The sequence below is a fragment of the Parabacteroides sp. APC149_11_2_Y6 genome, assembly GCF_054506995.1.
Map to the genome: position 1 here is coordinate 57,672 of NZ_CP173709.1, position 115,343 is coordinate 173,014.

General features: G+C 41.8%; 82 protein-coding genes, 1 tRNA gene and 1 riboswitch (2 of these 84 cut by a window edge). Of the genes, 45 read left to right on the forward strand and 38 right to left on the reverse strand.

All coding sequences use genetic code 11. From position 1 onward, the window contains the following. Both ACGE0T_RS00215 and ACGE0T_RS00220 read left to right on the forward strand, forming a co-directional pair. A protein-coding gene (locus tag ACGE0T_RS00215; RefSeq protein ID WP_459188561.1) for a D-alanine--D-alanine ligase crosses the window boundary here: on the forward strand, nucleotides 1-613 show its 3' portion. It extends 365 nt beyond the left edge of the window; 613 of the gene's 978 nt are visible here — the last part of the coding sequence; its start codon lies beyond the left edge, outside the window; it ends in the stop codon at nucleotides 611-613. A 77-nt stretch (nucleotides 614-690) separates the two neighbouring features. After that, entirely contained in the window at nucleotides 691-1,845 is a 1,155-nt protein-coding gene (locus tag ACGE0T_RS00220; protein WP_459188562.1) for a 1-acyl-sn-glycerol-3-phosphate acyltransferase, read from the forward strand. Between the two features lie 61 nt (nucleotides 1,846-1,906). On the opposite strand, the gene ACGE0T_RS00225 is transcribed toward ACGE0T_RS00220, so the two are convergent. After that, a complete protein-coding gene (locus tag ACGE0T_RS00225) occupies nucleotides 1,907-5,872 on the reverse strand; it encodes a two-component regulator propeller domain-containing protein (protein ID WP_459188563.1) in 3,966 nt (1,321 codons plus the stop codon). Nucleotides 5,873-6,098: 226 nt separating this feature from the next. Here ACGE0T_RS00225 and ACGE0T_RS00230 point away from each other — a divergent pair, with 226 nt between their 5' ends. The 6 genes from ACGE0T_RS00230 to ACGE0T_RS00255 all read left to right on the forward strand — a co-directional run bounded on the left by ACGE0T_RS00230 (nucleotide 6,099) and on the right by ACGE0T_RS00255 (nucleotide 11,886). Continuing rightward, on the forward strand, nucleotides 6,099-7,331 hold the full coding sequence (locus ACGE0T_RS00230; protein WP_459188564.1) for an MFS transporter: 1,233 nt from the start codon (nucleotides 6,099-6,101) through the stop codon (nucleotides 7,329-7,331). Between the two features lie 243 nt (nucleotides 7,332-7,574). Further along, entirely contained in the window at nucleotides 7,575-8,783 is a 1,209-nt protein-coding gene (gene rocD / locus ACGE0T_RS00235; RefSeq protein ID WP_459188565.1) for an ornithine--oxo-acid transaminase, read from the forward strand. Nucleotides 8,784-8,830: 47 nt separating this feature from the next. Further along, complete coding sequence (rocF, locus tag ACGE0T_RS00240) at nucleotides 8,831-9,727, forward strand: arginase (RefSeq protein ID WP_459188566.1); 897 nt, start codon at nucleotides 8,831-8,833, stop codon at nucleotides 9,725-9,727. 165 nt (nucleotides 9,728-9,892) lie between these two features. Beyond that, nucleotides 9,893-10,660: a threonine/serine exporter family protein gene (locus ACGE0T_RS00245; RefSeq protein ID WP_459188567.1), complete on the forward strand. Its 768-nt coding sequence runs from the start codon at nucleotides 9,893-9,895 to the stop codon at nucleotides 10,658-10,660. Continuing rightward, nucleotides 10,657-11,145, forward strand: a complete 489-nt coding sequence (locus tag ACGE0T_RS00250) for a threonine/serine exporter family protein (protein ID WP_459188568.1) — start codon at nucleotides 10,657-10,659, stop codon at nucleotides 11,143-11,145. Before ACGE0T_RS00245 ends, ACGE0T_RS00250 begins: the two co-directional genes overlap by 4 nt. Before the next feature lie 15 nt (nucleotides 11,146-11,160). Continuing rightward, nucleotides 11,161-11,886 (forward strand): DUF6064 family protein, encoded by a 726-nt coding sequence (locus ACGE0T_RS00255; protein WP_459188569.1) that lies wholly within the window; start codon nucleotides 11,161-11,163, stop codon nucleotides 11,884-11,886. Between the two features lie 101 nt (nucleotides 11,887-11,987). Here the strand turns inward: ACGE0T_RS00255 and ACGE0T_RS00260 are convergent, their stop codons facing one another. Together ACGE0T_RS00260 and ACGE0T_RS00265 are read right to left on the reverse strand one after the other, a co-directional pair. Continuing rightward, nucleotides 11,988-14,300 carry a TonB-dependent receptor gene (locus tag ACGE0T_RS00260; protein WP_459188570.1) on the reverse strand — a complete coding sequence of 771 codons (2,313 nt, stop codon included), beginning with the start codon at nucleotides 14,298-14,300 and terminating at the stop codon, nucleotides 11,988-11,990. A gap of 66 nt (nucleotides 14,301-14,366) precedes the next feature. Next, a complete protein-coding gene (locus ACGE0T_RS00265) occupies nucleotides 14,367-14,717 on the reverse strand; it encodes a hypothetical protein (RefSeq protein ID WP_459188571.1) in 351 nt (116 codons plus the stop codon). A gap of 257 nt (nucleotides 14,718-14,974) precedes the next feature. Between ACGE0T_RS00265 and ACGE0T_RS00270 the strand changes: the two genes are divergently transcribed. Together ACGE0T_RS00270 and nrdG are read left to right on the forward strand one after the other, a co-directional pair. After that, nucleotides 14,975-17,182, forward strand: coding sequence for an anaerobic ribonucleoside triphosphate reductase (locus ACGE0T_RS00270; protein ID WP_459188572.1), 2,208 nt, complete (start codon nucleotides 14,975-14,977; stop codon nucleotides 17,180-17,182). 266 nt (nucleotides 17,183-17,448) lie between these two features. Beyond that, entirely contained in the window at nucleotides 17,449-17,949 is a 501-nt protein-coding gene (gene nrdG, locus ACGE0T_RS00275) for an anaerobic ribonucleoside-triphosphate reductase activating protein (protein WP_459188573.1), read from the forward strand. Nucleotides 17,950-17,974: 25 nt separating this feature from the next. Here the strand turns inward: nrdG and ACGE0T_RS00280 are convergent, their stop codons facing one another. Next, complete coding sequence (locus ACGE0T_RS00280) at nucleotides 17,975-18,724, reverse strand: GNAT family N-acetyltransferase (RefSeq protein WP_459188574.1); 750 nt, start codon at nucleotides 18,722-18,724, stop codon at nucleotides 17,975-17,977. Between the two features lie 409 nt (nucleotides 18,725-19,133). On the opposite strand from ACGE0T_RS00280, the gene carB reads away from it, so the two are divergent. The 3 genes from carB (at nucleotide 19,134) to ACGE0T_RS00295 (ending at nucleotide 26,078) form a co-directional block, all read left to right on the forward strand. Beyond that, the gene (gene carB, locus ACGE0T_RS00285) at nucleotides 19,134-22,352 is read left to right on the forward strand and encodes a carbamoyl-phosphate synthase (glutamine-hydrolyzing) large subunit (RefSeq protein ID WP_459188575.1); all 3,219 of its coding nucleotides are present in this window, start codon (nucleotides 19,134-19,136) and stop codon (nucleotides 22,350-22,352) included. Between the two features lie 88 nt (nucleotides 22,353-22,440). Further along, nucleotides 22,441-24,504, forward strand: coding sequence for a transcriptional regulator (locus ACGE0T_RS00290; RefSeq protein WP_459188576.1), 2,064 nt, complete (start codon nucleotides 22,441-22,443; stop codon nucleotides 24,502-24,504). A 197-nt stretch (nucleotides 24,505-24,701) separates the two neighbouring features. Further along, nucleotides 24,702-26,078, forward strand: a complete 1,377-nt coding sequence (locus tag ACGE0T_RS00295; RefSeq protein WP_459188577.1) for an NAD(P)/FAD-dependent oxidoreductase — start codon at nucleotides 24,702-24,704, stop codon at nucleotides 26,076-26,078. Nucleotides 26,079-26,157: 79 nt separating this feature from the next. Here the strand turns inward: ACGE0T_RS00295 and ACGE0T_RS00300 are convergent, their stop codons facing one another. The 6 genes from ACGE0T_RS00300 to ACGE0T_RS00325 all read right to left on the reverse strand — a co-directional run bounded on the left by ACGE0T_RS00300 (nucleotide 26,158) and on the right by ACGE0T_RS00325 (nucleotide 39,125). Further along, nucleotides 26,158-27,279 carry an ABC transporter substrate-binding protein gene (locus tag ACGE0T_RS00300; RefSeq protein ID WP_459188578.1) on the reverse strand — a complete coding sequence of 374 codons (1,122 nt, stop codon included), beginning with the start codon at nucleotides 27,277-27,279 and terminating at the stop codon, nucleotides 26,158-26,160. A 2-nt stretch (nucleotides 27,280-27,281) separates the two neighbouring features. Beyond that, complete coding sequence (locus tag ACGE0T_RS00305; RefSeq protein ID WP_459188579.1) at nucleotides 27,282-28,373, reverse strand: YncE family protein; 1,092 nt, start codon at nucleotides 28,371-28,373, stop codon at nucleotides 27,282-27,284. Between the two features lie 19 nt (nucleotides 28,374-28,392). Further along, nucleotides 28,393-30,393 (reverse strand): TonB-dependent receptor plug domain-containing protein, encoded by a 2,001-nt coding sequence (locus ACGE0T_RS00310; RefSeq protein ID WP_459188580.1) that lies wholly within the window; start codon nucleotides 30,391-30,393, stop codon nucleotides 28,393-28,395. Nucleotides 30,394-30,426: 33 nt separating this feature from the next. Then, nucleotides 30,427-30,680: riboswitch (cobalamin riboswitch) on the reverse strand. A gap of 101 nt (nucleotides 30,681-30,781) precedes the next feature. Further along, complete coding sequence (locus ACGE0T_RS00315; protein ID WP_459188581.1) at nucleotides 30,782-32,002, reverse strand: clostripain-related cysteine peptidase; 1,221 nt, start codon at nucleotides 32,000-32,002, stop codon at nucleotides 30,782-30,784. A gap of 170 nt (nucleotides 32,003-32,172) precedes the next feature. Beyond that, on the reverse strand, nucleotides 32,173-34,497 hold the full coding sequence (gene tamL / locus ACGE0T_RS00320) for a translocation and assembly module lipoprotein TamL (protein WP_459188582.1): 2,325 nt from the start codon (nucleotides 34,495-34,497) through the stop codon (nucleotides 32,173-32,175). Then, nucleotides 34,494-39,125, reverse strand: a complete 4,632-nt coding sequence (locus ACGE0T_RS00325; protein ID WP_459188583.1) for a translocation/assembly module TamB domain-containing protein — start codon at nucleotides 39,123-39,125, stop codon at nucleotides 34,494-34,496. Before ACGE0T_RS00325 ends, tamL begins: the two co-directional genes overlap by 4 nt. A gap of 142 nt (nucleotides 39,126-39,267) precedes the next feature. On the opposite strand from ACGE0T_RS00325, the gene ACGE0T_RS00330 reads away from it, so the two are divergent. Then, nucleotides 39,268-40,047, forward strand: a complete 780-nt coding sequence (locus ACGE0T_RS00330) for an inositol monophosphatase family protein (RefSeq protein WP_459188584.1) — start codon at nucleotides 39,268-39,270, stop codon at nucleotides 40,045-40,047. 95 nt (nucleotides 40,048-40,142) lie between these two features. Here ACGE0T_RS00330 and ACGE0T_RS00335 read toward each other — a convergent pair whose 3' ends face one another. From ACGE0T_RS00335 to ACGE0T_RS00350, 4 genes are all read right to left on the reverse strand, one after another. After that, nucleotides 40,143-40,949 carry a hypothetical protein gene (locus ACGE0T_RS00335; protein ID WP_459188585.1) on the reverse strand — a complete coding sequence of 269 codons (807 nt, stop codon included), beginning with the start codon at nucleotides 40,947-40,949 and terminating at the stop codon, nucleotides 40,143-40,145. Nucleotides 40,950-41,171: 222 nt separating this feature from the next. After that, nucleotides 41,172-42,605: a RagB/SusD family nutrient uptake outer membrane protein gene (locus ACGE0T_RS00340; protein ID WP_459188586.1), complete on the reverse strand. Its 1,434-nt coding sequence runs from the start codon at nucleotides 42,603-42,605 to the stop codon at nucleotides 41,172-41,174. 39 nt (nucleotides 42,606-42,644) lie between these two features. Beyond that, nucleotides 42,645-45,680 (reverse strand): SusC/RagA family TonB-linked outer membrane protein, encoded by a 3,036-nt coding sequence (locus tag ACGE0T_RS00345; protein WP_459188587.1) that lies wholly within the window; start codon nucleotides 45,678-45,680, stop codon nucleotides 42,645-42,647. A gap of 272 nt (nucleotides 45,681-45,952) precedes the next feature. Then, nucleotides 45,953-48,649 carry an alpha/beta hydrolase family protein gene (locus tag ACGE0T_RS00350; protein ID WP_459188588.1) on the reverse strand — a complete coding sequence of 899 codons (2,697 nt, stop codon included), beginning with the start codon at nucleotides 48,647-48,649 and terminating at the stop codon, nucleotides 45,953-45,955. 79 nt (nucleotides 48,650-48,728) lie between these two features. Here ACGE0T_RS00350 and ACGE0T_RS00355 point away from each other — a divergent pair, with 79 nt between their 5' ends. From ACGE0T_RS00355 to ACGE0T_RS00370, 4 genes are all read left to right on the forward strand, one after another. Continuing rightward, nucleotides 48,729-50,045 carry a DUF4933 domain-containing protein gene (locus tag ACGE0T_RS00355; protein ID WP_459188589.1) on the forward strand — a complete coding sequence of 439 codons (1,317 nt, stop codon included), beginning with the start codon at nucleotides 48,729-48,731 and terminating at the stop codon, nucleotides 50,043-50,045. A gap of 77 nt (nucleotides 50,046-50,122) precedes the next feature. Further along, nucleotides 50,123-50,890 (forward strand): copper resistance protein NlpE N-terminal domain-containing protein, encoded by a 768-nt coding sequence (locus tag ACGE0T_RS00360; protein WP_459188590.1) that lies wholly within the window; start codon nucleotides 50,123-50,125, stop codon nucleotides 50,888-50,890. A gap of 210 nt (nucleotides 50,891-51,100) precedes the next feature. After that, nucleotides 51,101-51,742, forward strand: a complete 642-nt coding sequence (locus tag ACGE0T_RS00365; protein WP_459188591.1) for a DUF4858 domain-containing protein — start codon at nucleotides 51,101-51,103, stop codon at nucleotides 51,740-51,742. 91 nt (nucleotides 51,743-51,833) lie between these two features. Then, complete coding sequence (locus ACGE0T_RS00370) at nucleotides 51,834-52,340, forward strand: hypothetical protein (protein ID WP_459188592.1); 507 nt, start codon at nucleotides 51,834-51,836, stop codon at nucleotides 52,338-52,340. A gap of 2 nt (nucleotides 52,341-52,342) precedes the next feature. Here the strand turns inward: ACGE0T_RS00370 and ACGE0T_RS00375 are convergent, their stop codons facing one another. From ACGE0T_RS00375 to ACGE0T_RS00385, 3 genes are all read right to left on the reverse strand, one after another. Continuing rightward, a complete protein-coding gene (locus ACGE0T_RS00375) occupies nucleotides 52,343-54,415 on the reverse strand; it encodes a S9 family peptidase (RefSeq protein ID WP_459190389.1) in 2,073 nt (690 codons plus the stop codon). Between the two features lie 102 nt (nucleotides 54,416-54,517). Further along, nucleotides 54,518-55,297, reverse strand: coding sequence for an NAD(+) diphosphatase (gene nudC, locus ACGE0T_RS00380; protein ID WP_459188593.1), 780 nt, complete (start codon nucleotides 55,295-55,297; stop codon nucleotides 54,518-54,520). A gap of 40 nt (nucleotides 55,298-55,337) precedes the next feature. Next, nucleotides 55,338-57,992 carry an ATP-binding protein gene (locus ACGE0T_RS00385; RefSeq protein WP_459188594.1) on the reverse strand — a complete coding sequence of 885 codons (2,655 nt, stop codon included), beginning with the start codon at nucleotides 57,990-57,992 and terminating at the stop codon, nucleotides 55,338-55,340. 166 nt (nucleotides 57,993-58,158) lie between these two features. On the opposite strand from ACGE0T_RS00385, the gene mnmD reads away from it, so the two are divergent. After that, nucleotides 58,159-58,830, forward strand: a complete 672-nt coding sequence (gene mnmD, locus ACGE0T_RS00390; protein WP_459188595.1) for a tRNA (5-methylaminomethyl-2-thiouridine)(34)-methyltransferase MnmD — start codon at nucleotides 58,159-58,161, stop codon at nucleotides 58,828-58,830. Here mnmD and trxA read toward each other — a convergent pair. Together trxA and dnaE are read right to left on the reverse strand one after the other, a co-directional pair. Continuing rightward, nucleotides 58,820-59,134 carry a thioredoxin gene (gene trxA, locus ACGE0T_RS00395; RefSeq protein ID WP_459188596.1) on the reverse strand — a complete coding sequence of 105 codons (315 nt, stop codon included), beginning with the start codon at nucleotides 59,132-59,134 and terminating at the stop codon, nucleotides 58,820-58,822. The genes mnmD and trxA overlap by 11 nt on opposite strands. Before the next feature lie 70 nt (nucleotides 59,135-59,204). Then, complete coding sequence (gene dnaE, locus ACGE0T_RS00400; protein WP_459188597.1) at nucleotides 59,205-63,008, reverse strand: DNA polymerase III subunit alpha; 3,804 nt, start codon at nucleotides 63,006-63,008, stop codon at nucleotides 59,205-59,207. Between the two features lie 125 nt (nucleotides 63,009-63,133). Between dnaE and ACGE0T_RS00405 the strand changes: the two genes are divergently transcribed. The 5 genes from ACGE0T_RS00405 to tsf all read left to right on the forward strand — a co-directional run bounded on the left by ACGE0T_RS00405 (nucleotide 63,134) and on the right by tsf (nucleotide 66,869). Beyond that, nucleotides 63,134-63,766, forward strand: coding sequence for a porin family protein (locus ACGE0T_RS00405; RefSeq protein ID WP_459188598.1), 633 nt, complete (start codon nucleotides 63,134-63,136; stop codon nucleotides 63,764-63,766). 299 nt (nucleotides 63,767-64,065) lie between these two features. After that, nucleotides 64,066-64,521, forward strand: a complete 456-nt coding sequence (gene rplM, locus ACGE0T_RS00410; protein WP_459188599.1) for a 50S ribosomal protein L13 — start codon at nucleotides 64,066-64,068, stop codon at nucleotides 64,519-64,521. Nucleotides 64,522-64,526: 5 nt separating this feature from the next. Next, nucleotides 64,527-64,913, forward strand: coding sequence for a 30S ribosomal protein S9 (gene rpsI / locus ACGE0T_RS00415; protein ID WP_459188600.1), 387 nt, complete (start codon nucleotides 64,527-64,529; stop codon nucleotides 64,911-64,913). A 137-nt stretch (nucleotides 64,914-65,050) separates the two neighbouring features. Next, nucleotides 65,051-65,896: a 30S ribosomal protein S2 gene (gene rpsB / locus ACGE0T_RS00420; RefSeq protein WP_459188601.1), complete on the forward strand. Its 846-nt coding sequence runs from the start codon at nucleotides 65,051-65,053 to the stop codon at nucleotides 65,894-65,896. 145 nt (nucleotides 65,897-66,041) lie between these two features. Next, a complete protein-coding gene (gene tsf / locus ACGE0T_RS00425) occupies nucleotides 66,042-66,869 on the forward strand; it encodes a translation elongation factor Ts (RefSeq protein WP_459188602.1) in 828 nt (275 codons plus the stop codon). Between the two features lie 55 nt (nucleotides 66,870-66,924). On the opposite strand, the gene ACGE0T_RS00430 is transcribed toward tsf, so the two are convergent. The 5 genes from ACGE0T_RS00430 to ACGE0T_RS00450 all read right to left on the reverse strand — a co-directional run bounded on the left by ACGE0T_RS00430 (nucleotide 66,925) and on the right by ACGE0T_RS00450 (nucleotide 72,625). After that, nucleotides 66,925-67,491, reverse strand: a complete 567-nt coding sequence (locus ACGE0T_RS00430) for a hypothetical protein (protein WP_459188603.1) — start codon at nucleotides 67,489-67,491, stop codon at nucleotides 66,925-66,927. A 238-nt stretch (nucleotides 67,492-67,729) separates the two neighbouring features. Next, nucleotides 67,730-68,923 carry a pyridoxal phosphate-dependent aminotransferase gene (locus tag ACGE0T_RS00435; protein ID WP_459188604.1) on the reverse strand — a complete coding sequence of 398 codons (1,194 nt, stop codon included), beginning with the start codon at nucleotides 68,921-68,923 and terminating at the stop codon, nucleotides 67,730-67,732. Between the two features lie 79 nt (nucleotides 68,924-69,002). After that, nucleotides 69,003-70,220, reverse strand: a complete 1,218-nt coding sequence (locus ACGE0T_RS00440; RefSeq protein ID WP_459188605.1) for a bifunctional 3,4-dihydroxy-2-butanone-4-phosphate synthase/GTP cyclohydrolase II — start codon at nucleotides 70,218-70,220, stop codon at nucleotides 69,003-69,005. Between the two features lie 12 nt (nucleotides 70,221-70,232). After that, complete coding sequence (locus tag ACGE0T_RS00445) at nucleotides 70,233-72,137, reverse strand: LptF/LptG family permease (RefSeq protein ID WP_459188606.1); 1,905 nt, start codon at nucleotides 72,135-72,137, stop codon at nucleotides 70,233-70,235. A 104-nt stretch (nucleotides 72,138-72,241) separates the two neighbouring features. Beyond that, nucleotides 72,242-72,625, reverse strand: coding sequence for an START-like domain-containing protein (locus tag ACGE0T_RS00450; RefSeq protein WP_459188607.1), 384 nt, complete (start codon nucleotides 72,623-72,625; stop codon nucleotides 72,242-72,244). Nucleotides 72,626-72,844: 219 nt separating this feature from the next. On the opposite strand from ACGE0T_RS00450, the gene ACGE0T_RS00455 reads away from it, so the two are divergent. Further along, nucleotides 72,845-72,918: transfer RNA gene (locus ACGE0T_RS00455), tRNA-Met, on the forward strand. Between the two features lie 93 nt (nucleotides 72,919-73,011). Here ACGE0T_RS00455 and ACGE0T_RS00460 read toward each other — a convergent pair. From ACGE0T_RS00460 to ACGE0T_RS00470, 3 genes are all read right to left on the reverse strand, one after another. Continuing rightward, on the reverse strand, nucleotides 73,012-73,230 hold the full coding sequence (locus tag ACGE0T_RS00460) for a hypothetical protein (RefSeq protein ID WP_459188608.1): 219 nt from the start codon (nucleotides 73,228-73,230) through the stop codon (nucleotides 73,012-73,014). 729 nt (nucleotides 73,231-73,959) lie between these two features. Continuing rightward, on the reverse strand, nucleotides 73,960-74,886 hold the full coding sequence (locus ACGE0T_RS00465; protein WP_459188609.1) for a FimB/Mfa2 family fimbrial subunit: 927 nt from the start codon (nucleotides 74,884-74,886) through the stop codon (nucleotides 73,960-73,962). 518 nt (nucleotides 74,887-75,404) lie between these two features. Continuing rightward, nucleotides 75,405-76,334, reverse strand: coding sequence for a FimB/Mfa2 family fimbrial subunit (locus ACGE0T_RS00470; protein ID WP_459188610.1), 930 nt, complete (start codon nucleotides 76,332-76,334; stop codon nucleotides 75,405-75,407). 711 nt (nucleotides 76,335-77,045) lie between these two features. Here ACGE0T_RS00470 and ACGE0T_RS00475 point away from each other — a divergent pair. The 9 genes from ACGE0T_RS00475 to ACGE0T_RS00515 all read left to right on the forward strand — a co-directional run bounded on the left by ACGE0T_RS00475 (nucleotide 77,046) and on the right by ACGE0T_RS00515 (nucleotide 91,492). Beyond that, complete coding sequence (locus tag ACGE0T_RS00475) at nucleotides 77,046-79,079, forward strand: hybrid sensor histidine kinase/response regulator transcription factor (protein WP_459188611.1); 2,034 nt, start codon at nucleotides 77,046-77,048, stop codon at nucleotides 79,077-79,079. Nucleotides 79,080-79,456: 377 nt separating this feature from the next. After that, nucleotides 79,457-80,731 carry a fimbrial protein gene (locus ACGE0T_RS00480; RefSeq protein WP_459188612.1) on the forward strand — a complete coding sequence of 425 codons (1,275 nt, stop codon included), beginning with the start codon at nucleotides 79,457-79,459 and terminating at the stop codon, nucleotides 80,729-80,731. Nucleotides 80,732-81,048: 317 nt separating this feature from the next. Then, entirely contained in the window at nucleotides 81,049-82,290 is a 1,242-nt protein-coding gene (locus ACGE0T_RS00485) for a fimbrial protein (RefSeq protein ID WP_459188613.1), read from the forward strand. A gap of 34 nt (nucleotides 82,291-82,324) precedes the next feature. Beyond that, a complete protein-coding gene (locus ACGE0T_RS00490) occupies nucleotides 82,325-83,281 on the forward strand; it encodes a FimB/Mfa2 family fimbrial subunit (protein ID WP_459188614.1) in 957 nt (318 codons plus the stop codon). Between the two features lie 21 nt (nucleotides 83,282-83,302). After that, nucleotides 83,303-84,385, forward strand: a complete 1,083-nt coding sequence (locus ACGE0T_RS00495; protein WP_459188615.1) for a fimbrial protein — start codon at nucleotides 83,303-83,305, stop codon at nucleotides 84,383-84,385. 23 nt (nucleotides 84,386-84,408) lie between these two features. Then, the gene (locus ACGE0T_RS00500) at nucleotides 84,409-85,641 is read left to right on the forward strand and encodes a fimbrial protein (RefSeq protein ID WP_459188616.1); all 1,233 of its coding nucleotides are present in this window, start codon (nucleotides 84,409-84,411) and stop codon (nucleotides 85,639-85,641) included. A gap of 351 nt (nucleotides 85,642-85,992) precedes the next feature. Further along, nucleotides 85,993-87,000, forward strand: coding sequence for a fimbrial protein (locus ACGE0T_RS00505; protein ID WP_459188617.1), 1,008 nt, complete (start codon nucleotides 85,993-85,995; stop codon nucleotides 86,998-87,000). Nucleotides 87,001-87,043: 43 nt separating this feature from the next. Then, entirely contained in the window at nucleotides 87,044-88,567 is a 1,524-nt protein-coding gene (locus ACGE0T_RS00510) for a fimbrial protein (protein WP_459188618.1), read from the forward strand. Between the two features lie 45 nt (nucleotides 88,568-88,612). After that, nucleotides 88,613-91,492: a fimbrial protein gene (locus ACGE0T_RS00515; protein WP_459188619.1), complete on the forward strand. Its 2,880-nt coding sequence runs from the start codon at nucleotides 88,613-88,615 to the stop codon at nucleotides 91,490-91,492. A gap of 436 nt (nucleotides 91,493-91,928) precedes the next feature. On the opposite strand, the gene ACGE0T_RS00520 is transcribed toward ACGE0T_RS00515, so the two are convergent. From ACGE0T_RS00520 to ACGE0T_RS00550, 7 genes are all read right to left on the reverse strand, one after another. Then, complete coding sequence (locus ACGE0T_RS00520; RefSeq protein WP_459188620.1) at nucleotides 91,929-92,186, reverse strand: hypothetical protein; 258 nt, start codon at nucleotides 92,184-92,186, stop codon at nucleotides 91,929-91,931. Nucleotides 92,187-92,284: 98 nt separating this feature from the next. Beyond that, nucleotides 92,285-93,184, reverse strand: a complete 900-nt coding sequence (locus tag ACGE0T_RS00525) for an Rpn family recombination-promoting nuclease/putative transposase (protein WP_459188621.1) — start codon at nucleotides 93,182-93,184, stop codon at nucleotides 92,285-92,287. 787 nt (nucleotides 93,185-93,971) lie between these two features. After that, complete coding sequence (locus ACGE0T_RS00530; protein WP_459188622.1) at nucleotides 93,972-94,670, reverse strand: YjjG family noncanonical pyrimidine nucleotidase; 699 nt, start codon at nucleotides 94,668-94,670, stop codon at nucleotides 93,972-93,974. Next, the gene (locus tag ACGE0T_RS00535; protein ID WP_459188623.1) at nucleotides 94,670-95,545 is read right to left on the reverse strand and encodes a Cbp1 family collagen-binding glycoprotein adhesin; all 876 of its coding nucleotides are present in this window, start codon (nucleotides 95,543-95,545) and stop codon (nucleotides 94,670-94,672) included. Before ACGE0T_RS00535 ends, ACGE0T_RS00530 begins: the two co-directional genes overlap by 1 nt. A gap of 18 nt (nucleotides 95,546-95,563) precedes the next feature. Continuing rightward, entirely contained in the window at nucleotides 95,564-96,268 is a 705-nt protein-coding gene (rsmI, locus tag ACGE0T_RS00540; RefSeq protein ID WP_459188624.1) for a 16S rRNA (cytidine(1402)-2'-O)-methyltransferase, read from the reverse strand. Between the two features lie 3 nt (nucleotides 96,269-96,271). Next, on the reverse strand, nucleotides 96,272-97,030 hold the full coding sequence (locus tag ACGE0T_RS00545) for a hypothetical protein (protein WP_459188625.1): 759 nt from the start codon (nucleotides 97,028-97,030) through the stop codon (nucleotides 96,272-96,274). A gap of 76 nt (nucleotides 97,031-97,106) precedes the next feature. Further along, entirely contained in the window at nucleotides 97,107-98,531 is a 1,425-nt protein-coding gene (locus ACGE0T_RS00550) for an ATP-dependent DNA helicase (protein WP_459188626.1), read from the reverse strand. A 92-nt stretch (nucleotides 98,532-98,623) separates the two neighbouring features. Here ACGE0T_RS00550 and ACGE0T_RS00555 point away from each other — a divergent pair, with 92 nt between their 5' ends. Genes ACGE0T_RS00555 through ACGE0T_RS00565 form a run of 3 tightly spaced genes read left to right on the forward strand, consistent with a single transcriptional unit; the run spans nucleotide 98,624 to nucleotide 100,637 of the window. Further along, the gene (locus ACGE0T_RS00555; protein ID WP_459188627.1) at nucleotides 98,624-99,253 is read left to right on the forward strand and encodes a hypothetical protein; all 630 of its coding nucleotides are present in this window, start codon (nucleotides 98,624-98,626) and stop codon (nucleotides 99,251-99,253) included. 11 nt (nucleotides 99,254-99,264) lie between these two features. Beyond that, nucleotides 99,265-100,092, forward strand: coding sequence for a DUF3822 family protein (locus ACGE0T_RS00560; protein WP_459188628.1), 828 nt, complete (start codon nucleotides 99,265-99,267; stop codon nucleotides 100,090-100,092). Then, a complete protein-coding gene (locus ACGE0T_RS00565) occupies nucleotides 100,080-100,637 on the forward strand; it encodes an RsmD family RNA methyltransferase (protein ID WP_459188629.1) in 558 nt (185 codons plus the stop codon). The genes ACGE0T_RS00560 and ACGE0T_RS00565 overlap by 13 nt, the downstream gene beginning before the upstream one ends. Here ACGE0T_RS00565 and cls read toward each other — a convergent pair. Beyond that, entirely contained in the window at nucleotides 100,609-102,054 is a 1,446-nt protein-coding gene (cls, locus tag ACGE0T_RS00570; protein WP_459188630.1) for a cardiolipin synthase, read from the reverse strand. The two genes, ACGE0T_RS00565 and cls, sit on opposite strands and share 29 nt — an antisense overlap. A gap of 350 nt (nucleotides 102,055-102,404) precedes the next feature. Here cls and ACGE0T_RS00575 point away from each other — a divergent pair, with 350 nt between their 5' ends. The 3 genes from ACGE0T_RS00575 (at nucleotide 102,405) to ACGE0T_RS00585 (ending at nucleotide 104,986) form a co-directional block, all read left to right on the forward strand. Further along, nucleotides 102,405-102,962: a DUF3575 domain-containing protein gene (locus tag ACGE0T_RS00575; RefSeq protein ID WP_459188631.1), complete on the forward strand. Its 558-nt coding sequence runs from the start codon at nucleotides 102,405-102,407 to the stop codon at nucleotides 102,960-102,962. A gap of 8 nt (nucleotides 102,963-102,970) precedes the next feature. Beyond that, nucleotides 102,971-104,410: a DUF3868 domain-containing protein gene (locus ACGE0T_RS00580; protein WP_459188632.1), complete on the forward strand. Its 1,440-nt coding sequence runs from the start codon at nucleotides 102,971-102,973 to the stop codon at nucleotides 104,408-104,410. A gap of 231 nt (nucleotides 104,411-104,641) precedes the next feature. Further along, complete coding sequence (locus ACGE0T_RS00585; RefSeq protein WP_459188633.1) at nucleotides 104,642-104,986, forward strand: hypothetical protein; 345 nt, start codon at nucleotides 104,642-104,644, stop codon at nucleotides 104,984-104,986. 113 nt (nucleotides 104,987-105,099) lie between these two features. Here the strand turns inward: ACGE0T_RS00585 and ACGE0T_RS00590 are convergent, their stop codons facing one another. The 3 genes from ACGE0T_RS00590 to ACGE0T_RS00600 are packed head-to-tail and all read right to left on the reverse strand — an operon-like array spanning nucleotide 105,100 to nucleotide 108,557. Further along, entirely contained in the window at nucleotides 105,100-105,735 is a 636-nt protein-coding gene (locus tag ACGE0T_RS00590) for a thiamine diphosphokinase (protein ID WP_459188634.1), read from the reverse strand. Further along, the gene (gene pnuC / locus ACGE0T_RS00595) at nucleotides 105,719-106,333 is read right to left on the reverse strand and encodes a nicotinamide riboside transporter PnuC (protein WP_459188635.1); all 615 of its coding nucleotides are present in this window, start codon (nucleotides 106,331-106,333) and stop codon (nucleotides 105,719-105,721) included. The genes ACGE0T_RS00590 and pnuC overlap by 17 nt, the downstream gene beginning before the upstream one ends. Before the next feature lie 4 nt (nucleotides 106,334-106,337). After that, nucleotides 106,338-108,557, reverse strand: a complete 2,220-nt coding sequence (locus tag ACGE0T_RS00600) for a TonB-dependent receptor (protein ID WP_459188636.1) — start codon at nucleotides 108,555-108,557, stop codon at nucleotides 106,338-106,340. A 343-nt stretch (nucleotides 108,558-108,900) separates the two neighbouring features. Between ACGE0T_RS00600 and rimP the strand changes: the two genes are divergently transcribed. The 5 genes in view from rimP to sufB are tightly spaced (at most 33 nt apart) and all read left to right on the forward strand, a layout consistent with a single transcriptional unit that may run on beyond the window. Continuing rightward, nucleotides 108,901-109,368: a ribosome assembly cofactor RimP gene (rimP, locus tag ACGE0T_RS00605; RefSeq protein ID WP_459188637.1), complete on the forward strand. Its 468-nt coding sequence runs from the start codon at nucleotides 108,901-108,903 to the stop codon at nucleotides 109,366-109,368. 6 nt (nucleotides 109,369-109,374) lie between these two features. Next, nucleotides 109,375-110,646, forward strand: coding sequence for a transcription termination factor NusA (nusA, locus tag ACGE0T_RS00610; RefSeq protein WP_459188638.1), 1,272 nt, complete (start codon nucleotides 109,375-109,377; stop codon nucleotides 110,644-110,646). Nucleotides 110,647-110,666: 20 nt separating this feature from the next. Further along, complete coding sequence (gene infB, locus ACGE0T_RS00615; protein WP_459188639.1) at nucleotides 110,667-113,651, forward strand: translation initiation factor IF-2; 2,985 nt, start codon at nucleotides 110,667-110,669, stop codon at nucleotides 113,649-113,651. 2 nt (nucleotides 113,652-113,653) lie between these two features. After that, the gene (locus ACGE0T_RS00620; RefSeq protein WP_459188640.1) at nucleotides 113,654-114,145 is read left to right on the forward strand and encodes a CvpA family protein; all 492 of its coding nucleotides are present in this window, start codon (nucleotides 113,654-113,656) and stop codon (nucleotides 114,143-114,145) included. A 33-nt stretch (nucleotides 114,146-114,178) separates the two neighbouring features. Beyond that, nucleotides 114,179-115,343, forward strand: partial view of a Fe-S cluster assembly protein SufB gene (sufB, locus tag ACGE0T_RS00625; RefSeq protein WP_459188641.1) — the 5' portion only. It continues 281 nt past the right edge of the window; the window shows 1,165 of its 1,446 coding nt (coding positions 1-1,165); its start codon is at nucleotides 114,179-114,181; the stop codon falls past the right edge of the window.

Genomic DNA, 115,343 nt, shown 5'->3' on the forward strand with positions numbered 1-115,343 from the left:
TTATTTGCGGAACTTTGGAGTGAAAGTTGCAGATTCCATCCGTCTTTTTAAAGGACAAACAATAACAGACGAAGAAGCAGTATCCCGTTTGGGGCTTCCTATTTTTGTGAAACCGAATGATGGCGGAAGCAGTTTCGGGGTAACTAAGGTGAAAGAAATTGTTCAGCTTCAGCCTGCTATAGAGAAGGCATTTAATGAGGGAGAGGAAGTGATGTTGGAAAGCTTCATCGCAGGAACAGAGGTTACTTGCGGATGTTATAAGGTGAAAGGGAAAGAAGTTGTTTTCCCACTTACGGAAGTTGTCACGGAAAATGAATTCTTTGACTTCGACGCCAAATATAATGGTCAGGTAGATGAAATAACTCCTGCCCGGATTTCTTCCGAATTAACGGAGAAAATACAGCGCGAAACTTCAAAGATTTATGATATATTGGGTGCTAAAGGCATTATCCGTGTAGATTTTATAATTGCGGCGGATGGTAGCTTCAATATGTTAGAAGTAAATACAACGCCGGGAATGACGGCAACCAGCTTTATACCCCAGCAAGTGCGTGCAGCCGGGCTGGATATAAAGGATGTGATGACTGATATTATAGAAAACGAGTTTAATTAATTGAAAACCGCAAATTGGGGATTATATAAATAATTCAATCCCTGACTTTCAGTTTTCAACTTTCAATTATAAAAAATATGGAAGTTCCGAATAATTTTGACGATATTCGTCCGCTTAATAATGATGAGGTAAAAGGTGCCATTGAATCTCTTATTGCCGATGCCGATTTCGAGCGGGCTTTCCGGTACATACAACCTAATGTGAACTGGAAAGAGTTTTGTGATAAAATGCGTTCCTTCAAGACAAAGGAGGATTTTAAATCTAAACTGGCATACGAAACTGTAATGATGGTAGCACGTAACACTACCTTCTCATTAACAATCTCAGGACGCAGCCGTCTTCCTGAAGACAAAAAACCATGTACTTTCATCTCGAATCATCGCGACATAGCGCTTGATGCTTCTTTTTTGAATGTAATGTTGTATGATGTCGGATATGGAATGACGCAGGTTGCAATCGGTGATAACCTGCTTATCCGTCCCTGGATTGAGACTGTGGTACGTTTGAACAATAGTTTTATTGTAAAACGTAATGTGTCTGTGCGGCAGATGTTGGAAATAAGCGGAACACTTTCTGCTTATATACGTCATACTATTAAGGAAACAAAAGAATCTATCTGGATAGCGCAACGTGAAGGACGTGCCAAGGATTCGGACGACCGTACACAAGGCAGCATCCTGAAGATGTTGAATATGAGTGGAGATAAGGATCTCATTACCAATTTGATGGAACTGAATATTTTCCCAGTTGCTATTTCTTATGAATATGACCCGTGCGATTTCCTGAAAGCACAGGAATTCCAACAGAAACGCGATAATCCGGATTTTGTAAAGAGTAAACGTGATGATTTGTTGGCAATGGAAACTGGAATCCTCAATAATAAAGGACGTGTTCACTTTACATTGACTTCTCCTATCAACGATCAGCTTGGGAAGTTGGACCCGAATATGGACAAAGGAGAATTGATTTCTGCCGTTGCTACGATTATTGATAAGGAAATATATAAACATTACCGTTTCTATCCTTGCAATTACGTTGCTTATGATATGTTGACAGGGACAAAACGTTTCAGTGGAAACTACGGTCTAAGCGACAAAAAACAATTTGAAGAATATTTGCAGGGTCAGCTTGATAAGATTGTCCTACCGAACAAGGATGAAGCATTCCTACGGACAAAGATATTGGAAATGTATACCAATCCGCTGAAAAACCATTTGGCGAATAAAGATTAATAAGAATTGGTTGTTTGATTATATACAAAAGCCGTTCCGGTACATGCCGGAGCGGCTTTTATTATTTATTTTCTTTTGCATATTTTGAAGGACTTACCCCGAACTGTTTGATGAAAGCCGACCAGAAATAAGACTGTGAACTGAAACCTACCGCTTCCGATATCTCATAAATCTTCATATTTCCCTGAATTAATAGCTCTGCTGCTTTTTTCAGACGACTGATTTTAATCAGGTCGTTAGGCGTAAGGTCTGAGATTGCACGTATCTTCCGGTATAGGGTAGGACGGCTCAGGTGCATCAGGTCGGCAATCATATTGACATCAAGTGCCGTGTTGCTGATGTTGTCATTAATAATCTGATTCAATTTCTCGAGGAAACTTTCATCCGCCTTTGTATATGCCATCGATTTCATATTGGCAATCGGTGATTTGAAGTAGAATTTCCGGATATTGTCGCGGTTAGAGAGCAGGTTGGAAACCTGTGCCATCAGCAGGTTGGTAGAGAATGGTTTCTCTATATAGGCATCGGCTCCCAGTTCCAGTCCTTCGAGGCGCGATTGCATCGTATTCTTTGCCGTTAGCAAGATAATCGGTATATGGCTGAATTCCAAATCCGTTCTTACTGCTTTCAGTAAAGCGAAACCATCCATTACGGGCATCATGACATCACTGATAATTAGCTGGAAACTATGCTCTTTCAGCAAGGCAACTGCTTCAGCACCATTGTTGGCAATCTGCACATTATATAATGTATTGATTTCTTCGGCGATGAAAGCGCTCATTTCTCTGTTGTCTTCGACAACCAGGACGGTAGGACGGGATTCTTCGTGGATATAGGTTACTTCTCTCGGTGTGTTTTCCTGTGGTTGCTCTTCTTCAGTAGTCGGTTGGATAGATTCCGGAAGTTTAACCGGTAGGGTGATGCGGAACATGGTCATGGAAGAAGCATCTTCAAACTGTGTAAGTTGCAGTGTGCCGTGATGCATTTCCGTCAGGGAACGTGCCATTGGCAAACCTAAACCTGTCCCCGGTTTGTTTTCTGAACCGGCGATACGGTAGAAAGGTTCGAATATTTTATCTTTAAGCTCTTCCGGAATAGGTTTCCCATCATTGATAAAATCAATGGTGAATGTTTCATAGTCCGGTGATAGTTGTAAACGGACTATGATGCTGCTTGTAGCATATTTGATTGCATTGGAAAACAGGTTACTGAATATTTTGGTAACAGCCTCCCTGTCCACAAAAACATAAAGTTCCTGCATCGATAAGTCCAGATTCAGCAATAAATTCTTTTCTGTTGCAAGTTCCTGGAAACGTTTGGCTGTTTCCGTAAGCAAGGTAACTATCTCTGTACGGACAAAACTAAGCCGGTATCCTTCTATTTCCGTTTTTCTGAAATCCAGCAACTGGTTTACCAGCGACAAAAGCCGGGACACGTTCTTGTCCATCAGTAATAGCGAGTTGTTCTCCTTTTCTCCTATGTTGCTTGATTTAAGTAAACGTTCGAGCGGGCTTTTTATCAAGGTAAGCGGAGTACGGATTTCGTGCGCGATATTGATAAAGAAGTCGATTTTTGCCTGATAGAGTTCTTTTTCTTTCTGGTCTTCAAACAATTGCATATTGTAGGCCATTGTCCGCTTGGTTTTTCTGCGCCAGGAATAGAGCAAACCGGTTACAATTGCAAGAATGATAAGCATATAGATGCAATATGCCGTTTGCGAAGCCCACCAGGGAGGCAATACCGTTATATATAAACGGGTGGGAGTTTCGCTCCAGTTGTTGGCAAGATTGGCAGCCCTTACTTCGAATATATAATCGCCCGGATGGAGTTCCGTGAAATAAACCGTATTACGTTCGCCGATAGGTATCCATTCTTTCTCCATATTACCCATCCGGTAGGCATACTGTATAGATCCCGGAGCAATGAAATTCAGGGCGGAAAAGTTAATGCTGAAAGTGGATTCCTTGTGGTCGAGTATGATTTTCTTAATCGGCGAATGTGCTGAACTGTTTAATATCTGTTTTTTACCTTCTTTATTTTGTATTTCGAGTGTTCCGAGATGGACATCCATCTGCTCGGCAGCCGGCTTTACTTCGGAAGGCTTGAAATGGATAAAGCCTTTTACCGTACCGAAATAAAAATTGCCATCCTGGTCTTTGAATGCGGAATTGTCGTTAAACTGGCGGGTGATTAAGCCGTGTGTCTCTGTGTAAGTATTAATTTTTTCTGTAGAAACATCCAGGCTGACCAAACCATTTGCCGTACTTATCCATAATAGGCCACTTTCATCCGGCAGGATACGGAAAGCAACGTTACTTGGCATACCGTTCTTTACCGTATAATGGATAGACTCTCCGGTCTGGAAGTCGTACCGGATGATGCCTTCCACGGTGGCAAACCACATGTTTCCTTCCTTATCTTCGCAAATGTCGTTTACGAAGTTATGGCGCTGGGTGTTCAGTTTGTCGTAAGGCAGGTACATTCCCGTATTGCTTATCGGATTGTAGTAGAAGCTGCGGTTGAACATCCCCACCCAGATACGTCCGAGGCGATCTTCATAAATACTGTTGATGGAAAGTGCAGGGAATTGCGGGGCATACAGGAAACGGTCGTTCAGAAAGTCATATTTATAAACACCGTCGTCAGTACCTACATAGATTTGTCCTTCCTGTAATACTTTAATACAGCGGACACTGCTGTTTTTTACCGTAGTCGAATCTTTCAGTAATTTGTAGTTCTTGATAATCTTGCGCGTTTTTAGATCCATCAGGTCGATACCATGAATCACATGCCCTATCCACAGGTTGTCTCCGGATGAAGCCAGTCCCCTGATATTGGTATGGGATAATCCTCTTTCTCCGGGCACCGGTTGGTAATTGGTAAATGTCCCGGTTTTCTTTTCCAGGCAGTTGATGCCGGCATCTTCGGTTCCAACCCAGATATTATTGTAAATATCCGTACAAATATCTCGTATTACCTCTCCCTTTAATGTATGTTGATTGTCCCAGGGGTAATAGACATGGAAAGGGCGGAACGGGGAATAATAATTTACGCCATTTTGGTGAAAACAAATCCAAATGCCGTTTTCTCTATCCCTATAGAACGCTGAAATAAAGTGGCTTGAAAGCGCATAGGGATCCAGAGGATCTTGTCGGATACGTGTACACTCGCCATTGTCCAACCTGTAAATGAATAAGCCGGAGTCTGTCCCAATCCATAATTCGTTTTCATCTTTTTCCAGAAAACTGTTAATCAGGATGGTCAGTTGGTTTTGTACCTGGATATTCAAATCCTGGTAAGTACGTGTTGCAGTGTTGAATATTTTTACATCATCATGTTCGTAAGCCACATAAATATGTTTGGTAGAGGAAGAGGGGTAGAGCATGAAAAGCTTCTTGGGATTTCCCGAGCCGGTATGGGCAAACAGATTATAGACCTCGGTTGTCCCGTCTTCCTGGTTCAACAGGGAAAGTTGCCCGTTGGAATCTCCTATCCATATATTATTATCTGTAATACAGAAAGAAGAGTAGCTGGCATTTTCTTTGGCGGAAAATATCTGGAATAAGTTGTCTTCCGTATTATATCTCAATAGGTATCCGTCCATTAATATCCATAGTTTGTTATTGGCATCGAAGCCGAATATATCGATTCGTTTGTCAGCCGTGACGGAAAGATGGTGGAATGCTTCTTTTTCTTCGTCATACCGGTAAAGTCCGGATAAAGTCCCTATCCATAAATCTCCGTTCCGGTCGCAAACCAGTTGGGTAATCCAGTTACTGCCCAGGGTTTCGACTTCATCCGGATCATTGCGGAATACCTTAAAGGTGTAGCCGTCGAAGCGGTTCAGACCGTCACGTGTCCCAATCCATATATAGCCGTTCTTATCCTGTACGCAACTTGTCACCATATTGTCGCTAAGCCCGTTTTCCACCTGATAATGGCGGAAAAGGTAATTACTGTCGTCGGCAGCTATCTGGGTGAGACAAAATAGAAAGAAAACAGATAAGATTAACTTCAGGTGCTTCATAGGTATAAACTCGCTTTTGAGTGCGAAAGATACTCAAATTTGTATTACGGATTTTCATTTATCGTATCATGGATTTGATAAATTGTTTCAATAGCGGTATGAGATATTCAGAATGAGACGAATACAAGAAAGTATGCAACAGGGTCGCACAGAGATATGAAATGCAATCTTCTATTTTTGCCAATACAAAAAACGATTAACGAAACAACCTTTATTCTATTTTATTATGAACACACAGCATTCGACACAAGCATTTGGAACAAAAGCGCAGCTATGCATAATGATGTTTATGCAATATATGCTGAGTGCTGTATGGTGGGTACCGCTGGCTGCTTACCTTTCACATACGCTTAAGTTGGAGGTTTACCAGGTTTCACTTGTGCTGAGTGCCATGGCAATAGGAGCGATGGCTTCTTCTTTTATCGGTGCGATAGCCGACCGTTATTTTGCAGCGGAGAAAGTATTAGCGGTATTAAACCTATTGACAGGTGTGTTTTTACTGTTTGCTGCCCAGCAGACAACATTTCCCCCTTTGATGTTTTTTGTAGTGATGGCCTTGCTTTGCCATATGCCGACACAAAGCCTTACCAGTACGATAGCAATGAGCCATACACCATCCGAGCAGTTTCCCCGTATCCGTATGTTCGGTTCCGTAGGTTGGGTGGCTTCAGGTATATTCAGCATTGTTGCCATCCATGTGATGGGATTGCCTGCTTTCGACGATACTAATTTGCCGATGTATTGCGGTGCCGGAGTTTGTTTTGTTGCTGCTATCCTGAACCTTAAACTTCCACATACTCCTCCTGTAGTTGATAAAACAGCAAAGATTTCAGTAATGGACATTACGGGTTTTAGCGCATTCTCTCTTTTAAAAGATAAGAATTACAGGAACTTTATGATACTGACATTTTTTTCAATCATACCGTTTACCCTTTATCATGTATATGGTTCGATGATTTTGGCGGACGAACAGGTTCGGAATATTACGGTGACCATGAACTTCGGTCAGTTGGCAGAAATGTTTTTCCTGGTTATTACAACAACCATCCTGGTAAAGACTGGGATTAAGAAAACATTGATATTTGGTATTATTGCTCTGCTGGTACGTTACACCTGCTTTTATTTCGGAGCAGAAACCGATATGCAGTGGTTCTATTATATCGGTATTGTTGTTCACGGTTTGATTTTCGGGCTATTTTATGTAGGCGGCCAAGTGTATACCGATAATGTAGCTCCGAGAGAAATGAAGGCACAGGCACAAGGTTTACTTTTCTTCCTGGTCTGGGGGGTAGGCTTCCTGATCGGTACGCTGTGGAATGGTTGGTTAATCGGCTTGTTCAGAGTAGATGGCAAATGCGACTGGCCGGTTCTGTTTATTATATCGTCTATATGTACATTTATTATATTAATCCTATTTGTTTTCGCTTTTAAACCGGTATCATTAAAGACTGATAACTAATCTAATTGTCAGTTTACCTTTAATTCTCATGCCATTATACAACACACTATTTGTTTTTTAGAGGAAGAAGGAAAAGAGGGATGACTGCCGGGTCATCCCTCTTGTTTTTAGGCCTCCTTTGCTTGACGTATGTTTCTTAACATGGTTTACTGAATGACATAGTGTTAGCTAAATTTCTACCTTTGAAGCAATAGCAATGCGGATTGCTTACAATATGCCAAAATACTTTAAACATTATAGCGTATGAAACCTGAAGATTACATTACTCGTGAGGAGAAATTTGGAGCACATAACTATCATCCCCTGCCTGTTGTGCTCGAGAGAGGAGAAGGCGTTTATGTATGGGATGTGGAAGGTAAACGTTATTTTGACTTCCTGTCCGGTTATTCTGCCCTGAGCCAGGGACATTGCCACCCTAAAATTATTCAAGCCTTGATGGAGCAAGCCCAAAAACTAACATTGGTGTCCCGCGCTTTCCATGCAGATGTGTTGGGCGAATACATGGAATTTGCCTGCAAATTTTTTGGTTACGACAAATTGTTGCCGATGAATACCGGAGCGGAAGCCGTGGAAACCGCTTTGAAACTGGCACGTCGCTGGGGCTATCGTAAAAAGGGGATAGCCACAGAGAAAGCAAAAATTATTGTATGCAGTGAAAACTTTCACGGGCGTACCATCACTATTATTTCCATGAGTACAGACCCGAGTTCATATGCCGATTTCGGACCTTATACCCCTGGGTTTATCAAAGTACAGTATAATACTGTTAAAGAGCTGGAAACGGCTTTGCAAGACCCTGATGTTGTCGGGTTCCTGCTCGAACCTATTCAGGGTGAAGCCGGTGTTGTTGTTCCGGACGACGGTTATCTCCATACCTGTTATGAGCTTTGCAGGAGGCATGGAGTTCTTTTTATTGCCGATGAGATACAGACGGGAATTGGGCGTACCGGAAAGTTATTGGCTTGTGATTATGAAAATGTGCATCCGGATATTCTGATTCTGGGAAAGGCGCTCTCCGGAGGGGTAAGCCCAGTCTCTGCGGTATTGGCCGACGATGATATTATGTTGACAATCGCTCCCGGCGAGCATGGCTCCACCTATGGAGGCAATCCGTTAGCTGCACGTGTTGCTATTGCTGCTCTTGAAGTAGTCCGCGATGAGCATCTTTCCGAAAATGCCTATGAGATGGGACATCTTTTCCGGGAAGAAATGAGAAAGATAGATAATCCGATGATAAAGAATGTAAGAGGTAAAGGCCTGTTGAATGCTGTGGTAACAGAACCCCGCGATGGAAAAGTCGCTTGGGATATCTGTTTGGCCCTGAAAGAAAACGGACTGATTGCTAAACCTACTCATGACCATATCATACGTTTTACCCCTCCGTTGGTTATCACGCGCGACCAGATGATGGAGGCTATAGGTATTATACGGGATACGTTTGCGCAATTTTAGTCTGCGGCAAATGGAAACAGAAACATAAATAATAACCGGAGTAATGTATGAAAATAAACGTAATAGGTGTACCTCTTAATTTGGGATGCGACCGTGAAGGCGTGGAGCGTGCCCCGAACCATCTTCGCGAACGGGGTTTGATGCAATTGATACGAAGCCACGGTCATCGTGCTTTCGATTTGGGGAATTTGTATGTACCGTCCGTATCGGAAACCGATAAGTTTGCGCGTAGTAAAAGTATGAAATATCTGGATGCCATTGTCGAGGTAAATAATAATCTTGCCGAACTGGTTTACGATACGCTGCGCGGAGGAGCTTTCCCCTTGATTGTCGGAGGCGACCATTCCCTCGGGTTGGGAAGCGCTTCCGGTGTGGGAAAATGTTTTGATGATTTTGGCATTATCTGGTTGGATGCGCATGGCGACATTAATACCAGCGAGACTTCCCCGAGCGGAAATGTACACGGGATGCCTCTTAGTGCTTTAATGGGAATGGGCAGCGAAGAGCTGGTAAATGTATATGCTCCCGGAAATAAAGTAAATCCCCAGAATGTGTTTTTAGTGGGCACCCGCAGTTTGGATGAAGGCGAGCAGGAACTGATTCATAGGGAACAACTCAGTGTATATACGATGGATACCATCCGTTTGAAAGGTATCGCATTTGTTGCCGAAGACATTAAACGGAAACTGAAAGAGCGTAAAATCCGGAATGTCCATTTCAGTATCGACGTGGATAGCATAGACCCCCGCTTTGCGCCCGGCACCGGAACAAGAGTCTGCGAAGGGTTGATGCCGGACGAGTTTAAAGACTTTGTAGACCATATCCTTGCAACCAATCTTATAAAATCGATGGATCTGGTGGAACTGAATCCTGAATTGGATGTGAACGACCAAACCACCAGCCTTTGTCTGGATATTATCGATTACATAACGGAAAGACTATAGAATTGGCAGTTGATAAGTGACAGTTGACAGTTAGGCCTCGTATCCGGTATACAAATCGGCTGAAAGCCGAAATAACTGTCAACTGTCACTTGTCAACTGTCAACTATTCCCTACCTTTGTCCCCTGTTTAGGATTATCTTTTTAATTAAATTGTCATAAAATAATATGAGCAGAAATGAATCTTTGCTGCCGGTAGCTAAATTCATCGCTGAGTACTCCTCTCATTTAATGGGATGTGGAGTACATACTTCACGAGTTGTCCGGAACTCGAAACGTATAGGAGATGCCTTCGGGCTGGATGTCAAAATCAGTATTACTCAAAAGAATATTATACTGACTTTATCCGATGATGAAACGAGTAAAGCATATAGTGAAGTTGTGGAAATTCCTTCACTTCCTATCAGTTTTGAACAGAATGCACGTTTGAGCGAGCTTAGTTGGGAGGCGTTTGATAAGCATTTGCCTTTGGAAGAGATAAAACGGAAATATCAGGAAATAATCTCTGCCCCAGCGATAGACCCGCTGTTTGTCCTAATTCTGGTAGGGTTGGCAAACGCCTCTTTTTGCCGTTTGTTCGGTGGTGACTGGTGTTCGATGGGAATTATTTTCTCTTCAACAATTATAGGGCTGTTTTTGAAACAGCAGATGCAAGCCCGGAAATATAATCATTATCTTATTTTCGTATCGTCTGCGTTTGTGGCGTCTTTATGCGCTTCTGTTTCTTTGATATTCGATACGACTTCGGAAATAGCGCTTGCAACAAGTGTTTTGTTCCTGATACCCGGTGTGCCGCTTATTAATGGCGTCATAGATATTGTCGAAGGATATATATTGACCGGTTTTGCTCGTTTGGTCAATGCGGTAATGCTGATTATATGCATTGCAATCGGGCTTTCTTTCACGCTTATGTTTGTAAAAAATAATTTGATATGATAATCTGGGATATTCTTGGTGACGGACTTTTTGCAGCTATAGCAGGTATTGGTTTCGGGGCGATTTCCGATCCCCCTTTGAAAGCATTTCCTTTTATTGCCTTATTGGCTGCTGCCGGACATGCGTGCCGGTTTTGTATGATGACATTTTTCGGAATGGATATAGCAACCGCTTCTTTGCTGGGTGCATTAATAATCGGTTTTGGCAGTCTTTGGCTGGGAGGGAAGATTTATTGCCCGATGACTGTCTTGTATATCCCTGCTTTATTGCCGATGATTCCCGGGAGGTTTGCCTATAATATGGTCTTTTCCCTGATAATGTTTTTGCAAACGATGGACAATCCGGTAGAGAAAGCAAAATATATAGATATGTTCTTATCAAACGGGATCGTAACCTGTACGGTTATATTTATGTTGACAATCGGGGCGACATTGCCTATTTTCATGTGTCCGGGGAAGGCGTTCTCATTAACCCGGCGTAAATAATAAGTTGAAGGATTTATGGAAATATTTTGGAAAACAATTGCACTCTATAATGCCTCTACCTGGGGATTCCAGTTGGCCATTGTTCTTATCGGTATTGTTTTGACGGTGTTGCTGGCATCTCGTCCCGGTCCCCGGATTAAGCTGGGGATGAAAATTTATCTGGCGGCTGTTTGTTTTTGGTTGTCGGTGGTATATTACTATGTTTATTGTTCCGAACGGGAGTATTATCAGGTGATGGCAATCTTTTGGGGGATTATGGCCCTTATGTGGGTATGGGATGCTGCAACCGGTTATACGGCATTTGAGCGGACCCGGAAATATGACTTGTTTGCTTATCTGCTGTTTGCCATGCCCTTTGTTTATCCGTTGGTCTCTATGGCGCGCGGGCTTTCTTTTCCGGAGATTACTTCCCCGGTGATGCCATGTTCCGTAACGGTATTTATGATTGGATTGTTGCTGTATTTCTCCCGCAATATTAATCTGTTTATTGTATTGTTCTTATTTCATTGGTCCTTAATCGGACTGTCCAAGACTTATACCTTTAATATTCCGGAAGACTTGTTGTTGGTAAGCGCATCTATTCCCGCTCTCTATCTGTTTTTCAGGGAGTATTTCGCAAATAGCCGGCATGCAGGAATGAAACCGGATGCCAAATATGTAAATGCGTTGCTTATTCTGGTTTGTGTGGCAATCGGCGGGGTTGCGCTGGTTACTACGTTAAGGGAACTTTTTTTTAGTTGACAGTTGACAAGTGACAGTTGACAGTTATTTCGGCTTTCAGCCGATTTGTATACCGGGCGCGAAGCCCAACTGTCAACTGTCACTTGTCAACTGTCAACTGATTAGAAGCTAATTTTTACCCCTGCAAAATAGCTTTTTGGTGTAGCTGGACCGTAGATGTAGGAAGAGTCACGGTTTTTCCCCAGGTCAAAGTCTGACTGGTAGGCTTGGAAGATGTTTTGTACTCCCGCATTTACTTCCAGTGTCAGTTCCTTATATAGATGGAAATCGTATCCCAGTTTGATACTCATATCCAGGAAATCCCGGGTAGTTACTGCTTTATCTTTAGGGATATATCCGGCAAGATGTTGTACCAGCATACTACCGGTATAGGTACCGGAAAGGGAAGCCGTAAAATGTTTCAGCGGGGTAAATGTTGAAGTAAGATACCCGTACACATCCGGTGTCCTGAACATTTTTCTTACAGGAGGAATATCTTCATCTTCGCTCCATCGTTCGGGTTCTTTATAACGGCTGCGTTGTATTGTAGCGCCTGCCTGTACGGATACCCAGGAAGTTAGGACAGCCTTGCCTTCCAATGTGAGTCCCATAACCGTAGCACCCGAACCGTTCTGACGTTCTTTTATCAGATTGCCTTGTTCGTCTTTCCCTATATCTTTTAATACGAATACGTCACTCAGGTTGGTATAGAAACCTTCCACAAGGAAATTCACTTGCATACCGTTTTTGAAACGATGATAAAAATCGACCGAAGTGCTGAGGCTTTGAGACTTTTCTTCTTTCAGGTTTTCGGCACGTCGTATCAGAGCGACTTCACCGCCTACGGCAGAGATATGCAGGTCTTCGTCAAATGCCTGCGGAGCACGGAAGCCACTGGAATAACTTGCACGGATATTGATGTCTTCCGTCGGATTGAAACGGACGTTAGCTCGCGGGCTGAATATGACATGGTTTATCATATTATGTTTATCCAAACGTCCGCCAATCAGGAAACTCCATTTTTTGTTTTTCCATTCATTTTGCAGGAAAGCGCTTTCTATATGTACTTTCTGGTTGGTAAAACGATTGTATCCCAACATTTCATCTTTCAGATGGTCGTAGCTGTATTCCAATCCGGCAGTCAGGTCTGAAGGCATAAACAGGAATTTATTGAAGCTATAATTATATTGTGCTCCCGACATCCAGGTTAAATCCGTCGTTTTACCATAGGCATTCGGGTCCTGGTTTGTACCGTAATAACTGTCGCGGTCGGTGAACTGTGCGGAAGAAAAAATACTCAGCTTTTGCTTGTAATCCGGTGAGAAAAGATCAAATTTCAATCCTCCCCCGTCGATAGCATGTTGCAATTGCTCTGCAATGTCCGCTTCGTGCGGCGGACGTGATAGTAAATTACCGCCACGGCGGAATTCATTCATGTGGTGATATTCGAGTGTCAGCTTGCTGTAAAGGCCGGTTTTGATAAAAGAGCGGAAACCTACCATCTGGTTCTTAAGTTTCGGCAATTCGGTAAATCCGTCTCCATCATGGTCGTATCCGTCGCGTACCCGGTTTTGTCCGAATATGTACATACCGGCTTTGCCGCTTTCTGTAACCAGTGAGGCATTCAGGGTCGTATTATTATCCAGTGAGGAACTGCCTCCGATAGAAGTAATCGTATGTGCCACTTCTCCTGAGTTGCGTAAAGGCTCTTTGGTAATAATATTGATAGTACCAGCAATTGCGGAAGAACCGAATAGGGCAGAACCTCCTCCACGCATAACTTCCACACGCTCAATCATATTTGCAGGAATCTGCTCTAATCCGTAAACCCCTGCCAAAGCACTGAATATAGGACGGGAGTCAATCAAAATCTGGGTATACGGACCATCCAGCCCGTTTATACGAACCTGTTGAAAGCCGCAGTTCTGGCAATTTGTTTCTACACGGACGCCCGGTTGGAAATTCAATCCTTGTGAAAGGTTTACCGCATTAGTCGCCTGAAACATTTTGGAGTCGATTACGCTAACCAATGTAGGAGCCAGGCGTCGTGAAGTTTCACTTCGGTTTGCCGAAACCACTACCCCGTCCAGAGCAATGCGGTCTTCTTCCATTTCGATGTTTATCTCGAGTGTTTTCCCTTTTTTTAATGTGACTTCACGGGTTACAGGCTTATAACCGAGAAATTTATATTCGAGAGTGAATTTTCCTTCCGGCAGGTTCTTCAGGAAATAATGTCCTGAATTGTCGGTTGTTGTTCCGATGGTTGTCCCTTTTAGCATTACGGTAATGAAAGGAAGGTGCTCTCCGGTTTCTTTGTCCAATACATGTCCGAATACGTTTGCATCCGAACCGTCTGTTTTTTCTCTGTTGTCTGAAGCTTGTGCAGCAGTAAGGGCACAGCACAAGCATAGTATAAGCATAAATATCTTGTTCATACTGAATTAAATAAATGTGTGTAATAAAAAATAGATTACAAATCTTTTCTCAAAAAAACATATGTGTCAGACAACAGGAGGGGCGCGTAGAGATAGTTTTCCCGGCACGGCGCACAGGTATGCTGCACAAACCGGCGGGCAAAGGATTTGGAAAACGGAACCTTCGGCAGCAGGAATCAGAACAGAAATAAAAGCGGCACCGCTTATCTGTACTGTCGAAAGTTGATGCAATAACTGGAATTCGGCATAGGTATGTTCATTGCCGGGTGTTCCGTCGTCATTTTTTTGGTAGGGATGTGAATGGACGATAGTTACCCCGTTGATAATATGTACGTGGGTAAACGCAATTAAGCATCCTAAATACGCTATGAATAGAGTAGGAAGGGCTATTTTCAGATATTTGGTGAATCTGTCCATCCGGATGCAAATATAATGATATTTTTTAATTAATAAGCTAACGCTAAGAAAACTACCTATTTGTAGGTATGTGTTTCTTTTTGGAAAACTTTTTTTGTTGTTTGATTTTAAAAGTTTTCCATTTGTGTTTTGTATAATTTTGATTTTAAGTAAGTTGACAAATATTAACTCGTTAAAAGTTTTCCAAAAAGAATAACTATGGTCTTTGTTTGTATATCTTTGTGGCATAAATTAATTATAAACCTGTAGTACTTATCATGATTCAAACAGTGATTAAAAGAGATGGACGTATTGTCGGTTTCAATGAAGAAAAAATAACAACCGCCATAAGAAAAGCAATGTTGCATACGGAGATAGGGGAGGATATGCAATTAATCCGGCAGATAACAGACCATATATCATTCAAAGGAGAAGCCCAGATGACTGTGGAGGCGATCCAGGATGCGGTCGAGCTGGAACTGATGAACAGTAGCCGTAAAGATGTGGCACAAAAATATATCGCTTATCGTAACCAGCGAAGTGTTGCCCGGAAAGCGAAGACCCGGGATATGTTTTTGGAAATTATTAATATTAAATCAAATGATATTACCCGCGAAAATGCCAATATGAATGCGGATACTCCGGCGGGTATGATGATGAAGTTTTCCAGTGAAACCACCAAGCCGTTTGTTGATGATTATTTACTGAGTGAAGAAACGAAAGACGCTGTCAACAAGAATTATTTGCATATTCATGATAAGGACTATTATCCGACAAAGAGTTTGACTTGTGTGCAGCATCCGCTGGATCGTATCCTGAAATACGGCTTTTCGGCTGGACATGGTGAATCGCGCCCGGCAAAACGTATCGAGACTGCAAGTATCCTGGGGTGTATTTCTTTGGAAACGGCGCAGAATGAAATGCACGGGGGACAAGCTATTCCTGCATTTGATTTTTACCTGGCTCCCTATGTGCGGAATAGTTATGTGGAGGAAATTAAAAATCTCGAAGAATTGACCGGGGCGAATTATTCCCATCTGTATCGGAAAGAATTAGATGATTATATAAATCGTCCGTTGGATGGCTTGTCGGGAGATGACCGCGTTGTGCAACATGCAATCAATAAAACGGTCAGCCGTGTGCATCAATCCATGGAGGCTTTCATCCATAATATGAACACGATTCACTCCCGTGGGGGAAACCAGGTTGTGTTCAGCTCCATTAATTATGGAACCGACACGTCGGCGGAAGGGCGTTGCGTGATTCGTGAGATTTTGAAAAGTACCTATCGGGGGGTGGGGAATGGCGAAACGGCAATTTTTCCTATTCAAATCTGGAAAAAGAAACGCGGTGTAAGCTATTTGCCGGACGACCGTAATTACGATTTATACCAGCTTGCCTGTAAAGTTACGGCACGTCGCTTTTTCCCTAACTTCCTGAACCTGGATGCGACCTTCAACCAGAGTGAGGAGTGGAAATCGGACGACCCGCAACGCTATATCCATGAAGTGGCAACTATGGGATGTCGTACGCGTGTGTTTGAAAACCGTTTCGGGCCTAAAACATCTATCGGTCGCGGAAATATATCTTTTTCAACCATAAATATAGTACGTCTGGCAATCGAATGTATGTCTATAGCAGATAAGGAAGAGCGGATTGCCCGGTTTTTTGCCAAGCTCGACAGTATGTTGGAAATCGCCGCACGCCAGTTGCACGAACGTATGGAGTTTCAGAAAACGGCTTATGCCAAACAGTTTCCTTTACTGATGTCTTCGCTTTGGTTGGGCAGTGAAAAATTAAAGCCTGGCGATACGATAGCCCCGGTAATCAACCAGGGAACTTTAGGAATCGGTTTTATCGGTTTGGCTGAATGCCTGGTAGCTCTTACCGGTAAGCATCATGGTGAAGATGAGGCATCGCAGGAGTTGGGTTTGAAGATAGTCACTTATATGCGTGATCGCGTCAATCAGTTTTCAGAGCAATATCAGCATAATTATAGTGTATTGGCTACTCCGGCCGAAGGGTTATCCGGAAAATTTACCGGACGAGACCGGAAAGAATTTGGTTCGTTGCCGGGTATTACCGACCGTGAGTATTACACAAATTCAAACCATGTGCCTGTATATTATAAATGTAGTGCTCGTCATAAGGCTGAAGTGGAAGCTCCTTACCATGAACTGACACGGGGCGGACATATCTTTTATGTGGAAATGGATGGGGATGCAACCCATAATCCGGAAGTAATTATGCAGGTGGTTGATATGATGGACCGTTATAATATAGGATACGGCTCTGTAAATCATAACCGTAACCGTTGCCTGGATTGTGGTTTCGAGAATGCTGAAACTTATTTGGAGGCTTGCCCGAAATGCGGCAGTACGCGTCTGGATAAATTACAACGTATCACTGGTTATCTGGTAGGTACAACCGATCGCTGGAATAATGCGAAACTTTCGGAACTGAACGACCGGGTGACACATGATTAGGAAAATGTGAAAACATTTTCCAGATGGCAGGTGGCAATTGACATAGTCGGTTGGGCTTTACGTCCGGTATTTGAATGGAGTGTAAGTAGCTGTAGCAGTTAATTGTTGCGTACTAATTTCTAACTGGTAGTTAGTTTCAAAAAAGTTTCTTGGCTTGAAACAAAAAGTTTCATTACGTTGAAACAAAAAGTTCCACCCGATGAAACAAAAAGTTTCAAGGCATGAAACTTTTATGCCATGCCCGGAAATTTGTAAAAAGTAGAAATATGTTATCAATTATAGATATAATAGAAGATACCACAGTGGATGGTCCGGGATTCCGGACTGCTATTTATGCCGCCGGTTGCCCGAATGCTTGTCCGGGATGCCACAATCCGGAGTCGTGGGATATAAAGAAAGGCCGCCATGTCTCGACCGAAGAAATATTGGATAAAATATTGGCTGATGATTTTGCCAATGTGACTTTTAGTGGAGGCGATCCGATGTTTCAGCCCGAGGGATTTACGGAGCTGGCGCGTTGTATCAAAGAGAAAAGCAATAAGAATATCTGGTGTTATACCGGTTATACGTTCGAACATATTCTGAATAATCCCAAACAGGCGGAACTGCTTCGGTATGTGGATGTATTGGTTGATGGAAAATTCAAGCAGGCACTTCGGGATGAAAGTCTGTTATTCCGTGGAAGCAGCAACCAGCGTTTAATCGATGTAAAGGCTTCTTTGAAGCAGCAGGAGGTGGTTTGTTTGGATTATAATCCGTATCCTTGAACTTGGGCTGCTCTTAATTGTGTTTTCACTTTTTCAGTATTCTTTCCAGATAGGAAGTATCCAATAAATTGACTGTTTCAAATTTCCCTTTATAGAATACGCCCCAGTTATTGAAAACACAGGGTAATTCCTTTGCTTTCTGCAACGTATCCACTTTTATTAAGTCAACAGGAATTTTTTGTGTGTCACAAAACTGTTTTATTATTTCTATCTTTTGGAGGATGTAGGGGCATTGCATATCATAATAAATGGCCAGTTCCTTGTTTTCTATACTTTGTTTTTTCGCATTTTCTGTGAACTTAGGTGTTGTGCCATCAAAGGATAGTGCCAGTAATTCGTACCCGTTATCAGTGGTATCTACAACTTCAAAGCCGAATTTCATAGCAAAAGACTGGTCGGAAAGCCACGATTTTTGCTTTTTCGCACCAAGCATGCAAACGCCGGATTTGCCTTTCTTTTTAGCGTCGGACAAACAATACTCCATCAGTGATTTTCCATAACCTTTTCCTTTGTCAGTACCGTAAACCCATAAACAGTAGATGTAATAGTAGTTGTCACCGGTTATAGGGACCCAAGCTGTTTCAAGAGGGGCATATTCAATAAAAACCGTAGCTTTTGCATTTAACTTTCTGAAGACATGACCTTCGTTTAATCGGTCGGAAAGCCATTGCTTTTTTGCCGATATGCCTTGATGAGGCTTTTTACTGCGGATAATGCAGCATAAATGCTCATCAGCAAGATTTTCTGTTGTCAGATTAATAAAATCAGTTGTCATAAAGATGCAATATTACGAAATTCGGATGAAAACAAAAACTTTTTATCATGCTTTTGTCCTTGTCCTGTTTCCATTACCCGGAATATGATTTTTGTAATCTGAGCGCATTGTTTTCATGCCTTGCAATAATTTGGACTTTGCCGGCTTGCATGTTTGAAATATAACTTATATCTTTGCCGAAATTTTGAAGATTAAGTTTCATGTCGAAGAAAGTGTATAAGGATAATCCGCTGGTTATTTCCGGTTATATGTCGGACAATGAGGCTTATTTTTCTATTTTATGGGATAATAATTTCATTATATAAGATGCGTTAGTTACTTTTACTAACGCATTTTTTTTGTGTCCCGGAGTTTGAATAGGTCAAAAGAATCAACATTAATATATAATATTTAAAACAACCCATTTACTATGTCGAAAAGTGGTATCAAAAAGGTGATTGTTCTGGGCTCGGGTGCCTTGAAAATCGGACAGGCAGGAGAGTTTGACTACTCCGGCTCGCAGGCATTAAAGGCGCTGAAAGAAGAAGGTATCAGTACTGTATTGCTAAATCCGAACATTGCAACTATTCAAACATCGGAAGGGGTGGCTGACAAGGTATATTTCCTGCCTATCACTCCCTATTTTGTTGAAGAAGTAATCAAAAAAGAACAACCGGACGGTATTTTGCTGGCTTTTGGCGGACAGACTGCGTTGAACTGTGGAACGGAACTTTATACCAGCGGCACGCTTGCAAAATATGGTGTGAAGGTATTGGGAACTTCCGTAGAAGCAATCATGTATACAGAAGACCGTGACCTGTTTGTAAAGAAGCTTAACGAGATAGAAGTGAAAACTCCGATCAGCCAGGCTTGCGAAAATCTGGAAGATGTAGTGAAAGCTGCTTACCGTATCGGTTTCCCGGTAATGATCCGTTCTGCTTATGCACTGGGTGGTATGGGTAGCGGTATCTGTAAAGATGAAGCTGAACTGCGCACATTGGCAGAAAGTGCATTTGCTTATTCTCCACAGGTATTGGTCGAAGAGTCCCTGAAGGGTTGGAAAGAAATAGAATTTGAGGTAATCCGCGATAAGAACGATCATTGCTTCACCGTAGTAAGTATGGAAAATGTAGACCCGCTGGGTGTACATACCGGTGAAAGTATTGTTGTTGCTCCTACTTGTTCGTTGACAGACAAGGAACTGGACTTGCTGAAAGAACTTTCGACAAAGACAATCCGTCACTTAGGCATTGTTGGTGAATGTAATATCCAGTATGCTTTCAATTCTGATACATGCGACTATCGTGTGATCGAGGTAAATGCCCGTCTGAGCCGTTCTTCAGCATTGGCATCCAAAGCAAGCGGTTATCCTTTGGCTTTTGTTGCTGCTAAGCTGGCTTTAGGATACAGCTTGGATGAAATTGGCGAGATGGGTACTGCAAACTCTGCTTACAAAGCACCGGAGGTAGATTATATAATCGCAAAGATTCCGCGTTGGGACTTGACTAAATTCGTAGGTGTAAGCCGTCTGATCGGTTCCAGCATGAAGTCTGTGGGTGAAATCATGTCAATCGGTAAGAGCTTTGAAGAAATCATGCAGAAAGGTCTGCGTATGATCGGTCAGGGCATGCACGGTTTTGTAGGCAATAATGATGTGGAATTTGACAATCTGGACGATGCATTGGCTAATCCGACCGACCTCCGTATCTTTGCCGTAGCCCAGGCTTTGGAAAAAGGATATACCGTAGACCGTATCCACGAACTGTCTAAGATTACTCCGTGGTTCCTGGAAAAACTGAAAAATATTGTAGACTATACCAAAGTATTGTCTGCTTACCATACGATCGAAGATCTGCCGGAAGATGTATTGCGTGAAGCAAAACGTCTGGGATTCTCCGACTTCCAGATTGCACGTTACGTAGAACATTCGGACGGCAATATGGAGAAAGAAAATATCCGTGTACGCAACCTGCGTAAGAAAATGGGTATTGTTCCGAGCGTAAAACGTATCAATACGGTTGCTTCCGAACACCCGGAACTGACAAACTACCTGTATATGACGTATGACGGCAGCCAGAACGATATCAACTACTATCCGAACGACAAGAGTGTGGTAATTCTGGGTTCTGGTGCTTACCGCATCGGTTCTTCCGTAGAGTTCGACTGGTGTTCGGTAAATGCGGCACAGACTGCACGTAAGCTGGGGTACAAATCTATCATGATTAATTATAATCCGGAAACCGTATCTACAGATTACGATATGTGCGACCGTTTGTATTTCGATGAACTCTCGATGGAGCGTGTACTGGACGTAATCGACCTGGAACTTCCGAAGGGTGTGATTGTTTCTGTAGGTGGTCAGATTCCGAATAACCTGGCAATGAAACTTCATCGCCAGAATGTGCCTATCCTGGGTACTTCTCCGCTATCAATCGACCGTGCGGAAAACCGTCACAAATTCTCTGCCATGTTGGACTCTTTAGGTATCGACCAGCCATGTTGGGCAGAGTTGACCAGTATGGAAGAAATCGACGACTTTATTGCTAAAGTAGGTTTCCCTATTTTGATCCGTCCGTCATATGTACTTTCCGGGGCAGCAATGAATGTTTGCCACAGCAAGGAACAAATGATTGAATTTCTGGATCTGGCAGCTAAGGTATCTAAAGAATATCCGGTTGTTGTATCTCAGTTCTTGCAGGGGGCAAAAGAAATCGAATTTGATGCGGTAGCCATGAATGGTGAAGTTGTTGAATACGCAATTTCCGAACATATTGAATTTGCCGGTGTTCACTCCGGTGATGCCACATTGGTATTCCCGGCTCAGAAAATCTATTTTGAAACGGCACGCCGTATCAAGAAGGTGAGCAAGATGATTGCAAAAGAATTGAATATCAGCGGTCCGTTCAATATCCAGTTCCTGGCAAAGAACAACGATGTGAAAGTTATCGAATGTAACCTGCGTGCATCACGTAGCTTCCCGTTTGTCTCTAAAGTATTGAAACGTAACTTTATTGAAACTGCAACCCGTATTATGCTGGATGCTCCGTATACAAAACCGGATAAGAGTGCATTCGATATCGACTGGATTGGTGTAAAAGCCTCTCAGTTCTCATTTGCCCGTCTGCATAAAGCCGACCCGGTATTAGGTGTGGATATGAGTTCTACCGGTGAAGTGGGGTGTATCGGTGATGATTTCGATGAAGCATTGCTTTCAGCTATGATGGCTGTAGGAAATACAATTCCTAAAAAGAATGTGCTGGTTTCTTCAGGAGCTGCCAAGAGTAAAGCAGAACTGTTGGATCCTTGCCGTCAGCTTGCTAATAAGGGATATGTGATTTATGGTACTGCCGGTACTGCAAAATTCCTGAAGGATAACGGTATCGATGCAATTGCCGTATGCTGGCCGGATGAACAAGGCGATTTGAATATTATGGATATGTTCAGCAAACATGTATTCGAATTGGTAGTGAACATACCGAAAGATCATAGCAAACGTGAGTTGACGAACGGTTATAAAATCCGCCGTGCTGCAATCGACCATAATATTCCTCTGATTACGAATGCTCGTTTGGCAAGTGCATTCATCGATGCATTCTGTAATCTGAAGACTGAAGATATTCAGATTAAGAGCTGGCAGGAATACAAGTAATAAAATATTTAATTATATTTGTATCCAACATATTGTTAAAGACAGGGCAGCAATGCCTTGTCTTTCTCATTTTCAATTCAAAAATACCATGTGTAGACTACTGATCTTATTGTTATCCTTCCTGCTGGCAGTTCCTGTTGTCAGAGCGTCGGTAGTCCTTCCTTATGTATTTGTCAAAAATTATTCAGTAGGTGATTATAAGGCGGGTTGCCAGAACTGGGGTTTCTCGCTCACGCCGGAAGGTATTCTTTATGTAGCGAATAGTTCCGGATTGCTTGAGTTCAACGGGAATGCATGGAAGCTCTACCAATTGCCCGGGCAACTTGAAGTGACTGGAGTTACTAATTACAATGATACGATTTATACACAGGGTGAAAATGCATTATATGGCTGGACATATGATAATAACGGAATGTTGCATCATCATGTGCTGGAAACAGTTCCTTCGGAAGTGAAGTTTGATGCACCTCCGGTCTCCATTCCTTTCAGTCTGCCGGAGGAAATAAGGAAGGCGGAACCAAGTGCCTTTGCGACAAACGGAACTCTGTATTTTATCGGAACTTATAAGCAAGGATTGTTTATTACGGATAAAGAAGGACATATCCTTCATCATTTGTCTTTAGAAAATCAATTGCAGGATAATATGGTCCGGTTTATCAGCGTGCAGGATGATAGCCAGATATGGGTGGCATTGGATAACGGACTGGCCCTGATAACGCTGGATCCTCCCATTGTTCTGTTGGAGAAACGCAGTATTATCGGGAAACTGATAGATGGAGGAATACATGAAGGGATGTTATATCTGCAAACAGGCTTTGGCTATTTTAAACGTTCCCTTGTTGCGGAAGAACCGTTTGTTGCTGTCGCTGAGGGAGAAGCCAAACCGTTTTTAGTTTCATATAAAAACCGGAAGAAATATACTGTCAATAAATTGGTCAAAGATACGGCATCGCTTGGCGCTTTCGTTTCTGCAAAACATATTTATCCGGCCGGAGATAGTTTGTATTGGTTGTCGGTGGATAATCAGGCTGCCTTGTTTCATATGAGTGGCGGTACGGCTGTATTGAAATGCCGGCTGCTGTTTAATAACTATGATATGAATCTGGTTACTCGAGGTACGCGCATTATCCCTTTAAATGAAACCATGGTGTTGGCATCTACCATGCAGGGGCCTTTACTGATAAATGTGCGTGATTTGATTGATGCAGGGCTTCCGGGTAAAACCTCTCTGCAAGTTTTTGAGTTGGAGTATATGGATGCGAAAGGTTGCTATAATTTGCCCCTCGACAATCAGAAGATAGAACTTCCATATGATTTTCAGGAGTTTACTGCTTATATAGGTACTACGATCTTTACATCCAATCACCAGATTAGTTATAAGATAGAAGGTGTTTCTTCCGGCTGGTCTTCCTGGCAATCGGAAGGGAAAATATCATTCTTACAGTTGCCAGAAGGGCATTATGAATTAAAAGTTCGTAAATATGTGGTCAAAGGGCCTTTCCCTGAACTATCCCTGTCAATAGATGTTCGTCCGCCTTGGTATAATACGGTTTGGGCATGGTTGGCGTATATTCTTGTTGTTTGGATTGTCGCGCAGGGTGTATTACGCTATAATCTTAAAAACTTGCATAAGGAAGAGCAGGCAAAGATAGAAGCGGAACGCCAGGCTGAACAGCAACGCATGCAGGAAATGAAAAGCCAGATGTTGGAAGCGGAACTTCAGAATAAAAATAATGAGTTGACTTTGCAAACAACCGCTCTGGTAAAGCGTAATCAGGCAATTCAATCTTTATTGGGAGAGTTGGATAAACAAAAAGAAGCATTGGGCGAGCGTTATCCGAATAAGCTTTACAACCGGATGAAAGCTTTGTTGGAAAGTACGCGGGATGACCCGGCCGACTGGAAGTTGTTTGAAAGTTATTTCAATAGTGCCCACCAAAATTTTATGGACAGGTTGCGTCAGGAATATGCAGATATTACTACTGGCGACTTACGTATTTGCTGTCTGTTGCGTATGAATCTTTCTACAAAGGAAATAGCCTCATTGTTAAATGTTTCGGTTCGTGCTATAGAACTTCGCCGGTATCGCTTGCGTAAGCGTTTAGGCTTGGAAGGAGATACGAATCTTATTGATTTTCTGATGAATTTTTAAATTTATTTTCTCAAAAATGATGTTTTTATAATCTATTGAAAAATAGGTGGTTAAATTGTTTTTTCTGATAAGTGAGAAAGGATTGTTGTATTCTTTATTACTACACAGATTACTTGCGCAAGTTGTGTAGTAGCCTTTTTTATAGAAAGTTTTTGTTATTCCGTTTTCTTTGTGGCACGTAAATCTAATTTTCATACATGATGGAACACGAACTGGAAAATCAATTGAAGGCGTTAGAAAAGAAGGGTATCGACCGCCGGCATTTTTTTAAGATAATGGCAGCTGCAGGATTGTTGACTGCTGCAGGTACTCAGGAAGCTAAAGCTTTTTCAAGTAATGCAAAAGGGAAGATAGTCATTATAGGCGGGGGGGCTGCCGGTATCAGTATGGCTGCCCGTTTACAAAAATGGTTGAATGAACCTGATATTACATTAATTGATCCCAGTGACCGTCAGTTTTATCAACCGGGTTTTACCCTGATTGCCTCAGGCGTTTATGAACCGGGCGATGTATGGAAAAAACAAGAAGAATGTATGCCTGATGGTATTAAGTGGGTGAAAGACTCGGTTGCATCTGTTGACCCGGTCTGGAATCAGGTAACAACAAATAATAACGGTAAGATAGCCTATGACTTTTTGGTTCTGACTCCGGGTATACAAATCAATTGGGAAAAAGTAGAAGGTATCACACATGATACGTTGGGTGAAGGAAATGCTCATTCTATTTATGATTTTGATGGAGCGCAGAAAACTTGGAAAGCATTGCAGGAATTTTCGAAAACAGGTGGACGTGGCATTTACACGGATACATATACCAAGCACAAATGTGGTGGGGCTCCTAAAAAAATATGTTTGTTATCAGAGCACTATAACCGTAAACAGGGAACCCGGGATAAGGTGGAACTGAATTATTATACAGCAGCAAAAGAATTGTATGATATACCATATTTTACTCCTCGTTTGCTGGAAATATATAAGGAACGAAATATACCTATTAATCTGAATGTCCGGGTGAAAGGGGTGGATACTGCCGCTAAACAGGTTCATTTTGAGAAGATAGAAACGGTCGGTGACCAGAAGGTTTATACTCCGTTTGTGGAAGATTACGATTTTCTGCATTTCACACCTCCGATGTCGGCTCCTGATTTTGTCCGTGAAGCCGGACTGGGATGGACGGAAGGCAAATTAGCAGCGGATGCCTGGGTAATGGTAGATAAAGAAACTTTGGTTCATCAGAAATATCCGAATATTGTGTCGTTGGGTGATGTGGCTGGCATACCGACCAGTAAAACTTCTGCGGCTATCCGTAAGCAAGTGCCTATTGCTGCAAAGAACCTGATTTCACTCATGGAAGGCAAAGAACCTGCTGAAAAGTATGACGGTTATGCAGCTTGCCCGATAGTGACGGATTATGGACATGTACTTTTGTGTGAGTTCAATTACAAAAAAGAACCGGAAAATACATTCCCATTCACAATGCTGGATACATCAAAAGAGCAGTGGGCTGCATGGATGTTGAAGGTTTATATGTTGAAACCGATGTATTTCTACGGTATGTTGAAAGGATTAGCTTAATCATAACTCCCTATATTTAAAATGCCAAACTAAAAACCCCTCCGGCTCATTCATTGAGCTTGGGGGGATTTTTGTATATTTACTCTTGCATTTTCCGGTAATAACGGGGTGTATAACCGGGTACCAGCTCGGGGTGGAATACCCAGATCAAGTCCTTTAGCAAATAATCGGGATGTAAAGGAAATTCTTCGTAATAGGGAACGGCTCCTGTATTGCAGGTATAAATGTGACGTTTTTTGAATGCGTCGAAGTTCTCATAAGGCGTGTACTCCGTACGAAGTTCATTGTATGTCATCTCTTTTGCCTGATTGTATTTGACAAGCCAGATGTCGGCATGTATGGCTTTGTCCAGAACTGTTTCAAATGCCAGCGGGGTGCTTCCTGCTCCTGGTAAATCATTAAAGAGATAATCTGCACCTGCATCGCGGTACAGGTTTGCTATATAACTGGAGCCACTGGGGGTATACCAGGAAGAACCGAATTTCTTTTCGGAGATAACGGTAGGCCTGGGAATGTCTTTTTTTACCAGATTTTTCAGTTCCAGATAACTTTGTTCCGTAGCGCGGAATATTGAATCCGCCCTCTTCTCTTTACCGAACAGCATGCCGTAAAAACGTATCCATTCGGTGCGTCCTAACGGTTGGGACTCCATGTAATCGGCTCCTTCAATAATGGGTATACCCAATTTCTCGACCGGACCGTAGCTGCTGTTTTGGAAAGGAGAGACGATAACCAACTCAACGCCTTGGTCTATCATCTTTTCCACATTCGGTGCTGTAGCCTCTCCCATATCGGCAATCCGTCCGTTCTTCAGCCCTTCCTGAATGGCAGGGGTGTCCATATAGCGCGGTTCACAAACACCTATAATCTTGTCGGTTTCTCCAAGCTGGTCGATAATGGCCGCATGAACAGAGGTATATACGACTATGTTTTGTATAGGTATTTGTACAACTGTGCCTTTGGGGAGGTTCGTCGGAACAGGCTTCTTACGGTCAACCAGCAAATAGCGTTGTAAAAGCCGGGTACTGTCCCAAGGGTCATGTATCTCTACTGAAGTATAATTTTCGAAGTGTTGGGTGGAGAAGCCTTGGGCATAGCGGATGGTGTCGGATGAAAATGCTTCACCATGAGAAGAACTCTGTTTCGTATGACAACTACATACGAAACAGAGTAAAAAGAGAAAAGAAAGAATCCTTTTCATATTTATTTTACAAACAAAGCTTTAACCGGATTCAGACCGACAGAATATTGATATTGTTTCTTTCCACTGGCATTAAAGAAATAAATATCCCCATTGGTTTTATAATCGGACTCAGTGATATAGATATATCCGGTAGAAGGTTCAACACCGATTTTATACGGTTTAGCAATGGTTGTTCCATCTGTAATAAAATTATTGCTGATAACTTTTTCGTTGGTTGCGTCGTAGCAGATATATGAAATTGTCTGGTTCCAGTTTGCATCGTATTGTGAATGCAGAATATATAATTTATCACCTGTAGATGCCAGTTCTGTTGCCTTAGTCTCAGTAATTACGGATACTTCATCTTTTTGTGTATCGATACGCTGGAATGTATTAGGTATATCTCCGTAATTACCTAAAGAAACCACATATACATCTCCCTGATTATCTGTTACAACATTGGCTGGATTAGTAACAACTTCAATCTTTTTTATTTCTGTAAAAGAAGATAAATCGATGACGGAAACAGTTTTGTCGTATCCTACAGGAGTATTATAGTCCATACCTCCGGAATTTGCCACATATAATTTATTATTAGCAACAACTAATTGTTCAGGATTACGTCCTACTTTTACTTTATTTTCAATCTCTAATGTTGCAGTATCCAGACGTGCCACATAGCCATCGAATAAGGATACATATATTTTCCCTTCATAAGAGGTCATATAGCGAGGTTGCAGAGCTGCGTCCCCACTTGATTTTATTTGTTTAATAGACTCGCCTGTTTCATCCAGAACTTCAATCGTATTTGAGCCATATACAGCTATATATAATTTTGAGCCGTATTTGATTATGTCGTTGGCAGTATCACCTAAACCTCTGTTATTGATTGTTTTGAATGCATCAACATCTATTTTGGCTGTAGACATGTTGTAGTAGGATAATCCGGAATTATTATTTCCGTTATTTCCACTGTTTAGGAAAATGAAACCATTTAGTTTTTCTACGGAATCATCGTCATCTGGAATATCATTGTTTTTCTCACATCCAGTGAAAGAGAATAATGTCAGTGCACAAAGTGCGGACATAAAAAGGAATGTTCTTTTTTTCATTTTATTTCTGTTTTTACTATTAATATGTTACACTCAAACTGAGGCGCCAGGAGCGGCCGGGCATCGGATAATATTGAATAATATCGTATGTTTTGTTTGTAAGGTTTAGTATTTCACCCTGTAGACGAAGCGTGCATTTCTTTAGAGTAAAACTTCGATTCGCAGAAATGCTGTGTTCTATATAAGATTTAATTAAATTGCTTTCGATATTTTGAGGTAATGCATATCTGTCTCCTGCAGCTACCAATGTATAAGAAATATTTACCCATGGGTTTTCTACAGATGCGGATACGGAACCCGAATGACGTGGTGTATAAGGTATTTGGTCCTTATAATTTTTTTCTTGGGGGTCCGTAAGATCGATGGCATGTTGGAAGCTGTATGCCGATGACAGGATTAATGAGATTTTAGAAGTTATAGGAATCTCTGAACTCAGATTGACATCCAGCCCTTTGATATCAACTTCGCCCATATTCATCATTTTCCAGATATACATATTGGGGATAGCAACTATTTTGTCGTGTATTTTATTATAATACCCATCGGCAGACAAGCTGAATGAACGTATGAATGAACCGATTTCACCACTCCATGTCATTCCGATATTATATTGAGTTGCACGTTCCGGTTTCAGATTGGTATTTCCCATTCGCAGGTAATATAAATCCGTAAATGTCGGTACCCGGAAAATATCTTTGTAAGAGGCGCGGATACGGAATGCCTGTCCTGCAAAGGGGCGCCAGGATAGGCTTACTGCCGGAGAAAGTCGTTTACGGTCTTCCGGACGGTCTCCATGTTTTACCTGATCGGTGATGTAAGTACCTAATAAACTCGCCGTAGCTGTAAGAATGGGGCTCTTATATTGTGCTGCAACTGCCGTAAGTGACGTCAGGCGTTTGGGGAGAGGCGAGTCTATAAAATTATTCTCAAGCGTATTACGTGCAATATCCGTATTCAATGTAAAAGACAGATATTGCAAAGGCGTATATAAAATGCCTGCGGAACCATAGTATTCGTTTTGTGTGTTCAGGTCTTCCTGCATTCCTCCTGAATACTTATCATTGATATCCCTGTATTTACTGAATGAGTAGTTATATTTAATACTGGCCTGGAATTTGAGGAAATCAGTAAACTGATTGTCATAATGAAATTGAGTGAAAAAGTTTTTGTCCCATAGCCTTTCTTTGGCATTGTCGTTGTAAAGAATGACAGAACCTGGGAGTCCACGTTCAGAGTTATAATAGTATACCTTCCCTTTTAAATTCCCTCCTTTTCCAAAATCACCAAATACATTTGCTTCGAGGCGTAACGCATAAGTATCACTATTCTTACGGATTTCTTTTGTTATTTCTTTTCCGTTAATCAGCGTAAAAGGGTAATCACCTTTGGCACTGAGCCAGTCTGCATATAAAGTCGTAGCCCATTTATTTCCTATTTTCTGGTCATAACGGATTGCCGGATTAAACAGCCCGAAAGAGCCTCCTTTAATTTTTGCAAAAAGGTTGTATGATTTATCCTGAAATCTGGGCCTACTTGTCTTTATACTCAGCGCCCCTGCCGATGCATACATTCTTGCTGTCTGGAAGATATCGTCGGATTGCCCGATGGATAGGGATACCATTTCTACATTATCCAGAGAAAATCGGCTGATGTCCACTTGCCCGCTTTGGGCATCGGTGATGGTTACGCCGTCATAGCTGACAGCCGTATGTTTGGCTCCAAGGCTACGAACGGAGACAGTCTTTAAACCTCCGATACCGCCATAGTCCTGCACTGTAACACCGGAAAAACGTTTTACAGCTTCCGATAAATCCTGCACGCCAAGTCTTTCAATACTGTTGCGGTTCATTATTTGCAGGGGAGTGGTTTCGCGCATTACAGACGGACGCGATTTACCGACAACCTCGACATCCTTCAGTTGATAGGTCTTAGTCGTGTCGACTTGGGCATGTAAAAACATAATGCCATTAAGCCAGAATAATAGCAGGCTTAAAATCTTCTTGATGTACGTATTCTGCATAATTATCGATTTATCAACCTCTTCACCCGAGAGATTGTATAAAGGATTATGGCAGGTTTTCTGGCTTGTTCTCCCTTATTTCGGCTACCTTCCCAACTTAATAGCTGGCAGTGGACAAGTGACAGTTATACTGAACTTTCCATTTGTTGGCTATTTGTCAGTGGCAACGAGTTTTGCCGGGGTTTCAGAACTTACAGCTACGGGTACAGCGCCGTACTTTCAACGGCTTCCCTTTTACTAACAGACCGTGGAAACGGTACTGTTACACCATAATCTGCGTGCAAAGATATAATTCTTTTGAACATAAAAAAAGGGTATCCGGAAAAACCGGATACCCCACAGGTGTATTTGTTAAGGATTCATCAAGTAGAGTATCTATTCAATTGTTTTATTTCCTGTCTTTATCAAAACCAGTTGCTTTGGACCAGTCATAATTGTTTTTGAATGCGGTATTTATCTGATTTAAACCCGGAGTATTCCGGAGTATCGGCAAATAAAAAGACAGGCCGCTTCCATAATCCGCTATTCTTATAAGTTCTTCTTGCTCTGAAATATCTCCCGGAACAAAGTAAAATTGTATGATTGCTTTGTCTATTGCGTTTTTAAATGTGTTTTTTAAATCTTCATTTTCTGATAGGAAATATAACCCACTTATATCCAGTAAAATAGACTCGTAGTAATCAACGAGATTTTTATTTTCATTAAGAGTATGACGCATTTCGTCATAACTCATATTTATACTTTCCAGTAGCTTGGAGGTTGCGGTTGCCAGATTTTCCAATTCGGATGTTTTTGTTATGGCAACGGTAAATCCATCGAAAGTATTTTTATTCTTATTAGTACTATAGTCTGTAGCGCTTAGCTTGGCAGCTTTGTACAAGTCTGCATGTGGTTTAGTATATAGATACGGGATAATTGTTTCATAGGGATATCCGTATCCGGGAAGAGGGAGAGCCGAAGCCATTATGTAGTCGCATTTATTCCGTAGCTGGTAAACGCTTTCGGCATTGGACATATTACAGGCATGGAAAATAATAAAATCATATTTTACAGGAAGTATTTTTGCCAGGTCTGCAATTTCCAGTGTACTTCCATAACGGTCCGGACCTGCTATACCTTTGGTTTCGCTGTCATTTTTTATTCCGGGTAACCAACCATTGCCGTGTGCTCCGATTATCAATCCTTGTGACTCTGCCGGATAGAGAGTGACGACGTCACTCAAGACAGTCTGCATTACATTCGGATTTCCGGCATCTTGATCTTCGTAGGTTTTGACTACTTTGCTGACGATCATGTCTGTCGTATCGTGCGTGATTTCCAATAATACCGGCTGACCGAATTGGGTTAAATGGTTGGAATTATCAAGATATACTAATAGGGTTCCATCTATATCATCATCCCAGCCTTTTTCCATTTGGTTTACAGTCTCTTCCAGCGCATACCATAAACTCATATCTCCTACCAGATATGCTAAAACAGTACGATTCGTTTTTGCATGTGGTCTGGCTTCATTCGGATCTATGGGAGGTACATCGGGAGCATCCTCTTTGCTACAATTTGTAAATCCAACGGCAAATAGCAATAATAATAAAAAGTAGAACTTTTTCATCTTTGTTTTTAAATAGTTGTTATTTCGAAACAAAAGTATCATTTGCAAAGATGAGATAGTGGATAAATTGTCACATTTTGGGTCCGTATCGTCACTATATTTTTTGAAAAACAACCTTTTAAAAGGATAGTTTATTATATGACAAGCTGTTAGAATTAGCTGTAATTGTTTTAGAACGGATATCCAATGGCAAAGTGAAGTCCCAGTCCATCCTTAAATTTGGGAATGTTGTAATATCCTTTTTTGCCGGTTTCATAGGGAACATGAATACCGATACCCAAATCCAGGCGGAGAACAATAAAGGTCAGGTCATATCGTATACCGACTCCTGTTCCCAGTGCCAGGTCTTTGAAAAAGTCTTTCAGTTCAAATTGTCCGCCCGGACGGTTTTCATCTTCACGGATTAGCCAGATATTGCCACTATCCAAAAATACAGCCCCGTGCAGGTCTCCTAAAATGGGGAAACGGTATTCCAGGTTCGCTTCGAATTTCAGGTCTCCGGTTTGGTCCAGGTAGCCGTATTGTGTATCGTTAGGATGATAACTTCCGGGACCAAGGGTGCGGACTGTAAAGGCACGGATACTGTTGGCTCCTCCTATATAGAATTGTTCGCCGTAGGGAGTTATATCCGAGTTTCCATAACTGTAGGCTGCCCCTGCCATTAAACGTCCTACCAGATGCTGCCTGTTTCCCAGATAGTAATTATAACGGATTTCACTGGTCAACTTTACGAACTGTGCAAACTTATTCCCGAACAGCGTTTTGTTCTTTTCGTTGAACTTGCTTCCCGTAAGGGCATAAATCCCCCCGATTATGTTACCAGCCTGCGTGATAGAGGTCTGCCACCAGATATGATTCTTTTTACTGGTGATAGGAGAATCGTCGTAGGTATAGGTATATCCCATTGCGGGAATAAACTGGTTTTCCAAACTTAAGCCCAATGCCCTGTTTACATTTATGATAGAGTCAAATTCTGCGGTAGTACGTTGCAACAACGAATAAGTCAGTTTGAATGGAGTTACGGAATGCTGGCTGGTTGCCGAAGGTTGGAAATCGTAAGATGCACTTCCTCCGAATGCCAGCATCTTGAAAAATTTGGCACGGTTCAGTTGGTCAATATAGATACGGAAAGAGGTACTGGAAGGATATTTCGTATCCCCCTTTACCAGTTTTGGGAAAAGGACCTGTGGGAATGTCAGCGTTGTGTTCACTCCTAATTCCCAACTGTTGATTGTAGAACTGTTGCCGACAACGTGACTTCCTGTTTGCCATTCATAAGAACCGCGCAACCGGACATTGAAAGTTTCGCCTCCGCCAAACACATTACGTTTGGTGACACTGAAAATAGCGCCCGGACCTAATTGCCCGTTGCTTTTGGAGGTTACGTTCAGTTCTAATTCACCATCCAGCGGAAGGTCGTATACCGTATTGATTTTTAGATTCAGTGTATCGCAGCGGCGTGAAGTATCCTTCGGGGTATATTGCATTTCCGAATATCGGAAGACTCCCAGGCGCGAAAAACCGGTCTGCGTTTTCTCCTGTTGTTGTTGCGAATAAAATTCACCCGGGCGGAACTTTATCCGGTTGTAAAGAACCTTGGGACGTACCCTGAGTTTTCCCTCATAATAAATGGTCAGGTCTTTATAACGAACGGAGTCGGTGGGCATTTCATAATCGAAGCCATTCAGATAGACGGAAACGTCACCTATTTTCCAGGGGCGTAATACGGTGCGGGGTAATCCCGGTTTTGTAGAAATACGTAAAGCGACCTTGCCCGGATTTAGTAAAGTGTCTGCCTGATAGGTAATAAAATCAGGACGGAAATAGTAATATCCGTTATTACGGAGCAGGGAAGATATACGTTGTCTTTCCGCCTCCAGTTTTGTAACATTGAAATTATCGCCGATATTTAAAAGCCTGTCTCCTATATTTTTTTGTATCAATGTATCGACCCGGTGACGTAATCTAACATAAGCGATACTGTCGTAAGTATACGGCTGGTTCATTTCGACTTTGTAAGTGATTTTTGCCTTTTTCGGATTCTTAGGGTCTGGATCTATCTGATAGGAAGTCGCTCCATTGAAATATCCATATTCACGAAGCAGATTATAGGCGACCTTGGTTCTTACCTCCGGATTGACCGTATTGATATATATAGGCTTACTCGCCAGTTTCTTGAATATCCATTGCCCGATTTTACCTTTTTTATTTACGAAAGCATTATATACCCACAGTCCGAACGGGAAAGGAATACGGATGGAAGAACTTCCCAATAATGCATTATTAGGCGGGTAAGAAAGTGCCGCTTCGACTTCCGACAGCGCCTCTTCTCCTTCCGGGGTGATGTCTTGATTTTCGACCTCAATCTTTTTAATACCCGTATAGAGCACTTCGTTTTCGGGCAGATTCTTGGTAGTGGAGCAGGACATGAGGAATGCTAACAAAAATGATAGCACTAAACATCCTATATGATATATGTATCTTTCTTTTTTCATTTTGTCTCTTCTGTCTTTTCTTCCTTAACCGGTTTTACCTTGTTCTTTTTAAAAATAAACAGTTCACGGAGATGGCGCATTTTCTTACGGAGTACGATACCGGCACCTGTTTCCGTGATTACCCCTTCCAATAAACTTTCATAGTTTTTGTTGTGGAAGAGTTTGATATACCGGGTGCCGCTGCCATCCAAACGATATTCGATGGATACATTATCGATGAACGGCTGTGTCTGTCCCTGTTGATTGGCATTTTGCCCGGTAGAGATACGTCCGCCGAGAATAATGCTGATACGGTCGTTGTAGAACCGTTTGGCAAAACGGAATGAGAAGTCTGTTCTTGAACCTCCTCCGGCTGTTCCGTTTTCATCATATTGTTCCATACCAAGGGATATATCCACCGATTTAAGTGCGCTACCGGCAATATTGTTAATTTCGCTTTGCAGGAAGCTGTTCAGGGCGGACCCCATATCGAGGCTCGGCTTCTTGGATGTGGAATTTTTATCGTTTACATTCAGGTACATGCCTGTAACAAGCATGGTCACTGCGATTTGTGCCCGTTCGCTTTCACCCAGTTTGGCTAATTCCTGTTGCATGCTTTGGTCTTCAGGAGCGGAAATAATAAATTGAAGTTGCAGGTTTTCAAGCGTTTCTTTGATAGCAACTCCCACATTGAAAGTTACAAGACGTGCCGGTTGTTCTCCTATCGTGACGGATGCCCTTACCCGTTCCGTTGCCGTCAGGTTCATCATCGGGTCCATCGGGTTGCCGCTCCATTGCACATAGCTTCCGGATTGTATATTAAATTCTTTCAGCGGGATAATCGGCAGGGCATATTTTACCGTTCCGCCGGACAGGGTGTATCGCCCGTTTAATATCATGTCTCCTTGTGTTGTGTACTGGAAAGACAAATCTCCTCCGCCTTCCAGTTGTATACGGCTGGATTCGTCCGGGGTAATATCTGCATTCAAACGGACCGACTGGTCGATATGGATTGTCATCAACATATCCAGCCCGCCGATGGGCAGAGGCGACTCAGGCCTGCGTGTACGGGTAATTAATGTATCGGAGAAGTCCACAAAAGTAACCAGGTCGGCAAGCCGGTCTTGTGCCGTAAGCGGGGATTCCTGCATGACATAGGTCACATTCGTTCCTCCCAGGAGTTCCAGTTCTCCGCGCATCATCAAGGTGCTGAGTGGCCCTTTCAACGTAGAGTTCAGGTTGACAAGCAGTTTCCCATATACCATGCTTTCCTTCGTCTTTTTTGTATTCAGCAATTGCATTTCGTGGGCGGTCAGACGCAGGTCGGCAAGCATTTTTGCCGGATCATGGAAGTCGATAGTTCCGTCTATGACAAAAGGATTCGTGGTAGAGGTATAGATACTGTAATTATCGAAATCCATCAGGTTATCTTTGACTTTAATTTCTTTGGGGTCGAAATTGAAAGAAGTTCCGACAGCTGTAACGTACACTGCCGCACTGTCTAACCGCATATTACCATTTACTTTCGGTAGCTTGCTGGAACCGGTAATCTCCATTTCTCCCTGTAGCTTACCGCTCAGTTTAGCCATATTGTCGGGAATGAACGGGTTGACCATTTCCAGAGGAAGGTCGGTAATGTTGATGTTCCCATCTATATGGTCTTGTTTTCCGGCTGTGTAGTGAGCCATGATGGAAGCCACTTCATTCTGGTCGCGGAATAAGTGCATATCCACCTGGTGATTGTTTTTTCCCGTAGGCAAATATACCGTATTGAACATAAGCTCTCCGACCCTTCCTCCATCATAGAACAGGCTGTCTATATAAGCGTCGGCTACTACCAGGAAATTACTGTCGGACGGGGCATATTGCAGGTCGGCATTCAGCAGCCCCCGCATAGCAGGCAAGTCCGGGAAACTCTTGGAGATCAGATTCAGGTCGATTTGAGATAACTCGGCATGAAGTTCTTCCATTTTTCCATCTTCCGGCAAAGAGTGTATCCAGAGGGAAGAGTTCTCCAATCCGGAAAATCGCACGTTGGCGGCAATATCTTTTATATTTTTGTACAGGATATAATTATCCGGATTTAGCTGGAATGGACGGAATACGAGGATCGGGTCTTCGGGGAACAGGTGCAGGCGGAAACCTTCCCGTTCCTTATCAGCACGCAATCCGATATGTATACCGGTATTGCCTTGCCCGTCGGTATAGCGAAGTTCCGCATCGGCAAATGTACTTCGTATTTTTCCGGTAAGCCCGGCCGTAAACGGAGATTGCTTGCGGAATCTTGTTTTTACCACTCTTGCGTCATATAGTAGTCCGAGAGAGTCTTCGTGCATTTTGAAGCAAATGGTATCTATACGTGTGGTATCCTGCATTAACGAAAAGAGGTCGGCATCCATTTGGAATCCGTCTTCCGGAGAAGTAGATGCAATTACTTGCAGGTTATTGAATGTGATGTTCTCTTCCTGAAGGATGTTGTAAATAGGATTGTCTTTCCCTGCTGTAATCCGCAGATCCATATCCGGCATTAACGGACGGAATGACGGCAGGTCGATGATCGAATCCCTTTCGAGTTGCTGGTTTATGTTATTATTGATTTTCGTGAATTTATCAGCCAGTGTTTCAATATCCGTGTTTCCTGTCAAAACAATGCCTAAATCTCCGGCATGGAAAGATACCCGTGTCGTGTCTACCGTACTTTGGGCATGTAAGGTAAGTGTTTTCGGACGGAATTTCCCGGTATTTGTAATTAATTCCCAGTTACCCAGCGTAACATCTATCAGGTTGTTTTTCCCCATATCCGTTTTAGCCTCGGAGAACAGTTGGAAAGAGGTTGCCAGCGAATCTGTCATCAGATGCATACCATATAAATCGAGATTATCCACGTCTGCAATCAGCATCGCTTTGATTTCTTTCTTTAGCAAAGTAGCATTTAGTGACATATCGATTTTTGCCAGCGGATATAAGCTCTTCAGGTCAAACAGTAAAAGATTCTTTTCCAGTGAGCCTTTCAGGGTTACATCTGCAATGGAGGATGCCCCGTATAAAATATCGCTTATCGTTCCATCAACTTTGGCATGGGTACGGGCGGAAAACGGGTCATATCCTTTTCCTTCGGCATGGAGCGAGACCGTCATTCTGTAAAGGGAGTCCTGGGGCAGGAAATGGACAGGTTCCAGACTGTCTGTTCTCAAATCCATTCCATAAGTTTCCAATAGGGGATTGAAACGGGCAGAAAGCTCGACTTTTCCTTTATCTTGCAACAGTTCGATTTGTGCCTGATATTCTCCATTCCTAAGGGAACCCTCCCCTGTAAGCCGCATACCTTCCGGAATATTATAGCGTGCTCTTTCTTTTGCCGGTAGCATACTGAGGATAAAATTCAGATTTCCGGTTTTTGCATCCAGTTGGAAATCGCCGGAGCGGGTGATACTGTCGGTTATATTCTGTAGTTTTCCGGATATATCCAGATTGAAAGTCCCCGGTATTTCTCCTTTCAGTTGGCGAAGGCGGAGAGCCGCTAAATTGCCTTCTACTCCGGTTGTCACGGAAAGAGGTTTGGTAGGGAACGACTTTTTCAATTCATCAGGCAGTGTCCCTGCAAATGTGAATAAATCCTCTTTTCCGAGAGAGGCGGTGAGCAATGCATGCAACGTCCCCTCCGGTTTGTCTGCGAAAGAACTCCAGGGTACATTTGCCAGCAGACGTACTTCGGAATAGGGAGTTTTGAGCAGAAGTTGGGGCACCTGTATTGTTGTGCTGTCGCTTGCCAGATTTCCGGTAAGTGAGTTAATGGTCAGGCCGGAACGGTCGACAGCATTCATTTCCAGTATATTTGCATTCATTTCCAGCCCTGCATATAAAATAGAATCTAATGAGATATTCACATTGTTCAGGGCGAGGTGCATCGGGTCGAAACCGGGTTGTTCCTTTTTGTTGTCGCCATCATAATTGAATGATGAATTGGATAACCTGAATTCTTTAGCTCCGTACCGCTCTGTTCCGAGGTCGACAAAACCGCTTGTCAGGCTGGCTTTGTCTATATAAGTAGCCAGACGAAGTGAATCGTTTGGCATTTGCAGTGCGAAAGCAACGCGGTCCAGATTTATTTTTTCCAATAGCAGAATCCAGTTCACAACGGTTGTCGTTGTATCTGTTTTGGGAGTGGTATCATTCATTAACAGAGTAATAGCTGCATCCGAAAGCTCTACGGTATTCAGGCGTGCCGTCTCTTTTCCTAAATTGACACGGTCTGCATGGAGATAGAACCGGTCCAGGTTCCCTTTTATTTCCATGCCTTCGATTAGCTTCCCTGTGTTGACCTTTACCTTGTTCAGGTCGACGGCTTCAACCAGCACTTCTTTTTTAAGTAAAGGAAGCGGCCGGATACTAACCTTAAGGCTTTCGAGGTCGAGTAATGTATCGGGAGTAGAAATAACCTGCACTTTTCCAACGGTCAGGTCCAATGGAAAAGATAGCCGTATTTCCCCAATGCCTATCTGCATGCCTGTAGCTTCGCTGGCGTATTGGGTAGCCAATCGCACCGCAAATTTCTGGAAAGGAGGTATATAGAGTAGAATAGAAACTATGAATACCAATACAACCGGTATTAGAAGCACAATCCCTATCCGCTTAATCCAACGTCTCATCTGCTATTCGTATTCTCTATTTTTGTACTATGATAACGGTTAAAACACGTATTTTGTTTCAGATTTATTAAACAAATATAGCATAAAAATAAATGAGGCGCAAAAAAGATAATTACATTTGTGAAGAATAAAGAGTATCATTATGTTAGATGTAGAGAGCCTTTGTGCAAAAGTACGGGAGATAGCCCTCGAAGCAGGCGCTTTCCTGAGAGAGCAACGCGAAAAATTCGATAGTAGCCGGGTGGAAGAGAAGAGTGCGCACAACTATGTGTCGTATGTGGATAAGGAATCCGAACGGCGGCTGGTAGAACAGCTTTCCGCATTACTGCCTGAGGCGGGATTTATTGCAGAAGAAGGGACTGGTAGCCTGGACGGACAGGAATATTGCTGGGTGATAGATCCGCTGGACGGTACTTCCAACTATATCCATGATATGGCTCCTTATGCGGTGAGTATTGCTTTACGAACCAGGGAAGAAATTATACTGGGTGTAGTATATGAGGTGTGCCGGGATGAATGCTTTTATGCCTGGAAAGGGAGTAAAGCCTATTTGAACGGGAAAGAGATACATGTGTCCGGCATACGGGAGTTCGATAAAGCGTTTATCGCTATAGGCTTCCCTTATGATTCAGACCATTACCGCCCGACGGCCCTGCATTTGGTTGATAAATTGTATGGCTTTGCCGGAGGTACCCGTCTTTTGGGTTCCGCCGCCTCTGAAATTTGTTATGTCGCAGCAGGGCGCTTTGAAGCACGTATAGAAGGATTCCTTGGCCCATGGGACGTTGCGGCTGCAGGGATTATCCTGATGCAGGCAGGTGGTATGCTGACGGATTTTGACGGAAAAGATACCTGGTCGTCAGGTAAGCAGGTTGTGGCAAGTAATGGGGCATTGCATGGTACGATTCTCTCTTTAATTTAGAAATTCCATAGTTATGCTTTTTCGGAATCATAACTATGATTTTCCGAAAACATAACTATGAAGCGGGAAAAACATGCTGTAATGTTCCGGTTCTGTTAGAACGCCCATTTCTTTCCGTAAAGCATGTATTGCGGTTGTAGGCCTCCTCCTTGGTAGGCTCGTTCAAAATTAATTCCGACTCCGAACTTGAATCCGTCATTTGCTTTAAATTCGACTGCACCCCCAACGTTCGTGTGGTTGAAGAAAGGGTTCATCAGCATGTGCGGGTTATGCTGTTCGTTGGCACTATAGAAAGCATATTGTCCCCAGCCTTTTATATCCACCTTGTCTGTCAGTTCGTAATTCGCCATTATGTTGAAGCCTCCCATAAATTGGGAAGAGAGGTTGAACGGGGTGAAAAAGCGACCTCCGAAAGCTCCTCCGGCGATTGTCAACCGGTCTTTGTTCCATACAAGTTGAGGCATGAGACGGGTCAGTCCGCCTGCTCCGGGCCAGGTATATTGTTGTCCGGTAGCAGTAAAGGTCAATCGTTCGCTAATCGGGATAACGGATGTTTCCGAGAAATCCAGAGCCATAGGGGATATCTGTTGCAGCATGGGAGCATATACGTTGAAAAACGGACGGTATGCCGAAGAATGAACCTGCATGTCCATCGGGCGTTCCGGCAAGGATGGTGAGGTGAAGTTCGGGACAAACTTCCTCAGTTGGGCATCTATCAATTGTCTGCCGGATGGGGTATAGGAATTAATTAATGATTTGGGCATTTCCAGTTTAAATACGGCGTATTTGGGCATTGCAATCATCTTTCCTTCTTTATTCCGAACCCATGTGAAGTTGGATTGCGCTTGGATTGCGAAAACGGCGAACAGGGATAAAATTAAAAATAATCCTCTTTTCTTCATAACCAATGGTTTTAAACGGGTTATTAGTTTACAAAGATAATCAAATAAGTGTGATTTCCTATTTTCAAAACATAGGTGTTTTGATTTCAAAGCATATATGTTTTAAATGCAAAACACCTATGTTTTGAAAACAGGGTAGGGGGGACATGAATAGGGGCATTAAAAAAGGGACTGCCTTTTAACTGGCAGTCCCTTCAAAATAGTTATCGTAAACTAATTTTCTTACTTCGGTAAATTGGCATCCCAGTTCGGTGTTTGTGTAACACCGGCAGCGGCGTTCACCTCTTTTGCAGGGATAGGATATACAAATTTAGCGATATCGAAATTTGTATAGTCTCCGTTTGATACGTCGATTTTTTCTCCTGAACGGCGTGCATCAAAGAAACGGTGTCCTTCCTGTACCAGTTCCAGGCGGCGTTCTTTCAGGATAAGAGGAATGATGGAGGCATCTTCTTTGATTGCATTTTCATCCAGGTCCGGATTGCGTTTGCTTGCAACTTCCAACAGGTTTTTGCGGGCTTCTTTATAATTTGCTTTCATGGCATATGCCTCAGCCAGGTTCAAATAGACTTCCGGCAGGCGCAACACTGGGACATTCTGGATGTCCAGATGTTGTCCGTTCTGAAGCAGACCGCTTAACTTACCTCCTGTCCATTCATATTCTCCGTCTTTGTTTTTGACATTCAATACGGATAAACGGATGTCTGTAGATGCAAACTCATTTCTTGTTGTCTCGTTTACAGATACGCCATAGTCTTTATACAGGGTATTCAGAGAATTGGCTGTCAGGTAATCTGTTTCCGTTTTTGATATCACGAACAAATCTTCGGAAGAAATGTCCAGGCGATAGAACATATTTTTATAGCTTTCTTCTGTAGAAACAATGCTTCCACCACGAAGTCCGATGGCTTCCTCTGCTGCTGCAATTGCTCCGTCATAATCTTTCATATACAGGCGAACACGTGCTTCCAATGCAGAAACTGCAGCTCTGTTCATATAGAAATAACCAACATCTTCCACATTTTCTTTATCGAAATATTTCTTTGCGTTTTCAATATCCGAAAGAATCAGTTTGTAATTTTCTTCAACAGTCGTACGGCCGATTGTTTCTCCCGGAAGTATTGTTTTCTCCTGGTTTACAATACCTAATGTACTTTTGTTTGCTTCGGAATAAGGCAATGCAAAGTAATTTACCAGAATAAATTCGCTTAATGCTTTGAGCCCGTATGCCTGTGCCACACAAGCGTCGATAGCTGCGATATCTTCTTCTGAAAAATCGGTAGCCGTTTTTGAGGCGTCGATGATGCGTGCTGAAAAGTTGATTACTTTGTAGCCATACGACCAGATATCTTTGATATATGTATTTGTCTCTAATACCTGATAAGCGAAAATGTCGTAAAAGTGGGAGGTTGCCACAGAGTGTGCAGACTGGTCGGAGGCCACATCACTCATTGCGAGAGCGTCTCTACCCATAAATTCGGCAGCACCCAAATAGTTGTAAACACCATGTAAGGCTACATCATAATCGCGTGCCGATTCGAATGCTTCTTCATCGGGGATGGAGGTAGTCGGAATTTCAGTCAGAAAATCATTGCATGAACTGAAGGACAGCAAGGATAATCCGATTAAAACGACGGAAAATATATTTTTCATCATGAATTTACTGTTTAATTTATTACTACTCATTTGTTTGTATTAGAAACCTACATTAATACCGAACATTACATTGGTCGGAACCGGATAAGCCCATGACTGAACACCGTCAGGACGGGTTTGCGGGTCGAAACCAATAAAGTCTTTTGAACGAACAGTAAACAGGTTGTCTGCGGAAACGTACACGCGGATATTATCAATCAGCGCATGAGCCAGTATCTGACGAGGCAGAGTGTAACCCAGAACCATTGATTTCATACGCAAATAGGAACCATTCATCAGGAAGCGGGAAGAGATTGCGTTTGCGTTAGAGCCGTCACCTGCTACGAATTTAGGAACATCGGTAATATCGCCCGGCTGTTGCCAGCGGTTTTCGTAAACGTAGTTGGTAACCGGACCCCAAAGATAGTGCCCTACCTGCATATCGAATGCAAAACCTGAGTTGTATACTTTGTTGCCCAATGAATAGTTCATATCAAAGGAGAAGTCGAATGCCTTATATTTGAAATTCATGCCAAATCCGCCATAGAATTTAGGGTCGGCAGAGCCTACGATACGTTGACCGGCTTCATTGATATTAGAAGTTGTTTCGTCACCTTCTTTACCCTTATACCAAAGGGGCGAACCGGTTTGAGGGTCTACGCCTGCATATTCCGGCATGTAGAATGTATGGTAAGGCTCGCCGACTTTACGGATTGTCGTGCTGCTTTCGATAGGTTGGTCGGTAGCAAGACGGATAATCTTGTTGCGGTTTACCGTTCCTGTCAGGTTTACATTCCAACTGAATTCTTTTGTGTTGATGATGCTGGTGTTGATAAGGAATTCAAACCCCTGGTTTTCCATTTCCCCCAGGTTCATTGTTTTGAAGTCGTAACCGGTCGTATAAGACAGAGGAACTTCGAAAATCATGTCTTTTGTACGTTGGTTATAATAATCCAATTCAACAGTTACCCGGTCGAACAGTACGGCATTGATACCAATGTCCGCTTTGGCAACAGTTTCCCACTTTAAGTCGGGATTTGCATATTGTGAAGGTACAGAACCCGGAATCTTGTCGTATGAATATCCGTATTCATATAATCCCATAGCTGCAAAATAACCGATATCCTGGTTACCTACCGTACCGTAGCTACCACGGATAGTCAGGTCGGACAACCATTCTTTTGTATCGGCCATGAAATCTTCTTCAGAGATACGGTATTTGGCACCTACAGACCAGAACGGAGCCCATTTGTTGTTTGCACCGAAACGGGAAGAACCGTCATAGCGGAAAGAGGCTGAACCATAATATTTATTATTGAAGTTATATTCTCCGTTGAAGAAGAAGGAAGCCAATGTGCTGGCTTTCGCCATTGAACTTGCTGAAACTGGGACGGAAGCTCCTCCCAGTTCAATTATCCGGTCAGACGGATAATTGTTGGCAACCGTATAGATATTCTTGAATGAAATTTTTTGTGCTTCTTGTCCTAATAAGATATTCAGGTTGTGTACTTTATTAAAAGAACGGTTGAAATTAATCGTATTGGTGATAGACAGTGTAGTTGCACGTTCCTGGTTTCTTTCTCCCTGCATCCAGCTGCTGGCGTATTGGGGGTTGTAGATAGAACTGTAATAGAACTCATTCAGGTCGATTAAGCTTAAACCTGCATTTGTTTTCCAGGTTAAACCATCCATGAATTTATAAGTGAAATAAGGATTGACAACTAAGGTTGTCTGTCCCTGGTTGTTCTTGTCTCCTTTGTCTTTGTCATTGATTGCTACCGGATTGTAATATGCATCCAGATTATATGAGCCGTCCGCATTATAGATTTGTTCAAAAGGACGAAGGTCGTATACGGCAACCATCGGGTTTTTGTACTGGCTTTCTGTCAGGCTGTTATCGATATCACTGAATGCTCCGTTAATGGAGATACCATATCCGATGCGTCCGCTGATACCGTCCAGGTTTACTCTACCCGTATAACGTTTCATCCCGGTACCGATTACTACGCCTTTGTTTTGATAGTAGCTACCGCTGATGAAGTATTTCAGTGTTTCGTTACCACCCTGGACACTTAAGTTATATTCCTGAGTGACACCATTACGTAAAATAGCATCCAGCCAGTCGACACTGTTCGTTACTTTGTTCAGGTCAACTCCGAATCCGTAAACCGGGTCTGCTATCTTAGCATATAAAATATCCATACCTTCTTGTCTATTAGCTGCATCTCCTGAATTAACCAATCCTTCCGCCCAGATTTCTTTGTACTGGTCCAAGTTTGTACTACGGTATTTATGGTCTAATTTGCCAACGAAGCTTACACCGGCTTTGGCACTGAAATTGAAACGCGCTTTGCCGCTTGCTCCTTTCTTGGTGGTAATCACGATTACACCGTTGGCAGCACGGGCACCATAAATAGATGTTGCAGTTGCATCCTTTAAGACTGTGATGTTTTCGATGTCATTCGGGTTGATGTTGGCAAGAGGGCTACTGGACAACTGTCCGGAACCCGGATCTTTGTTTACACCCATTTTGTCCGTGTAGATAGCAATACCGTCTACCACATACAGCGGTTCTGTACCTGAATTGATAGATCCCATACCACGGATTGTTGTAGAGGTGAATGCTCCCGGTTGTCCGGTAAAATTACCGACCTGCAAACCTGCAACAGAACCTTCCAATGAATTCATGAAGTTTGCATCGCTTCTTTTAGTCAGAGCTTCGCTGTTTACCACCTGTGCGGCTCCGGTAAAGGCTGCTTTTTTAGTAACTCCATATCCGGTAACCACAACTTCTTCGATATGTTGGGTATCGGATTCCAATTTTACCACTACATGAGAGGCCACTTTTACTTCCTGTGTAGTCATACCTACGTATGAAACAACAAGAATCTTTGCATTTGATGGAGCTTCCAATGTGAAATTACCATCGATGTCGGTAACAGCTCCTGCTGTTGTCCCTTTTACTACTACCGACGCTCCGATAACGGGTTCGCCGTCTTCGGCATAGATAACACTCCCTGTTACCTGTGTTTGCGCTGATGCCATACTTATAGCCGCAATAAGGCATAAGATGACAAAAGTCAACTTTTTCATCATAGACACAATCGTTTGTTGTTTGTAAATAAAAAATAACTAATACCTAATAATCCAATTTTTAAAAGTACAATGTTTCTTTATGACATTTGGTCTCCTTAAAAACGGGCGCAAAGGTAAGGAAAATCAAAACTATATGCAACAAAAGCGTGTCAATAGATTGTGTTAAATGATAAAGTGTAATCTGATTCCCTTTATTTTGATGGATTTATTTGATGGAAACTTTGTGTATTTTTTTATTATTCCATCAAAATAAAGGGAAAAAGATGATAATTTTAATAGCCGAGGTCAAATTTCTGGTCTACAGCCGGAACACCTTCACGCATCCATTTGGGCATGGGTGTATAACGGAGATAATGGTCGAAGAACTGGTACATGCGTTTTTGGAAATCGATTCGGTTAGCCATATGCATCGGCCAGTGCGGTTCTCCTGTGTAATTGAGTAGCCATACAGGTTTCTGTAACCGTTTTAAAGCAATGAAATATTCTATTCCCTGATACCAGGGCACATGTCCGTCGTTGTCGTTATGCATAATCAGGATAGGGGTTGTAACCTTGTCCATCGTGAAAAGCGGAGAGTTTGAGAAATATTGCATAGGCATTTCCCAGATGGAACCGCCTATACGGCTTTGGCCATGTTCGTATTGGAAAGAACGGTTTAATCCGGACCCCCAACGTATACCACCGTAAGCGCTAAACATATTAACCACCGGAGCACCCGATTCGATGGCGGCAAACAGATTGGTTCGGGTTGCCAGATAAGCGACCTGGTAGCCACCCCAACTGTGTCCCTGGGCGGCAATCGCTTTTTCATTGATATATCCTTTGGCAATCAGGGAGGTGATTCCCGGCATCACACAATTATAACAACTTTCTCCCGGATAACCGTCCGTATAGCGCACATCCGGATTAAATACGATGTATCCGTTGCTGGTATAAAAATGATAATCGATGGTGGAACGATGAGGCTCAGGCATCCGGTAATTATATAAGGTAGAGGCATTGCGCTCGTAAAAGTTTACAATGACCGGATATTTTTTGTTCGGATCGAAGTTTTCAGGTTTGTAAACAACTCCTTCCAAGGGACGTCCGTCCAATGAAATCCAGGAGACCAGTTCGGCGGTACCCCAGTTTAGTCCCTTTTGCTGTTCTCCTTTATGGGTTAATCGGACTGTTTTTTTGAAACTCAGGTCGGAGAGAAGCAAATCCGGGTATTGTTCAAAAGTCTCCTGTGTGTAAACAAGGGCATCCGAATCTTTTGCTTTAAGAGGTGCTTTCAGCATAAAATTGCCGGATAGCAAGGTTTGGGGAGCCTTTGGTTGCGAAGATGCCATTGTGCGGCTACTGTAGTATCCATATCCCTTTGTGGTTTCATTGAAAGCCATCAGCAATTGAGGTGTTTTCAAATCGATGGAAACTTGTTCCTTATCCAACTTAAGCAGTTGATAGGCCAGTTGTTTTTCTCTTCCGTTTACTGTGAGGTTAATTGGGCTTCCGTTTCCTGTAGGGCTGAATTTCCAAATATCATACCGGTCGGATATGAGCAAATATTCGTCATCGGTAGTCCAACCAGCCGAGCCGTATGCCGCAGGATAGTCCGGAACATCGTTTTCTTCATCCCAGGCAACGAATGTTTGTGGAGTAGTCAATTGATATTCTTTCGTGTCGGTAAAAGAATAAGTATACCAGGCGCTATCCGGTTCGCTGTACCAAAAAGCATATTTGCCTTTCGGGGAAAGACGCATGTTCGTATTAGCCGCTTTTTTTATAAGCCGGCGGTTTCCATTGTCCAGATTGATGCTGTAAATGTCATAATGGGTCCTGCCTTCCCACATCCGTTCCGTTTCGTAGGGAATGGAGGAAGAGAGGAGTGCAACCGATGCATTACCTTTGTCCGAGATTATCAGATTAGGGATTTCTTCGGTTGCAAGTTGGATAATATTTTGAGTGTTGAGATTGTACACGGCGGTGTAGGAACGTTTCAGTTCATTTGCCTTATTATAGATTTGTTGTGTATACTGGATGCCTTCATCCCATTTCCATATCTGGACATCCGGGCGGTTTTCAGCGAGTTGTGTCGTATCTTTTTCTTTAGGAGCCGGAGCTGTTCCGAAGAAAAGCCGGGATGTATTTTCCGAGAAGTATAAGTTTCCGTTTTCACTGATAACCCAGGAGGAAGGGAAAGCCCGGTTTCCTTTTTCTGCGACTAATCGTGCCGGTTTATTCGTATCGGAAAGGTATAAAGCGGAACCGGTGGCTGTAGAGTCTTTGTCTGCACAAAACAGGAATGCTAATTTATTGCCTTCTTCGTTGAATGTTATTTTCTTGAAAACACCTTTTTCTTCCTTTATCCGGATATTTCCTTGTTGTGGGTTGTAAGTGTATAAAGAGGAGTCGGATACGTAATATAGAATATTCCCCTTTTTAGCAAAACCAAATTCAGAAACAGTGGGGAAGGATACCTTCTGTGAACCGTCCAGAGAACGGACATATAAGGTGGAGTCGGATTTATTTCCCCGTTGATAAGCGAGCCAATCCGCTGTTTCCGACAGTTTATAGGATTTGAGAGAGTCGATGGTTTCCTGTTTGCCGGATAAATTCAGGACTTGCAGGCTGTTCATCGGCATTTGGTCTTCCGGTGTCTTTTTTAGTTTCAGAGCTTCAACCTCCTCCAGTGCGGGTGTTTGGGTAATCAGTGCATATTGGGAGGTAGGGGAAAACTCTGCCTTGGCAGCCGGTTTGAAAACCTTTTTTTCTTCTCCCTTATGATTATAGAGATAGATGGAGGCATCTCCTTGCCAGGGTTCTGTTTTACATGTTATCCATTTGCCATCGTTGGAGATAGTGCGTTCGGATATGCGTTCCCATTTTACTAATTCGTCAAATGTCATTGCTTTTTTTGCTTCCTGAGCTTGTACAGCTAAGGAGACAGTCAGCCCGATCAGGCATATAAATTGTCCGGAATAGTTCATTACTTGTATTGTTGATATGATTTGAATGTGCAATATTACAATAAATCTGTATCTTAGCCGATAATAAAAATCAATTTGTATGAAAAAACTATCTATTGTAACAGGCCTGTTTCTGATAGCCGTGGGGTTCGCCGGCTGTAGTGGAAAGCAAACAGCAGGGCCGCACCAACCGACGTCTCCGCAATATGTAGCAAAATATGATTATTCTTCTCCGGCTGCTGTTGTGGATTTGGAGCAGGCTTTAAATACTTCCGCTACCCCTTTGAAATTAAGCCAGATAGCATCCGAGATTTCCTATTATGCTGTTGGTGATGTCCGTTATACGGTAACGCAGGCAATAGCTCTTCAGGATAGTAATGCTTTCCTCACGTTTAATAATCCGCGCCTTTACTACCGTAAGCAAGGAATACCGAGCAAACGATATGGCTTTAAAGCTTTGGCTTATAAATGGAATAATGAAATGGGAGGGCGTCCGCTTTTTTATGATAAGAAAACAACCCGGATGTATGTGGCATTAAGCGGAAAGGACCAGGAGACACGTAGGAATGCAACTCAGGGTGAGCCTTGCATAGGCGTATTACCTCCGCTGGATACGATGCTGACGGTTTTTAATTATTATTTTCCGGAAGGACTTACGGAAAAATATCCGATTCATGCACCGGAAAAAGCTTTGGTCGGTTTTTCATCTGATGGGTATATATTGGCTCAGTATGCCGGGAACTCAGGGGTTCCGAAAGGGATTGCTTCTTTCAATTTACAGGGAGATACGCTTTGCTGTTTTCAATTGAATGAAGGAAAATATCCGACTCGGGAAGAATTGTCGGAAACACCCGGTGCTTTCCAAACTTCATACTGGAATACATCCCAGGATAAACTGACATTTATGATACCTTTTTGTGATACGGTTTACCAGCTAAAAGATAGTCAGACGGTAAAACCTTTATATGCCCTTCATTTCGGTAAATACGGTATCGTTCCGGCCGAGACTCCCAAAGGGGACGAACTGGATAAGAAAGTCTGGTTGAAGACTCTTTATGAAAATCCGAAAGGGGTGTTTATGGGACTTTATCAGAAAAACGGGCGTAAAATATTGAACTGGCTGGGTTGGGAAGATGAATATAAGCCTCTTCTGACAACTCAGGCAGTTTATTTGAAAGATACGGGCAAGACTTATATTCTTCCGTCCCGGGAAAAAGGATTTGTGAATGACCTGGACGGTGGATTGACTTTCTGGCCGGACGGGCAAACGGACGATTGCCTGTATATGATTCGTTCTGTAACGGAAATGAGGGAGACGGTAATTCGTACCGGAGACGCTAAGCAGCAACAACTGATTGACTTTTTGGATAATCCGGCTGTATACGAAAGAGATTATGTAATGATTGTGGTTCGTTAGGTTTTCTCGATATTTTCTCTACATTTGTCAGATTGTTGAATGTAAAATACATAAATACAATGGTAAAAAAGTACACAATGACCCTTTTAACTGTAGCCTTACTGACAGGTTGTAATTTCACGAAGAAACAGAGTCAGACAGAACCAATGCCGGGAAGCGATCGTGATAGCCACGGTTGCATTGCATCGGCGGGATACCTTTGGTCTGAAGTCCGTAACGATTGTATCCGGTTGTTTGAGACGGGGATACGCCTTGAATCACCAGAGGAAGAAGAGAGTGCATTCCTTGTTTTCAGTGTGGATTCATCGAAGGTTGAACTCTTTTTTTCAGATGATTCGGATACTGAGATTTTAGATAAGAAAATATTGCCGGAAGGCGGATATGAATGGTCCGGTGGAACAGACGATACAAGAACTGTCCGTCAGGTAAATGGATTATGGACTATTTTCCAGAAGGGGAATATCCTGTATATAGAAGAAGCCGAAGCGGTAGAGTCGTCAGTTTATGAAGGTGTCTTGCCGGCACCTGACTGTAAAGGTATCCGGTATTTCTTAACGGTTCAAGCACCGGAAGAAGGTGGAGACGGATGTTTTATCCTGGTCCAGACTTATTTGGGTATTCGTGACGGAGAAGATGATACATTTACTTCGGTAGGAAAAAGACATATTCTGAAAGGGGATGCCACAAATAAAAAAGCAATCGTTTGGCAGTTTGTTCCTGAAAATGGGGATGATCCGGTAAATTTCCTTGTGCAAGAAGACGGAAAGAAGCTTGTCATGCTAAATAAAAAATTAAAACCATGTGGTCCGGAGACGGATTATACGATTAAAAAAGTTGACAATTGAGAATTGACAAGTGGCAGTTAAGTTTCGTTTCCGGTATATAAATACAAATCGGTTGAAAGCCGGACTAGCTGTCACTTGCAACTTGTAGCCTATCAATAGAACTAAAACTTCTCAAAAACAATTAACATTTCAATTTTCTAAGACAAATTAAAGTAATTATAGCTGATTTCTATAAACAACTACTTACATTCGCTGCAAATTAAGAAATTCATGCGCAAGCACTTGCTTATATGGATGTTGATTTGTCTGTATGGAACGGAATACGTACATGCTCAATGGACAAAAAAAGATTCGGTGTGGCTACAGGATGTATTGTCCGGTAAAGAGAAGCTACAACTGAATACGGAGACGATGAAAGCGATTGAGTCGGGGAATCTGATTAATATGGATAAACCGGCCTCAGAAATGAAAATGGCCCCGCCTGTGGCCCCTCTTCCTATTTTAAAAGACTTTTCAGAATATGTCCAATCGGATGATTCTACACGCAGAAAAGTAGCATTAAGAGATTTGCCTTATTCGGTATTCAGGTTGTACGGACCGGACTTTAAAAAAGTCTTGCCTGTTTATCAGTCTATTGTCGATGAACTTAAGGCTGACCCTCCTCGACGGTCCGGTGGCTTTTTTGATCTCGGAGACATGACCAGCCGAAAGGCGCGTGTCCATCGACGAAATGTAAAACGGGATGGCACCTGGAAGGAGTATAACAATTTGCCAACTCCGGATATTATAAAAAAACGGAAAAACTTTGTGAAAGAGCATTCGGAAGTGTCGGCTCCGGATTCTATTTTGAAAACAGATTCAATTCAAAAGGCTGATACAAGCCGTTTGATCAGGCAAATTCCATTGAATTAAGTTTTTTTTGGAAAAAAATGACGCTTTTCTGCAACAATTTCATGTTAAAATACGTCTTATATTATATAAGAATGATTAAAGACAAAACCTCATGACAAAGTATCAACTTATAACTACAATATTAGCACTGATCATAATGGCTTTTTTAGGCTCATGTAACAGTGAAGATTTCTCCGAGCCGGACGTACTGAAAGTTACCCCCGAATTAAGAGCACGCATCGATATGGGAATGAAGCTGGTTCCCCGTTCTGAAAAGAATGCTTTCGATGAAAAGTTTTTCGCATTTCTAAATAAATGTGATGAAATGGGTATGGACAAGACTCCTTATCAATATATGGAAACCGAAGAGTATAAGGATTTTAAAGAGTATATGAAAAACTCTTCTGCCATGAGTTCTTATCTGTTGATGAACCGGTATCTGAAACGGAATCCTTCTTTTTTCTCCTTTATTCTGGAGGATTTGATGGATTCTACCTATCCCGGTACAGTCGATGTGATAGCAGATCGGATGAAATCATCAACGACCGTACGGGAAAGTATGGATTTATATCCCCAGGTTTGTTTGGAAATCTGGCTGGATACAGTAGAAAATCATTAAAATTACTCCCATTCGGGAACTTCCTGGTTTAACAGGTTTTTTACAAAAAAGTCGTGTATACGGTGCATTTCGTAGCTGCCTCCTAAACTATGTCCCTTTCCAGGTAAGTAAAGTTGTTCAAAGTTCTTATTGGCTTTTATCAAAGCATTGACTACTTGTAATGTGGATGCCGGATCTACGTTGTCATCCAGTTCTCCGTTAATAAGCATTAGTTTGCCTTTGAGCCTCCATGCATTGTCTACATTGGATGAAGCGCTGTATGAGGCGTCGATAGGATAACCCATCCATTGCTCATTCCACCATATTTTATCCATTCTGTTATCATGGCATCCGCAAAGGGCAACTGCTACCTTATAAAAGTCATTATGGAAAAGCAGTGCTGCCATTGCATTTTGTCCACCTGCCGACCAGCCGTAAATACCTACCCGTGATGTATCCATGTAAGGATATTTTTTTGCGGCAGACTTTATCCAGGCGATACGGTCTGGGAAACCCGCATCTTTCAAGTTTTTCCAGCATACATCGTGGAAAGCCTTAGAACGGTTAGCCGTACCCATACCATCGATAGATACAACAATGAAACCTAATTCAGCCAAACGGGAAATCAGATGGTGTGCAGCTTTGAAGTCTTTGTCTACATGCGAATCGTGAGGGCCTGCATAAATCATTTCTATGACCGGATAGCTTTTTGTTGTATCGAAATGGCTGGGACGGTAAATATTTCCCCATATGTCGGTTTTACCGTCTCTGCCTTTAGCACAAAATACTTCGGGCATTTGCCAGCTGGCAGGAAGGGCGCTGATATCACATTGTTGTAAAACCGTAACCAGGGAAGCATCTTTTGTCCGTTTCAACTGGCTGACTGGAGGAAGGTCCGGGCGGGAATAAACATCTGTAAAGAAACGACGATCTGCTGAAAGTGTTACATGATGATTTCCATTTTCCGGAGTCATATCCATAAAGCCGGTACCATCCAGATTGATACGGCAATAATGCAGATTATAGGGGTCTTCTTCTTTATTGAATCCTGACGCTGTAAAATAGACAGTCTGGCTGGCTTCATCCACATGGTCGACATCACGGACCACCCATTCGCCACGTGTTACCTGTTGTTTTATATTTCCGTTCGTTCCGTCAATCAGATAAAGATGGCGCCAACCGTCGCGTTCCGATATCCATAGTAATTCCTTTCCATCATTTAGGTCATAACGGAAATTCCGGTAGTATTGGATGAATGTATTAGTTTGTTCATCTATCAAAGGACGAATATTTCCATTTGTCGCATTTACTTCGGCTATTATATAGCGTTGGTGTCCGCGTTGGTTATATTCGAAAGTAAAAGCGCGGCTATCTTTTCTCCATCCGGTCAGGAAGAGGTAGTATTGATTTTCAAAAGGAGCCGTATCCAGTGAGATTTGTTTTCGGTCAGCTACATCGAAAAGGACAGGTAGATAAATAGGTAATACATCTCCGGGTTTGGCATAATCCCGCCATTGTAAAATTGGTTGGCGTTGGCTTTCCGGACTGGATTCGATAAGAGGAATGCGACGTTCTGTAACATCCCTGACTTTAACTGTAGCCAATTTTCTGGAATCGGGAGACCAGCAGATGGAGTAACCATCGTAGCGGAGATGAGTCGTTCCGTCAGTAGTTAAAGCGATTTCTTCTTTTTTCTTGTTTTTGCTGCTATCGGTTGTGGTGATATATAGATTGTTGTCTTTGATGTATGCCTCCCATTGTTTGTCGGGTGAGACAACAGGTGCCGGAATTTCTTCTTTCTTGTTCCGGTATTTATCCCCCGGTTCTTCCTTTAGCAGGAAATCAGCCAGTTTTTTTTGTTTTCCGGAGAAGAAGGTTGCTAATTTCTTTTTGTCGGTAGCCCGTTGCTGTTTGCCGTTTTCTGCATTTACCAAATAATAGAAGTCGCCTTCTTTCTCATGGTTCTTGTACCAGAAATAATGGGAACTGTCCACCCATGACGGACGGATTGCCGGTGAATATACACGTTCGGTACATTTCAAAAAAGTATCTACACGCTGGTAATCGGAACGTGTAACCTGTGCCGGGAGTTTCATTGCTGCAGATAATACGACAGCAAGGCAGAGGCTTTTGGCTAGTATGGCAGCTGTTTTCATAATAAGAGTTTATTTAATTTTTAAACACACTGATAGCAATTGTTATTCCTGTTGTTCCACCCACCAGTCTATCATTTTACGTGCCAGACTTAATTTTCTGGGTATTTGGGGCAGATTGTCTTTTGTATAAAAGTCACCTGAGCTTAATTCTTCTTTCTGTAATTTTAGCTCTCCACTGACATAATCGGCAATGAAGCCTATCATCAGATTGCTGGGATAGGGCCATGGCTGGTTTCCCCAATACCGGATATTGTTTATTTCCAGACCCGTTTCTTCTTTTACTTCCCGTTCCACACATTGCTCCAACGTTTCGCCGGTTTCCAGAAAGCCTGCAACCAATCCGTTGAATGTGCCTTTGAAATTATGGGCATGTACCAATAAGATGGAGTTCTCTTTCCGTATCAAAACCAGGATGGCGGGCGAAACTGCCGGGAACATTTCATATTGGCAGGACGGACATTTTTTTGAAATAAGGGAAGCCTGTTTCATTTTGGTTCCGCATACCGGGCAAAACTGACTGTGTTTGTCCCAGAAAATGATTTCAGAGGCTTTTCCTCCCAGTTCATACAGACGTTTGTTTATGAAATCATAGGAGGCACGTAATCCCATGGAGGTGAAATTTTCCGTTTCAGGCAGCGGGGTATCCGTATAGGCTGCCATAATAGTGGTCCCGTCCGGTATTTCTACCGGAAGAATATGGGTTACTTGTATCGGAGCTTCTCTACAGAAGGGGATAGTATAAGTCTCGTTTTCTTTTTGAAGTAAAATCTGGTCGTCAAAAAATATGAACCAGTAAAAGGAGTTATTATCTGACGTATTCATTTATATATTTATTTGCTTAAGCAAAGATAGGGTATAATTTCTATGAAAGAAATTTGTTCAGCCGTTGTTTTAGTTCAAAAGGCTTAATTGGCTTGGATATATAGCCGTTGAAACCATTTTGTTTGACCCGTTGCTCATCCTCGGCAAATGCAAAAGCGGTAACTGCAATAATAGGTATTTTCTGGTCTTCTTCCCTGATTATAGCCGTGGCTTCGTATCCATTCATTTCCGGCATCTTTAAATCCATTAAAATCAAGCTGGGATGATATTGCCTGTATAGCTCTACAGCTTCTTTTCCGTTGTGTGCATGCAGAAGGTTATAATCCTTGAGCAGTGCATGGATCAAAATGTAGTTACTCTCATTATCTTCGGCAACCAGCAGGGTAATATCTTTTTGCTGCTTAGGAGCCGTGGATTGGGATATGGTGACTATTTCTTCTGTACTTTTATCCTGTATGATCGTATCCGGCAGGGTAAACCAGAAAGTAGAACCTTTGCCGTATTCGGATTCTACGCCGATTTCTCCGTTTAGCTTTTTAATAATCATCTGGCAAATAGATAAACCTAAACCGGTACCCTGTGCAAAACTGTTTAATTTCACGAACCGGTTGAATACGGTTTCTTTTTTCTCAGCCTCGATACCACATCCGGTATCACTTACATAGAAGTATAATTTATCCTTTTCATGACGGTATCCGAAATGTATATGTCCATGTGTCGTAAATTTGATGGAGTTGTTGATAAAGTTTGTAATGACCTGTGCCAGACGATTTTTGTCTGTTGATATTATACAATCCGGAATATTTTCCACGAATGAGATTTTGACTCCTTCGGCAGCTTTTATCTGAGATGTTTGTTCTATATCTGAGAAGAGCTGGTTGATATCTATTTGTGAATCGATAAACTCCAATGTCCCGGCTTCAATCTTGGCAACATCCAGTATATCATTGATTAACTGTAGCAATAATTCGTTATTGCTATTGATGATGTTCAGATAATCATTACGCTCATCATCATTTTCGGCGATGGTTAATAAGGTGGAGAAACCGACTATCGCATTCAGAGGAGTACGGATTTCATGACTCATATTGGCAAGGAATGCCGATTTCAGGCGATCGGATTCTTCTGCTTTCTCTTTTGCCTTACGGAGTTCTATTTCTCCTTGTTTCTGTTTGGTGATATCTTCTTTTTTGAAAATGAGTCCTAATAAGTTTCCCTCCTTATCCAGAACCGGGTTTGCCAGGGAGTGGATAAATTGTCCGGGATGGCATTCCCTGACAAGTTCTGCCTTTTGTTTGTTTTCCATAGCCTGCATAATAATACAGTTGTCGCAATAAGGCTTTTGATTGTCTGGAATAATACAGCAATGTTTCTCTCCGTATTGCGGAAAACAAGGCATTTGTATATCATTCTCCCATTTAACGGAATAATCCGGATTAATGAAACGGATGGATGCCTGGATATTATTTAAAATGACTGTATTGTCACTCTGTAAATCAAGCAGTTTATTCTTTATGCGGCTGGTGCGTGCAAAGAAATAAAGTATCGTAACTAAGAATATGAATAAGACTCCGGCTAAAATCAATAAGATTTCAAATTTATATTGCACGAAGAGTCCTAATTCCGTATTGATTAATTTTGAAGAAGGTGGGAGGTTCTCTATCGGAATGTGTAATTCTTTTAACTTTTTAGCATCAAAAGTGTAAACATTGGGAATGACCTGCGGATATATATCTTTCGACGGGTTTTTTAAAATCTCGACTGCCTGGCTTGCCAGATCTTTTCCGATCGAACGGTATTCGGGAATATATCCTCCTATAGCCCAGTGGCCTAAACCTATGGATGTAAGTGAGAATGCCGGTATTCTGGTATTTGCAAGCATCATTGTATAGGTTGCATTACCCATGTAATATCCGTCATTTACATCGACACGCCAGGTTCCTAACATAATTACTGTATTTTCCGGGAGCGACTTTATTTGCTCTATAATATTGTAAAGGTCGTTTTTTCGTCCGTCAAGAGGGATGAAGTTTAAACCTTTTATTTTAGAAATTTCCTGCCTGACAAAGGATTGCAGAGCCAGACCTCCATAACTGTTATCTGTGATAAGAGCGACATTTTGAGTTTTAGGATATAACTTGCGGGCAAGTTCTACATTCGCTTTGACATTATAGGAATATACAAATCCTCCAATACGGTGCTTTTTCTCTTTGAAGTGGTCGATATCGATGCTGCTGGGATCCCAATGGGCAATGTTGATGTTGCTGTCTGGTAATAATACTGCATTACGGCTGACCATACCACACAATACAGGAGTGCTTTTGGTGTTCTGATCGTTCAGGGAGAGATAGGAAGTCCATCCTTCTTGTCCGAGAATAACAATTAACAAAGGGGCGTTTTCTCCCTGGTATTTGTTTAGGAGATTGCGCATTTTATTTTTCCATAAAGGTGCTTCCGGAAGGCTTTTGCAGTTCATGTTTTCGATTACGACAGGAGCATTTCCTCCCAGACGTTTATATTCGTCCATAAACTCCGATATGTTTTGTGTTGTGTTCCGGGTATCCGGATTATATGAACTGATAATCAGAATAGGGCTACCGTTGTCTGCAGAAACACCACATATATATAAAGTGCATATTATACATATAAGTATGAGTCTGAGTGTTGTTATTTTAATCGCTGATAGCTTAGTCATGTAGTACGATGTTTTGAACAATATGGACACTTCTTGTCCTAATAATTGTATCCGATGCAAAAATAGCTTATTTTTTGCATAAAGCCATTAAAATAAGCTATTTTCTGTGTCTGTCTTTTGATGTACAAGTGTTTCGTTATCTTTGTATTCTTATTTGTATCATAACATGAAAGATAATCAAATGAACAGGGAGCTTCAATTGACAGCAGATGGTAGCCATACGTTGTTTATTCCTGAAATGGATGAACACTATCATTCTGTAAACGGGGCTGTGCAGGAATCACGCCATGTTTTTATTGAAGCGGGATTGCATCAATTACAGAAAAAAGAGATAAATGTGTTTGAAATAGGTTTCGGTACAGGATTAAATGCCTTGCTGACCTTGTTGGATTCGGACATGAACGGATTGTCTGTCCGTTATTATTCTATGGAACGGTATCCGCTTCCGGTAGAATTAGTAAAAAGTTTGAATTACGGAGAGTTGGTTTGTGCAGAACGGAAAGATTTGTTCCTGACATTGCATGCAGTTCCGTGGGATACTCCAGTGCAGATAACAGATCATTTTACATTGTGTAAGATTCAGGGAGATAGTAATCTGTTAGATTTTCCGGACTCGGTGGATTTGGTCTATTTTGATGCGTTTGCCCCGGATAAGCAACCGGAAATGTGGAATCATGAAGTGTTTGGAAAGTTGTATGCGACTATGAATAAGGGAGGTGTATTAACCACATACTGTGCGAAAGGAGTAGTCCGGCGTATGATGAAAGAGGCCGGGTTCTCTGTTGAAAGAATACCCGGCCCCCCTGGAAAACGCGAAATGCTTCGCGCTATAAAATAGCTTCGATTTTAGAAACGAAAGTAGGTTTCGGAGCTGCTCCGACCTGCTTGTCTACCATTTTTCCGTCTTTAAAGAATAAAACGGTAGGGATATTACGGATACCGAACTGGGCAACAACATCATTATTGTTGTCTACGTCCATTTTGCCTATGGTGACACGGCCTTCATATTCACCGGCCAATTCGTCAATGATAGGACCAACCATGCGGCAAGGACCGCACCACTCTGCCCAAAAGTCAAGAACCATGGGCTTTCCGGAGTTTACCAACTCTTCGAAATTTGCATCTGTTACTTCTAATGCCATACTATGTATCTATTTAATTTGTTTCTAATTAGCGTGCCAAAAATACAAATTCTTTCAGCATACTCCAATATTATCCGTTAATTTTGAAATCAATATTTTCATTCCCTTGTAGAAATTCAACCAGATTGCGCGTTACATTCAGGCGGATATTCTGGGAGAAGAAGTTTTGTGCAATATTATGTTCACTGTCCACTACTCTGAAATATAACAGGCTTTGTCCCGGATTGTTCTTTATCAAAACAGAAAGCTCATTGATGGTTGGTTCATCCAGATCGTGAATCGGAACTGTAATGCTTATCTTTTCAATCAGACGGTCTTTTTCATCCTGCAATAAGCGGATGGAACCAATCCGGAAGTCCAGTTCATCTTCTTTCCAGCGGCGAGGTTCTACACGGGCATTGATAAGCAGGTACATCCCTATTTTGCAATATTTGCTGTATTCTATATAATCATTTCCAAAAAGAGCAATTTCTCCACTCCCGGTAAAATCTTCTATTTTTACTATACCATAAGGTTTTCCGTTTTTTGTCGTTCCTTCCCGGAAAGCGGTTACAATACCTCCTAATAATAAATCCCGGTTTCTCAGACTCTCCCGGTCGTTTATCTCAACCATGCCTGTATTGCAAACATAAGTCAGGATGATGCGATATTCATCCAGCGGATGGGCGGATAAATAAATGCCTACCAGTTCTTTTTCTTTGTTCAACTTTTCCAAGTCGCCCCAGCGTTCGCATTGGGGAATTTCCGGTTTTGCTATGGCAACGAACGCGTCACCGCCGAACAGTGAGTTAACGGCTGTGTTTTTATCCGTCTGATATTTATTTCCATAGCGGACCAGTATTTCCAGGAACTGTTCTCCTTTGCCATTATCGGCAAAGAATTGTTCACGTTGGATACCCATATTGTCGAATGCTCCGGCAAGTGCCAGCGATTCAATATTTTTCTTGTTGCAGGCAGTCAGGTTTACCCGTTCTACAAAATCGAATATGTTGGTGTAAGGACCATTTTTTTTGCGTTCCTCTATGATATTCATTACGGCAGATTCGCCAACACCTTTAATGGCTCCCAGGCCAAAACGGATGTTTTTGTCTTTATCTACACTGAATTTTAAAATAGATTCGTTTACGTCCGGACCGAGAACCTGGATGCCCATTGCTTTACATTCATCCATGAATTTTGTGATGTCCACAATGTTGGATAGACTTCGGCTCAATACGGCAGCCATATATTCGGAAGGGTAATTGGCTTTCAGATAAGCTGTCTGGTAGGCTACCCAGGAATAACAGGTAGCATGGCTCTTATTGAACGCATAAGAGGCAAACTTTTCCCAGTCGGACCATATTTTTTGCAAAGTATTTTCTTTATATCCGTTAGCCTGGCCACCCGCCATGAATTTCGATTTCAGGTGGTTCATCTTTTCGATAAGCTTTTTACCCATTGCTTTACGGAGCGCATCACTTTCACCACGGGTGAAGTTTGCCAGTAAGCGGGACAAAAGCATGACCTGCTCCTGATAGACCGTGATACCATATGTGTCTTTCAGGTATCGTTCCATGACAGGAATATCGTATTTAATTTCTTCTTTACCCTGTTTACGGGCAATGAAAGACGGAATATAATCCATAGGACCCGGGCGGTACAGGGCGTTCATGGCAATCAGGTCTTCAAACTTGGAGGGTTGGAGTTCTTTGAGGTATTTCTGCATACCAGCAGATTCAAACTGGAATGTTCCGGTAGTTTTACCATCACAATAAAGTTTGTAAGTCGCCGGATCTTCCAGGCTGATGGTGTCTATATCCAGGTCTTCTCCCGTGGTCAGCTTAATATTTTCAATGGCCTCTTTAATAATGGACAATGTTTTCAGTCCCAGGAAGTCCATCTTGATTAAACCGGTCTCTTCGATGACAGAACCTTCATACTGGGTTACCAGCATTTCTTCTCCGGTGTCTTTGTCTTTTGCGGTGCTGACCGGTACTACATCCGAAATGTCATACCGCCCGATGATAACCCCGCAGGCATGCACACCGGTATTACGGACGTTTCCTTCCAGCATTTGTGCATATTTCAGCGTATCCCTTGCCAATGGGTCGTTCCCGGTAGCTGCGGCTTTCAGTTCCGGTACATAATTGATAGCATCACCCAGTTTGAATTTCTTCATATCGGGGATTTTGTCCGGAACCAATTTGGCCAGACGGTTAGATTCCGACAACGGAAGTTTTTGTACACGGGCAACGTCTTTAATTGCGGATTTAGTTGCCATTGTACCGTATGTGATAATATGTGCTACGCGGTCTGCCCCGTATTTATCGGTTACCCAACGAAGTACCTCACCGCGTCCGTCATCATCAAAGTCCGTATCAATATCAGGGAGGGAGATACGGTCGGGATTTAAGAAACGTTCGAACAGCAAATCGTATTTTATCGGGTCGATTTTGGTAATTCCCAAGCAATAAGCAACAGCCGAACCTGCTGCCGAACCACGACCCGGACCTACCGATACGCCTAATTCTTCACGGGCGGCACGAATGAAGTCTTGCACGATAAGGAAGTAGCCGGGGAAACCCATTGTTTTCATGATGTGAAGCTCGAAGTTCAAGCGTTCCTCCACTTCATCGGTCAGTTTGTCTCCGTAGCAAATGCGGGCACCATCGTATGTCAGTTTTTTCAGATAATCGGCTTCCAGTTTGATGCGGTAAAGTTTATCGTATCCACCTAATTTCTTTATTTTGGAATGGGCGTCTTCTTCACTCAGTACCACGTTCCCATTTTCATCACGGGTAAATTCTTCGAATAAATCCTGCTCGGAGAATTTTTGCCGGTATCCTTCTTCCGTGCCAAAATCTTCCGGAATAGCAAAAGTCGGCATAATAGGCCCATGGTCGATGGTGTAGAACTCGATTTTTTCCGCTATCTCCACTGTGTTTCTTAGTGCTTCCGGAATGTCGGCAAAGATGACGTTCATTTCAGCCGTTGTTTTCATCCATTCCTGCTTAGTATACCGCATGCGCTTCGGGTCGTCCAAGTCTTTTCCAGTACTAAGGCAGATAAGACGGTCGTGCGCTTCCGCATCTTCTTCATTTACGAAATGGACGTCATTCGAAGCAATCAGTTTTACGTTATGTTTATGGGCTAATTCGATAAGAACTTTGTTCACTTCCTGTTGCTTTGGAAATGTGCTGGTATCTGCTCCCGGTTTATGTGTTTCATGCCGTTGCATTTCCAAATAATAATCGTCCCCGAAAAGATTTTTGAACCAAAGGATGGAAGCTTCTGCTTTGTCTATTTGCCCATTCATGATATGTTGAGGGATTTCACCTCCCAGGCAAGCAGAACAAATGATGAGGTCTTCGTGATATTTTTCGAGCAGTTCCTTGTCAATGCGAGGGCGTCCGTAGAATCCTTCTGTCCATGACAAAGAAACCATCTTAATCAGGTTTTTATATCCGTTTTCGTTTTTGGCAAGAACAATAAGGTGCCAACCGCTACGGTCGTTCTGAGTAGAAAGTTTGCTGTGTCGTCCGAAGCGGGCACAATAGCATTCGCATCCGATGATAGGTTTGAATATTTTCTTCTTTTCAGCTTCGATTTTTGCAGGAAGTTCGGCAAGGGTTGCCTGCTCTTCCGCTGTAAGTTCGGTTTTGCTTTTCAGGCCTTTCAACACTTTCTCATAGTCTTTGATAGCACCCAGCGGTTTGCTGTTCTTCTTAGAGACTTTATTGAAAAATTCTTTGATGCCGAACATATTGCCATGGTCGGTAACAGCAATGGCATTCATCCCGTCTTTCTGTGCTTTGTCAATCAAAGCGTCGATGGATGCCTGTCCGTCCAGTAGTGAATACTGGGTATGTACGTGTAAATGTATAAACGGTTCCATATGATAAAAATCGCGTTCAATTCAGCCTATAAAGATACATCTTATTTCACAAAAAACTTCTTTGAATTGGCATAATACAGATGAAAAAGTATATCTTTGCCTTTGTAATCAGAAAGAAAGCCGTTATGAAAAGAATAAGTTTAATTGTGTGCTTAGTGGTGTTGACTGCCTTCTCTGCGATGGCGCAGGTTTCGTTTGGTGTCCGTGCGGGAGGGGCTTATTCGTCGATGGTGCAAAAAGTGGATGGTTCCATTTGTTCCGGTGCGCGGTTCGGTTTTAGTGTAGCCGGTATTTCTGATATACATTTATATAAAGGTCTGTCTTTGCGTCCGGAACTTGCTTTTACCAATCAAGGTGGTTCTTTCTTGTCGAATTATGATGTTTCCGGAGCTAAAAACGCATTTAACAAATGTAATTATTATTCGATTCAGGTTCCGGTCAATCTGGCTTATACTTTTAATATAGACGGTGTTTATTTAGGCGTATTTGTAGGACCTGTCCTGGATTTTGCTTTATTCGGGAAAATGAAGACCGAAAATCAAAATGTAGATATTCATTTCGGAAAAACAGAAAAGACAGATTTGAAGTCTTTTGATTTAGGGGTGGATGTCGGCCTGATGGTTGAATATCGCAAGTTTTTCTTCTCTGTTACCGCCATATGCGGAACGTTGGACCGCCTGTCTAAAAGAACCGGAGGGGAATCTCCTCTTTATCAGAATAATGTAACCTTCTCGTTGGGCTATATGTTCCGTCGCTGATTATAGTACACGGTCTTCTTTTTCATAAAGAATTACTTCCTGAAAAATCTTTTTTTTGTGGAAGTTGTAGCTTCCTGTTTGAAACTCCATCCTTTACTTCTTCTCGTTGTGATAGAAAAAGATAGCGAAATGTTTTGTATTTCCCGGAAAAGCCGTACCTTTGCAAGCCGAATATTATCAAAATTGTACTAAGAGTTTAGTTCTTAGCATGTTATTACGTCTATAGTGTCCGTAGTAATAATAAGGCTAAAACTGAACGCTTGTTTTTTAGAGTTATTAATTAATTAATTTTTAAAGCAGTGGATACTTTAAGTTTTAAGACCATTTCTGCAAACAAAGCAACTGTAAACAAAGAGTGGGTCATTGTTGACGCCGAAGGACAGACTTTGGGACGCCTTTGTGCAAAAGTAGCGAAACTTTTGCGCGGTAAGTACAAACCCAATTTTACTCCGCACGTTGATTGTGGTGATAATGTGATCATTATCAATGCAGATAAAATCGTTCTGACTGGAAATAAGTGGAACGATCGTGTTTATTTGAGATATACCGGTTATCCCGGTGGTCAGATTGCCTATACACCGGCAGACCTGATGAATAAAGGGGCAAGTCATTTGTTCCGTAAAGTAGTAAAGGGTATGCTCCCTAAAAATCGTCTGGGCGCTAAGTTACTGGCTAACTTATATGTATATGCAGGAACTGAGCACAAACACGAAGCTCAACAACCTAAGTCAATTGATATAAACTCACTTAAATAATAACGATGGAAGTAGTAAATGCAATAGGAAGACGTAAAGCAGCAGTTGCTCGCGTATTCGTAAGCGAAGGAACGGGAAAGATAACTATCAACAAACGTGATCTTGCAAATTACTTTCCTTCTTCAATTCTTCAGTTCATTGTTAAGCAACCGCTTTCAAAATTAAACGTTGCCGAACAATATGACATCAAAATCAACCTTGTAGGTGGTGGTTTTAAAGGTCAGTCTGAAGCAGCTCGTCTGGCAATCGCACGTGCATTGATCAAGATCAATCCGGAAGATAAACCAGCCTTGAGAGCAGAAGGTTTTGTAACTCGTGATCCGCGTGCCGTTGAACGTAAGAAACCGGGACAGCCGAAAGCTCGTAAGAGATTCCAGTTCAGCAAACGTTAATGTTATTTGTGAGTTTCTTACAAGGACAAAGCGTTTAGTATCTAAATTATCGGGATTCTTTTTACATGCTGACATGCGGGAAGACTACCTGGTGATTGAGTTAAACAAAGAAAGTAAACGATTTTAAAAAGAAAAAAATGTCAAGAGTTAATTTTGATCAGTTATTAGAAGCTGGTGTACACTTCGGACACTTAAAGAGAAAGTGGAACCCTGCTATGGCTCCTTATATCTTCATGGAGCGCAATGGTATTCATATCATTGATTTATATAAAACAGTTGCTAAAGTAGACGAAGCAGCAGAAGTAATGAAAAACCTGGCTAAACAGGGAAAGAAAGTACTTTTCGTTGCTACTAAAAAACAAGCAAAACAAGTTGTCGCTGATAAGGCTGCTTCTGTAGGTATGCCTTACGTTATCGAACGCTGGCCGGGTGGTATGTTGACTAACTTCCCGACTATCCGTAAAGCCATCAAAAAGATGACTACTATCGATAAGATGACAAAAGACGGTACATTTGATAATCTTTCTAAGAGAGAAAAACTTCAGATAACTCGTCAACGTGCAAAATTGGAAAAGACTTTAGGTTCTATCGTAGACCTGACTCGTCTGCCGTCTGCTTTGTTCGTTGTTGACGTAATGAAAGAACATATCGCAGTTCGTGAAGCAAATCGTTTGGGTATCCCCGTATTTGGTATGGTTGATACTAACTCGGATCCGAATAACATCGACTACGTAATTCCGGCTAATGATGACGCTACAAAATCTGTAGAAGTTATCTTGGGCGCTATCTGCGAAGCTATGAACGAAGGTCTGCAGGAACGTAAAGCTGAAAAAATCGATACAGAAGCTGCAGGCGAAGGCGATGCTCCTAAAAGAGAACGCAAAGCTAAAGCTGCTGTAAAGAAAGAACGTACTAAGAAAGAAGATGATGAAGCGTTGAACGCAAACATCGCCGACAAGTACGCGAAAGATGTAGAAGAATAATTTTTAATTGACAGTTGATAGTTGACAATTGACAATTAAAAAATAAAGATAATGGGCAATTGGCTTTTGACGGTTAAGTTCTTGTCAATTGTCAGTTGTCCATTGTTAATTTAGAATAGTATAAACTCAATAAATAAATAAGATTATGGCAGTTACAATGGCTGATATTTCTCACTTGCGTAAAATGAGCGGTGCAGGAATGATGGATTGCAAGAAGGCTTTGGAAGAAGCTAATGGTGATTTTGACAAGGCAATGGAAATTATCCGTAAAAAAGGACAGGCTGTTGCCGCAAAACGTTCTGATCGTGAAGCTTCTGAAGGTTGTGTATTGGCAACTGAAAAGAACGGATTCGCAGCAGTTGTTGCTTTGAAGTGTGAAACTGACTTCGTTGCAAAGAATGCTGATTTCGTTGCTTTAACTCAGGAAATCCTGGATATAGCAATGGCTCAGAAACCGGCTTCTAAAGAAGATTTGCTGGCTACTGCAATGGCTGACGGACGTTCTATTCAGGAACATATCACTGACCGTTCCGGTATCACTGGTGAAAAGATGGAATTAGGCGCTTACGAATTTGTAAATGGCGAATTGACAGTTTCTTATATCCACCCGGGTAACAAACTGGCTACAGTTGTTGCTTTCAACCAGGCTGATGTTGAACACCAGATGGCTCGTGACATCGCTATGCAGGTTGCTGCTATGAACCCTGTTTCTGTTCGTCCGGAAGAAGTTCCGCAGAACATTATCGACCAGGAACTGGAAATTGCAAAGGATAAAGCTCGCCAAGCCGGTAAGCCTGAAAATCTGTTGGATCGTATCGCTCAGGGCGCCCTACAGAAATATTATAAAGAAAATACTTTATTGCAGCAGGAATTTGTTAAGGATGCAAAATTGACTATCGAACAATATCTGCACTCTGCAAATAAGGAACTGACTGTAGTTGCTTTCAAACGTGTTACATTGAATGTAGACTAATATAGCATGTCAATAAATAAAAAAAGCTGCCGGAATTTCCGGCAGCTTTTTTTATTTAAAATCCGATCTGTATTCCCACATTACAAATCCCTTTATATCCGGCCCCGGCTTCCAGAAAGCCTGAGAACTTGTCATTCCCGAGCCTTATGGCTATAGGGTTGACCTGGAATGCAAAGCCTGCTGCTTCCTGGGCAAATGCGGCGCCTATGCTTGCTGTTCCGTATAATCTGAAGATACCGGATTTGATGTAGTAAACATCTGCTCCTACCATTGTGGCAAACAAATCATAATGGGTAGTTGAATTCTTTTCTGTTTGTTTAATCGGAATGTAAGTGAAATCTCCTCCTAAAGCAAAACGTTCTCCTTCGAATAAATACCGGTAAGCTATTGAAAAAGATCCGGGAGCGCTCATCTCGGCATCCGGATGAAAGATTGCTCCTCCCATCAATATGTCCAGTAAGCCGAAAGCAACAGTAGAGTAGAAGGCATCCCCGTAAGAGAGTTTGATTTGATTTCTTGCAAAATCATCATCAGAGGTCTGTGCCTGGAGTGCATGACTGTTTCCTGCAAGCAGGATTGTTGCCATAATACAGCAAATAAATACTTTTTTAAAACATTTCATTGGAAATTGGTTTTTATAGGTGAATAATATTGGTGAAGAAAAAGTGTTGTTATTTAATTGTAAATAGTATAAGTGCTTCGTTCCTTTATCTCCAAATTTTTACGATATGTATATTATATCCGGGTCGTTTTAAATATTTAATTCTCGGAAGGTTAAAATTGGCTGTTTAAAGGCTAAAGTGTTAATAGATAAGGGGTACAATGATTATGTACCCCTTCAAAGTATATAGATGAAATTCTTATTTTAAAGCGGCTAATGCTTCTTTAATGCGTTTAATAGCTTCAATCAGGTTTTCATCGGATGTTGCATATGAGAAACGAAGACATTCGGGAGCACCGAAAGCAGCGCCTCCTACTGTTGCCACATGTCCGACTTCCAACAAGTACATAGCAAGGTCGGCTGCATTGTTTATTTTGCGGTCTCCTGCACTCTTGCCATAATAAGAGTTAACTTCTGGGAATAAGTAGAATGCTCCTTCTGGAATATTCAGTTTCATACCCGGTATTTCTTTACATAAACTGATAACCAAATCACGGCGGCGTAAGAATGCTTTACGCATTTCTTCTACACAACTCTGGTCGCCTGCAAAAGCAGCGACAGCAGCTTTTTGTGCGATAGAGCTGGCTCCTGAAGTATATTGTCCCTGTAATTTGTTGCAAGCCTTAGCAATCCAAAGCGGAGCAGCGATAAATCCGATACGCCATCCTGTCATTGCATAGGCTTTTGAAACGCCATTTACTACAACTACACGGTCTTTGATTTCCGGGAACTGTGCAATACTCTGGTGTGAGCCTACATAGTTGATATGTTCGTATATTTCGTCAGCGATGACAATAACATTTTCATGTTTAGCAAGAACTGCGGCCAGACCTTTCAATTCTTCTTTGCTATATACGCTACCCGTCGGGTTTGATGGAGAACAAAGAATCAATGCTTTAGTCTTCGGAGTAATCGCTGCTTCCAACTGAGCCGGAGTAATCTTGAAATCCTGGTCGATTCCAGCTGAAACAATAACGTTAGTACCTTCGGCCAGTTTTACCATTTCGACATAACTTACCCAATATGGAGCGGGAACGATAACTTCATCGCCCGGACCTATGATACTCAGTAAAGTATTACAAACAGACTGTTTTGCACCATTTGATACAATAATCTGGTCTGTTGTATAATCCAGACCGTTTTCGTTTTTCAGTTTTGCAACGATGGCTTTGCGCAAGTCCATATATCCCGGAACCGGAGAATAGAAAGAAAAGTTATCGTCGATAGCTTTCTTCGCTGCTTCCTTAATGTGGTCCGGAGTATAGAAGTCAGGTTCACCCACACTGAGATTGATTACATCAATACCTTGAGCTTTAAGCTCTGCACTTTTTTGAGACATCGCCAGCGTCTCTGAAGGCGACAAACTTGCTAAACGATCTGAAACTTGTGTCATAACACTGTTTTTGTATAGGTTATTTTTTAAATTGTTGCAAAAATAGTTATAAATCAGTTATTTTGCAATAAACTGATAGTTATTTAATATTATGCAGGATATGTCCCATACGCTCCTTCTTCGTTTTCATATAAAATTCATTATATGGATTGGGGGTTACTTCAATAGGGACATTTTCTATAACAGTCAGCCCGTAAGCTTCCAGGCCTACGCGTTTAACCGGGTTGTTGGTCATCAGGCGCATCTTGGTTACTCCTAAGTGACGTAAAATTTGTGCACCTACACCATAATCACGTTCGTCGGCCTGGTGTCCGAGATGAAGATTCGCTTCAACCGTATCCAGTCCGTCTTCTTGCAGTTTGTATGCCTTCATTTTTTCCATCAACCCGATTCCGCGTCCTTCCTGATTCAGATAAACAATCACTCCTTTGCCCTCTTTTTCAATCAGGCGCATGGCAGCATGTAATTGTTCCCCGCATTCGCAACGCATGGAGCCGAAAATGTCGCCGGTAGCGCAAGAAGAGTGTACGCGTACCAATACCGGTTCATCTTTCTTAAATGAGCCTTTGATTAATGCGATATGTTCCAGTCCGTTGCTTTTCTGGCGGAATGGAATCAGGCGGAAATGACCGTATTGGGTTGGCATATCTACTTCTACGCCATTCTCTACAATCGATTCCGTTTTCAGACGGTATGCAATCAAATCTTTAATACAAATGATTTTGATTCCGAATTTTTGAGCAACCTCATACAATTGGGGAAGACGTGCCATTGTTCCATCTTCATTGATGATCTCAATCAGAGCTCCCGCAGGGTAAAGTCCGGAAAGGCGTGCCAGGTCTACAGCAGCCTCGGTATGTCCGGCACGGCGGAGTACTCCACGTGAACGGGCACGAAGCGGATTGATATGTCCAGGGCGTCCCAGATCGCTCGGTTTTGTTTTCGGATCGGCCAGTGCACGGATCGTTTCTGCACGGTCGAACATAGAAACCCCTGTAGTGCAACCGCCACCCAGTTTGTCCACTGTAATAGTGAAAGGTGTGCCTAACAGTGAAGTGTTGTCCATCACCTGCATTTCGAGTTCCAGTTCCTGGCAACGTTCCTCTGTGATCGGGGCGCAAAGTACGCCACGTCCGTGAGTCATCATAAAGTTCACCTTTTCAGGTGTTATTTTTTCAGCAGCAACGATAAAGTCTCCTTCGTTTTCGCGGTCTTCGTCATCCACGACAATCAGGAATTTACCTTCGCGAAAGTCTTCAATCGCTTCTTCAATGGTGTTTAATTTAATTTCGCTCATATCGTTTTTTTCTTAATTACTATTTCTAATTATGTCAATCAGTTCTCCACTGGTTTTTTGCAGAGCTTTCATGTCCTGCAGCAGTAGTTTGCGTTGATAGATGGCAAGCAAATAGAGAGGCACGCCTATAGGGAAAAATATTGCTATGGCAAATCCCATATTTCCCTTAATTTTCTTGCTTAAACGGTTGTACCCGCTGATGATCGGATAGTCCATCAATTTATTGAGAACCAGTATTTTGTCAGAGTTTCCCAATTCTTCTATTATATTTTCCATTTCATCGGCTATTACTTCGACTTCCTTGTCGCGTCCGCCGTCTTTCCAGAAAGAAATATAATGTACCCAACGTTTGTGGCTGGATAAATAATTTTTGCATTGGGTTATCAATTGTTCCAATCGGGGAATCATACCTTCGTAATCCGGAGTGAAAATGATAACCTCCTTCCGTTCAATCTTTCTTCCGCTTCGTTTTCCAATCAAGGCTTTGAAAGCATTCATATAAGTGTCTGCATTTAGAATGACAGAGTCTTTTACCGCCTTGTAGGTCAGGAATATACCTAAAGGAGCCAATACTGCCGAACTCAGCCACATGCCTTGCCATGCCGCCCAAACTCCGTCGCGCGCCATTTTAAACCCGATATTATTGATAATATAATAGAAGATGAAAAGGAATACAGAAAGAACGACAGGCACACCCAGTCCTCCCTTGCGGATAATTGCTCCCAGAGGAGCTCCGATGAAAAAGAAGACCAAGCAAGCAAACGAAACAGTGAATTTATTATGCCATTCCGTCATATGGCGTCGCAGGTTGTACCCTTCATCACCCAATGTTGCAGCCTTGAAGAAGTAGTCTCCGCGTTGTGTTTCGATATTGGATTTGGCACGTGATAATAAAGATGCCTTTTCGCTGGGATTCTGGGCAAGGAACAGGCTGTCGTAATTCATTACGACTGTCTTTTTTATTTCTTTTTGTTTTATTTCCGTATCCTGCTTTTTGTTTGCTTCCTCCTTTTTTACCGGTTCGGGCTTATCAAGTGTCTTTCTGTATGAAGTCCTGAATACATTAGTAGCATTGATAGACCGTATGCTATCCAGGCGAACCGACATCGAATCGATAGATTGCTGGAGGCTTTTCATATTTTTCCCCATATACTGGTTCTGCATGAACGATTCGTCTGTACGCGAGAAGTTCGCATTGAAATCGATCAGGATGTCTCTGGAAGAGAACGTCTCGCGGCGATAGGGAACCGATGTTTGCTTGATACCTGTAGACGATTGGTTTTTCAGGTTGGCAAAGGATTCGCCATTATATAAGGAAAGAACCAGGAATTTTTTATCTTCGGACATTTTCAACCTTCCGGAATCGGCAACCATTACGCTGGCATTATTGAAACCGTTGGAAAAGTCGTAAATCATCAGGTCTTTAAGTAGTCCTGTTTTGTTGTCTTTTTGTTTTACATATACATTATATCCGGTGATTTCTCCATAAAAAGTGCCTTCGGGAATATCCAGTTCCGGTGATTTCTGGCGCATGGAGTAGAGGAGCGTGTATAGTTTAACCTGTACGACAGGCATCACATTGTTTTGAAAGAAGAAGGCGCCGACAGCTACGAAGCTAATTGTAATAATCAAAGGGCGCATGATACGTATTAAAGATACGCCTGCCGATTTCATTGCAAGCAATTCTAAACGCTCGCCCAGATTCCCGAACGTCATCAACGAGGCAAGCAGAATTGCAAGCGGCAAAGCCATGGGGACAAGGAATAGTGCCGCATACATAAACATCTCAGCTAATATGGGGATGCCTAAACCTTTGCCGACCATATCGTCGATATATCTCCATAGAAACTGCATCAACACAATAAACAGACAAATGCCGAATGTCATGAAAAACAATGGCAGAAATGTCTGCAACATAAATGTATATAATCGTTTTATTTTTAGCATTACGAATTATCCGATTGACGGGACAAAAGTAGTGTAAAAAACGATAGAAACCCTATAGAAATCACTAAAACAATCTAAATGCCTAATGTCCGTTTCAGTGCTTCTACCTGTGTATCCCATAACTCTATTGAATCTGTTTTCTCGTCCGGCTCGGCAAAATCAGTAATCTCGAGACTGGTGGTTCCGGTCAGTTCGATTGTATGGATATAAAATTCAAAGTATGCATTTTCATCTTCTTCATCCGTCCAGCGGAAGCGGATGGTGACTTCCGGTTTCAGGAAGAGAACTTCCGCCTCTTCTTCCGTTTTATCCCATTTAAATGTGTATATGGTATCGTTGATAGTGACATCATCTGCAAACCAGGCAGATAACCCTGGAGGGGTGGTGATTTGATTCCATAAGCTTCTTTTTGAAACTTTATCGAAAACATATTCGATATGAAACTTTTCTTTTTTCATGTCTATGTCGTGTTAATTGCGCACCAAGTTAGTAAAAGTATCAAGATATTCAAAATTATTATAAGATTTCTGATAAGAAAAAAGCATCTCAGGATTAACCTGTTAAAAGGAAAAGTTAAATTGCCTGTGAATTTTTTTCTTTAAAGTGTTGCACAGTCTAAAAATAAGTTCTACTTTTGCAGCGTCAATAAGGGAATTGATACTTATTACAAACATGATGGCGAGATAGCTCAGCTGGTTAGAGCGCATGATTCATAATCATGAGGTCCCCGGTTCAATCCCGGGTCTCGCTACGAAATAGCCTCAAAGTCAAATGATTTTGAGGCTATTTTTTTGAAATACCATAAGCCTGTCGGGGTGACCCCGGTTTTGTATTTCTACTATTCTCAAACAGACTCTGAGCTATTCTTCCTTTTTTTTAAGCGATAACGGTCTATAATGATGAATATGATAGTAGGAATAGCTGCTATAACCGAATTTACTAATAAATTTCCATCTTTCAGTTCTTCGTCTGAAGCACATTCGCGAATAAGGCGATTAACAGCAAGCAATAAGACAAAGACCAATAAATAGCGCATCCAGGATTTCATTTTAAACTTTTCCATAAGAGATAATTTGTATTTTATTTATTTCATAGGCTATAGATTATTTTTCATGCCCTTCTTTGGCAGAAATCAACGTGTCGTTTTTCTGAAAACTACCCGTTGAAATATTCTTTTGATAAGAGTAAGAATGATGAATAATAATTGTCAAAAGAAAAAAAGACTTCATGAAAAGTAATTTCAATAGTTATCAAAAGAATATTTCAATAGGAACTTTGTGAGAAAAGAACGGTTCGAATTTAAAAAAGAACGAACCGGAATTGAAATTTCATGATTGACTCTAACAAAGGTAATAATAAAAGAGTTATTGGGTGTGTAGTTTGATGCATTTATAAAGAAAGAGCGGACAGCCTCATGACTATCCGCTCTTTATAATAATTATGTAACCTCACGGTTATGTTAATTAGGTTTGCTTGTAAGAATTAAGGGATTCATACAAACAGAGTATAGGGTAAAATTTCACAAATTGTATTGTGTTCTTTTTCTGTTACAAAAATAGTGGATTCTATAAGACAAAATAGCTGGCATTCCTTTCATACAACGGTGGTATTTGTGTCATTGCTGATAATCAGTTATTTACGATGTGAATTGATGTTTGTTAACTGACTGCAATCCTATCAATATGGTATGTATTCCTCTCATTGTGATTGGCGTATTTGAAAAAAAATCCCGGACATTCAGAAATATCCGAATGTCCGGGAATATGCATATAAAAAAATTGAGGGTCAAAAATTAAATTGTAACGTATTGAGAAGCTGTGCTCCAAGGAGAAACAGTAAGGCTGTAATTCTTTTTTGAAAGGTCAAAAATAAATGTGGCTTGTTCTCCTTCGTTTACAGGCACGATCTCTGAATTTTGGCTTTTTTCGCTGGAAAGAATCAGATTGCCGTCTTTGTAAAGCTCTACAACGATATCAGAAGATGGTAAAATGGCTGCTTTCTTAGAGATTAAATAGCCGTTTTCGTTTATTGTAGCCGGAATAATATATTCTACATCTGAACCTGTTAATTCTCCATTGCAATTGAAAGAACTTTTTGTTTTCTTGATTTTGTAATAAAAATCACCTTCTGTAGAATCATAGACCTTAATGATACCTTTTGTTAAAAGAGAAATAGAAGCTACTTTGCGTTCTATTTTTAATTCTTGTGCAACTGCTTTTGTCGCAGGGCGGCTGATAGTTGCTTGTCCATAGAACAAATCGCTGGGGAAATTGCTTGCTATGCCATTGTTGTGCTTTAAGCTAACTTGCAAGTCGGAGATAATATTAGCCTGGTTCATGGAGGAAATTTCTTCGTTTTCGTCTGAGATGCCAGCCCATGCTACGACTGTGATTTTGGATAGGCCCGGGCAATTGATATCAACGGCCTTGCCCTGTAATAAATAATCTTTGCTGATTGTCAGTTGTTGGTAAAAATCATTATTTTCGTCGAAAACGAACAATGTTGTATTTTCTACATCACCATCAGCTGTAATGTCTTTGTTTTCTGAGTATGCTTTGAGAATTACGGAGAAAGGAGCTTCTATCGAATTGGTAACAACTTCATTTGTACCATTACTTACGATAACATCGTTGTCTGCTGAGCAACTTGCGAAAGAAATTGTTGCAATAATTGTGAAAATAGACAACAAACAATTTGTGAAAATTTTACCCTTTTTCATGACCCTAATTTTTTATATGCGTTAATTTACCCTATACTCTTCAGGAAAGCTATTCAAGATTAAGACCCTCATCAAAACCTCTTGTTTCCTGTTGACATTGCAAATATAGAATTGTATTTTTATATTATTCTGTTTTTATGTTTAAAATAAGTTAAATCAGTCAAAATAGCGTGGGAAAGTATCAGATAAGGGTGGTTTTTCTCTCAAAATAGATGATTTTCATAGGGTGGAGTGATACTTTTAGCTTTTTAGGCTTATTGCATTTTATTGCTGCTGCAACTTTTCTGATATGAATACATCCTATATGTGAAAGGAATAGCATGTATGGCTCCGGGTAATTATCCAGTTGGAAAGTTTTGTTTTTCAAAGTGAATGAAATCTTCTTTTTGCGAATGGTGATGCTATCATAAACAGGTGTAAAGCTATCACGGAGAATCGCATATTTGAAAAAAAAGAGCGCACACGCGGAACAATCCGGGTGTACGCCAATATGCATATAAAAAATTGAGGGTCGAAAATTAACCTATTGTAACATATTGAGCAACTGTACCCCAATCTGAGACAGTAAAGCTGAAGCTGTTACGAGAAAGGTCGAAAACGATATTTGCTTGTTCTCCTTCGTTTGCAGACAAAATTTCCGGATTTTTGGAATTTTCGCTGGAAAGAATCAAATGATCGTCTTTATAAAGCTCTACAACGATATCGGAGGCTGGTAAAATAGCTGTTCTTTTAGAAATTAAATAACCATTTTCGTTTACTATAGCCGGAATAATGTATTCGACATCCGAACCGGTTAACTCTCCGTTATAATTGAAAGAACTTTTTGTTTTCTTTATTTTGTAATAATAATTTCCTTCCGTAGAATCATACATTTTAATGATTCCTTTAGTTATCAGGGATATAGATGAAACTTTGCGTTCGATTCTTAATTCCTGAGCCGATGCTTTGGTAGCAGAATGGTTTACTGTTGCTTGTCCGTAGAACAGGTCACTGGGGAAACTGCTTGCCACGCCGTTGTTTTGTTTTAATTTTACCTGAAGGTCCGAGATGATATTTGCCTGGTTTAAGGCGGAAATATCTTCATTCTCGTTAGAAATGCCAGCCCATGCAACCACTGTGATTTTAGATGCGCCCGGACAGCTTATTTCTATAGGTTTAGCTTGTAGCAGATATTCTCTGCTGACTGCTAATTGAGTATAAAAGTCATTGTTTTCGTCGAAAACATACAAGGTCGTATTGTCTACATCGCCATTGGCGGTGATATCCTGATTCTCGGAGTATGCTTTAAGAATGACAGAGAAAGGTGCTTCTACAGATGTAGCGGCAACTTCATTGGTCCCGTAATTAACGATGTCATCGTTGTCTGCTGAACAACTGGCAAAAGATATTGCAGTTATAATTGTGTAGATAGACAACAAACAATTTGTGAAAATTTTACCCTTTTTCATGACCCCTAATGTTTTTTTATATGCTTTTAATTACCCTATACTCTCAGGGAAACTATTCAAGATTAAGACCCTCATCAAAATCTTTTGTTCCCTTTTGATGTTGCAAATATAAAATTGGTTTTTGATATACATCTTATTTTTATGTTTAAAATAGGTTAAATATATCAATATTATTGGTATGGCTATCATTTATATGGTGTTTTTGTGTTGTTTGCATTGGTATTTGTGTCTTTTTAAGCTGTGTTTCTATTAATCATTTTGTTTTGATATGGGTTTTCGGGTGCTGAAATTTGCCGGAACGGGTGTGTTCGTATCAGGATTTGATAGTAATATGTCTGTATTTATCGTTTGATGTTTCTATACCTATTGATTTTCGGGAATTTTGCATGGCGGCTGTTTTCTTGCGTACATAATAATATATAATGATGAAGATGATTTATACTAATTTTGGTTTTTGAAAGAAATATAGTGTGTATATGTATCAAATATATGTGTATTTGTATCACGCCCATTCTTTATTAACGGTGTTAAAAATCTCATTACCTTTGAAAATAAACGCTTTTATATTGTGGATTCCAAAATATTATTATCATCTTTGCATGGTATTTACGAGGGTTGTTGATGTATCGGAATGGAATCCGGTATTTCATTGAAAGGCATTATATAAATCGATAAGTACTATAGTGGTTAAAAAATAAATGCATATAAATTATGAATAGGAAATCACTGTTCAGAAAATCTTCTGTATTGCTTGCCTGTATTTCTTGTTGCTACTTTCCCGTTTTTGCAGCAGGCGTTGAATCCGACTCTTCCGGGATTCTTACTTATGGCATGATAGGTGTTTTACTGGTCTTGCTGGTATTGGTTTTTCTTTATATAAGGAAAATGCAAAGCCAGTTTAGCGGATATGTTCAGAATTCCACTCGCGAAAAAGATGAGTTGGAGAAACTTCAACGCGAACTGTCCGAAAAAAATCATATACTCGACTTGAAAGAACATGAACTGGAAGAGAAATCTACCCAATTAACTTCTTTGGAAGCCGATATCGAGCAGCAAAAATCCGGTTTCTTGCAAAAAGAGGCGGAATTGAGGCTGCAATTGTCCGATTCGGAAATGAATATATCCACCCTTGCCAATAATAAAAAGGAGTTGGAGCAGCTTTTGGTAACAAAAATCAAGGAAAACGATATCATCCAGCGGGAAGCAGCCGAAAGGCAAGAAGAGGCGGAACGCCAGATTAGGGAAGCCGGACGTATCCATGACAGTTTCTTTATCGAGACGATCCACGAAATGCGCACGCCTCTTTCCCTTGTATTAGGGTCTCTTGCCCTGGTGGTTCAAAATAAAGACAGGGAAGAGGATATGTCTACCCAGCTTCTCTCCGCTTATCGTAATACCTTGGCGATGCAGGACCTTGCAGACCAGCTTATCGGTACGCGTCGTTCCAATGATGTAGCAAGTTACCTTCGTGTGGCGCGTTATGATATGGTGGATATTGCGCGTCAGTGTAGCGACCTGTTTGTGGACTGGGTGGCAATGAATAATGTCGATTTCCGTATCAATACCCAGACAAAAACTCTTTGGGTATGGATGGACCGCCGCAAAATGGAATTTACGCTTCGTATGTTGTTGAGCAATGCGTTTAAGAATACTTTTGCTTATGGCAAAGTGACGATGTCGTTGTCTGTTGTAAATGAAGGTGGAAAAGCCTATTGTACAGTGAAGGTGTCCGATGAAGGGCTGGATGAAGAAAAAGGCGCACGTCGAGGTTTGAGACAAATTATAGATATGGTAAACGATATCGGCGGCATTTACCGCACGGTATCCGATACGAACGGCACCTCTTATACCGTTATGCTTCCGTTAGGCAAGCAGCATTTGTTGGACCGCCGGGTGGAATTTGTAGAACCGGAGGCGGACCTGGTAAAACTGAACGACCGCCAGAAAGAAGAAATCGCCGAACTGATACAGGTGATTCCGGAAAAGAAAGAAACCGGCAAGAAATTGCTGGTGATAGACGACAGCGACCAGATCCGTTGGTTCCTGAAACACGTGTTCACCAAAGAATATGAGGTGTTGGAAGCCCGCAACGGGCAGGATGGCATTGATGTGGCGCTTGAGGAGCAGCCGGATTTAATCCTTTGCGATGTGATGATGCCGGTGAAGGACGGTTACCAGACCTGCCGTGAGATAAAGAGCAACCCGCAACTGGCGCAAGTTCCAGTGGTGATGCTTACGGCAAAGGTGGAAAGCGAAGACGTGATAACCGGTATCGAAGCCGGTGCGGACGATTACATAACAAAGCCTTTCGATGTGGAAATCCTGCGCAGCAAAATCAACAGTCTGATGAAGAAGCGCGAGGATATGCAACATTATTATACGAACAACCTGCCGGTGGATGGTGGCGAGGAGAAAGCGATTCCCACCAACCCCTTTATGGATGCTGTGGTAAAGACAATAGAAAAACATCTGGAAGATTCTACTTTTGAAGCAAAAGTACTCGCAGACTCATTGAATATGAGTCTGCCGACCTTGTACCGTAAAATCAAACAGTATTCTGATTTAAGCATCCTGGAACTGACGCGCAATATCCGTTTGAAGAAAGCGGCGCAGTTGCTCCTTACCCAGCAATATTCCGTACAGGAAGTGGCTGAGATGGTCGGCTTCAACGATACGGCAACATTCCGTAAACGTTTTACGGAACAATATAATGTAACTCCTTCTCAGTACGGGCAACCGTCCTGAGAGAGGGGGCAAATACTAAATTCTATTTTTTGAAAAAACAACCCACCACTTAGGCGCCAATCCCACCTGATAGTAGATTGTATTCTTCTTATCCCTATGATATTCTGCTTGATATCGCCAAACTCACAGGATGAAAAAATATCAAAAAAGGGTGTAAAGAAATCAAAATAACAAATTAGAGTTTTACCGATAATTATTGATAGAAATGCCAATAAGCTCATAAAAGGCAGTCCTCTATCTTTGCAATGTCGAAAAGATGAAACGGCCATTTGGGAAGTTTATGAAACTCATATCCGCTCTCATTCAGCTATAGGGTAATGAAAGATTTTAAAATAAAATACATAAGAAATTTATTAACAATTTAAACTTACGTGAATATGAAACTAAGAAATTTAATGTATGCAACAATGATTGCATGTGCATTTGCTTCCTGCTCAAAGGACGAAACACCTGGTGTAGTAGGAAATGATGGCGAAGCTGCTGAAGCGACTCTCTCTTTGATGGTAAATAGTACACAGACTAAGGCGGCAGACACGGATATTACATCTTTAGATGTTGTTATCTTTAAAGGTCAGGTTGCAGAAGGTTCAGATCCTGTATTAGAAAAAGTTGGCAAAGCGACTGCTGCTGATAATGTAGTTGCTGTAGAGAATATTCCGGTTACCAGCGGTAATAAAACAATTGTAGTATTGGCTAATGTACCTTCTACACTAATTGAAGGAATAGGAAAATATTCTGATTTAGCGGAATTGAAAAAAGACTTTAACGCTGCAGGTGCTGCTGAAGTAGATGGAAAACTTACAATGAATAGTAAGGTTTATGAAGTAAATGTAGCTGTAGATAAAAAGAATTATTTAGGATATTTATCTGTTCCTGCAGATGGCGTTGCCGTAACTGCTGCTGCAGGTGTAGCTGTGAATACTCCGGTTAATTTGTATAGAAATGTTGCTAAAGTTGAATTGAACTCATTGGCGGTACAACCTACTGCAAATTATAAAGGTGGACAATTTACATTAAAGGGTATTTTCTTATTGCACGGCAATAAAGTAACAAAATTAGTAGGTGCTGACTCTAAAGAATGGGGTGCTACTGAAGTGAATATGGCTAATGTGTTAAATGGTTATTTAGATGGAGATGCTTATCAAACTTGGGTTGATGCGATGACAGGTAAGACCGCTGTTTGGCCTATGTTTAATGGTTCGATGGAATCTGAGTCTTCTTATGTTAATGCCATTACAACATTTGCTACAACCAGTTTTTATGCTTATGAAAATACATCTGCAACAAGAACACTTGTTGTTGTAAAGGGTGATTTCTCTTATGACGGCGTTGGAGGTACAGTAAAAGAAGAAAATAGATATTATCCTATAGCTGTAGGTGTTAGTGGTATTGATCAAAGTAAGGGTGTACTTGCTGCAATCCCTTCCAATTCAGAATTACATGCTGCTATAGCAAACTCAGGTCGTGAAGGTGCCATTTTGGGGGTTCTTCGTAATGTGAAATACTCTTTAGGTTTGACTATTACAGGTCCTGGTTATAAAACTCCGTTTGGTCCTAAACCAAGCACTGAAGGTGGTAGTGATACTTTCTTGAATGTGTCTTGTAAAGTTGTAGGATTTGCAGAAGTTGCTCAGTCAGAAACTGTTGAATAATATACTGTGAATAATTGTAAAAAAAGCTCTCGAACATTCGAGAGCTTTTTTTATGCCTATCCGCTTTTATAAGCCGAACATTGCCTATTTCTTTAAATAAAAATCCTTATTCCATGAAAATCAAAGGGAAATACATTAAATTTGTAACCTGTAAAAATAACAAACAAGGGTGAGAATCTATCAAAAAACAATCTGATAGTTTTATCTATTAACAACGAGAGAACTACCTATCCGAATATACATCAAGGAAATATACTTTTGTAATGTAAAATCAATAATTTAATCCACAGGAAAGTTAATAAAATTACAATACACCTATGAAGCTGAAAAGTTATCTAATCTCACTATTAGCTATATGTGCATTGTTCTCTTGCTCAAAAGAAGACAATACAGGTATAGAAGTGCCGGGGTTCGAACCGGATGCAACGCTCTCGTTGGCTGTAAGCGCTGATTCCCAAACCAAAACGAAAGCTGATAATCCTGCCGATGGAATTAAGCAATTAACCGTTTTGGTCTATATAGGAGATGCCTATTCCACTATGAAGGATGTATCTGCTGAAAATAACGGGGATTTGAGCGAAGTGACCAATATCCCAGTGAAATCAGGAAATGTGAAAGTGCTGGTTCTTGCCAATGCAGGCACTGATGTGAAAACAAAGTTTGAAGGCAAATCGCTTACTGAAGCGCTTCAGGTAAAAGCAGCCAATCTTGAAAACGAAAAAGATGGCAGTCTGACGATGAGCAGCGGAGTGATGGAGGTTACTCTTAGGGCAAGCGTGGTAAACTGCATCGGATATACGGCTACTCCGGGTGAAGGAAAATTTAGCGTAAAAGACGATAAAGTAAACCTGTATCGTAATGTGGCACGTATACAGTTGGCTTCACTTACTGTCGTAAAAGATACGGAATACGGAACAAATGCAAGTTTTGTTTTGAAAAAGACTTTTGTAGTGAATGTGAAAAGTGAATCGCTTTTGGCTTCCGAAGCAGAGTGGGGCACAGTGGAAGCTGACGCTACAGCAACTCAAGAGAGCGGGCGCTTTACTTTCTGGTGGCAAGGCGGCTGGGAAGATCAGACTGGGACAGTCTTGACAAACGGACTTCTTAAGAAAGACCTTCTTTCCTATGAATTTACAGAATCTGAACGTCCTGAAATCCCTGTAGGAGGTTCATACACGCTTACCGGGGACAACGCACCGATAGGTAAAGCATTTTATGTATATGAAAATATGAAATCCCGGAAAGGAGCGCAGACAATCTTCGTTGTTTGTGGCGACTATACTTATACGCCGGAAGGGGCAACCCGACCGAAAACCGTATACGATACCTATTATGCTGTCGTTGTGAATGATCCGGCTAAAAGTGGAGAAGACAAGTTTGATGGGATTGCTAAGCACGATTTTGTGAAACGCAATGTCCAATACAATCTAAGTCTGACCTTGAATGGTTTCGGTTCCGATACGCCCGATCCTTCTACCGGCGTTTATGTCAACAGCAAGGTTGTCGTTAATAAGTGGAATAGCCCGATATATATTGGCAGTAATGAGGGAGTTGAGTAATACGATTAAAATAGGGTAATAAAAATAATATATTATGAAACATATATCATTTATAAAAAGAAATCTTATTCTTGCATTCGGGGCATCCGTATTCCTGTTTGCCGGATGTATCAAGGAAAGCCTGGATCCCTGTTTCAGACTTTCTTTGCGGGCAGAGAATGTGAAAGGGGACGATATAACAAACCTGGGATTAGTGCGTGATGTATCCCTGTATATTTTCGATGAAAATATGAATTACCTGGAAACCCGCCAGTTGGATAAAAATTTTATTCTTTCCCGTAGCAATATTGAATTGTCCGGTTATTCGGCAGATCGTAAATTGCATCTTGTGGCATGGGGTAACCTGGGGGATAAAACCAACCAGTCGATCAGTGAACCCAAAAACCTGAACGACCTGAAGCTGATGCTGAATAGCGAGAATGGCATTGCCCAATCTCCCGACAGCTTGTATTTCGGCTCTAAAGAAGTTATTATGGCGGATGATGGCATATCCAAAGAAGATACGGTGGTGGTCCGTCTTAAGACTGGTACAATTACAATTAAGACGGAAGGAGTTCAAAATTTGATAACAAGCCAGATTATGAAGAGTCCTGATGATTTGGCTTTCGGAATGGATAATACGCTGGACACTTACGATGCTGCCGGAGTTCAAACCGGTAGCCAGGTAGCTTACCGTCCTGAGAGCATGTACGACAATGCTATTTCCGAATGGCGTACGACCGGTGCAGTAGACGCGGGACAGGAAGGTAAATCCGGTGGTATGCAGAATGTTTTTCCCGGTGAAGATTTGACCTTTTCCGTACAGCGGGGCGGGGCGGATATTCAGAAAGTATCTAAGATACTGAATATAGAAACGGGTGTGGAAGAAACCCCGAGTGTAGCAGCAGGCGGACGTCTGGATATTATTTTCAGTTTTGATGCGGATGGTAATCTGTCGGCTAAAATGCGTGTTTCTCCCTGGGGAGTGGTCGACGATGCTATTGAGTTCTAATTTTTAAAGGAAGATAAGGTGATGAAATTAACAAACATATTATTGGCAGGCTTCGCATTGGCAATGGTTACTACAGGTTGCAAAAAGGATGAAGTCAATCCTTCAGAGCCATCCGGAAATGCAAAGTTGAATGTCAGCCTGAAGGCTTCCGGCATAGCAACTAAAGCTACCGACCCGGAAGAGCAGGCTGGAGAATCGAATATTAATAATGTGGCTGTGCTTGTTTTCAATGAAGCCGGTACGCAATTGTTGGCAACCCCCTTTTGGGAAGAAATATCTACAACAGACGGTACCGCTTCCGTTTTGGATGTTCCCGTACAGTCCACGATGGCGCAGATTGTAATTGTGGCGAATTGTCCGCAGAATACATTTTCTGCAATTACTTCTTATAGCGATGCACAAGCCCGGCTGGCTCAACTTGCCGACCAGGGACAAGGAAATTTGACGATGAGCAGCCAGGTGATTGTTACCGAGACAAGTTTGTCGGCTGGGGATAACTACCTGGGATATACTACTATGGGAGAGAATAACGTGAATGGCATTTCGGAACCGGTGGAACTGACTCGTCTGGCTGCACGTATCGATCTGGTAAATGTACGGACTTCTTTTGAAAGCGATCCGGTATTGAAAGACCTCTCTGTCCGCCTTGATGAAGTATCTTTAAGGAATATGAAGACCGCCTCCCGCTTTTTTAGTGCGGATTATTGGGGTGCGGTTATGGTAGACGGGCAGTTGGCTACCGATGGAGTTACGATCCCTGCCGCTAAAGCAGTCATTAACCCCGGTAGCCCGCAGACAAACCTTTTCCGTACCTATGTAATGGAAAATCAGGATACTGCAACGCCGACGGAGTTGGTTATCAAGGCTACTTTGGTGGATGAAACTGGACGTGTAATAGGGGAACAAAAAGAATTTGCCTCTACGATAAACCTGAATGGCACGACAGTACAAGGTGTTGCACATAAACTGGTAAAACGCAACTATGTATACCGCCTGAATGTAAACTTTACTCCGGCGAGTTTTGAAGGGACTGCCGCCCTGTTGGATGTACAAGTTGAAGTGGTAGGTTGGGGACCGGTCAACCAGAATGTGGATATTGAATAATTCATCTTTTAAATAGAAAAGTTATGAAACTAAAAAATATAATATTCGCCTTATTAGTTATCTGTTGCTTGCCGGCATGTTCGAAGGATGAACCTGTTGTCGGCGGTGATTCGGGAGAAGCGGCAGAGGCTTCGGTATCGTTCGTTGTTAGTTCGGACCCAACAAAGGCGGTAGTAGTAACAGGTAAAGAATCCTTTATCCGGACATTAACCGCTTATATCTTTAAGGATGAACCCGGTTATCCGTTTGTTACTTCAAAAACGATAACTTCCGATGGACAAAATACAATAACCCAAATTGAAGATATTAAAGTTAAAGTACAATTAGATGAAAATGGCAATAGCGCAGATAAGTTTGTCGTTGTTTTTGTAGCGAATGCCACTCCTGCAACGGATGTTTCATCATTAGACGTTTTAATGGCTTCTACAATCATCCATACGGCGGACTTTAGTGATGGAATCTTACCGATGTCAAGCGCAAAAATCCGGTTTGCAAATTTGAAAGCTGGCGATAATTGGGTTTATGCCGATAGTCGTTCTAACGATGGTTTTGTAGATGGGAATGTTGAATATCAGCCGGGTAAAGCGAATGTAGCACTGACCCGCTTTGTTTCCCGTGTGGAGGTGGATAAGTTGGATGTTAACTTTAGTGATGATGGGAGTGCAGAAGGTTCTATCCCAGTGAAATATCCTAATGCATCTTTCACATTGCATACGATTTCGCTTGTGAATGTCAATGCAACTACAAATATATCAGGTGAAGTTGGGGTACCTTCCTATTTGCGGGGACTTAGTGATGCTGTATATAATCCTCTGGCAGGAGAATTAACCTGGATCGCCTCTTCTGGGTATTTGGCTTATTTGACACATGACTATTCGGGTAATCCGGTGGAATTGAAAGGAAGTGATGAATTTTTCTTTATTGATAAAACGGACGCAAAAAAAGATGGAGAAAAATTTGTGAGATATATGTATCCCAATTCGGCAGCTAAAGGAACAGCCTTGTTAATATCCGGAATGTTCAAGCGTAATGCATCTGCTGAACCTGAAATGAGATATTATCGGGCGTATTTAAATGAACAGGGACTGACGTCGCCTGCATCGATAGGGCGGAATAATCAGTATGTCGTTACTATCCACATCAACGGTGAAGGGTCGGATAAGCCTGATCCTATTTCGGAAACTGTCGGTATCTCTGTAGGCTTGTCGGTTAAACCGTGGAATGTCTATGAACAAAACAGCGGAATCACAAATTAATATTTTGTCTTTTCGTAAAACAAGAAATAAAAAGAGGGGTTGTTCGTTAACTGAATAATCCCTCTTTTTATTTCCAGGCAATAGCTTAGGAAGCTATTCTTCCCCTCTTCCAATATCGGCATTTTTGTCATTTTAATTGTATTTCTCTCAAAGCGAGATTCGCACCTGCTATTTTGATAGGCAACCCTTGTTTTACCCCATCTTTTCCTGTAAATATCTGTATTTCTCTCGCTTTTTAGGTGCATAACTATCAATGTTTTGCACGTTATTTTTACCCCTCTAAATTGCGACAGACACCTACTTTCGGTCTGTCCCGTACTCCATACATTTGCATCATAAAGTTAAAGCAAAATGAAGTCAAATAAATTATTCCATACAGTCATGAAAGTAAAAAACATCATTTACATAATCTCTTTAGTGTTCGCAGCAATGTCCTGCTCCATGGATAGCGACACAATGATGAACGACACGACTAAAGAAATTGAAAACTCTTTAAACAATGGTGAAGTAGCAGTTTCTTTCTCATTGACAGACGGAAGCGTGGCAACAAAAAGCGTAACACCTGCTGCTGCCGATAATACAACAGACCAGGATATTAATAATGTAACCGTATTTTTATTGAAGAATGATGCAGTGATCGATGTAATGACTTCTTCAACAGGTAATACTGCTTATAACAATTGCTTCTATGTAAAAAATGAAGGTTCGATGGAATTAATCGTTGTAGCAAATGCTTCAACACTTGGTGTAAATTATGAAAATAGCGAATCAATTCTTAAAGCTGCTGCAAATTTGAGTGACTGTACAAAATGGGCAAGACATACAATCGATTTCTCTAAAGCTGAAAATAAAAGCTATAATGCTGCAATCGAATTATCCCAATCCTATGCGAAAATAGAATTGGCTGAATTTAATGTTAGAAAAGCATCAGGCAATTATAATGATGTAGAAGTCGGTTTGGATAAGGTAGAAATTAAAAATATCAACAGTAAAGGTGTAGTAGACGGTTCTTTGGTTGAGTCTCCCGAATTAGGAAATAAAGAACAAGATTGTATGTATACAATTATTCCAACAACAAATGAATCTAAAAATATTGTTGCAAATTCCTTGAAATTTAATACTTTTGCTAATGCGGAACAGATGGTAATGATTTTGACATACCATGTTGGGAAAGTTTCAAAAACACATGAAATTGTAATCGAGGGAAATGAGGGTATGATTAACGCTGGAAACATTTATAAGATAAAGGTAAATGCAACTTTAAGAGCTGAACAGTTAGACTTTAATGTAGTATTCGATATCCTGAACTGGATTGACGGCGGTACATTAATTGATGGCGATTTAATAATACAGAAATAATTGAGGGTAAAATAATATAGAGGTCATGAAAATAAAAAATACAATGAAAAGTTTAGTATGGATGTTTGCCGCTATATTGGCTATGTCGGCTTGTTCGTCAAAAGATGATATACCAAACAACAGGACTGATGAAGATGCTCCGCTTTCGGTTGTTTTTTCGGTAGAGAATGAAACAACGAAAGCAGTAGGAGGTGAAATCGGCCCTTCTGAAAAAGAGGTAAATGTAAAACGTTACCATGTGGCACTGTTCAAAAATGGTACGCGTGTCGACCATAAAGAATATGGCGATGGAACGGGCTCTTCATTACTCCCTGCAGGAGCAAATACATACAAGGCTTCTTTTCGCGATGTTGTAGAAGGCAATGTCGCTGTATATGTAATAGCCAACTATCCTTCCGGGCAGACTTTCCCTGATACAGATTGGGGAACATACGAACAATATAAAGCCCAATCGGTTACTTCGGATCTGAATGAAACGGACGGCTTGGTGAAAGTCGGGTATAAAGAATTTACTGTAAACTCAATAGAGACAGGAAAGACAGTATTAAACTTGTCATTGATACAATTGACAGCCCGTTTGGATATAACTTTAAATTGGACTGATCGTGAATTGGAAGAACATACGGATAAGGCTGAGTCTAAATTTTTGGAAGAGACTAAAACTGATGTAGTAAAATATACTGATGAAAAGGATATTGATAAGTATGTTCCTAAAGAGACTATAATGAAAACTCTTGGTAAGTATTTAGAGTATGAAACAAGTTCTGCAAAATTTGCATGGGCTTCTGCTTTGGATGCTTCTGCTTGGAACGGTTGGGTTGGAAATGAAGATGAAAACCCCAGGCCTTCTAAGTTTCTTGCTAAGGAAGATGGTAGTCTTTATTTACGTGCAAAAATAAAAGAAGCAGGAAGCAATACTTTTAACAGTTATATGACAGACTTTAAAATAGACGCTTACACTCAGTTGGTTGATGCTGAAGTAACAGTTCCTGTATTTGGTTTCACTGCGGGAAAAATAGACATGGAAAATCTGAATAAAAAATCTAATATCTGTATTTATAATGATAAAGCAGCTGAAAATCAAGCATATGAAGCTGATCTTCTTGAACCCGTAGACTCTTCGTTTTATACATATGAAATTAAAGGTAAAGAGATGAAGCTAAATGTTGAAATAGGGAAAGGCCTATGCTTATACCGGGTTTATAAAAAGCAGTACCGGAGATATGGATATAAAATTTATAGGGGACAGTGGGTCGAGGACTTAAGAGGTAATAGAATTGGTTATAATTGGGATAGAAAAGGTGGTTACCCATTAGAGGCATGGAATGAGGTAGCCCCCCAATTAATAAAAGAATATGATGGCTATACAGATACACCTGCTGTTGCACCTTCTTTGACAGATTCTCATTCTTATACACTGAATATTCCTGTTGCGACTGTTGAAAAAATAACAAAAGGGCATATTTATCAAGTGAGAGGGACCCATACCACCATCGTCAAGCCTGTTATCACATGGGAAGTTGTCGGTATGGATAAAGTAGATGTTAATCCGGAACCATTTAAATAATAGAGAGGGTAAGATAGAATAGATAACAATATAAAGACATACAATATGAAACGATATAACTTATATATAATCACATTGATATTCGGATTATTCTTTCTGAATGCCTGCCAGGATGAGAATCTGGTAAAGAAAACAGGTGAAGTGGAAGAAGGTATCCCGGTAGATGTAAAGCTCTCATTCGAATCTTTTGACCTGGAAGAGGTGAAGACGAAGGCGGACTTAGGAACTGATGCGGAGAATGCGGTAAATGATATTTATCTTTTTATTTTTAATCGGGATAAAAAGCTGGAACATGGAGATTTATATACAATACCTTCTACTCAGGATAAAACAATAACATTAAATCAAACAATTACTTCTGGTAAAAAATATATTATAGCTATAGCCAATCCAAGTTCAGATAATCTTGTATTGCAGGATTATAAAAATATTGAATCTTTGGAGGATTTGGAAAAAATCCAATTGGAATTAAATGGCGATTTAATTCAACGCCCTTCATCAAAGGGTTTTGTTATGAGTGGATATTGGGGAACCTCTGTTTCAGATGCTAAATTGAATAAAGGGCTATGTTCTATTCCTCCGTCAGTATCTACTTCTGGAAATACAGTTACAATATCGGGAGGTAAAATTTATTTTACCCATCTTGATGCAAAAATTAAATTTGATGTTCAGTTGGCAAATCCAACCAATAAAGAATTTATACCTAAGGATTGGAAAGTGGTAAATGTGCCGCGGGCAAGTTTTTTATTACCCAATGCAGAAGATGCTGCCCAAAATGAAGAAACGGATCTCTTTTCGACCTCGGCTGCTAAGTTTGAAGAGTTGACTCTTGATGATAATCATCATTATCAAGGTGGTAAATTTACTTTTTATATGATGGAAAATCGTAAGTCTGCATTAAATGAAATTTCAGAATATAGTGAACGTGAACGTCAGGAAAAGGATGAGGCGGGGTTGAATGGTGCATTTTTGAATGCAAATCCGTTATCTACTTATGTTGTATTAAGTGGAACTTATTATGAGTATAAAGATAATGGTGAAATAAAGATGAGTGCCGAAGTTCGTTATACTATCCATCTGGGGTATGTTAATAAAGTCGCTTCTGATTTTAAATCAGAACGTAATATATTTTATACTTATCATATAAAAATTGATGGTGTTCAGGCTATCATTGATGAAGTTGAAACCAGTCAAGCTGGGGTACCGAAAGATGTAAACGAAGCGCAACCGGGTGCAGAGGGTGATGTTATTACATCTGACCAGAATTTGCTTCTGGATGCTCATTATGAAGTGCAGAAAATAACATTTTATAAGGATAAATTAACCAGTTTGTCTGTGGCTGTGAAAACTCCTTATGAGGCTCGTACTTCGGCGGATCTGAATAGCGGGTATTACGAGATATCGGAAGATGGAACAGAAAAGGGTGAATTGAAGGATTATAAGTGGGTGGAATTTGCAAGGAATAATAATGCTTCTACTGATTTTCGTAGTTATAAGGATGCTTATCAGCTGACAGCAAGCAATCCAACCTCTCCAAATCGTTTGATATCAGTGAAAGATCTTCTTAATACATTATATGAAAAGAAGCAAGAGAAGACTATTGATACTAATTTTTGGACGGCTTTTAAAGAGAATGGAACAACAAGATATAAAGTTGTATATACTGTTTTCATAAATGAATATTACTATGATAAAGATCCGATAACAGGTGGTGAAACCAGTTGGAAGACCTTTGTAAATTGGGAAAACCGTCAAATGCACATTCTTTGTGATACTAAGTTTAGTTTTGATAAACAGAGTAGCTTAACTAATTCTAATATTATGATTAGTCAGCGTTCTATCAAAACTATTTATAATAAGGATGCGAACGGATTGAATACAGCATGGGGAATTGAGACGGTTAGTGAAGATGGAAGAATCCCGACAAATGATGTAACGCCTTATCAGGATAAGGACTGGAAGTGGAGAGAGTCCTATAAATACCGAACCGAAACAAAGACAAATGGCAGATATAATACATTAATGTGGTATAGGGATGCTTCATCAAAAGCATGGGATACTTATGTCGATTTTAAGACTAATGTTAATAAAAAGGTAGTAAAAGCTCAATATGCTTGTTTCCAGAGAAATAGAGACTTGAATGGTGATGGGCGGATTACGCCAAATGAAATTCGTTGGTATTTGCCGGCAACAAATCAGTATGTAGGTTTATGGATTGGTCAGGATGCTTTGCCTTCTGAAGCCCGTTTGTTGCAAAAAACGGTTAATAAAGTAACAGTAACGAATTGTTATGAGAATCATTTTATCAGCAGTAATAATGTACGTTTTTGGACGGAAGAAGGTGTTTCTACAGGAAGTGAAGATGCAAGTTCCAATCTGTTTAATGTCCGTTGTGCTCGTAATTTAGGTTATAAGTATGATAATAAAAACGAAACTGTGCCAGACGAAAGTAATTATACTTATATGGAGCCTGATGATTATGTTCAGAAAATATTGAGTGGTGGAATTGTTACTGAAATTGATTTGTCGAGAGTTGCTCCGGTTGCATTACGGGAAAGTGAATTTCAATCTTTGACTTTCCATCCAGAGCATACGAGCGGATCCTTGAATCATCCCTATGAGAAATTTTCTGTTTCAAATATAGTTGTTGGTGGAGTTAATAACATAAATAAAACTTTACCTGATTGTAGTAAAGCCGGTGCAGGATTCCGTGTGCCGAATCAACGGGAGTTAGCTTTATTAGTAGGCTATTCTACTGAGAATTTAGCAGGTTTAGGTTCTTGTACTTATTCTGAATTAACTTATAAGGCAATAGATAAAAAATTATATACTGTACATTGGAATGGGTCAGGAATGTTCAATTTTCTAACATTGTCCGAATCAAGTTCTACGAAAACCCGATGTGTAAAGGACGGAAAGAAATAATATAGTTTATAATAGATAAAATAAAAGGTTGCTTCTTTTTAAAAGGAGTAACCTTTTATTGGTTATTGATTCTTTTCCCAAAGATATCTTCTTTTCTTTCAAAACTCAGTAATAAAAATCCCATATATTCCCGCCTTGAGCCAGTTTACACCCGGATTTGAACGGTATCGAGGCCCGGATGAACAGCCCCTCCACACCCGGATGTCAATGTAAATAAGCGCTTATCTTTCTGAAAATAAGCAATATATTATGATGGAAATATATGTATTCCTACAAATCCGGTATGATGGTATGATAGATGTTATGAGAGTTGAAAATAGAACTATCATGCTGATAATGGGTTGAATATTAATTTGTTGTGTTGCTTTTATGATAGTATGTCAGTTGTTTTTGCAAACTATAAATTTTATGTTGCTTTAGGTGCAAAAAAGCGTATTTAGTATCTTTCCTGAGTAACCCATATAATCAGGAACCGAACATCTACCTCATCGAGAAGGCGGAACCTTAGCTTCAAGGTAAACAAGCATTGTACATAGAAACAGAATCCGATCTCCTTACCGCATTGCAGGAAAGTTCGTTCTCTTGGCACAAAGGGAGCAACGACTATATTCCGTTTGTCAAATATTATTATTGCCAGTCCCTGTTCATACAATATCCTGCCGGTATTTTTATCAGGGTGTGAAGTGTCCATCATATAAAACCGATTAAGGAAGGACTATTACCTACCTTAATCGGTTTATATGAATTTACGGAAATCCGTTATTTCTGAAATTGTATGCCGGATATGGGTGTCTACAGTTGCTCAATCTCTTCAGCAGTCAGCCCTGTTGATTCTGTGATTTCAGGAATGGATATTCCTATCTGTTTCATTTTGGAAGCAATTTTGATTCGCTCCTCTTTTTTGCCTTCTTTCATTCCTTCTTCTCTCCCTTTCATTTCTCCATCTTCAAATTTAGCATCTAAAGCCGCGAGTAGATCTCGTTCGGTGGCGAGGCTCAGTTCGTATTCCAAGCGTTCGTTGGCGGACATGCGCTCAATTTCCACGATACTTTTTAGTTTCTTGAAAATCTGGTTGTTCAATTCTTCGGGTAACCGTTCCATAATATCGATATTATTTAATACGTATAACCATTTGAGATATATGGTGTCGCATTTAGGCAAAGGTAGCACAAATTTTGGCATTTCGAGATAAACTTCGTTGAGTGTTTCGCTGAACGGAATCTTTAATTCCCTGTCCATACGAACAATATCCCACCTGTATTTATCGGGATGTGAAGTGTCCATAATATAGTTCAGAATGCATACTATATAGACTTTGTTAAAGCTGTAATTCCATCGCGCCCTCATGTCCTTAGACAGGTTATTAGCCGTTTTTTCCTTAGCCACTGCCGTTTGCTGCTGGATGGCAAAAGAAGCGTAATACAAAATACGGTCAGAAAAGTACTTCTGTCGCGATTTTTGCATTTCCACGATAAAGAACTCTCCCTTTTCATTTTCACAAAAGATGTCGAATACAGCTTTGGATTGTTCGTGCTTCAGCCCCAGCATTTCAACATTTCGGAAAGAGATGTCGATGATAACTTCTTCGTGTAGAACCCCATTAAGGAAACTGATGATTAGGTCTTTGCTTACTTCGCTCCCGAAAATCGCTTTAAATCCCCAATCCGAGAAAGGATTGACAAATTTGCTCATAGTTATTTGTTTTAGTTGTCTACCTAATGGCAGGTAGTGCACAAATGTACGCTTTTATTTTCATGGCTTACATGAGGTTGTAGTGTTATTTGGCAAGCGTCTTTGCATTAGTACGTAGCCAGCTGGGAAGAGTTTAGTTGAATTTACTATAAAACCGATTAAGGTGGGCAATTCTCCACCTTAATCGGTTTATATGAATCTATAGAAATCCGTTATATTTGGAATTGTATGCCGGATATGGGTGTTTACAGTTGCTCAATTTCTTCAGTAGTCAGCCCTGTTGATTCAATGATTTCAGGAATGGGTATTTCTCTCAATTTGCAGAATGCAACGTTTAACGCATACTATTGAAATGAATACCGCCCGTCTTGCTTTATAAGTATCCATATCTTTGCATCATCACAAAGGACCAAACAAAAATCATCTATACCGATTGATGAAATATGAGAAAACAAAGTAAGGTTGTCGGAAAGTTTAGAGGGTTTAAAAGGTGAACTAAGGCAATAAAAGTACTTTGATAAAAATTGAGGGTTAGTTTTTATTATTCCGAGAAGAGGGTTGTCTGACAAGTTTTAGACAGCCCTCTTTCCTTTCCGTTTTATCATAAATACCGGGTTTACCTAACATTGTATTATCTTCGGATATCTACGGGGAGTAAATCGGATAATTTGGCATTCATAGTTATGATTTCGGAAAACCATAACTATGAATACTAATAGATGCCGTTTTCCTGACTGGCATCGTTTTACAAATTCAATGTGTGCTTTTGTCTAATTTGTCTTTTTTCCTATGGAAGGATTTCTTTTATTTCCTGTAGGGAAGTTACCGTGTAAGTCGGTTCGAAGCCTTTGGCAGGCAACTTGTCCGGGTTAAGCCAAATCTGGTCGATGCGGGAGTCGTGTGCGCCTACGATGTCGGCTTCCCAGCAGTCGCCTATCATCAGGCTTTCCGAGCGGCGGGAATTGGTGTTGCGCAGGGCGTAGTCGAAGATTTCTTTATGCGGTTTCTGGATGCAGGCGTCTTCCGACAGGACCATCCGCTCGATATAAGGAGCCAGACCGGAATTGATTAATTTTTTGGATTGGACTTCGCGGAAGCCGTTCGAGAGAATAAATAAACGGTAAGAAAGGCGCAGGTATTCCAGCAATTCGATTGCTCCGGGTACCAGGCGGGTTTTAGTTGTTGTCCGTTGTAAAAATTCGTGGTTGATGGCGAGAGACGTTTTATCGTCTTCTATGCCTAACGGGCGCAGAACGTGGCGGAAACGGTCTACTATCAGAAATTGTTTGTCTATCTCCCCGTTGCGATATTGTTTCCACAATAACATATTGTGAGGCCAGTATATATCGAAAAACGCCTCGAATGAAGTATAATACCGCCCGAAATTATGGGCGGTATATATTTCTTCAAGACATTCTTTATTATTATGGTACGTATCCCAAAGGGTATCGTCGAGGTCGATAAACAAACTCTTGTATCTTTTCATTATCCGACTACGATTACCAGATATTTGCCCAGGCTCCAGAATGATTTGGCGTCTGTGATTTTCAGTGTCAGGTTGCCGTCTTCGTCTTTTATGAATTCATAGGAACCGTCCGGATGGTTGGATTTCAGTTTAGCTTTTCCTGAGAACAAAGGAATTTCTTTTACTTCGCGGACATCGATAGAGATAAAGTAGTCCTTGTTGAAATCACCTTCCAGGGCTTTGGATTTGGAGAATAAACCGCCTCCGCTAAGGATTTTCTGTTCTTTCAGTTCTTTAGTCGTGCCAAAGCAATAATAAGCGGTGTTCAACGCTTTGTCTTGCTCGTTCAATTTTTCAGACTGAGAGGCAGAAGTGGCAGCAAGGTTTTCCACATCTTCGTTCAGAGAGGAAACGATGGCATCCAGTTCCTGGATACGTACATTCTTTTTAGCCAAGTCTTCCTGCAAGGCAACGATCATTGTTGCTTTTTGATCGAGCTCGGAGTTCAAACGCTGAATCGTCTTTTTCAAAGCTGAGGATTGGATATTGCTATTCTTCAGTTTTGTTTCCAGTTCGGAGATTTGTTGACGGTTTTTTTTCAGTGTTTCGCTGATTAACTGCATGTTATCTTTAATACGTTCGCGGTTTGTCTTGCTCATTTCACCACCGGTCTGTTGCTGTATAGTCAGATAATTTTCAGCATCACGAATGGACTGAATGTCTGTTTCCACATCATTCAGGGTGGCGATGATATCATTGATTTCCGCCACATTACGGGTGTTCTCTATTTTCAGAGAATCATTTTCTGCTTTCAGCTTTTTATAATCTGCTGAATTTTGTCCGCAGGATGCCAGCATGGCTGTGCAGATACAAGCTGCAATAACTACTTTCTTCATGTTCTTTTTGTTTTTACGTTAAACATCTTTTTCTCTCTCTTTGTCCTTTTTATCTTTTAAGCCTGCTAAAACAATAACAATTTCACCTTTCGGTTCGTTCACCGTGAAGTGGGAGGCTACCTCTTCAAGTGTTCCCCGGACAGTCTCTTCGTGCAGTTTGGATATTTCACGGGAAACCGAAACCTGCCGGTCGCTTCCGAAAAATTCGGCAAACTGGGTTAAAGTCTTAACCAGCCGGAAGGGGGATTCGTAGAAGATGATGGTACGGTTTTCTGTCGCCAGTTCCTTCAAGCGGGTTTGCCGTCCTTTTTTTTGTGGAAGGAAACCTTCAAAACAGAATTTTTCATTGGGGAGTCCGGATGCTACCAATGCCGGAACAAATGCTGTTGCTCCCGGCAGGCACTCCACATCGACACCTTGCCGCACACATTCTCTTACCAGCATAAAGCCCGGGTCGGAGATTGCCGGGGTACCGGCATCGGATACAAGGGCGATATTTTCTCCCCCCTTAATACGGGATGCAATCTGTTCCACCGTTTTATGCTCGTTGAATTTGTGGTGGGATTGCATCTTGTTTTGTATTTCGAAATGTTTCAGCAGAAAGCCGGTCGTCCGGGTATCTTCTGCCAAAATCAAGTCGGCTTCTTTCAATACACGTATGGCACGGAAGGTCATATCTTCCAGGTTGCCAACGGGGGTGGGGACTACGGTTAATTTTGCCATAATTCAGAGGAATCGTTTTTCAAGCAGTTTGATAAAATCAGAAACGGCTTCATCTTCAATATTCCATTTCAGCTCATTATTCAGGTAAGTGACCGAATCTTCATAGGTATGAAGGTTATTCAAGTCGCTGATTACCCTGTTCATCCGTTCTTCGTCCCCTCCAAACAGTTCCCGGCGAAAACGGAAGCGGTCGTTCAGGCTGAATGCTTTGCGGAAGTCGGAAAGGTTATTTTTTTCCAACAGGTCGTTTAGGAAAAGCCCGGAACGTTCGGCGTTCCCTTTGTGTACAGGCTCTTGCACAGGTTCCTGTGCCTGCACTTGAATGGTTTCTTTAGCTATTGCCTCCACCTCTGCTTCGGGAGTCTTGATGTCCGGTTCCGGCTGGACTTGAAGTGTATCTTCGGCCTGTACTTGTTCCTGCACGGGCTCTGCTATTTCTTCTTCAAGTATTTCCGGTTTCACTTCAACAATCTGCCGGGTTTCCTGGATTTGGACATCCTTGACCGGGGGTTCCGGCATAGGAGCAGCCACTTGATTGGGGATGGATTGCAATAATGCCTGGTGTTCCTCCATTTGCTTGCGTAACATCTCTATCTGGGACGTTTCAAGGGAGTGGAGGTCCTTTAATATTTTGTGGGTGAGGTTGAATGTCTGTCCGAAGAAGGATGCCGGATATATTTCCGCATCCCGTATTCCGGCAATCAGTGTTTCAAGCTCTCTGATATCTAAAAGCAGATAATCTATTTTCTCTTTGTTAGCCATTATTTTTACCTTATTTCAGCCTATATACTACTATAATAAAGGCAAAAATATACATTTCTTACTTATAGTACTATGATTATGAGCTAAAATCTTCAAATTCATCCGGCAAATTGACCAGATAGAGGCGGTGTGTCGCACGGGTGATAGCTGTGTAGAGCCAGCGGTAGAAATCTTCTCCCAGCATCTCTTCCGTAATATAGCCGATATCGAGGAAGACATTCATCCATTGCCCCCCCTGGGCTTTGTGGCAGGTTACGGCATAGGCATATTTCACTTGGAGCACGTTGTAATGAGGGTCGACTTTCATCTTTTTCATCTTACCCGCTTTGGTCGAAATGTCTGAATAGTCTTCGAGTATGGTGTAAAACAATTTGTCGTTTAATTCTTTGGGCAGTGCAGGGCTGTCTGTTTGTAAGGTGTCCAGTAATATTTTGACATCCATTTCCAGGTCATAGTCCTGAAAACGTACGGTGACATCGGCGAACCGGAAACCATACACTTCGGTCGTACGGCGGACACGCAGCACTTGTATGATTTCACCATTGGCGATAAAATCCATTTCTTTACAGTCTGTAGTCCAGAAATAGTTGTTTCTGGCTACCATCAGCCTGTCGCCGGAAGAAAGTTCCTCTTCCCGGTAGAGGATGCGGTTGCGGATTCCATTATTATAAATAGTTGCACGTTTGTTGGAGCGTGTGATAATCAGGGTGTCTTCTATTCCGTCACGGCTATAGGCTGCGGATATTTCCTCTATCAGGTCTTCACCTCCGATTTTACGGAAGTCTGAAAATCCTTTTAGTCTTAATTTGGGAAATATTTCGACCTCGTTATTGCGCAATGCATCGCGAAGGCGTGTTGCATTAAAAAGGATTCCGGAATCTCCTTCTTGCCGTACGACTTGGGTGAGGGCAACCTCTGTCACATTCAGGTTATATCCCTTGAGTATGCCGGGGTTTAGTGCCGGGCTTTCGGTCTGTAAGACTGGGGGGAGCTGTGCCACGTCCCCCATAAGAATAAGGCGGCAGTTTTCACCGGAATATACATATTGAATCAGGTCATCCAGCAAGCGTCCTGTTCCGAAAATAAAAGAGTCGACCCCATCATTCGCTATCATGGAGGCTTCATCTACAATAAAAATAGTATCTTTGTGCAAGTTATCGGTAGGCAGAAATCCGGTAGGTTCGTTGGAAAAAGCTTTTTGCCTGTAAATTTTTTTATGGATAGTGAAAGCTTTTTGTCCGGCATAGTTGGAAAAGACTTTTGCTGCACGTCCGGTAGGTGCCAATAAGAAGGATTTTTGCTGTAAGTCGGCCATGGTTTTGACAAGTGCTCCGACCAGAGAAGTTTTTCCGGTACCTGCATATCCTTTCATGAGAAACAAGGTATTTGCGTCGGTCGAAAGCAAGAAATCCGACAAGGCATTGAGGGCGAAAAGCTGGTCTTTTGTCGGGTTATATGGAAAATTCTGTCTAATTTGGCTGCTTAAATAACTATTTATCATTTTGTTTATAATAATTTTCGCTATAAAGGTAGTGTATTAAATATTCTTTTTTAAATTTGCCGAACGAAATAAATTCAAAAAATATACAAACCATGAAAGTTACATTGAGGATTTTATTGACAGTGGCAGTGTTGCTGCTCGGGTACATGTGCTACAGGAGTATTATGACTCCGATTGAGTTTAATGAAGAAAAGGACCTTCGTGAAAACGCAATTAAAGAGCGTTTGATCGATATTCGTAAAGCTCAGATCGAGTATAAGAACAAGTATAAAGTACATGCCGCTAACTTTGATGAATTGGCTAAGTTCTTGAAAGACGACAAATTGCCGTTCCTTATCAAAGAAGGTGTTTTGACTGATGAACAGTTGGAAAAAGGTATGACGGAAAAAGAAGCCGTAAAGAAAGGTTTGATTAAGCGTGATACTGTTTGGGTAACTGCAGTAGATACACTGTTCGGTGCCAACTATAATGTAGCAGATATGCGTAATGTTCCATATACAAATATTCAGTTCTCTATGGATACTGCCACTCTGACTTCCGGTTCAGGTTATACCGTAAAGGTATTCCAGTGCGGCGTTTTATATGACGATTATCTGGGTGACTTAGACAAACAATTAGTATTTAACTTGAAAGACAAGGCTGAAAAAACTAATAAATATCCGGGTCTGCGTGTTGGTTCATTGGAAGAAATTAATAATAACGCCGGTAACTGGGAAAATTAAGAAACAGTTTTATGATTATCAGTGTGCCCGACCAGTTGACTGCTGATAATTCGGAAAAATATACAATGTCCATCCGGCTTCGGTCGGGTGGACTTTCTTTTTCGGGTTATAGCCCTTCGGTTAGCGAAAGTTTCTTTTTCAGAGACGTTGAGTTTGACCGGACAAAACCTTATGTCTCTTCTCTGAAAGAATTTTTCTTTGAAAATGATTTCCTGACTTATTTATATAAGCATATCCATGTGGTTAGCGTATCTCCCCAATATACATTGGTGCCTGGAGCTGTTTTTGAGGAGAAGCGGAAGCAGGAGCTATTATCCTTTACCTTTTTCTCACCGGAGGAACGTTGTCTGGATAATCATTTAGAAGATGAGGATGCAGAACTTCTGTTTGGAATGAATGAAGAAGTTTATGAGTTTTGTTGCCGTTCCTTGGTGAGCCCGCGTTTTGTGCATCATCTTTCCCCGTTATTGTCTCTTTGGAAGAAGCAGAGTCGTTCGCGAATCCCTAAACAACTGTATGTAGTGTTGCACCGGAAAATGATGGATGTGGCATGTTATGCGCAAGGAAAGTTGTTATTTGTCAATTCGTTTGAATATGAACAGCCGGACGATATTCTTTACTATATATTATATGTGTGGAAACAGGCAGGTATGGACCAACGGAAAGATCAGTTGAGGATTTTTGGGCAGGCAGATTTCAGGAATGCGGTGACAAGTACTTTACGAAATTATTTACAATATATTGACCCCTTGGAGATGCCTTCCGAAGCCTATTTGCTTGGTCCGGAAATAGTGCAGGCTCCGTTGGATTTAACAGCTTTGTTTTTATGCGAATTATAAGTGGTATATATGGAAGAAGACGGTTTGACGTGCCGTCTACATTCAGTGCGCGCCCGACAACGGATTTTGCCAAAGAGAATCTTTTCAATGTGCTTTCCAACTTGACAGACCTGGAAGGGGCGGATGCCCTTGATTTGTTTGCCGGGACCGGTAGTATTTCATTTGAGCTACTTTCACGTGAATGTCGTAATGTAACGGCAGTGGAAAAGAATAACCAACATGCTTCCTTTATAGCCAAAGTAGCCAAAGAATTGAAAACGGAATCATTGCATCTGATACGTGGAGATGTGTTCCGCTATTTAAGTTCGGCTCCCATGCAAAGTTTCGACTTTATTTTTGCCGACCCTCCCTATGCGTTAAAAGAACTTCCGGAAATTCCTCGCCTGGTGTTTGAACGTGACCTGCTGCGTGAAGATGGAATTTTCGTAATGGAGCATCCGAAGGAATATGATTTTTCCGAACTACCTTACTTTAATCAGCGTAGAATATACGGTTCTGTAAATTTTAGTATTTTTATTAAAGAAGAGGAGAAAACAAACGCATAAATGATTCCGCGAGACGCTGTTTTAACGGGCGTCTTAACCATCGTGTAGGAACCAGCCGTTCGCAATGGTGCATGTCATACATGAATACTTTTCTCATTTGTTTGGCAAATGCCGGTTGGTATACAAAGGCATTGATTTCGAAATTGTGTTCGAAACTGCGGAAGTCCATATTTGCAGAACCTATACAGGTTACGGCATCGTCGGTCACCAGTAATTTGGAGTGCAGGAACCCCGGTTTGTAGAAATAAACCTTTACTCCGGCTTTTACCATTTCATCAATAAATGAATGGGTAGCCATATTTGCCGTACGGGTGTCCGAACGTTTGGGCAACATCAATCTCACATCGATACCTCCCAACGCCGAGGTTTGCAGGGCTTGATTCAATCCTTCGGTAGGAAGAAAGTAAGGAGTCTGTATAAAGATATATTTTTTCGCATTGGCAATCATGAATATATAAGCCTGTAGCAAAATCCGCCATTGGCCGACCGGTCCGCTGGTGGCAATTTGCATGATGTTGTCGTCGCAGTAGACGGGAACAGGTGGATAATAGATCTTTGCATTCAGCAATTGTTTGCTAACGACATACCAGTCTATCAGGAATGCTGCTTGCAATCCATGAACCCCTTTGCCTGTAATTTTGAAATGAGTATCTCTCCATGTGCCCCAGTCGGTTCCTTTTTCGTATCTGTCTGCAATATTCATCCCTCCCATAAAACCTACTTTTCCGTCTATTACTACGATTTTCCGGTGGTTGCGGTAGTTTACCTTACTTGTCAGGACGGGGAATGCAACTTTCAGGAAGGCATATACTTCTATGCCTGCCTCTTGCATTTCTTTAAAAAATTTCTCTTTTACTTTCCAGCAGCCTACATCATCATACAATACGCGCACTTCGACGCCTTCTCTGGCTTTCGCTATCAATAGTTCTTTGATGATATTACCTATTTTGTCGTCACAGAAGATATAGTATTGCAGATGGATATGGTGGGTCGCTTTTTCTATTTCACTAATCAAGTCGCGGAATTTGTCGCTTCCGTTTGTATAGATGCTCATATCGCTACCATACAAAAGTGAAGACTGGTTGCTGTTTGCCAATAATGTAACCAGCGGCTGGTAAGGGGCTGGAACAGAACAGGCATCCTGTGGTAAATTGCCATCATGAGGACGTCTCATGATGCGTTTATAGGTACGACGTGAAATGATGCGTTGTTTCCGGTTGTCTTGTCCGAAAAAAAAGTAGAAAATAAGTCCGATACCGGGAGTGAGAAGAAGTACGATTACCCAAGGTATGGTTTTTAGCGGATTCCGGTTTTCTGCAATAATAACCAGAACGAGTCCCAGAATAGTAACAGAATACAATATGATAAATATTATACCTGCTATCCATTGAATATGTATTTGTATGGCTGCTAACATTACCCGCTGTTTATTCTGTCATTTCCGAGTAAAGATATATATCTAATTTGTAAATAACAAGTGGCTGCCTGCAAATTTCCTTGTCTGTACAGGCAGGAATAAAAGTCTGGTTATAAGAACATGCCTGCTTTTCTAAAGTTCCGATAAAGTAGGTATTAACTGCAAAAGTAGACGGTAAAAGTGTCATTTTTTGTATGAGTTTGAGATTGCTGAAATAAATAGAGCGGCTATGAGAACTACGCCCGTTGAAGTTGAAACATTTACCTATTGTTGGAGGTTTATATTCTATGTACCTTTGCATCTATGAATTTAATAAAAAGATACAAACTGAGTATTAAAATTATATGTATATGAAGAAAGTACTTTTCCTTTTTTTACTTCTGTCGTGCATGACGAATGTCTATGGACAGAAGTTTGCGGTAAAGTCCAATTTGCTTTATGATGCTACAGCAACAATCAATCTGGGTGTTGAAGTGGGGCTAAGCAAGAAGTGGACGTTGGATCTGTCCGGTAATTATAATGGATGGAAGCTTGGCGAAGAAGCCCGTTTGAAGCATTGGATGGTCCAGCCGGAAGTACGCTATTGGTTATGCGAGAGGTTTGACGGGCATTTCTTCGGCCTGCATCCTTTTTATGCTGATTATAATGTCGGAGGATTAAAATTTCTCGGTGGTAATATTAAGGAAAACCGTTACCAGGGTGATTTGTATGGTGTAGGTATCGGTTACGGTTATCAATGGTTGCTCGGTAACCATTGGAGTATGGAAGCTGAGATCGGTGTCGGTTGGGCGCATCTGAAATATGACAAGTATCCATGCGCGACTTGTGGTTCTGTTTTGGCAACAGAGTCGAAGAATTATTTCGGCGTAACGAAAGCCGCTCTATCTATTATTTACTTCTTTAAATAACAAGAGCTATGAAGATAAGAATGAAAATATATATGCTTGCTGCCCTTTTTGCCGCTTTTGCCCCAGTAGTTGAAGCACAGACCGAATCGCCTGTGAGTGTGGTCAGCAACGAGCTAAAGAAAAGAGGTAACGAACTTTACATTGACGCTGTTATAAAAATAAACGGAGATCAGATTTCAACCAGAAGATTCCTGACATTGACACCTGTACTGGAATCCGGTTCACAAAAGATGGGATTACCCTCTGTTCTGGTGAACGGAAGAATCCGTAATAAAGTGTATAACCGTGAAGTTGCATTGAATAATACGGATGAAGAATATTTCGCTGTAGTAAATGCAAAAAAGAATCCGGATGCTTCTGTATCATATAAGATGACAATTCCTTATGAATCGTGGATGAAAGATGCCCGCTTTGTATTGGCCCAGGATTTATGTGGTTGTGGAAAAGAGAAACCGGGTGAACCATTGCTGATTGCCGATAAGGTAGATGGTTTTTACCAGGTTCAGCCGTTCCTGGTTTATATCCGTCCGGAAGTGGAACCTGAAAAACATCGGGTAGAAGAAAGTTCTGCTTTCATCGAATACCGGGTCGATAAGTATGATATCCTTCCTGATTTCCGCGGAAATGCAGATGAACTGGCAAAAGTAGACAACAGTATTAATCTGGTTGTTGATGATAAGAATGTTTCTTTGGAAGGTATTACATTAAAAGGTTTCGCTTCACCGGAAGCGTCTTTCGAACATAATAGGATATTGGCAGGCAACCGTGTGAAGTCTTTGGCTGAATATGCACGGAAAAAACATAACCTGGCAGAAAACCTGTTTACACTGGAGAACGGGATTGAAGATTGGGACGGTCTGAAAAAATATGCAGAAGCGGATATGAATATCCCTTCACGCAAAGAAGTGCTGGATATCATAAACAGTGATGCTGATCCGGATAAAAAGCAGGATGAACTGGAAGCTCTGAATGGTGGAGAACCCTATAAGTATATTTACAGGACCATCTATCCTAAATTGCGCCGTACGGATTACAAGGTTAAATATTTAGTGCGGGAATTTTCTCTGGAAGAAGCTCGCAAGGTCATTAAAACCAATCCGAAACAGTTGAGTCTCGATGAAATGTATGCAGTGGCAAACAGCTATCCGCTTGGAAGCGATGCGTATAATGAAGTATTCGAAATCGCAGTACGTACATTCAGTGACGATCCTGTAGCAAACCTGAATGCAGCCAATATAGCTCTTTCAAAAAGGAACTTGGATGATGCTGCAAGATATTTGGCTAAAGCGGACAACAGTCCGGTTGCTATTCATGCACGTGGAGTGCTTGCCTTGTTGCAGGATAATCTGGACGAGGCAGAACGTTTGCTAAACCAGGCTAAAGCTGCCGGTATAGAGGATGCTTCCGCTAATCTGGAAGAACTCCGTAAGAAACGCGCAGACCTCTGATTCTGATAAATTAATTTAAGAACCATCCGTAAGAATTATTCCCCGGCAACTGGGGTATATGTTCTTACGGATGGTTTTGTTTTTGTAGAAATAGAGGGGAGTTTTCTATCAAAAAGGAAGATTGATAGATTTGACAGTGATAATTGAGATTTTTACAGCCCGCTCCGGGCTTTAAAAGTATATATATTTGCATTGTCAGAATTTATAAAGTATAGTATAATTAAAAGTAACATGGAGTGCATATTTGATGTCAGTACTATTTTAGGGAATGAAGTGGACAACTGTCAGGATGTCTACTTGTATCTCGAAGACAATGCATGGTGCGCTTACGAACGTTCTGCTTATTATCTGGCGCAATTGAACGTACCTGTGACATTGGTGAAGACCGTTATTGGCGGAGGCTATGACGTCATCTTGATGAAAGCTTATTTCAACGTGGATGATATGTGCCTTCCGTTGGCTCCCAAAACAGAGTTGAAAAAAGTTGCAGATGATAAACTGCAATTCAGGGTGGAAAATAACATTGAGGGTTTTATCGAGTGGAAAGCTTCATTGCTTAATAAGTTTTCTGCTTAATAAATAAAGAAAAATATTCACTAAGCCGTGAGGCTTATATACTAAGTTGTAAAATTGAGGGTGTATTTTATTCCCGAAGGCAATCTCAAAAAAAGATGCCTTCGGGATATTTTTTATATGCATGTGGTCCGGTAAACAATCACCCGGGCTTCGGGGGATAATTCGATAGTAAATTCATTTCCGGAAGCTTCGTTTAAGGAACCTTGCCACCAGGATGTGAGTTTCCGGTTGCAGATAGGCCACCTCAGTCCGCTTGTGCTGATTGTCCCTTCGGGGTACATGGAGAAAATGGATACCTGTTGTCCGGGATGGCTTTGCAGCGTAGCGGTTTGCAAAAGGGGGGTAAATCGTCCGTAGTCGGATAGCATCTCGACTTTCCGGAACATGGATGCATAGTCCATAAGTAAGGAGATATTTCCCAGTGTATGGTCTTCCCTTAATCCGGTGGCGCCAAGTATCAGCACCTCTTGCTGCCCGATGGAACGGGCATAGCGAACGGCTTTGGTCAGGTCGTTGATTTCCTGATCTTCTACGATATGTATACGGTCGGCATAAAGCTGGCGGAAAGGTGCCGGGATGCTGTCCAGGTCGCCGACTATGGCATCCGGAATGATTCCTGCTTCATGCAGTGTTCCTGTTGCCCCGTCGCAGGCAATGATAAAGGATGCCTTGCGAAGCATTTCCAGTGGCAGGCTTGTTTCAGGAAAACTGCCGTTTGCCATGATTACGCAGTTATAAGGTGCTGTCATTTGTATTGATTCCTTTCTTTTTCCATGTATATAATCCGACTACGGCAAGTAATCCGTAGCAGGTATAAAGGAACATGGTGGGATATAATCCGCGAAGGTAATAAAGATATACTGAAACGAAATTTACGATGACCCAAAATATCCAATGCTCGATAATGCGCCGTGCAAGCATCCAGGTGGCAACAATCCCGACTGCTGTGGTAAATGCGTCTCCTGATGGTATTGGTGAATCCGTAAATGTATGTAAGATGTAAAAAAGGAATCCGTAGATAGCAAATATGGAAAAACAGATACCCGCCAGCAATTTCAAGCTTGCATGGCGGTACAGTATCTTTTCGGAAGAACTGTCTTGCTGTTGTGGTTCCTCTTTCTTCTGAAGTTTATTTTTCCGGGTCCATTGCCAGAAACCATAAACACTGATGGCTGTGTAATAAATATTCAGCCCCATGTCCGCATAAATCTTAGAAAAGAAAAATACGAAGACATAAACCAGGGAGGTGGTAAACCCTACAACCCACATGGCACGATGCTGCTTTATTTCGAGCAATAAATAAAGCAGCCCCGTTAATACACCGAAATATTCGAGAAAATGTTCCATCCGGTTAAAATTTGAAAGTTACCCGGGCCATGGCATTAATGCCTGCCTGACAGAAATACCCATCCTCTTTGTAACGTTTACCATCTACGATTGCCGAGTAAACCCATGCATTTGTTTCGTATTGTTCGTTGAAAAGATTGTTGACAGTCAGGTCTAAACCAATCTCTTTCATGAATTTAGGCTTGAATATATAACCTATTTGCAAGCTATTCACAAAATAAGGGTCGATGGAGCGTTCTTTGCTGGATGTATTGTCTATATACTGGCGGCTTACGTATTGGGAATTGAAGCCTACACTCAAGTCTTTCCAGTAGAAACTGAACATGCTGTTGGCAATGATATCCGGCGAGAAAGCGATCTGGGTCGTCCCCAGATAATTTTTGACTTCTTCCTGACCCGGGACAGGATTCCAGTCCGCATCAAAATTTTGCAGCGTTTCGGTGAAGTCTTTTATTCTGTTCCGGCTGAATGTCACATTTCCGTTCCATTCCAGCCACTGGGTAATTTTTACGCCTCCTGCCAGTTCGATTCCCATCCGGTAGCTATCCTTGATATTGGAAGTGAGTGCTTCGCCGATTTCACTGATTTTGCCTGTCAGAATCAACTGGTTGTTGTAGTCCATATAATAGAGGTTGGCTCCGGCATGGAAACGGGAATTGCTAAAACTATATCCCGCTTCATAATCGTATAGCGTTTCGTGTTGGGGACGTTCGTCGGGACCTGCTTCGGTAAAGTTGTCGCGGTTGGGTTCGCGATTGGCTACGGCAAAAGAAACAAAAGCATTGTGTCCTCCTTTCCGGAAATTGACACCCGCTTTCGGATTGAAAAAGTTCCAGTATTTATCTACGTTGACATGGTCGCCGGCTTTGTCGTCACTTCCTTTTATTGTGTAGTGGATACCCCGGTATTGCATATCGATATAACCGTTGAAATAGGGGTGAAACTGGTAATTCGCTTTCGCATACGTATTATAGTCGAGCTTATTTCCTGTATTGCGATAATATTCATAGTCGGGTTGCGGCAGATTTTCGGCACTTTTTACCCACATGACACGTCCGAAATGACCGCCTATATATTTGTTTACAGCAGCACCGAATGAGAAGTTCAGCCGTTCGGTCTGGTAGTTGGCGCTGTATACGGCCCCGTAAAAATCGTTATCCAGCCATTTACGTCGTACCAGATCGGATTTGGTAACTGTTTCGCCATCGCTGTTTATATACGGTTGGAGTTTATAGCTTTTAAATTTCGCTTTTGCCTTATAATCTTCGTAATAGCCTTCCCCATGTGTATAGTGAAGCGTCAGGTTCATATTCCAGTAGTCCCCGAGACGCTGGCTTGCCGACAGATGGTAGTTTTGTTGCTTGTAATTGTCGGTTTGGTTATCGTAGTATTTGGTTACTCCGTTTTCTTCGTATTCACCGCAGGGGTTATACGTACGGTTTGTTTCCAACATGGAAGAAGGAACTCCGGTCCATGCCTGATACGTTCGTTCATTGCTCCCGAATGTCTGGAAGCGGATTAATGTATTTGCTCCGTAGTAAGCTGCGGAAGCAAAATAAGAATGCATGTTGGCGGAAGCCCGGTCTATAAATCCGTCGCTCCGGATATTGGAATAACGGGCGTCAAACACAAAATGGTCGTAAAGAAGTCCGGTGCCGCCTTGTACTGTATTTTTCACTGTACCGAACGAACCCGCTGAAACAGAGTATATGCCATAAGGTTTTAAGTCCGGTTTTTGAGTCTGCATAGCAACAGTGGCGCCGAATGCAGCGGCACCGTTTGTCGAAGTGCCGGCTCCGCGTTGAATCTGGATATTATCAACGGAAGAGGCAAAATCCGGCATATTAACCCAGAATACGGTATGCGATTCGGAATCGTTGACCGGTACCCCGTTTACTGTAATGTTAATACGGTTTGCATCTGTTCCACGGACCCTGAAGCCCGAATAGCCGATGCCTGTCCCTGCATCCGAGGTCATAATGACGGATGGCGACTGGAGGAGCAGGAAGGGAATGCCCTGCCCGTCATTCCGTTTGTTCAGTTCTTTCCTGGATATTTCGCTGTATGCAACGGGTGTCCCTTTCGAAACCTTGGTGGCAGTTACCACCACTTCTTCCAATGGGATGTTTTTAGAAATTTTCAACGAGTCGACAGGTTCGGATTGTTTGCCTTCGACAGTAAATACCGCCAATACTCCGGCGGTGATCATTAATACACTTTTCATCCTTAGTCTTTTTGTTTAAACAAATGAATTAAACGAATAGGAGAGGAGTGTTGAGTGAGGATGTATACCATGAAGCCGGATGGCTTGCTTTTTCCCTACGCCGGCATTATCCGTACAGGTAATATGGGTATGTTCTCAGCCTGTGGCGTATAGCCATAAGCACCCCTTGTATTCAGGCCGTAAAGATAGTGTTTGCATGCCATATCCCCAAATCCTGCCGGACAATGAATAAAAAAATAATAATTATTTGAAAACTCATTGATTATTTGTATATTTGCAGGCGATTAAGCGAAGATGAGGAGGGGGCGGGTAGTCCCCTCCTTTTGTTCTTAACTATATGTATATGATTGAAAAGGATCTGATAAGCCAATTGGTAGAAGATAAATTAGCTTCATCCGAAAATTATTTGGTAGACGTAGTGATTAAACCTGGTAACTTGATTATCATAGAGATAGATAATGATGAGGGTGTCTGTATTGATGACTGTGTTGAACTAAGCCGTTACGTAGAAGCTCATTTGGATAGGGATAAGGAAGATTTTGAACTGGAGGTAGGTTCCGCAGGAATAACAGCCCCGTTTAAGATTCTTCGTCAATATCAGAAAAATATTGGTAATGAAGTTGAAATGCTGTTAAAGAATGGTGCCAAACTTGCCGGTGTGCTGAAAGCTGCCGACGAAAAGGGTGTGGTGATAACAATCGAAAAACAGATAAAGCCGGAAGGCGCCAAGCGCAAGGTTACCGTTACGGAAGACCAACCGTATACATTCGATGAAATAAAATATACAAAATATCTAATAAGATTTAAGTAAAAGATTATGGCCAAGAAAGAGGAAACAATCAGTATGATTGATACCCTTGCTGAGTTCAAGGAGTTGAAGAATATAGACAAGGATACGATGATCAGCGTGTTGGAAGATTCCTTCCGTAATGTGATTGCCAAAATGTTTGGTACGGATGAAAATTATGATGTGATTATCAATCCCGAAAAAGGAGACTTCGAAATCTGGCGCAACCGTACGGTAGTAGCCGATGATGAACTGGAAGATCCGAACCTTCAGCTTACATTGACTGAGGCTCGTAAGATTGATGCAGACTGTGAAGTAGGTGAAGAAGTAACCGACGAAGTTAACTTCGCAGGCTTCGGACGCCGTGCCATTCTGAACCTGCGCCAGACACTGGCTTCTAAGATACTTGAATTGCAGAAGGATAGTTTGTTTGCTAAATATAAAGACAAAATCGGTCATATTATCGCTGCCGATGTGTATCAGGTATGGAAAAAGGAAATCCTGTTGCTGGACGACGAGGGTAATGAGTTGCTGCTCCCGAAATCCGAACAAATCCCTTCCGATTTCTACCGCAAGGGTGAAACCGTTCGTGCGATTGTACAGCGGGTGGATAACTTCAACAATAACCCGAAGATTATCCTTTCACGTACGGACAAAATGTTCCTGCAACGTTTGTTCGAACTGGAAGTTCCTGAAATTAACGATGGACTGATTACCATCAAGGCAATTGCCCGTATCCCAGGAGAACGTGCCAAAGTAGCAGTAGAATCTTATGATGACCGTATTGACCCGGTTGGTGCCTGCGTCGGAATGAAAGGTTCCCGTATCCATGGCATCGTACGTGAATTGAGAAACGAGAATATCGACGTTATCAATTACACGGCCAATGTAGCACTGTTTATACAACGTGCATTGAGCCCCGCTAAAATATCTTCTATCCGTGTGAACGAAGAAGAACATAAAGCTGAAGTTTATCTGCGTCCGGAAGAAGTTTCACTGGCAATCGGTAAAGGCGGTTTAAATATTAAACTGGCTTGTCTGTTGACAGAATATACAATCGATGTATTCCGCGATGTGGAAGGTGCAGATGAAGAAGATATCTATCTGGATGAATTCTCGGATGAAATCGATTCTTGGGTAATCGACGCCCTGAAGAATATCGGTTGCTATACCGCAAAGAGTGTACTGGCTATGGATCGGAGTGAAATTTTGGAACGTGCCGATCTGGAAGAACAGACAGTAGATGAAGTGCTGGCTATATTATCCGCCGAATTTGAAGAAGAAGGTGAAAGTGAAGAATAAGTATTACGACAAAGTTAGATATGCCTATAAAATTAATACAAGTACAAAGAAAATTGAACGTAGGAATCAACACGGTGGTTGAGTTCCTGCATAAGAAAGGGTTTTCGGTTGAGGACAATCCCAACACGAGAATCAGTGATGAACAGTATGCTTTGCTCGTAAAAGAGTTTGGAAAAGATTTACCGGACACAAATTTTGAGCGTGCCGTATCGGCACGTCCCCATAAGGAGTCTTCTGTGAAAGAAGAGAAGAGTTCGGAAATTAAGACCGTAATACCGGATGAATTTAAGCCTAAAATTGTAACGAAAGGCCGGATTGATCTGGATAAGACATATAAAAAACAGGATGCTGCCGAAGAAGTGAAAGAGACTCCGGTAGTGGAAAAGACTGTCCCCGTTTCTGCTCCCGTAGAAAAGAAGGTTGCCGCCCCTGTAGCTGCTCCTGCGGCTCCCGTTGCCGCTCCGTCGAAAGAGCCGAAAGAGGCACCGAAGAAAATTGTCATCGTACCGGAAAAAACACCGGAAAAGGTAGAAGCAATACAGCCGCCAGTGGTGAAAAAAGAAGTAAAAGTGATAAAAGTGGAAAAGGAACCTGTAGAAGTAGAAAAAACGGAACCTGCAAAAACGCCGGTAAAAGCTGAAACCGGTAATGCGGAAGTCGGAAATCGTCCGTCTGAAACAGAAGAAGCTGCTTCGGGAGAAGGATTGTTCCGTTTGAATACTCCGAAGTTTGAGTCGAAAATCAAGGTAACCGGCAAGATTGACCTGAATGCATTGAATCAATCTACCCGTCCTAAAAAGAAGACAAAGGAAGAGCGGAAAAAAGAACGCGACGACAAGCGTGAACGTTTTTCCAATAATAAACCCGGACAACAGGGCGGCGGTTTCAACAAACCGAATAAAGACGGTATACAGAAACCTGCTACTGCCTCCGCTACAGCAAAACCTGGCGACGCTAACGGGGAAAAGAAAAAACGTAACCGTATAAAGAAAGACCGGGTGGATGTAAACAACACTCCGGGAACAAATACACGTCCGAGCCGTCCGCACGACGACCGCAAGCCCCGGTTGAAGAAGCCGGTAAAAGCCGAAGTCAGCGAAGAGGATGTACAGAAACAGATTAAGGAAACGTTGGCCCGCCTGACCAACAAGGGCAATAAGAATAACAAGGGTGCCAAATACCGCCGCGACAAACGTGACGCCGTGCAGAAGCGCGAACACGAATTGATGGAACAGGAGGAAATGGAAAGCAAAACCCTGAAGTTGACGGAGTTCGTTACAGCAAACGACCTTGCCAACATGATGGATGTCCCTGTTACCAAAGTTATCGCTACTTGCATGAGTATCGGTATCATGGTATCAATCAACCAGCGTCTGGATGCGGAAACTATTAATATCGTGGCTGAAGAATTCGGTTTCAAGACTGAATATGTAAGTGCCGAAGTAGTCGAGGCCATCAAGGAAAATGAAGAAGACGACAATGAAGAAGACTGGGTAGCACGTCCGCCTATCGTAACAGTGATGGGACACGTCGACCACGGTAAAACTTCATTGCTGGACAATATCCGTAATGCAAACGTAATCGCCGGTGAAGCCGGAGGTATCACACAGCACATCGGTGCTTACAATGTGAAGTTGCAGAACGGACGCCGTATAACCTTCTTGGATACTCCGGGTCACGAAGCGTTTACCGCCATGCGTGCCCGTGGTGCCAAAGTAACGGATATCGCAATTATTATTGTAGCTGCCGACGATAACGTCATGCCGCAGACCATCGAAGCAATCAACCACGCTTCCGCTGCTGGTGTACCTATCGTTTTTGCCATCAATAAGATAGATAAACCGCATGCTAACCCTGAGAAAATCAAGGAAGAGCTTGCCAATATGAACTATCTGGTGGAAGACTGGGGCGGTAAATACCAGAGCCAGGAAATCTCTGCCAAGAAAGGCATGGGCGTAGAGGAACTGCTTGAAAAGGTATTGCTGGAAGCAGACCTTCTGGACCTGAAAGCAAATCCGAAGAGACGCGCAGTAGGTTCCATCATTGAATCTTCCCTGGATAAGGGACGTGGATATGTTTCTACCATCCTGGTGGAAAACGGGACATTGGAAGTCGGCGACATCGTGCTTGCCGGTACCCACCACGGACGTATCAAGGCGATGTTCAACGAACGTAACCAGCGTGTGGAAAAAGCAGGTCCTTCCGAACCTGTATTAATCCTCGGTCTGAACGGTGCTCCTCAGGCAGGCGATACGTTTAATGTATTGGAAACCGAACAGGAAGCCCGCGAAATAGCCAACCGCCGCGAACAGTTGCAGCGTGAATTGGGTCTGCGTACCCAGAAGATGCTTACGCTGGATGATATCGGACGCCGTATCGCAGTAGGTAACTTCCAGGAACTGAACGTAATCGTGAAGGGTGACGTGGACGGTTCCGTAGAGGCATTGTCCGACTCGTTAATCCGTCTGTCTACTGAAGAAATCCAGGTGAACGTAATCCACAAGGCTGTCGGCCAGATATCCGAATCGGATGTTGTGTTGGCTGCCGCTTCAAACGCTATCATCATCGGTTTCCAGGTTCGTCCTGCATTGCCGGCTCGCCGTATGGCTGATAAGGAAGGCGTTGAAATCCGTCTGTACTCAATCATCTACGACGCAATCGAAGAGGTGAAGAGCGCAATGGAAGGGATGCTTTCTCCGGAAATCAAGGAAGAGATTACCGCCAATGTGGAAGTATTGCAAGTGTTCAAGATTACCAAGGTCGGTACGATTGCCGGATGTATGGTACGTGAAGGTAAAATCAAACGTATGAACAAGGTGCGCGTAATCCGCGACGGTATCGTAGTCCACTCCGGCGAGCTGGAATCCCTGAAACGTTTCAAGGACGATGTGAAGGAAGTGGTAGCCGGGCTGGATTGTGGTTTGAACTTAGTAAACTACAATGATATCCAGGTAGGCGATATTATCGAAGCATACGAAGAAACAGAAATTAAGAAGACGTTATAAACATGAACTGGTTAGACATTATATTCGTATGTCTGGCAGGGATAGGATTTGTGAAAGGCCTGTTTGATGGAGTCATCAAACAGGTTGTTTCGCTTATAGCCCTCTTGGTTGGTATCTTTTTCTGTGCAAAAGCTGCGGCATGGCTGCGGGGATATATTGTTGCATTGGGGTGGTTTCCGGAAGAAGGGGTAACTATCCTCAGTTATGTGGCAGGTTTCCTGTTGATAGTCGGTGTCCTGCTGCTGGCAGGCGAGATAGTCAGCCGGGTAGTCGGAGCCACGCCGCTCAGTATATTGAACCATCTGGCAGGAGGGTTGTTCGGGGTCTGCATGATGTTGCTGTTTATCAGTCTGGCATTGAATGCCGTCGAGTTGATAGACCGCGGTTCGGTACTTATACCCCGTCAGATAAAAGTAGAATCCCGCCTCTATCACCCGATAGAGAAAATCATTCCAACCATTTATCCGAACAATTTGTTTACAGAAGAGAAATAGCGTCGAAAAAGAAATACACTATAAATTAAATATATGCAGGAATCAAACGACATACTAAATGAGGTAACGACCAGCGACTACAAGTATGGCTTCGTTACCGATATTGATACGGAGGTAATCCACCGTGGTTTGGATGAAGAGACTGTCCGTATTATTTCTGCCAAGAAGAACGAGCCGGAATGGTTGCTCGAATTTCGTCTCAAGGCGTTCCGCCACTGGCTGACATTGGAGATGCCGACCTGGCCCCATCTGAATATTCCCCCGATAGATTATCAGGATATAATTTACTATGCCGCCCCGAAGAAAAAAGAAGGCCCGAAAAGCCTCGACGAGGTAGACCCCGAATTGATGAAGACGTTCGACAAGCTGGGAATCCCCTTGCACGAGCGTGCCCAGTTGAGCGGGATGGCAGTCGATGCCGTGATGGACAGCGTGTCCGTGAAGACCACCTTCAAGGAAACACTGGCGGAGAAGGGCATCATCTTCTGCTCTTTCAGTGAGGCAGTACAGCATCATCCTGATTTGGTGCAGCAATATCTGGGTAGCGTAGTAAGCTACCGCGATAACTTCTTTGCTGCGCTCAACTCGGCTGTATTCTCGGACGGTTCTTTCGTGTACATACCGAAGGGCGTGCGTTGCCCGATGGAATTGTCCACCTATTTCCGTATCAATGCGGCTAATACCGGACAGTTCGAACGTACCCTGATTGTGGCCGACGACGAGGCATATGTCAGCTACCTGGAAGGATGCACCGCTCCGATGCGTGATGAAAACCAGCTTCATGCCGCCATTGTGGAAATCGTGGCCAAGGAACGTGCCGAAGTGAAATATTCCACCGTCCAGAACTGGTATCCTGGCGATAAGGATGGCAAAGGCGGTATCTACAACTTCGTAACCAAACGCGGTCTGTGCAAGGGCGAGGGCAGTAAAATTTCCTGGACGCAGGTGGAAACCGGTTCCGCCATCACCTGGAAATATCCGAGCTGTATCCTTGCCGGTGATAACTCGGTGGGCGAGTTCTACTCCGTCGCCGTTACCAACAACTACCAGCAGGCGGATACGGGAACCAAGATGATTCACCTCGGGAAGAATACGCGCAGTACCATCGTATCGAAAGGTATATCCGCCGGTCACAGCCAGAACAGTTACCGCGGTCTGGTGAAGGTGTCGCCCCGTGCCGAGGGTGCCCGCAACCATA

Bases quoted from the DNA above. Each gene is read 5' to 3' on its own strand.
- ACGE0T_RS00220 (WP_459188562.1), top strand. From the start codon at position 691: ATGGAAGTTCCGAATAATTTTGACGATATTCGTCCGCTTAATAATGAT.
- ACGE0T_RS00225 (WP_459188563.1), bottom strand. From the start codon at position 5,872: ATGAAGCACCTGAAGTTAATCTTATCTGTTTTCTTTCTATTTTGTCTC.
- ACGE0T_RS00230 (WP_459188564.1), top strand. From the start codon at position 6,099: ATGAACACACAGCATTCGACACAAGCATTTGGAACAAAAGCGCAGCTA.
- rocD (WP_459188565.1), top strand. From the start codon at position 7,575: ATGAAACCTGAAGATTACATTACTCGTGAGGAGAAATTTGGAGCACAT.
- rocF (WP_459188566.1), top strand. From the start codon at position 8,831: ATGAAAATAAACGTAATAGGTGTACCTCTTAATTTGGGATGCGACCGT.
- ACGE0T_RS00245 (WP_459188567.1), top strand. From the start codon at position 9,893: ATGAGCAGAAATGAATCTTTGCTGCCGGTAGCTAAATTCATCGCTGAG.
- ACGE0T_RS00250 (WP_459188568.1), top strand. From the start codon at position 10,657: ATGATAATCTGGGATATTCTTGGTGACGGACTTTTTGCAGCTATAGCA.
- ACGE0T_RS00255 (WP_459188569.1), top strand. From the start codon at position 11,161: ATGGAAATATTTTGGAAAACAATTGCACTCTATAATGCCTCTACCTGG.
- ACGE0T_RS00260 (WP_459188570.1), bottom strand. From the start codon at position 14,300: ATGAACAAGATATTTATGCTTATACTATGCTTGTGCTGTGCCCTTACT.
- ACGE0T_RS00265 (WP_459188571.1), bottom strand. From the start codon at position 14,717: ATGGACAGATTCACCAAATATCTGAAAATAGCCCTTCCTACTCTATTC.
- ACGE0T_RS00270 (WP_459188572.1), top strand. From the start codon at position 14,975: ATGATTCAAACAGTGATTAAAAGAGATGGACGTATTGTCGGTTTCAAT.
- nrdG (WP_459188573.1), top strand. From the start codon at position 17,449: ATGTTATCAATTATAGATATAATAGAAGATACCACAGTGGATGGTCCG.
- ACGE0T_RS00280 (WP_459188574.1), bottom strand. From the start codon at position 18,724: ATGACAACTGATTTTATTAATCTGACAACAGAAAATCTTGCTGATGAG.
- carB (WP_459188575.1), top strand. From the start codon at position 19,134: ATGTCGAAAAGTGGTATCAAAAAGGTGATTGTTCTGGGCTCGGGTGCC.
- ACGE0T_RS00290 (WP_459188576.1), top strand. From the start codon at position 22,441: ATGTGTAGACTACTGATCTTATTGTTATCCTTCCTGCTGGCAGTTCCT.
- ACGE0T_RS00295 (WP_459188577.1), top strand. From the start codon at position 24,702: ATGATGGAACACGAACTGGAAAATCAATTGAAGGCGTTAGAAAAGAAG.
- ACGE0T_RS00300 (WP_459188578.1), bottom strand. From the start codon at position 27,279: ATGAAAAGGATTCTTTCTTTTCTCTTTTTACTCTGTTTCGTATGTAGT.
- ACGE0T_RS00305 (WP_459188579.1), bottom strand. From the start codon at position 28,373: ATGAAAAAAAGAACATTCCTTTTTATGTCCGCACTTTGTGCACTGACA.
- ACGE0T_RS00310 (WP_459188580.1), bottom strand. From the start codon at position 30,393: ATGCAGAATACGTACATCAAGAAGATTTTAAGCCTGCTATTATTCTGG.
- ACGE0T_RS00315 (WP_459188581.1), bottom strand. From the start codon at position 32,002: ATGAAAAAGTTCTACTTTTTATTATTATTGCTATTTGCCGTTGGATTT.
- tamL (WP_459188582.1), bottom strand. From the start codon at position 34,497: ATGAAAAAAGAAAGATACATATATCATATAGGATGTTTAGTGCTATCA.
- ACGE0T_RS00325 (WP_459188583.1), bottom strand. From the start codon at position 39,125: ATGAGACGTTGGATTAAGCGGATAGGGATTGTGCTTCTAATACCGGTT.
- ACGE0T_RS00330 (WP_459188584.1), top strand. From the start codon at position 39,268: ATGTTAGATGTAGAGAGCCTTTGTGCAAAAGTACGGGAGATAGCCCTC.
- ACGE0T_RS00335 (WP_459188585.1), bottom strand. From the start codon at position 40,949: ATGAAGAAAAGAGGATTATTTTTAATTTTATCCCTGTTCGCCGTTTTC.
- ACGE0T_RS00340 (WP_459188586.1), bottom strand. From the start codon at position 42,605: ATGATGAAAAATATATTTTCCGTCGTTTTAATCGGATTATCCTTGCTG.
- ACGE0T_RS00345 (WP_459188587.1), bottom strand. From the start codon at position 45,680: ATGATGAAAAAGTTGACTTTTGTCATCTTATGCCTTATTGCGGCTATA.
- ACGE0T_RS00350 (WP_459188588.1), bottom strand. From the start codon at position 48,649: ATGAACTATTCCGGACAATTTATATGCCTGATCGGGCTGACTGTCTCC.
- ACGE0T_RS00355 (WP_459188589.1), top strand. From the start codon at position 48,729: ATGAAAAAACTATCTATTGTAACAGGCCTGTTTCTGATAGCCGTGGGG.
- ACGE0T_RS00360 (WP_459188590.1), top strand. From the start codon at position 50,123: ATGACCCTTTTAACTGTAGCCTTACTGACAGGTTGTAATTTCACGAAG.
- ACGE0T_RS00365 (WP_459188591.1), top strand. From the start codon at position 51,101: ATGCGCAAGCACTTGCTTATATGGATGTTGATTTGTCTGTATGGAACG.
- ACGE0T_RS00370 (WP_459188592.1), top strand. From the start codon at position 51,834: ATGACAAAGTATCAACTTATAACTACAATATTAGCACTGATCATAATG.
- ACGE0T_RS00375 (WP_459190389.1), bottom strand. From the start codon at position 54,415: ATGAAACTCCCGGCACAGGTTACACGTTCCGATTACCAGCGTGTAGAT.
- nudC (WP_459188593.1), bottom strand. From the start codon at position 55,297: ATGAATACGTCAGATAATAACTCCTTTTACTGGTTCATATTTTTTGAC.
- ACGE0T_RS00385 (WP_459188594.1), bottom strand. From the start codon at position 57,992: ATGACTAAGCTATCAGCGATTAAAATAACAACACTCAGACTCATACTT.
- mnmD (WP_459188595.1), top strand. From the start codon at position 58,159: ATGAAAGATAATCAAATGAACAGGGAGCTTCAATTGACAGCAGATGGT.
- trxA (WP_459188596.1), bottom strand. From the start codon at position 59,134: ATGGCATTAGAAGTAACAGATGCAAATTTCGAAGAGTTGGTAAACTCC.
- dnaE (WP_459188597.1), bottom strand. From the start codon at position 63,008: ATGGAACCGTTTATACATTTACACGTACATACCCAGTATTCACTACTG.
- ACGE0T_RS00405 (WP_459188598.1), top strand. From the start codon at position 63,134: ATGAAAAGAATAAGTTTAATTGTGTGCTTAGTGGTGTTGACTGCCTTC.
- rpsI (WP_459188600.1), top strand. From the start codon at position 64,527: ATGGAAGTAGTAAATGCAATAGGAAGACGTAAAGCAGCAGTTGCTCGC.
- rpsB (WP_459188601.1), top strand. From the start codon at position 65,051: ATGTCAAGAGTTAATTTTGATCAGTTATTAGAAGCTGGTGTACACTTC.
- tsf (WP_459188602.1), top strand. From the start codon at position 66,042: ATGGCAGTTACAATGGCTGATATTTCTCACTTGCGTAAAATGAGCGGT.
- ACGE0T_RS00430 (WP_459188603.1), bottom strand. From the start codon at position 67,491: ATGAAATGTTTTAAAAAAGTATTTATTTGCTGTATTATGGCAACAATC.
- ACGE0T_RS00435 (WP_459188604.1), bottom strand. From the start codon at position 68,923: ATGACACAAGTTTCAGATCGTTTAGCAAGTTTGTCGCCTTCAGAGACG.
- ACGE0T_RS00440 (WP_459188605.1), bottom strand. From the start codon at position 70,220: ATGAGCGAAATTAAATTAAACACCATTGAAGAAGCGATTGAAGACTTT.
- ACGE0T_RS00445 (WP_459188606.1), bottom strand. From the start codon at position 72,137: ATGTTGCAGACATTTCTGCCATTGTTTTTCATGACATTCGGCATTTGT.
- ACGE0T_RS00450 (WP_459188607.1), bottom strand. From the start codon at position 72,625: ATGAAAAAAGAAAAGTTTCATATCGAATATGTTTTCGATAAAGTTTCA.
- ACGE0T_RS00460 (WP_459188608.1), bottom strand. From the start codon at position 73,230: ATGGAAAAGTTTAAAATGAAATCCTGGATGCGCTATTTATTGGTCTTT.
- ACGE0T_RS00465 (WP_459188609.1), bottom strand. From the start codon at position 74,886: ATGAAAAAGGGTAAAATTTTCACAAATTGTTTGTTGTCTATTTTCACA.
- ACGE0T_RS00470 (WP_459188610.1), bottom strand. From the start codon at position 76,334: ATGAAAAAGGGTAAAATTTTCACAAATTGTTTGTTGTCTATCTACACA.
- ACGE0T_RS00475 (WP_459188611.1), top strand. From the start codon at position 77,046: ATGAATAGGAAATCACTGTTCAGAAAATCTTCTGTATTGCTTGCCTGT.
- ACGE0T_RS00480 (WP_459188612.1), top strand. From the start codon at position 79,457: ATGAAACTAAGAAATTTAATGTATGCAACAATGATTGCATGTGCATTT.
- ACGE0T_RS00485 (WP_459188613.1), top strand. From the start codon at position 81,049: ATGAAGCTGAAAAGTTATCTAATCTCACTATTAGCTATATGTGCATTG.
- ACGE0T_RS00490 (WP_459188614.1), top strand. From the start codon at position 82,325: ATGAAACATATATCATTTATAAAAAGAAATCTTATTCTTGCATTCGGG.
- ACGE0T_RS00495 (WP_459188615.1), top strand. From the start codon at position 83,303: ATGAAATTAACAAACATATTATTGGCAGGCTTCGCATTGGCAATGGTT.
- ACGE0T_RS00500 (WP_459188616.1), top strand. From the start codon at position 84,409: ATGAAACTAAAAAATATAATATTCGCCTTATTAGTTATCTGTTGCTTG.
- ACGE0T_RS00505 (WP_459188617.1), top strand. From the start codon at position 85,993: ATGAAGTCAAATAAATTATTCCATACAGTCATGAAAGTAAAAAACATC.
- ACGE0T_RS00510 (WP_459188618.1), top strand. From the start codon at position 87,044: ATGAAAAGTTTAGTATGGATGTTTGCCGCTATATTGGCTATGTCGGCT.
- ACGE0T_RS00515 (WP_459188619.1), top strand. From the start codon at position 88,613: ATGAAACGATATAACTTATATATAATCACATTGATATTCGGATTATTC.
- ACGE0T_RS00520 (WP_459188620.1), bottom strand. From the start codon at position 92,186: ATGATGGACACTTCACACCCTGATAAAAATACCGGCAGGATATTGTAT.
- ACGE0T_RS00525 (WP_459188621.1), bottom strand. From the start codon at position 93,184: ATGAGCAAATTTGTCAATCCTTTCTCGGATTGGGGATTTAAAGCGATT.
- ACGE0T_RS00530 (WP_459188622.1), bottom strand. From the start codon at position 94,670: ATGAAAAGATACAAGAGTTTGTTTATCGACCTCGACGATACCCTTTGG.
- ACGE0T_RS00535 (WP_459188623.1), bottom strand. From the start codon at position 95,545: ATGAAGAAAGTAGTTATTGCAGCTTGTATCTGCACAGCCATGCTGGCA.
- rsmI (WP_459188624.1), bottom strand. From the start codon at position 96,268: ATGGCAAAATTAACCGTAGTCCCCACCCCCGTTGGCAACCTGGAAGAT.
- ACGE0T_RS00545 (WP_459188625.1), bottom strand. From the start codon at position 97,030: ATGGCTAACAAAGAGAAAATAGATTATCTGCTTTTAGATATCAGAGAG.
- ACGE0T_RS00550 (WP_459188626.1), bottom strand. From the start codon at position 98,531: ATGATAAATAGTTATTTAAGCAGCCAAATTAGACAGAATTTTCCATAT.
- ACGE0T_RS00555 (WP_459188627.1), top strand. From the start codon at position 98,624: ATGAAAGTTACATTGAGGATTTTATTGACAGTGGCAGTGTTGCTGCTC.
- ACGE0T_RS00560 (WP_459188628.1), top strand. From the start codon at position 99,265: ATGATTATCAGTGTGCCCGACCAGTTGACTGCTGATAATTCGGAAAAA.
- ACGE0T_RS00565 (WP_459188629.1), top strand. From the start codon at position 100,080: ATGCGAATTATAAGTGGTATATATGGAAGAAGACGGTTTGACGTGCCG.
- cls (WP_459188630.1), bottom strand. From the start codon at position 102,054: ATGTTAGCAGCCATACAAATACATATTCAATGGATAGCAGGTATAATA.
- ACGE0T_RS00575 (WP_459188631.1), top strand. From the start codon at position 102,405: ATGAAGAAAGTACTTTTCCTTTTTTTACTTCTGTCGTGCATGACGAAT.
- ACGE0T_RS00580 (WP_459188632.1), top strand. From the start codon at position 102,971: ATGAAGATAAGAATGAAAATATATATGCTTGCTGCCCTTTTTGCCGCT.
- ACGE0T_RS00585 (WP_459188633.1), top strand. From the start codon at position 104,642: ATGGAGTGCATATTTGATGTCAGTACTATTTTAGGGAATGAAGTGGAC.
- ACGE0T_RS00590 (WP_459188634.1), bottom strand. From the start codon at position 105,735: ATGACAGCACCTTATAACTGCGTAATCATGGCAAACGGCAGTTTTCCT.
- pnuC (WP_459188635.1), bottom strand. From the start codon at position 106,333: ATGGAACATTTTCTCGAATATTTCGGTGTATTAACGGGGCTGCTTTAT.
- ACGE0T_RS00600 (WP_459188636.1), bottom strand. From the start codon at position 108,557: ATGAAAAGTGTATTAATGATCACCGCCGGAGTATTGGCGGTATTTACT.
- rimP (WP_459188637.1), top strand. From the start codon at position 108,901: ATGATTGAAAAGGATCTGATAAGCCAATTGGTAGAAGATAAATTAGCT.
- nusA (WP_459188638.1), top strand. From the start codon at position 109,375: ATGGCCAAGAAAGAGGAAACAATCAGTATGATTGATACCCTTGCTGAG.
- infB (WP_459188639.1), top strand. From the start codon at position 110,667: ATGCCTATAAAATTAATACAAGTACAAAGAAAATTGAACGTAGGAATC.
- ACGE0T_RS00620 (WP_459188640.1), top strand. From the start codon at position 113,654: ATGAACTGGTTAGACATTATATTCGTATGTCTGGCAGGGATAGGATTT.